The sequence below is a fragment of the Pseudomonas oryzicola genome (assembly GCF_014269185.2).
GTDB lineage: Bacteria > Pseudomonadota > Gammaproteobacteria > Pseudomonadales > Pseudomonadaceae > Aquipseudomonas > Aquipseudomonas oryzicola.
This window is the reverse complement of the sequence record NZ_JABWRZ020000001.1, coordinates 308,673-422,495: the sequence shown is the minus strand read 5'-3', so window position 1 is coordinate 422,495 and position 113,823 is coordinate 308,673. Positions and strand designations below refer to the sequence as shown.

The 113,823-nt window shown below is 63.7% G+C and carries 95 protein-coding genes, 1 other RNA gene and 3 pseudogenes (2 of these 99 running past the window's edge); 40 read left to right on the top strand and 59 right to left on the bottom strand.

Going from position 1 to position 113,823, the window contains the following annotated elements:
• The 6 genes from cysT to HU760_RS01950 form a co-directional block, all read right to left on the bottom strand.
• Positions 1 to 26, bottom strand: partial view of a sulfate ABC transporter permease subunit CysT gene (gene cysT, locus HU760_RS01975; RefSeq protein ID WP_186672026.1) — the 5' portion only. Its footprint begins 793 nt before the window's first position; only the first 26 of its 819 coding nucleotides appear in the window; its start codon is at positions 24 to 26; its stop codon lies off the left edge, out of view.
• A 100-nt stretch (positions 27 to 126) separates the two neighbouring features.
• Positions 127 to 1,134: a sulfate ABC transporter substrate-binding protein gene (locus HU760_RS01970; RefSeq protein ID WP_186672024.1), complete on the bottom strand. Its 1,008-nt coding sequence runs from the start codon at positions 1,132 to 1,134 to the stop codon at positions 127 to 129.
• A 47-nt stretch (positions 1,135 to 1,181) separates the two neighbouring features.
• A complete protein-coding gene (gene oscA, locus HU760_RS01965) occupies positions 1,182 to 1,364 on the bottom strand; it encodes a sulfur starvation response protein OscA (protein ID WP_003258557.1) in 183 nt (60 codons plus the stop codon).
• 250 nt (positions 1,365 to 1,614) lie between these two features.
• A complete protein-coding gene (locus HU760_RS01960) occupies positions 1,615 to 4,665 on the bottom strand; it encodes an efflux RND transporter permease subunit (protein ID WP_186672023.1) in 3,051 nt (1,016 codons plus the stop codon).
• On the bottom strand, positions 4,662 to 5,729 hold the full coding sequence (locus tag HU760_RS01955; protein ID WP_186672022.1) for an efflux RND transporter periplasmic adaptor subunit: 1,068 nt from the start codon (positions 5,727 to 5,729) through the stop codon (positions 4,662 to 4,664). The genes HU760_RS01960 and HU760_RS01955 overlap by 4 nt, the downstream gene beginning before the upstream one ends.
• Entirely contained in the window at positions 5,726 to 6,814 is a 1,089-nt protein-coding gene (locus HU760_RS01950) for an efflux RND transporter periplasmic adaptor subunit (protein WP_186672021.1), read from the bottom strand. The genes HU760_RS01955 and HU760_RS01950 overlap by 4 nt, the downstream gene beginning before the upstream one ends.
• Before the next feature lie 315 nt (positions 6,815 to 7,129).
• Between HU760_RS01950 and HU760_RS01945 the strand changes: the two genes are divergently transcribed.
• A complete protein-coding gene (locus HU760_RS01945; protein WP_186672020.1) occupies positions 7,130 to 7,585 on the top strand; it encodes an REP-associated tyrosine transposase in 456 nt (151 codons plus the stop codon).
• A gap of 106 nt (positions 7,586 to 7,691) precedes the next feature.
• Here the strand turns inward: HU760_RS01945 and HU760_RS01940 are convergent, their stop codons facing one another.
• From HU760_RS01940 to HU760_RS01910, 7 genes are all read right to left on the bottom strand, one after another.
• Positions 7,692 to 8,585, bottom strand: coding sequence for an ABC transporter permease subunit (locus tag HU760_RS01940; RefSeq protein ID WP_186672019.1), 894 nt, complete (start codon positions 8,583 to 8,585; stop codon positions 7,692 to 7,694).
• A complete protein-coding gene (locus HU760_RS01935) occupies positions 8,582 to 9,463 on the bottom strand; it encodes an ABC transporter permease subunit (protein ID WP_170034338.1) in 882 nt (293 codons plus the stop codon). Before HU760_RS01935 ends, HU760_RS01940 begins: the two co-directional genes overlap by 4 nt.
• A gap of 35 nt (positions 9,464 to 9,498) precedes the next feature.
• Entirely contained in the window at positions 9,499 to 10,641 is a 1,143-nt protein-coding gene (potA, locus tag HU760_RS01930) for a polyamine ABC transporter ATP-binding protein (RefSeq protein WP_186672017.1), read from the bottom strand.
• Between the two features lie 71 nt (positions 10,642 to 10,712).
• Entirely contained in the window at positions 10,713 to 11,807 is a 1,095-nt protein-coding gene (locus HU760_RS01925) for a polyamine ABC transporter substrate-binding protein (protein ID WP_186672015.1), read from the bottom strand.
• A gap of 157 nt (positions 11,808 to 11,964) precedes the next feature.
• Complete coding sequence (locus HU760_RS01920) at positions 11,965 to 13,062, bottom strand: polyamine ABC transporter substrate-binding protein (protein WP_170033609.1); 1,098 nt, start codon at positions 13,060 to 13,062, stop codon at positions 11,965 to 11,967.
• Between the two features lie 171 nt (positions 13,063 to 13,233).
• Positions 13,234 to 14,595, bottom strand: a complete 1,362-nt coding sequence (locus HU760_RS01915) for an aspartate aminotransferase family protein (protein WP_186672013.1) — start codon at positions 14,593 to 14,595, stop codon at positions 13,234 to 13,236.
• A 46-nt stretch (positions 14,596 to 14,641) separates the two neighbouring features.
• Positions 14,642 to 16,000: a glutamine synthetase family protein gene (locus HU760_RS01910; protein ID WP_186672011.1), complete on the bottom strand. Its 1,359-nt coding sequence runs from the start codon at positions 15,998 to 16,000 to the stop codon at positions 14,642 to 14,644.
• A gap of 574 nt (positions 16,001 to 16,574) precedes the next feature.
• Between HU760_RS01910 and HU760_RS01905 the strand changes: the two genes are divergently transcribed.
• A complete protein-coding gene (locus tag HU760_RS01905; protein WP_084856533.1) occupies positions 16,575 to 17,951 on the top strand; it encodes a glutamine synthetase family protein in 1,377 nt (458 codons plus the stop codon).
• A gap of 78 nt (positions 17,952 to 18,029) precedes the next feature.
• Here HU760_RS01905 and argA read toward each other — a convergent pair whose 3' ends face one another.
• Both argA and argE read right to left on the bottom strand, forming a co-directional pair.
• Positions 18,030 to 19,328 carry an amino-acid N-acetyltransferase gene (gene argA, locus HU760_RS01900; protein ID WP_186672010.1) on the bottom strand — a complete coding sequence of 433 codons (1,299 nt, stop codon included), beginning with the start codon at positions 19,326 to 19,328 and terminating at the stop codon, positions 18,030 to 18,032.
• Between the two features lie 124 nt (positions 19,329 to 19,452).
• Entirely contained in the window at positions 19,453 to 20,595 is a 1,143-nt protein-coding gene (gene argE / locus HU760_RS01895) for an acetylornithine deacetylase (RefSeq protein WP_186672008.1), read from the bottom strand.
• Positions 20,596 to 20,710: 115 nt separating this feature from the next.
• Between argE and HU760_RS01890 the strand changes: the two genes are divergently transcribed.
• Positions 20,711 to 22,078, top strand: coding sequence for a CYTH domain-containing protein (locus tag HU760_RS01890; RefSeq protein ID WP_186672006.1), 1,368 nt, complete (start codon positions 20,711 to 20,713; stop codon positions 22,076 to 22,078).
• Between the two features lie 102 nt (positions 22,079 to 22,180).
• On the opposite strand, the gene HU760_RS01885 is transcribed toward HU760_RS01890, so the two are convergent.
• Positions 22,181 to 22,651, bottom strand: coding sequence for an Lrp/AsnC family transcriptional regulator (locus tag HU760_RS01885; RefSeq protein WP_186672004.1), 471 nt, complete (start codon positions 22,649 to 22,651; stop codon positions 22,181 to 22,183).
• A 126-nt stretch (positions 22,652 to 22,777) separates the two neighbouring features.
• Here HU760_RS01885 and HU760_RS01880 point away from each other — a divergent pair, with 126 nt between their 5' ends.
• The 3 genes from HU760_RS01880 to HU760_RS01870 all read left to right on the top strand — a co-directional run bounded on the left by HU760_RS01880 (position 22,778) and on the right by HU760_RS01870 (position 25,367).
• Complete coding sequence (locus tag HU760_RS01880) at positions 22,778 to 23,083, top strand: ACT-like domain-containing protein (protein ID WP_186672002.1); 306 nt, start codon at positions 22,778 to 22,780, stop codon at positions 23,081 to 23,083.
• A gap of 193 nt (positions 23,084 to 23,276) precedes the next feature.
• On the top strand, positions 23,277 to 24,962 hold the full coding sequence (locus HU760_RS01875) for a GspE/PulE family protein (RefSeq protein ID WP_186672000.1): 1,686 nt from the start codon (positions 23,277 to 23,279) through the stop codon (positions 24,960 to 24,962).
• A gap of 90 nt (positions 24,963 to 25,052) precedes the next feature.
• Positions 25,053 to 25,367 (top strand): DUF2388 domain-containing protein, encoded by a 315-nt coding sequence (locus HU760_RS01870; RefSeq protein WP_186671998.1) that lies wholly within the window; start codon positions 25,053 to 25,055, stop codon positions 25,365 to 25,367.
• A gap of 56 nt (positions 25,368 to 25,423) precedes the next feature.
• On the opposite strand, the gene gcvP is transcribed toward HU760_RS01870, so the two are convergent.
• The 10 genes from gcvP to HU760_RS01820 all read right to left on the bottom strand — a co-directional run bounded on the left by gcvP (position 25,424) and on the right by HU760_RS01820 (position 37,836).
• Positions 25,424 to 28,297, bottom strand: a complete 2,874-nt coding sequence (gene gcvP, locus HU760_RS01865; RefSeq protein ID WP_186671997.1) for an aminomethyl-transferring glycine dehydrogenase — start codon at positions 28,295 to 28,297, stop codon at positions 25,424 to 25,426.
• 196 nt (positions 28,298 to 28,493) lie between these two features.
• Complete coding sequence (gene gcvH, locus HU760_RS01860; protein WP_186671995.1) at positions 28,494 to 28,877, bottom strand: glycine cleavage system protein GcvH; 384 nt, start codon at positions 28,875 to 28,877, stop codon at positions 28,494 to 28,496.
• 51 nt (positions 28,878 to 28,928) lie between these two features.
• The gene (gcvT, locus tag HU760_RS01855; protein ID WP_186671993.1) at positions 28,929 to 30,011 is read right to left on the bottom strand and encodes a glycine cleavage system aminomethyltransferase GcvT; all 1,083 of its coding nucleotides are present in this window, start codon (positions 30,009 to 30,011) and stop codon (positions 28,929 to 28,931) included.
• A 125-nt stretch (positions 30,012 to 30,136) separates the two neighbouring features.
• A complete protein-coding gene (locus tag HU760_RS01850) occupies positions 30,137 to 31,759 on the bottom strand; it encodes an ABC transporter permease (protein WP_186671992.1) in 1,623 nt (540 codons plus the stop codon).
• Between the two features lie 142 nt (positions 31,760 to 31,901).
• Positions 31,902 to 32,903, bottom strand: coding sequence for an extracellular solute-binding protein (locus HU760_RS01845; protein ID WP_186671990.1), 1,002 nt, complete (start codon positions 32,901 to 32,903; stop codon positions 31,902 to 31,904).
• Between the two features lie 118 nt (positions 32,904 to 33,021).
• On the bottom strand, positions 33,022 to 34,239 hold the full coding sequence (locus HU760_RS01840; RefSeq protein ID WP_186671988.1) for a 2-octaprenyl-3-methyl-6-methoxy-1,4-benzoquinol hydroxylase: 1,218 nt from the start codon (positions 34,237 to 34,239) through the stop codon (positions 33,022 to 33,024).
• Between the two features lie 9 nt (positions 34,240 to 34,248).
• On the bottom strand, positions 34,249 to 34,734 hold the full coding sequence (locus HU760_RS01835; RefSeq protein ID WP_186671986.1) for a DUF4442 domain-containing protein: 486 nt from the start codon (positions 34,732 to 34,734) through the stop codon (positions 34,249 to 34,251).
• Complete coding sequence (gene ubiH, locus HU760_RS01830) at positions 34,731 to 35,930, bottom strand: 2-octaprenyl-6-methoxyphenyl hydroxylase (RefSeq protein ID WP_186671985.1); 1,200 nt, start codon at positions 35,928 to 35,930, stop codon at positions 34,731 to 34,733. Before ubiH ends, HU760_RS01835 begins: the two co-directional genes overlap by 4 nt.
• A complete protein-coding gene (gene pepP, locus HU760_RS01825) occupies positions 35,927 to 37,261 on the bottom strand; it encodes a Xaa-Pro aminopeptidase (protein WP_186671983.1) in 1,335 nt (444 codons plus the stop codon). Before pepP ends, ubiH begins: the two co-directional genes overlap by 4 nt.
• 20 nt (positions 37,262 to 37,281) lie before the next feature.
• Entirely contained in the window at positions 37,282 to 37,836 is a 555-nt protein-coding gene (locus tag HU760_RS01820; protein WP_186671981.1) for a YecA/YgfB family protein, read from the bottom strand.
• Between the two features lie 185 nt (positions 37,837 to 38,021).
• Between HU760_RS01820 and HU760_RS01815 the strand changes: the two genes are divergently transcribed.
• The 4 genes from HU760_RS01815 (at position 38,022) to HU760_RS01800 (ending at position 39,409) form a co-directional block, all read left to right on the top strand.
• Positions 38,022 to 38,204, top strand: a complete 183-nt coding sequence (locus HU760_RS01815) for a TIGR02449 family protein (RefSeq protein ID WP_170034340.1) — start codon at positions 38,022 to 38,024, stop codon at positions 38,202 to 38,204.
• Positions 38,201 to 38,521, top strand: a complete 321-nt coding sequence (locus tag HU760_RS01810; protein ID WP_186671979.1) for a cell division protein ZapA — start codon at positions 38,201 to 38,203, stop codon at positions 38,519 to 38,521. Before HU760_RS01815 ends, HU760_RS01810 begins: the two co-directional genes overlap by 4 nt.
• Before the next feature lie 17 nt (positions 38,522 to 38,538).
• A non-coding RNA gene (ssrS, locus tag HU760_RS01805) (6S RNA) lies at positions 38,539 to 38,718 on the top strand.
• An 82-nt stretch (positions 38,719 to 38,800) separates the two neighbouring features.
• Positions 38,801 to 39,409 carry a 5-formyltetrahydrofolate cyclo-ligase gene (locus HU760_RS01800; RefSeq protein ID WP_186671977.1) on the top strand — a complete coding sequence of 203 codons (609 nt, stop codon included), beginning with the start codon at positions 38,801 to 38,803 and terminating at the stop codon, positions 39,407 to 39,409.
• 18 nt (positions 39,410 to 39,427) lie between these two features.
• Here HU760_RS01800 and HU760_RS01795 read toward each other — a convergent pair whose 3' ends face one another.
• Positions 39,428 to 39,580: a hypothetical protein gene (locus HU760_RS01795; protein WP_186671975.1), complete on the bottom strand. Its 153-nt coding sequence runs from the start codon at positions 39,578 to 39,580 to the stop codon at positions 39,428 to 39,430.
• A 178-nt stretch (positions 39,581 to 39,758) separates the two neighbouring features.
• Between HU760_RS01795 and HU760_RS01790 the strand changes: the two genes are divergently transcribed.
• The 4 genes from HU760_RS01790 to HU760_RS01775 all read left to right on the top strand — a co-directional run bounded on the left by HU760_RS01790 (position 39,759) and on the right by HU760_RS01775 (position 45,127).
• Complete coding sequence (locus tag HU760_RS01790; protein ID WP_186671973.1) at positions 39,759 to 40,208, top strand: EVE domain-containing protein; 450 nt, start codon at positions 39,759 to 39,761, stop codon at positions 40,206 to 40,208.
• A 128-nt stretch (positions 40,209 to 40,336) separates the two neighbouring features.
• Entirely contained in the window at positions 40,337 to 41,296 is a 960-nt protein-coding gene (locus HU760_RS01785) for an HlyD family secretion protein (protein WP_186671971.1), read from the top strand.
• Positions 41,293 to 44,013, top strand: coding sequence for a ribosome-associated ATPase/putative transporter RbbA (gene rbbA, locus HU760_RS01780; RefSeq protein WP_186671969.1), 2,721 nt, complete (start codon positions 41,293 to 41,295; stop codon positions 44,011 to 44,013). Before HU760_RS01785 ends, rbbA begins: the two co-directional genes overlap by 4 nt.
• 1 nt (position 44,014) lies before the next feature.
• Complete coding sequence (locus HU760_RS01775) at positions 44,015 to 45,127, top strand: ABC transporter permease (RefSeq protein WP_186671968.1); 1,113 nt, start codon at positions 44,015 to 44,017, stop codon at positions 45,125 to 45,127.
• A 180-nt stretch (positions 45,128 to 45,307) separates the two neighbouring features.
• Here the strand turns inward: HU760_RS01775 and HU760_RS01770 are convergent, their stop codons facing one another.
• Entirely contained in the window at positions 45,308 to 45,712 is a 405-nt protein-coding gene (locus tag HU760_RS01770) for a flagellar basal body-associated protein FliL (RefSeq protein ID WP_170033661.1), read from the bottom strand.
• A 157-nt stretch (positions 45,713 to 45,869) separates the two neighbouring features.
• Between HU760_RS01770 and HU760_RS01765 the strand changes: the two genes are divergently transcribed.
• A complete protein-coding gene (locus tag HU760_RS01765; RefSeq protein ID WP_186671966.1) occupies positions 45,870 to 46,847 on the top strand; it encodes an NADPH:quinone oxidoreductase family protein in 978 nt (325 codons plus the stop codon).
• Between the two features lie 66 nt (positions 46,848 to 46,913).
• Here HU760_RS01765 and HU760_RS01760 read toward each other — a convergent pair whose 3' ends face one another.
• The 5 genes from HU760_RS01760 to trxA all read right to left on the bottom strand — a co-directional run bounded on the left by HU760_RS01760 (position 46,914) and on the right by trxA (position 52,325).
• Positions 46,914 to 47,564, bottom strand: coding sequence for a gamma-glutamylcyclotransferase (locus HU760_RS01760; RefSeq protein WP_186671964.1), 651 nt, complete (start codon positions 47,562 to 47,564; stop codon positions 46,914 to 46,916).
• A 278-nt stretch (positions 47,565 to 47,842) separates the two neighbouring features.
• Complete coding sequence (locus tag HU760_RS01755; RefSeq protein ID WP_186671962.1) at positions 47,843 to 48,811, bottom strand: CDP-6-deoxy-delta-3,4-glucoseen reductase; 969 nt, start codon at positions 48,809 to 48,811, stop codon at positions 47,843 to 47,845.
• The gene (gene ubiD / locus HU760_RS01750; protein WP_170033669.1) at positions 48,811 to 50,277 is read right to left on the bottom strand and encodes a 4-hydroxy-3-polyprenylbenzoate decarboxylase; all 1,467 of its coding nucleotides are present in this window, start codon (positions 50,275 to 50,277) and stop codon (positions 48,811 to 48,813) included. Before ubiD ends, HU760_RS01755 begins: the two co-directional genes overlap by 1 nt.
• 200 nt (positions 50,278 to 50,477) lie before the next feature.
• Entirely contained in the window at positions 50,478 to 51,737 is a 1,260-nt protein-coding gene (gene rho, locus HU760_RS01745; RefSeq protein WP_003253661.1) for a transcription termination factor Rho, read from the bottom strand.
• A 261-nt stretch (positions 51,738 to 51,998) separates the two neighbouring features.
• The gene (trxA, locus tag HU760_RS01740) at positions 51,999 to 52,325 is read right to left on the bottom strand and encodes a thioredoxin TrxA (protein WP_056794137.1); all 327 of its coding nucleotides are present in this window, start codon (positions 52,323 to 52,325) and stop codon (positions 51,999 to 52,001) included.
• Between the two features lie 256 nt (positions 52,326 to 52,581).
• Here trxA and ppx point away from each other — a divergent pair, with 256 nt between their 5' ends.
• Positions 52,582 to 54,084, top strand: coding sequence for an exopolyphosphatase (gene ppx, locus HU760_RS01735; RefSeq protein WP_186671961.1), 1,503 nt, complete (start codon positions 52,582 to 52,584; stop codon positions 54,082 to 54,084).
• Here the strand turns inward: ppx and ppk1 are convergent.
• Complete coding sequence (gene ppk1, locus HU760_RS01730; RefSeq protein WP_186671959.1) at positions 54,071 to 56,302, bottom strand: polyphosphate kinase 1; 2,232 nt, start codon at positions 56,300 to 56,302, stop codon at positions 54,071 to 54,073. The two genes, ppx and ppk1, sit on opposite strands and share 14 nt — an antisense overlap.
• Before the next feature lie 213 nt (positions 56,303 to 56,515).
• On the opposite strand from ppk1, the gene HU760_RS01725 reads away from it, so the two are divergent.
• Positions 56,516 to 57,160 carry a DedA family protein gene (locus HU760_RS01725; RefSeq protein WP_170033677.1) on the top strand — a complete coding sequence of 215 codons (645 nt, stop codon included), beginning with the start codon at positions 56,516 to 56,518 and terminating at the stop codon, positions 57,158 to 57,160.
• Positions 57,161 to 57,661: 501 nt separating this feature from the next.
• Here the strand turns inward: HU760_RS01725 and HU760_RS24420 are convergent.
• Positions 57,662 to 58,288: pseudogene (locus tag HU760_RS24420) on the bottom strand (sterol desaturase family protein); the annotation flags it as partial.
• Between the two features lie 112 nt (positions 58,289 to 58,400).
• Here HU760_RS24420 and elbB point away from each other — a divergent pair.
• Positions 58,401 to 59,060, top strand: a complete 660-nt coding sequence (gene elbB, locus HU760_RS01715; RefSeq protein ID WP_186671957.1) for an isoprenoid biosynthesis glyoxalase ElbB — start codon at positions 58,401 to 58,403, stop codon at positions 59,058 to 59,060.
• Positions 59,061 to 59,233: 173 nt separating this feature from the next.
• Here elbB and HU760_RS01710 read toward each other — a convergent pair whose 3' ends face one another.
• A complete protein-coding gene (locus HU760_RS01710; protein ID WP_186671955.1) occupies positions 59,234 to 59,686 on the bottom strand; it encodes a YaiI/YqxD family protein in 453 nt (150 codons plus the stop codon).
• A 172-nt stretch (positions 59,687 to 59,858) separates the two neighbouring features.
• On the opposite strand from HU760_RS01710, the gene HU760_RS01705 reads away from it, so the two are divergent.
• Positions 59,859 to 62,708 carry a class I adenylate cyclase gene (locus HU760_RS01705; protein ID WP_186671954.1) on the top strand — a complete coding sequence of 950 codons (2,850 nt, stop codon included), beginning with the start codon at positions 59,859 to 59,861 and terminating at the stop codon, positions 62,706 to 62,708.
• A 27-nt stretch (positions 62,709 to 62,735) separates the two neighbouring features.
• Here HU760_RS01705 and rnk read toward each other — a convergent pair whose 3' ends face one another.
• From rnk to cyaY, 3 genes are all read right to left on the bottom strand, one after another.
• Entirely contained in the window at positions 62,736 to 63,146 is a 411-nt protein-coding gene (rnk, locus tag HU760_RS01700; protein ID WP_186671952.1) for a nucleoside diphosphate kinase regulator, read from the bottom strand.
• Between the two features lie 146 nt (positions 63,147 to 63,292).
• Entirely contained in the window at positions 63,293 to 63,517 is a 225-nt protein-coding gene (locus HU760_RS01695) for a DUF1289 domain-containing protein (protein ID WP_170033687.1), read from the bottom strand.
• Between the two features lies 1 nt (position 63,518).
• The gene (gene cyaY, locus HU760_RS01690) at positions 63,519 to 63,851 is read right to left on the bottom strand and encodes an iron donor protein CyaY (protein WP_186671951.1); all 333 of its coding nucleotides are present in this window, start codon (positions 63,849 to 63,851) and stop codon (positions 63,519 to 63,521) included.
• Positions 63,852 to 64,101: 250 nt separating this feature from the next.
• On the opposite strand from cyaY, the gene lptM reads away from it, so the two are divergent.
• Genes lptM through HU760_RS01660 form a run of 6 tightly spaced genes read left to right on the top strand, consistent with a single transcriptional unit; the run spans position 64,102 to position 68,724 of the window.
• On the top strand, positions 64,102 to 64,317 hold the full coding sequence (gene lptM / locus HU760_RS01685; protein ID WP_186671950.1) for an LPS translocon maturation chaperone LptM: 216 nt from the start codon (positions 64,102 to 64,104) through the stop codon (positions 64,315 to 64,317).
• Positions 64,318 to 64,326: 9 nt separating this feature from the next.
• On the top strand, positions 64,327 to 65,574 hold the full coding sequence (gene lysA / locus HU760_RS01680) for a diaminopimelate decarboxylase (RefSeq protein WP_186671949.1): 1,248 nt from the start codon (positions 64,327 to 64,329) through the stop codon (positions 65,572 to 65,574).
• Positions 65,575 to 65,578: 4 nt separating this feature from the next.
• Positions 65,579 to 66,409 carry a diaminopimelate epimerase gene (dapF, locus tag HU760_RS01675; RefSeq protein ID WP_186671948.1) on the top strand — a complete coding sequence of 277 codons (831 nt, stop codon included), beginning with the start codon at positions 65,579 to 65,581 and terminating at the stop codon, positions 66,407 to 66,409.
• 13 nt (positions 66,410 to 66,422) lie between these two features.
• Complete coding sequence (locus tag HU760_RS01670; protein WP_186671947.1) at positions 66,423 to 67,133, top strand: DUF484 family protein; 711 nt, start codon at positions 66,423 to 66,425, stop codon at positions 67,131 to 67,133.
• A complete protein-coding gene (xerC, locus tag HU760_RS01665) occupies positions 67,133 to 68,032 on the top strand; it encodes a tyrosine recombinase XerC (protein WP_186671946.1) in 900 nt (299 codons plus the stop codon). Before HU760_RS01670 ends, xerC begins: the two co-directional genes overlap by 1 nt.
• Positions 68,029 to 68,724 carry an HAD family hydrolase gene (locus HU760_RS01660; RefSeq protein WP_186671944.1) on the top strand — a complete coding sequence of 232 codons (696 nt, stop codon included), beginning with the start codon at positions 68,029 to 68,031 and terminating at the stop codon, positions 68,722 to 68,724. The genes xerC and HU760_RS01660 overlap by 4 nt, the downstream gene beginning before the upstream one ends.
• A gap of 110 nt (positions 68,725 to 68,834) precedes the next feature.
• On the opposite strand, the gene sutA is transcribed toward HU760_RS01660, so the two are convergent.
• The 3 genes from sutA to glnK form a co-directional block, all read right to left on the bottom strand.
• The gene (gene sutA, locus HU760_RS01655) at positions 68,835 to 69,164 is read right to left on the bottom strand and encodes a dormancy-specific transcriptional regulator SutA (protein ID WP_170033703.1); all 330 of its coding nucleotides are present in this window, start codon (positions 69,162 to 69,164) and stop codon (positions 68,835 to 68,837) included.
• A 430-nt stretch (positions 69,165 to 69,594) separates the two neighbouring features.
• On the bottom strand, positions 69,595 to 70,926 hold the full coding sequence (locus HU760_RS01650) for an ammonium transporter (protein ID WP_186671942.1): 1,332 nt from the start codon (positions 70,924 to 70,926) through the stop codon (positions 69,595 to 69,597).
• A gap of 46 nt (positions 70,927 to 70,972) precedes the next feature.
• The gene (gene glnK / locus HU760_RS01645; RefSeq protein WP_002555808.1) at positions 70,973 to 71,311 is read right to left on the bottom strand and encodes a P-II family nitrogen regulator; all 339 of its coding nucleotides are present in this window, start codon (positions 71,309 to 71,311) and stop codon (positions 70,973 to 70,975) included.
• Between the two features lie 397 nt (positions 71,312 to 71,708).
• On the opposite strand from glnK, the gene HU760_RS01640 reads away from it, so the two are divergent.
• Together HU760_RS01640 and HU760_RS01635 are read left to right on the top strand one after the other, a co-directional pair.
• Complete coding sequence (locus HU760_RS01640; protein WP_170033707.1) at positions 71,709 to 71,975, top strand: accessory factor UbiK family protein; 267 nt, start codon at positions 71,709 to 71,711, stop codon at positions 71,973 to 71,975.
• Positions 71,976 to 72,329, top strand: a complete 354-nt coding sequence (locus HU760_RS01635) for a gamma-glutamylcyclotransferase family protein (protein WP_186671940.1) — start codon at positions 71,976 to 71,978, stop codon at positions 72,327 to 72,329. It begins immediately after the preceding gene.
• On the opposite strand, the pseudogene HU760_RS01630 reads toward HU760_RS01635, so the two are convergent.
• Positions 72,283 to 74,329 (bottom strand): annotated as a pseudogene (locus HU760_RS01630) (DUF4034 domain-containing protein). The gene HU760_RS01635 and the pseudogene HU760_RS01630 sit on opposite strands and share 47 nt — an antisense overlap.
• Before the next feature lie 252 nt (positions 74,330 to 74,581).
• On the opposite strand from HU760_RS01630, the gene HU760_RS01625 reads away from it, so the two are divergent.
• Complete coding sequence (locus HU760_RS01625; RefSeq protein WP_186671936.1) at positions 74,582 to 76,072, top strand: YifB family Mg chelatase-like AAA ATPase; 1,491 nt, start codon at positions 74,582 to 74,584, stop codon at positions 76,070 to 76,072.
• A gap of 43 nt (positions 76,073 to 76,115) precedes the next feature.
• Here HU760_RS01625 and HU760_RS01620 read toward each other — a convergent pair whose 3' ends face one another.
• From HU760_RS01620 to HU760_RS01610, 3 genes are all read right to left on the bottom strand, one after another.
• The gene (locus HU760_RS01620; protein WP_186671934.1) at positions 76,116 to 76,544 is read right to left on the bottom strand and encodes a DoxX family protein; all 429 of its coding nucleotides are present in this window, start codon (positions 76,542 to 76,544) and stop codon (positions 76,116 to 76,118) included.
• A 106-nt stretch (positions 76,545 to 76,650) separates the two neighbouring features.
• Positions 76,651 to 77,007, bottom strand: coding sequence for a response regulator transcription factor (locus tag HU760_RS01615; RefSeq protein WP_367615765.1), 357 nt, complete (start codon positions 77,005 to 77,007; stop codon positions 76,651 to 76,653).
• An 8-nt stretch (positions 77,008 to 77,015) separates the two neighbouring features.
• Positions 77,016 to 78,008 (bottom strand): response regulator, encoded by a 993-nt coding sequence (locus HU760_RS01610; protein WP_186671931.1) that lies wholly within the window; start codon positions 78,006 to 78,008, stop codon positions 77,016 to 77,018.
• Positions 78,009 to 78,247: 239 nt separating this feature from the next.
• Between HU760_RS01610 and HU760_RS01605 the strand changes: the two genes are divergently transcribed.
• Positions 78,248 to 83,296 (top strand): trifunctional serine/threonine-protein kinase/ATP-binding protein/sensor histidine kinase, encoded by a 5,049-nt coding sequence (locus HU760_RS01605; protein ID WP_186671929.1) that lies wholly within the window; start codon positions 78,248 to 78,250, stop codon positions 83,294 to 83,296.
• 53 nt (positions 83,297 to 83,349) lie between these two features.
• On the opposite strand, the gene ycaC (HU760_RS01600) is transcribed toward HU760_RS01605, so the two are convergent.
• Together ycaC (HU760_RS01600) and HU760_RS01595 are read right to left on the bottom strand one after the other, a co-directional pair.
• Positions 83,350 to 83,976 carry an isochorismate family cysteine hydrolase YcaC gene (ycaC, locus tag HU760_RS01600; protein ID WP_170033724.1) on the bottom strand — a complete coding sequence of 209 codons (627 nt, stop codon included), beginning with the start codon at positions 83,974 to 83,976 and terminating at the stop codon, positions 83,350 to 83,352.
• 72 nt (positions 83,977 to 84,048) lie between these two features.
• Positions 84,049 to 84,411, bottom strand: a complete 363-nt coding sequence (locus HU760_RS01595) for a helix-turn-helix domain-containing protein (protein ID WP_186671927.1) — start codon at positions 84,409 to 84,411, stop codon at positions 84,049 to 84,051.
• 181 nt (positions 84,412 to 84,592) lie between these two features.
• On the opposite strand from HU760_RS01595, the gene HU760_RS01590 reads away from it, so the two are divergent.
• Both HU760_RS01590 and HU760_RS01585 read left to right on the top strand, forming a co-directional pair.
• Complete coding sequence (locus tag HU760_RS01590; RefSeq protein WP_186671925.1) at positions 84,593 to 85,570, top strand: GlxA family transcriptional regulator; 978 nt, start codon at positions 84,593 to 84,595, stop codon at positions 85,568 to 85,570.
• A 237-nt stretch (positions 85,571 to 85,807) separates the two neighbouring features.
• Positions 85,808 to 87,595: a monovalent cation:proton antiporter-2 (CPA2) family protein gene (locus HU760_RS01585; protein ID WP_186671923.1), complete on the top strand. Its 1,788-nt coding sequence runs from the start codon at positions 85,808 to 85,810 to the stop codon at positions 87,593 to 87,595.
• Between the two features lie 476 nt (positions 87,596 to 88,071).
• Here HU760_RS01585 and ycaC (HU760_RS01580) read toward each other — a convergent pair whose 3' ends face one another.
• Positions 88,072 to 88,701, bottom strand: a complete 630-nt coding sequence (gene ycaC, locus HU760_RS01580) for an isochorismate family cysteine hydrolase YcaC (RefSeq protein WP_186671921.1) — start codon at positions 88,699 to 88,701, stop codon at positions 88,072 to 88,074.
• Between the two features lie 281 nt (positions 88,702 to 88,982).
• On the opposite strand from ycaC (HU760_RS01580), the gene HU760_RS01575 reads away from it, so the two are divergent.
• The 3 genes from HU760_RS01575 to HU760_RS01565 all read left to right on the top strand — a co-directional run bounded on the left by HU760_RS01575 (position 88,983) and on the right by HU760_RS01565 (position 92,937).
• Positions 88,983 to 89,894: a LysR substrate-binding domain-containing protein gene (locus HU760_RS01575; protein WP_186671920.1), complete on the top strand. Its 912-nt coding sequence runs from the start codon at positions 88,983 to 88,985 to the stop codon at positions 89,892 to 89,894.
• A gap of 180 nt (positions 89,895 to 90,074) precedes the next feature.
• Positions 90,075 to 91,337, top strand: a complete 1,263-nt coding sequence (locus HU760_RS01570) for an OprD family porin (protein ID WP_186671918.1) — start codon at positions 90,075 to 90,077, stop codon at positions 91,335 to 91,337.
• Between the two features lies 1 nt (position 91,338).
• Positions 91,339 to 92,937 (top strand): MFS transporter, encoded by a 1,599-nt coding sequence (locus tag HU760_RS01565; RefSeq protein WP_186671916.1) that lies wholly within the window; start codon positions 91,339 to 91,341, stop codon positions 92,935 to 92,937.
• Between the two features lie 108 nt (positions 92,938 to 93,045).
• Here HU760_RS01565 and HU760_RS01560 read toward each other — a convergent pair whose 3' ends face one another.
• From HU760_RS01560 to ycaC (HU760_RS01545), 4 genes are all read right to left on the bottom strand, one after another.
• Positions 93,046 to 94,887: an amidohydrolase gene (locus tag HU760_RS01560; RefSeq protein ID WP_186672961.1), complete on the bottom strand. Its 1,842-nt coding sequence runs from the start codon at positions 94,885 to 94,887 to the stop codon at positions 93,046 to 93,048.
• Between the two features lie 355 nt (positions 94,888 to 95,242).
• The gene (locus HU760_RS01555) at positions 95,243 to 96,061 is read right to left on the bottom strand and encodes an alpha/beta fold hydrolase (protein WP_186671914.1); all 819 of its coding nucleotides are present in this window, start codon (positions 96,059 to 96,061) and stop codon (positions 95,243 to 95,245) included.
• Between the two features lie 38 nt (positions 96,062 to 96,099).
• Entirely contained in the window at positions 96,100 to 96,666 is a 567-nt protein-coding gene (locus HU760_RS01550) for an antibiotic biosynthesis monooxygenase (protein ID WP_186671912.1), read from the bottom strand.
• 115 nt (positions 96,667 to 96,781) lie between these two features.
• Positions 96,782 to 97,411, bottom strand: a complete 630-nt coding sequence (gene ycaC, locus HU760_RS01545) for an isochorismate family cysteine hydrolase YcaC (RefSeq protein ID WP_014592832.1) — start codon at positions 97,409 to 97,411, stop codon at positions 96,782 to 96,784.
• Positions 97,412 to 97,733: 322 nt separating this feature from the next.
• On the opposite strand from ycaC (HU760_RS01545), the gene HU760_RS01540 reads away from it, so the two are divergent.
• Positions 97,734 to 99,161 carry a mechanosensitive ion channel family protein gene (locus HU760_RS01540; protein ID WP_186671910.1) on the top strand — a complete coding sequence of 476 codons (1,428 nt, stop codon included), beginning with the start codon at positions 97,734 to 97,736 and terminating at the stop codon, positions 99,159 to 99,161.
• A gap of 35 nt (positions 99,162 to 99,196) precedes the next feature.
• Here the strand turns inward: HU760_RS01540 and amaA are convergent, their stop codons facing one another.
• Both amaA and amaB read right to left on the bottom strand, forming a co-directional pair.
• Positions 99,197 to 100,483 (bottom strand): L-pipecolate oxidase, encoded by a 1,287-nt coding sequence (amaA, locus tag HU760_RS01535; protein WP_186671908.1) that lies wholly within the window; start codon positions 100,481 to 100,483, stop codon positions 99,197 to 99,199.
• Between the two features lie 168 nt (positions 100,484 to 100,651).
• Positions 100,652 to 102,142 carry an L-piperidine-6-carboxylate dehydrogenase gene (gene amaB, locus HU760_RS01530; protein ID WP_186671906.1) on the bottom strand — a complete coding sequence of 497 codons (1,491 nt, stop codon included), beginning with the start codon at positions 102,140 to 102,142 and terminating at the stop codon, positions 100,652 to 100,654.
• Positions 102,143 to 102,277: 135 nt separating this feature from the next.
• Here amaB and HU760_RS01525 point away from each other — a divergent pair, with 135 nt between their 5' ends.
• Together HU760_RS01525 and hglS are read left to right on the top strand one after the other, a co-directional pair.
• Positions 102,278 to 103,168, top strand: a complete 891-nt coding sequence (locus HU760_RS01525) for a LysR family transcriptional regulator (RefSeq protein ID WP_186671904.1) — start codon at positions 102,278 to 102,280, stop codon at positions 103,166 to 103,168.
• A gap of 131 nt (positions 103,169 to 103,299) precedes the next feature.
• Positions 103,300 to 104,694: a 2-oxoadipate dioxygenase/decarboxylase HglS gene (gene hglS / locus HU760_RS01520; protein WP_186671902.1), complete on the top strand. Its 1,395-nt coding sequence runs from the start codon at positions 103,300 to 103,302 to the stop codon at positions 104,692 to 104,694.
• A gap of 120 nt (positions 104,695 to 104,814) precedes the next feature.
• On the opposite strand, the gene HU760_RS24615 is transcribed toward hglS, so the two are convergent.
• The 3 genes and pseudogenes from HU760_RS24615 to HU760_RS01510 form a co-directional block, all read right to left on the bottom strand.
• Positions 104,815 to 105,537 (bottom strand): methyl-accepting chemotaxis protein, encoded by a 723-nt coding sequence (locus HU760_RS24615; protein WP_437179847.1) that lies wholly within the window; start codon positions 105,535 to 105,537, stop codon positions 104,815 to 104,817.
• A gap of 135 nt (positions 105,538 to 105,672) precedes the next feature.
• Positions 105,673 to 106,713: pseudogene (locus tag HU760_RS24610) on the bottom strand (Cache 3/Cache 2 fusion domain-containing protein); the annotation flags it as partial.
• A 167-nt stretch (positions 106,714 to 106,880) separates the two neighbouring features.
• Positions 106,881 to 107,807, bottom strand: a complete 927-nt coding sequence (locus HU760_RS01510) for a LysR substrate-binding domain-containing protein (RefSeq protein ID WP_186671898.1) — start codon at positions 107,805 to 107,807, stop codon at positions 106,881 to 106,883.
• A 155-nt stretch (positions 107,808 to 107,962) separates the two neighbouring features.
• On the opposite strand from HU760_RS01510, the gene HU760_RS01505 reads away from it, so the two are divergent.
• A complete protein-coding gene (locus tag HU760_RS01505; RefSeq protein WP_186671896.1) occupies positions 107,963 to 109,351 on the top strand; it encodes a NorM family multidrug efflux MATE transporter in 1,389 nt (462 codons plus the stop codon).
• A 31-nt stretch (positions 109,352 to 109,382) separates the two neighbouring features.
• Here HU760_RS01505 and HU760_RS01500 read toward each other — a convergent pair whose 3' ends face one another.
• Complete coding sequence (locus HU760_RS01500) at positions 109,383 to 111,047, bottom strand: putative bifunctional diguanylate cyclase/phosphodiesterase (protein WP_186671895.1); 1,665 nt, start codon at positions 111,045 to 111,047, stop codon at positions 109,383 to 109,385.
• Positions 111,048 to 111,344: 297 nt separating this feature from the next.
• Between HU760_RS01500 and rep the strand changes: the two genes are divergently transcribed.
• Together rep and HU760_RS01490 are read left to right on the top strand one after the other, a co-directional pair.
• Positions 111,345 to 113,354, top strand: coding sequence for a DNA helicase Rep (gene rep, locus HU760_RS01495; protein ID WP_186671893.1), 2,010 nt, complete (start codon positions 111,345 to 111,347; stop codon positions 113,352 to 113,354).
• Positions 113,355 to 113,415: 61 nt separating this feature from the next.
• Positions 113,416 to 113,823, top strand: partial view of a xanthine phosphoribosyltransferase gene (locus tag HU760_RS01490; protein ID WP_009683322.1) — the 5' portion only. 165 nt of this gene lie beyond the right edge of the window; 408 of the gene's 573 nt are visible here — the first part of the coding sequence; its start codon is at positions 113,416 to 113,418; its stop codon lies beyond the right edge, outside the window.

Genomic DNA, 113,823 nt, shown 5'->3' with positions numbered 1-113,823 from the left:
ATGACGGGGGAAATACGGCGTGACATAAATATCCCTGGTTGAACGCACTAAGCCCGGGATCAGTCCCGGGCCGGTGCAGGCGTTTGAATCCTGGGGCTGCTTTGCAGCCCCGCTGTTCCCTGGCGCTTACTGTGCCTGATAGATCTGGTCGAACACACCGCCATCATTGAAGAACTTGGGCTGTGCAGTTTTCCAGCCACCGAAGTCCTTGTCGATAGTGACCAGGTCCAGTTTCGGGAACTGCTTGCCGAACTCGGCAGCCACCTTGGCGTCGCGCGGGCGGTAGAAGTTCTCGGCCGCAATCTTCTGCCCGGCCGGGCTGTACAGGTGCTTGAGGTATTCGTTGGCGATCTCGGTGTTGCCCTTCTTCTCGGCGTTCTTGTCAACCACCGCCACCGGCGGTTCGGCCAGGATCGACAGCGATGGCACGACGATTTCGAACTTGTCGGCGCCACCGTCTTCCTTCAGTGCCAGGAAGGCCTCGTTTTCCCAGGCCAGCAGCACGTCGCCCTGGCCGTTGTTGACGAAGGTGATGGTCGAGCCACGGGCGCCGGTGTCCAGCACAGGCACGTGCTTGAACAGCTCCTGCACGTAGGCCTTGGCCTTGTCTTCGCTACCCCCGGTCTTCAGGCCGTAGGCCCACGCAGCGAGGAAGTTCCAGCGAGCGCCGCCGGAGGTTTTCGGGTTGGGGGTGATGACCGACACATCCTTCTTGATCAGGTCGCCCCAGTCCTTGATGCCTTTGGGATTGCCCTTGCGCACCAGGAACACGATGGTCGAGGTATAGGGTGTGCTGGCGTCCGGCAAACGCTTCTGCCAGTCCGCAGGCAAGGCCTTGCCAAGCTTGGCGACTTCGTCGATGTCGCCGGCCAGGGCCAGGGTCACCACGTCGGCGCGCAGGCCGTCGATCACCGCACGGGCCTGCTTGCCCGAGCCACCATGAGATTGCTGGATCTTCACCGTGTCGCCCGGGTGAGACTGTTGCCAGTGCTTGATGAACTCGGCGTTGTATTGCTGATAAAGCTCACGGGTCGGGTCGTAGGACACGTTCAGCAGTTCGTAGTCCTTGGCGATGGCGGAACCGGCAAAAACAGCACTGGCCAGGGCGGCGAGCGCATAACGGCGGATGGACATGGTGAAGCTCCCGATTGGCATTTTTCTAGTTTTGGATGGGTAAGCGATCAGCCGGTCTTGTTGCCGGGCTGTTGCAGGCGGAATTTCTCCTTGCGCTCGATCTGTACGACCTGAGCGTTGTGCACAGTGATCTCCACCGCACCGAAGCGCAGGTCGCGCAGGGCGCTCTGGATTTCCCGCAGAATGGTGGCTTCGTCCTGACCATCGATGCTACGCAGAGATGCACTCATGCTCGTTCTCCTTGGAATGAGGGTGCCGGGCTGAGGTTTGAAGGGGATTTGCGCCTGGCTTGAGGGCAATAGTAGTGAGGCAGGGTTATTCTTAAAAATACTGTTTAAGAATTTTTATATAACCAAACCAAAAAGGCGATATTGAAAGCGACAGAAGCCGCTGTGGGAGCGGGTTCACCCGCGAATGCGGCAGCGGCTCCACCATCGCATTCGCGGGTAAACCCGCTCCCACAGGGTTTGCTGTAGGGTTTCAGGAGTTTTTCTGTGGCTCGCGAATCTTGTACCAGGCCACATACAACGCCGGCAGGAACAGCAGCGTCAGCAGGGTGGCCACGATGATCCCGCCAATCATGGCGTAGGCCATCGGCCCCCAGAACACTTCGCGGGCGATCGGGATCATGCCCAGGCTTGCGGCCGCCGCCGTCAGCAGGATCGGCCGGCGCCGGTGATTGGTGGCTTCCACCACTGCATCCCACGGCGAGAAGCCCTGGGCCTCGAACTCGTCGATCTGGGTCACCAGGATCACCGAGTTACGAATGATGATACCCGCGAGCGCGAGGATGCCGAGGATCGCCACGAAGCCCATCGGTGTGCCGGTAGGCACCAGCGCCAGCACTACACCGATAAGCCCCAAGGGGGCCACGCTGACCACCAGGAACAGCTTCTGCACACTGTGCAGCTGAATCATCAGGAAGGTCGCCATCAGGAACAGCATCAGCGGGATCACCTTGCGGATCGGGCCTTGCGCCTTGGCACTCTCCTCCACCGTACCGCCAGTGGCCACTTCGAAGCCCACCGGCAGCTTGCTGGCGAACTCGTCAATCTTCGGCTTCAGCTGGGCCACCAGGTCGGTGGGCTGGATGTCGCCATTGACCGAGGCCTTGATGGTGATGGTCGGCTTGCGGTCACGGCGCCACACCAGCGGCTGCTCCAGCTCGTAGCGCACGGTGGCAAACGACAGCAGTGGGATCGCGGTGCCATTAGGCGTGAGGATCTGCAGGTTCTGCAGGGTATCCGGTGAGCCCCGCTCGCTGTCCTGGGCGCGGGCAACCACGTCGACCAGGTAGATGTTGTCGTTGACCTGGGTGATCTGTACACCGCTGACGATGCTGTTCATCACATTGGCCACGTCTTCCGATGACAGGCCCAGCTGGCGCGCCTTGTCCTGGGCAATTTCCACCCGCAGTACCTTACCCGGCTCGTTCCAGTCGTAGATCATCTCGCCAATGTGCTCGTTCTGGTCGAGCAAGGTGGCGAGCTCGATGGCATGCCTGCGTACCTCGTCGATATTGGCGCCACTGACCCGGTACTGGATCGGCCGGCCCACCGGCGGGCCCATTTCCAGCGACTGCACGTTGGTACCGACACCGACGAACTCCTCACGCAGGATCTTCTGCAGGCGCTCCATCATGCCCTGGCGCTCTTCGAAGCCCTTGCTGACGATCACCAGCTGCGCGTAGTACGGGTTCTGCAACTGCTGGTCGAGCGGCAGGTAGAAACGGATCGCACCCTGGCCGATATAGGTGCTCCAGTGCACCAGGTCCGGGTCGTCCTTGATCCTCGCCTCGAAGCGGTCGACAACCTTGCGCGTCTCTTCGATCGAAGCGTTCTGCGGCAGGTTGAGGTCGACGAGGATTTCCGGGCGGTCCGAGGACGGGAAGAACTGGTTCTGCACGAAGCGCTGGCAGAAGATCGCGAGGGCGAACAGCAGCACGGTGCCGATGATGGTCAGCCAGCGGTTGCGCATGCACCACAGCAAGCCGTGCTCGAAGGCCCGGCCGAGCCTTCCGGGCTCGGCATCATGTGCCTTGAGGTTGCTGCTGAGCATATGCACGCCCAACACCGGGGCAAAGAACACCGCCACGATCCACGACACCAGCAGTGCCACGGCAATCACCGCGAACAGGGTGAAGGTATATTCGCCCGCCGAGCTGGCATTGAGGCCGATGGGCACGAACCCGGCCACGGTGACCAAGGTGCCAGTGAGCATCGGGAACGCCGTCGAGGTGTAGGCGAATGTCGCCGCCTGTTCCTTGCTCTCGCCCATTTCCAGCCGCGTGACCATGACTTCCACGGTGATCATCGCGTCGTCCACCAGCAGGCCCAGGGCGATGATCAGTGCACCCAGTGAAATACGCTGCATGGTGATACCGCTGTATTCCATGAATACGAACACCATGGCCAGCACCAGCGGAATCGAACAGGCCACCACCAGCCCGGCGCGCACCCCCAGGCTGACAAAGCTCACCCCGAGCACGATCACCACCGCCTCGAACAGCGCACTGGTGAAGCCGCCGACCGCCTGCTTGACCACCACGGCCTGGTCGGAAACGGTATGCACCCCAACGCCTATCGGCAGGTCCTCGACGACCTGGTCCATGCGTTTTTTCAGTGCCGCGCCGAACTCCTGGATGTTGCCACCGGCTTTCATGCCGATAGCCAGGCCCAGCGCCGTCTGGCCGTTGTAGCGGAACATCGGCGAGGGCGGGTCGACATAGGCGCGCTCGATGTCGGCGATGTCGGCCAGGCGGAAGAAGCGGTCGTTGATCTTCAGGTTGACGGTTTGCAGGTCCTTTTCCGAGGCGAACTGCCCGGTGGTACGCACGGAAATGCGCTCCGGACCGGCCTCGATCACCCCGGCCGGGGTCACCGCGTTCTGCGATTGCAGGGCTTGCATCACCTGGCGCTGGTCAATGCCCAGGGCTGCCAGCTTGCGGGTGGAGAAGTTCAGGTACAGCACTTCGTCCTGGGTGCCGATCAGCTCGATCTTGCCGATGTTGGGTACATCACGCACTTCAGCCCGCGCCTGCTCCACATAGTCGCGCAGCTGGCGCAGGGTCAGGCCGTCGGCGGTAAAGGCATAGATCGAGCCGAACACGTCGCCGAACTCGTCGTTGAACCCCGGGCCCTGGATGCCTGCCGGGAACTCACCACGGATGTCCTGGATCTTCTTGCGCACCTGATACCAGATTTCCGGGATGTCCTTGGCCTTGGTGGTGTCGCGCAGGTACACGTAGACCGTGGATTCACCCGGGCGGGTGTAGCTTTTGGTGTAGTCGAGCGAGTCGAGTTCTTCGAGCTTCTTCTCGATGCGGTCGGTGACCTGGTACAGGGTCTCGTCCTGGGTCGCGCCGGGCCAGCGGGTCTGGATCACCATGGTCTTGATGGTGAACGACGGGTCTTCCTCACGGCCCAGGTTGAAGTAGGAGAAGATCCCCATCAGCAGCGCAACGAACATCAGGTACCAGACGAACGATTGATGCTTGAGTGCCCAGTCGGACAGGTTGAAGCTTCCTTTCATTGCGCATCCTCGTCGAAGGTGACCTTCTGGCCCGGCTTGAGGCTGTTCACGCCCGCCGTCACCACCCGCTCACCGGGCTGTACACCGGAGGTCAGGACGATGCTCTGGTCGGTGCGGTCGATCAGGGCCACGTCACGGGTGGCCACGGTTTTCTGCTGCGGATCGATCACCCACACCTGGGTTTTGCCATCCCGCTCGAGCAAGGCGCTCAAGGGCAACTCGCTGCGTGGCGTCACCGCCGAACTCAGGGTCACGCTGATGGCGGTGCCCAGGTGGAACGCCGCGGGTGTGCTGGCCAGGCTCAGGCGGGCGCGCCGGGTGCGGGTGGTGGCGTCGGCCTGGGGTTCCAGCTCGCGCAGGCTGGCCGTGGTGTTGATGGTCGGGTCGAGTTGCGAGGCAACGGTAAAGGTCAGGCCTTTGTTCAACTGTTCGGCCAGGCCGATCGGCAGGTCGATCACCGCTTCCTTCACGTCCGGCCGGGCCAGGGTCACCACGGCCTGGCCGGCGGTGACGGTTTGCCCGGCTTCGGCTTTCCAGTCGGTGATCACCGCAGCATGGTCGCTGCGCAGGGTGCTGTAGTCGAGCTGGTCACGGGCCTGGCTGACAGCCGAACGCGCCTGTTCCAATGCGGCGCTGGTGGTTTTCAGGTTGGTCTGGGCAATATCCAGCTGGGCCTGGGCGCCAACGCCGCGGTCATACAGCTGCTGCTGGCGACGGGCATCGGCCTGGGCGTTGATCCACTGTGCCTGCACCTTGGCCAAGTCGCCTTCGGCGGCGCGCAACTGGTTCTGCTGGTCGGTGGGGTCGAGCGTGGCAAGGGTGTCACCCGGCTTCACCTGGGCGCCCACATCCAGCCAGCGTCGGGCGATGCGCCCGGACACACGAAAACCCAGGGTGCTTTCGAAACGCGCCTGGATAGAGCCGGCAAAGCGACCCAGCTGCGACTGCACCTGGGGTTCGACCTTGATCGACAGCACCGGCCGAATCGGCTCCGGCGCTTCGTCCTCGCTGCTGCAGCCGAGCAACAGCATGCCGGCCGACACCATCATCAGCAGGTGCTTCATAGCTCCCCCCCTTTGGCCTTGGCATCGATCTTCTGTACCTGCATGCCGGGGTGCAGCAATTGCCCGCCATTGACCACTACGGTCTCCCCTCCCTTCAGGCCATGGGCAACCACGATCCTGCCGGTGAGATACCGGCTGACCTCGACCTTGCGCAGTTCCACCTTGTCGCCCTCACCCACCACCCACACCGCTGGTTCATGCAGCGCCTTGGTCAAGGCAGACCACGGCAGTTCGATACTGGGTCGCCCCTCGGCATTGGTGGTGGCGGTCACCGGTGCGCCCAGCTGCATTGCCGGCGGCACATCCCTGAGCCCGACCTTGACCTGTACCGTGCCACTTTGCGCGGACACCGTCGGGGTGATTTCGCGAACGAAGCCATGGGCCTTTACCTTGGGGTCATCCAGCAGGCTGACGATCACCCCGGCATCACTGGGCGGCGCCACCAGCAGCGACTCATAGACGTTGAACACGGCATCGCGATCGCCGTCGCGGGCCAGGCTGAAGATCGGCATGGTCGCCTGCACCACCTGGCCAACCTCGGCCTGGCGCTCGGTGATCACGCCATCGGCTTCGGAAACCAGGGCGGTGTAGCTGAGTTGTTCATTGGCATCGGCCAATTGCGCCTGGGCGGCCTTGAGTGCGCTCTGGTCGCTGCGCAGGGCGGCCTCGGCGGCGTCGTATTCGCTCTGGCTGGTGTAGCCCTTGGGAAGCAGTTTTTGCTGGCGTACGAAAGCGGCGCTGCTCTGGGTGACCCGCGCCTGGGCAGCGAACACCTCGGCCTTGGCCGAGTCGACGTTGTTCTGCAGGTCTTTCGGATCCAGGCGCGCCAGCACCTGGTTGGCCTTGACGTGGTCGCCGACATCGACGCTGCGCGAAATGATCTTGCCGCCGACGCGGAACGACAGGTCGGTCTGCACCCGCGCCTGTACGTCACCGGTCAGGGTGACCCTGGCGGCGAAGTCAGTCGGCTGGACCTGCTGCACGCCAACCCGGGGCAGTGTCTCGGGGACTTCTTCCTTGCTACAGCCCGTGAGCAGGTACAACAGCCCCAGGCAAACGACCGACAGCGGACGTAACCACGTCATGCAGGCTCCTTGCTTGCGCACAAATGATTTGTGGGATGCGACTGTCAGCGTAGTTCAGGGTTCGATAAACAGCACTGACGAGGATCAGTTCGGCATTTTCAGCGCCTGTGTGGGCCTCTTCGCGGGCTTGCCCGCTCCCACAGGGAAAGCGCAAACCCTGAGGCTGCACATGACCGTGTGGGAGCGGGTTCACCCGCGAAAGGGCCGGTACTGCCATCCACAAATCTCTGCCATATCCAGAAACCATCATCTACACAGCACCTGCATCTCAGCCACTACCTTTGAAAAGTCACCTGCTTTTCAAGGAAGAAGCCAATGTCGCGAGCTCAGTCTCACCTGCTTCGCCGCGGTCGCTATTCAGAACTTGGCCGGCTCTATCTGCTGACCACCGTCACCCACCAGCGTAAGCCGCTGTTCCATGATTTCCACCATGCCCGGCTGGTCATTCACCAGCTTCGGAAATCTGACCAGGAATACGCATGCCGGTCCCTGGCCTGGGTGCTGATGCCCGACCATCTGCATTGGCTAATCGAATTGAAAGGCACGACGCTAGGCACTTTGATGCGCAGGTTCAAATCCAGGTCCAGTCTGGTTTTGCATCAGGCGGGGGTTGAGCATGATCCGGTGTGGCAGCGTGGATATCAGGACCGTGCACTGCGCCGGGAGGAGAGCACGGTGCATGTTGCCAGATACATTATTGCCAACCCCTTGCGAGCCGGCTTGGTCAGCAGCGTCAGGGACTATCCACATTGGGATGCAGCCTGGCTTTGAATCGGTGTTGCGGCCTTCGCGGGTAAACCCGCTCCCACAGGGAGCACCACTGACCTTAAGGCTGTGATGTCCCTGTGGGAGCGGGTTTACCCGCGAAGAGGCCGGATCAGGCCGAAGCAGCCACCTGCGCCGGGCGCTTGACCTGCGGCTGCGAAGCATTGGCTGCCGCACCCTCTTCGATCGCCTGCTGAATCGCCTTGCGGCGACGTTCTTCGGCCTGGCGGCTGAAGTACCAGACCAGGAAGGTCACCAACGACACCGACAGCAGGATCAGGCTGGCCACGGCGTTGATTTCCGGTTTCACACCCAGGCGCACCGCCGAGAACACTTCCATCGGCAAGGTAGTCGAACCCGGGCCGGACACGAAGCTGGCCAGTACCAGGTCATCCAGCGACAGCGCGAACGACATCATGCCGCCCGCCGCCAGCGACGGCGCAATCATCGGGATGGTGATCAGGAAGAACACCTTCCACGGCTTGGCACCCAGGTCCATCGCCGCTTCTTCGATCGACAGGTCCAGCTCACGCAGGCGTGCCGACACCACTACCGCCACATACGCCGCACAGAACGTGGTGTGGGCGATCCAGATGGTGACGATGCCACGCTCCTGCGGCCAGCCGATCATCTGCGCCATGGCCACGAACAGCAGCAACAGCGACAGGCCGGTAATCACCTCGGGCATCACCAGCGGTGCGGTGACCAGGCCGCCGAACAACGTGCGGCCCTTGAAGCGGGTGACACGGGTGAGCACGAATGCCGCCAGGGTACCCAGCGCCACCGCGGCCACCGCCGTGTAGCAGGCGATCTCCAGCGAGCGCATCACCGAACCCATCAGCTGAGTGTTGTCGAGCAGGCCGACATACCACTTCACCGACCAGCCGCCCCACACAGTTACCAGCTTGGAGGCGTTGAACGAGTAGATCACCAGGATCAGCATCGGCAGGTAGATGAACAGCAAGCCGAGCACCAGCATCAGCTTGGAGAAACTGAAGCGTTTCATGCCCTGCCCTCCATTTCTTTGGCTTGGCTGCGGTTGAACAGCAGGATCGGCACGATCAGGATCGCCAGCATCACCACCGCCAGCGCGGACGCCACCGGCCAGTCACGGTTGTTGAAGAATTCCTGCCACAGCACCTTGCCGATCATCAGGGTTTCCGGGCCGCCAAGCAGTTCCGGAATCACGAACTCACCTACCACCGGGATGAACACCAGCATGCAACCGGCGATGATGCCGTTCTTCGACAACGGCACGGTGATCTTCCAGAAGCTGTTGAAGGTGCTCGAACCCAGGTCCGAGGCAGCCTCGAGCAAGCTCGGGTCGTGCTTCACCAGGTTGGCGAACAGCGGCAGGATCATGAACGGCAGGTACGAATAGACCACGCCGATATAGACCGCCAGGTTGGTGTTGAGGATCTGCAGCGGCTGGTCGATCAGCCCGATCCACAGCAGGAAGCCGTTGAGCAGGCCGTTGTTGCTGAGGATACCCATCCAGGCGTAGACGCGGATCAGGATCGCAGTCCAGGTCGGCATCATGATCAGCAACAGCAGGACCGTCTGGGTTTCCTTCTTGGCATTGGCAATGGCATAGGCCATCGGGTAGCCGATCAACAGGCACAGCAGGGTGCTGAAGAAGGCCATCTTCAGCGAGCCCAGGTAGGCCGAAATGTACAGCTCGTCTTCGGTCAGCAGGCCATAGTTGGCCAGGTTGAGCACGAGCTGGACCTTGTCCTCGACGTAGCTGTAGATCTCGGTGTAGGGCGGGATCGCCACATCGGCTTCGGCGAAGCTGATCTTCAGCACGATGAAGAACGGCAGCATGAAGAACAGGAACAGCCAGATGAACGGCACGCCGATCACCAGGTGCCGCCCCTCCGGGATGATGCGCTGGAAGGCTCGCTTGAGCTTGCGAGGTTTCATGACCGCAGTACCACGCCGCTGTCGTCTTCCCACCATACGTACACTTCATCGCCCCAGGTCGGCCGGGTGCCCTGGCGCTCGGTGTTGGCCACGAACGACTGGACGATCTTGCCGCTCGGCAGCTCGACGTAGAACACCGAGTGGCCACCGAGGTAGGCGATGTCGTGGACCTTGCCGCGCGACCAGTTGTGCTCGCAGGTCGGTTGCTGGGTGGTGACCAGCATTTTTTCCGGGCGCAGGGCGTAGGTGATGTGCTTGTCTTCCACCGAGGTGGTGATGCCATGGCCAACGTAGATCTTGCGCTCAAGCTCGGGGCTGGCAATGATCGCGTGGCCCTCGGCGTCGTCGACCACTTCACCGTCGAACAGGTTGACGCTGCCGATGAACTCGCACACCAGGCGGCTGGTGGGGGTCTCGTAGATGTCCACCGGCGAACCGATCTGGGCGATCCAGCCCAGGTGCATGATGGCGATGCGCTGGGCCATGGTCATGGCCTCTTCCTGGTCGTGGGTCACCATCACGCAGGTCACGCCTACGCGCTCGATGATTTCCACCAGTTCCAGTTGCATCTGCGAGCGCAGCTTCTTGTCCAGTGCGCCCATCGGCTCGTCGAGCAGCAGCAGCTTGGGGCGCTTGGCCAGCGAGCGGGCCAGGGCCACGCGCTGGCGCTGGCCACCGGACAACTGGTGCGGCTTGCGCTTGGCATACTGGGTCATGTGCACCAGCTTGAGCATCTCGGCCACGCGGGCGTCGATCTCGGCCTTGGGCATCTTGTCCTGCTGCAGGCCGAAGGCGATGTTCTGCGCCACGGTCATGTGCGGGAACAGCGCGTAGGACTGGAACATCATGTTGATCGGCCGCTCGTAGGGCGGCATGTCGGTGATGTCGACGCCATCGAGGAAAATCCGCCCTTCGGTCGGGCGCTCGAAGCCGGCCAGCATGCGCAGCAGGGTCGACTTGCCGGAGCCGGAGCCACCCAGCAGGGCGAAAATCTCACCCTTGCGGATTTCCAGGGACACATCGTCCACGGCTACCGTTTCGTCGAATTTTTTCGTGACCCGGTCGATCTTGACCAGCACCTGCTTGGGTTGCTGGCCACCCTCGAGGGCTTTTTTATAGGCACCGGAGGCAACTGCCATGAGTGAAACTCCCAACAAGATTTTTGTGCCCGCGTGGCCTGCTCTGCAGGTGCCGCCACGGGCCTGGATTTTTACTTGCCCGACTTGACCTTGGTCCAGCTACGGGTCATCAGCCGTTGCACCTTGGGTGGCAACTCTGCATTCACGAACATCTTGTTCAGCACTTCCTGCGGTGGGTAAACCGCGGCGTCAGTCCTCACGGCCTGGTCCATCAGGTCGCCAGCCTTGGGGTTCGGGTTGGCGTAACCGACGTAATCACTGACCTGGGCGATAACCTCAGGCTTCAGCAAATAGTTGATGAAGGCATGCGCCTCTTTGACATTCCTGGCGTCCTTGGGGATCGCCAGCACGTCGAACCAGAGGTTGCCGCCTTCCTTGGGAATGGCGTAGGCCAGGTGCACACCCTTTTTCGCCTCTTCGGCGCGGGTCCTGGCCTGGAACACATCACCCGAGAAACCTGCCGCGACGCAGATGTCGCCGTTGGCCAGGTCGGTGATGTACTTGGATGAGTGGAAATAGGTCACGTACGGGCGTACCGCCAGCAGTTTCTTCTCGGCGGCCTGGTAGTCCTTGGCGTTGCTGCTGTTGGGGTCCAGCCCCATGTAGTTGAGCACCGCCGGCAACATTTCGTCAGCCGAATCGAGGAAGGCCACCCCGCATTTGGAGAGCTTCTTCATGTTCTCCGGTTCGAACAGCACGGCCCAGGAGTCGATGGTGTCCACGCCCAGAGCGGCCTTCACCTTGTCGACGTTGTAACCGATACCGTTGGTGCCCCACAGGTACGGCACGGCGTACTGGTTGCCCGGGTCGTTCTTTTCCAGACGCTTCATCAGCGCCGGGTCGAGGTTGGCGTAATTGGGCAGCAGGCTCTTGTCGAGCTTCTGGAACGCGCCCGCCTTGATCTGCTTGCCGAGGAAATGGTTGGATGGCACCACCACGTCATAGCCGGTGTTGCCGGCCAGCAGTTTGCCTTCCAGGGTTTCGTTGGAATCGAACACGTCCTGCACGGGCTTGATGCCCGTCGCTTTCTCGAAGTCCGCGAGTGTGGTCGGGCCGATGTAGTCGGACCAGTTGTAGAAGTGCACCGTAGGCGCCGCTTGGACGCTGCATGCCAGCGTCAGGCCCGCACCAGCCAGCAAGGCCTTGCGGAATACAGAAATGGACAAGTGGGTGCTCCTCACAATCAGTGCCTGGGTAGCGACAATGCTGCCGCACACGCAAAACCGGCGCGCAACTTACCTTCGCAGCTTCGATGCCGCAATCATCAATTGCCTTTCACTGGCTCTGGGCCGGGTATCCCGGCCCAGAGGTGCTGCATCGGGCTTACTTGCCCGACTTGATCTTGGTCCAGCTACGGGTGATGTCACGCTGGGCCTTGGCTTCAGGAGCAGCGATGGCATACAGCTGTTTCTTCACTTCGGCTGGCGGATAGATGCTTGGGTCGCTGGTGATTTCCTTGTCGACGAACTGGGTAGCCGCCTGGTTGCCGTTCGGGAAGCGCACGGCGTTGGTGATTTCAGCCATGATTTCCGGCTGCATCAGGAAATTCATGAACTGGTAGGCAGCGTCCTTGTGCTCGGCATCCTTGGGGATGGCGACCATGTCGTAGAAGGTACCGGCACCCTCTTTCGGAATCACATACTCGACCTTGACCTTGTCACCGGCCTCGTGCGCACGGGCCTTGGACTGTTCCAGGTCACCCGAGTAACCGACGGCTACGCAGATGTTGCCGTTGGCCATGTCGCCAATGTACTTGGACGAGTGGAAGTAAGTGATCGAAGGACGAATCTTGAGGAACAGCTCCTCGGCAGCCTTCAGGTCTTCCTTCTTGGTGCTGTCGGTCGGCTTGCCCAGGTAGTGCAGCGCAGCCGGGAGCATTTCGGTCGGCGCGTCGAGGAAGCTCACGCCGCAGCTCTTGAGCTTGGCGATGTTCTCAGGCTTGAACACCGCATCCCACGAATCGATCTTGTCCACGCCCAGCGCGGCCTTGACCTTCTCCGGGTTGTAACCGATGCCGATCGAACCCCACATGTATGGGAAGGCATGCTTGTTGTCCTTGTCGCTGGCATCGCCGACGGCCTTGAGCAGGTCCGGGTCAAGGTTCTTCCAGTTCGGCAGTTTCGAGCGGTCCAGTTCCTCGTACACGCCGGCCTTGATCTGCTTGGCCAGGAAGTTGTTGGACGGCACCACGATGTCGTAACCCGACTTGCCCGCCAGCAGCTTGGCCTCGAGGGTTTCGTTGCTGTCGAACACGTCGTACTTGACCTTGATACCGGTCTGCTTCTCGAACTTGGCGATGGTGTCTGGCGCGATATAGTCCGACCAGTTGTAGACGTTCAACACTTTGTCTTCAGCCTGAACAGCGGTGGCCATGGCGCCCATCAGGGCCGCAGCCAGCAACGTCTTGCCCATTTTATTCATGCGTAATGCTCCGGAATTTTTTATTTAGCCATCTGTTCAGTAGCCAGGACCTACGGTGCAGAGCGCGCGGCGACTGAAACAACCGCTAGTCTGGCAAGTTACAAGGCTCTGTTTCAAGGAAAGCAGGGCCTTGTAAGCACTTACATGTCACATCGCTAGACTAGCAAACGCTTAACGAATCGCCTCAAGGGTCAGGTCGAGGCATTTGCGCGCCTTTGCCACCAATTCATCGATCTCTGCGTGGCTGATGACCAGCGGTGGCGCGATGATCATGGTGTCACCCACCGCCCGCATGATCAGGCCGTTTTCAAAGCAGAACGTGCGGCAGATCATGCCTACGCCCTTGCCTTCGTAACGGCTGCGGGTGGCCTTGTCCTTGACCAGCTCGATCGCGCCGAGCAGGCCCAGGCCGCGCACTTCGCCCACCAGCGGGTGGTCCTGCAGCTCACGCAAACGCTTTTGCAAATACGGTGCCGCTTCGCTGCGCACTTTCTCGACGATGTGCTCGTCGCGCAGGATGCGCAGGTTTTCCAGGCCCACCGCAGCCGCCACCGGGTGCCCCGAGTAGGTGAAACCGTGGTTGAAGTCGCCGCCTTCACTCAGTACCTGGGCCACCTTGTCACGCACGATCACACCACCCATGGGGATGTAACCGGAGGTCAGGCCCTTGGCGATGGTCATCAGGTCTGGCTTGAGGTCGTAGTAGTCGGAGCCGAACCACTCGCCGGTACGGCCGAAACCGCAGATCACTTCGTCGGCGACGAACAGGATGTCGTACCGGGCGAGAATTTCCTTCACCTTCGGCCAGTAGGTCTCCGGCGGGATGATCACGCCGCCGGCGCCCTGGATCGGCTCGGCGATGAAGGCAGCGACGTTGTCTTCGCCAACTTCGAGGATTTTCTTCTCCAGCTGCTCGGCCGCCCATACGCCAAACTGGTCCGGGGTCATGTCGCCACCTTCGCCGAACCAGTACGGCTGCGGAATATGCACGATGCCGGGAATCGGCAGGCCGCCCTGCTCGTGCATGCCGCTCATGCCGCCCAGGCTGGCACCGGCCACGGTGGAGCCGTGGTAGCCGTTGATACGGCCGATGATGGTCTGCTTCTGCGGCTTGCCTTTCAGTGCCCAGTAGTGGCGGACCATGCGCAGCACGGTGTCGTTGCCTTCGGAGCCGGAACCGGTGAAGAACACATGGGTCATGCCTGCCGGCGCCACGTCGGTGATCGCCTTGGCCAGCTCCAGCGCCGGCGGGTGGGCGGTCTGGAAGAACAGGTTGTAGTACGGCAGCTCGCGCATCTGCTTTTCCGCCGCCTGCACCAGTTCTTCACGGCCATAGCCCACCGCCACGCACCACAGGCCAGCCATGCCGTCGAGAATCTTGTGCCCCTCGCTGTCCCACAAATGCACACCCTGCGCCTTGGTGATGATGCGCGGTCCCTTCTCCTTCAGCTGCTTGTAGTCAGAGAAAGGTGCCAGGTGGTGCTCGCCGCTCAGGTTCTGCCATTCACGGGTTTGCGGGTTGTTGACGCTCATGTGCCTCTCCAGTTTCCGGCGGCCGCGCGGGCGGCCTCAGGGTTGATCAGACAGCGAACAGCAGGAACTCACGCTCCCAGGAGCTGATGACGCGTTTGAAGTTTTCGTGCTCGGCGCGCTTGGTGGCGACGTAGCCGGTGATGAATTTCTTGCCCAGGTACTGCACCAGCGCGCGGCTGTTTTCCATGCGCTCCAGAGCGTCCTCGATCGTCAGCGGCAGGCGCAGGTTGCGGCGCTCGTAGCCACGGCCCTGCACTGGCGCACTGGCCGCGATGCCTTCGACCATGCCGATGTAGCCACACAGCAGGCTCGCAGCAATCGCCAGGTAGGGGTTGGCGTCGGCGCCTGGCAAGCGGTTCTCGACCCGGCGGCTCTGCGGGCCGGCGTCCGGCACGCGCAGGCCGACGGTGCGGTTCTCTTCGCCCCATTCCACGTTCACCGGCGCCGAGGTGTCGGGCAGGAAGCGGCGGAACGAGTTGACGTTGGGCGCGAACAGCGGCAACGCCTCGGGGATGAACTTCTGCAGGCCACCGATGTAGTGCAGGAACAGCTCGCTCATGCTGCCATCCTCATTGCTGAAGATGTTCTTGCCGGTGGCCAGGTCGACCACGCTCTGGTGCAGGTGCATCGCACTGCCTGGCTCGCCGGTCATGGGCTTGGCCATGAAGGTGGCGGCCACGTTGTGCTTGAGCGCGGCCTCGCGCATGGTGCGCTTGAACACCAGGATCTGGTCGGCCAGGTGCAGGGCGTTGCCATGACGGAAGTTGATCTCCATCTGCGCCGTGCCGTCTTCATGGATCAGCGTGTCCAGGTCCAGCTGCTGCAGTTCGCACCAGTCGTAGACATCTTCGAACAGCGGGTCGAATTCGTTGGCAGCTTCGATCGAGAACGACTGGCGGCCAGTTTCCGGGCGGCCCGAACGACCTACCGGGGGCTGCAGGGGGAAGTCCGGGTCTTCGCTACGCTTGGTCAGGTAGAACTCCATCTCCGGCGCGACAATCGGCTGCCAGCCCTTGTCAGCGTATAGCTTGAGGACTTTCTTCAGCACGTTGCGCGGCGACAGTTCGACCGGGTTGCCCTTCTTGTCGTAGGTGTCGTGGATGACCTGCGCGGTCGGCTCGATGGCCCACGGCACCAGGAACACAGCGTTCTCGTCGGGACGGCAGATCATGTCGATGTCCGCCGGGTCGAGCAGTTCGTAATAGATGTCGTCGTCGACGTAGTCGCCGGTCACGGTCTGCAGCAGCACGCTCTCGGGCAGGCGCATGCCTTTTTCGGCGATGAACTTGTTGGTGGGCGAAATCTTGCCGCGCGTGATGCCGGTCAGGTCGCTGATCATGCATTCGACTTCGGTAATCTTGTGCTCTTTCAACCAATCGGTGAGCTGGTCGAGGTTGTTACTCATAAATACCTCAGGAGGTAAGGTGGGCCGCGCACTGATTCTGGATGGAGTACATTGCTAAAGCAAAAACCCCCGCGCAGAGCCACAGTGGATACACTGAAAACAGGTGTGTCCGTAATGAGTTCGAAGGGCAGGAAGACGAAACGAAGGGCGGCAAGCCGCTGCGAGGGCGAGTCCGGGGCTGCCAAACGTCAATTATTGCGGCCATGGCGGCCACGCCATTGACGAAGCTTGCAAAATTGACGGAGATACCCGATGGCACTGCGCAGGCAGTGCTTTCAGGTCGCGGCAAGCGGACCATGTGACCCTCGTATTATTGTGTTATGGGTTGAGACCGAGCTTAGCCTTGTTCATTTTTTTACACAACACCTCCGTAAAAAATAAAACACGGCTCGTCGGAGATAGCCCTTCGTACGGGAAATAGCGGATAATGGCTTGCCCCGATATGCAGCAAATCTGCCGTCGATGAGCCATTTCAGGGCATCATGGGGTTGGCTTGACATCAGTTTGGGTTTTCGATTGACTGGTCCTGCAAGCCCCCCTTGATTGATATTTTTAACAACAAAGGTGTTGCATCATGTCGGTACCCCCGCGTGCCGTTCAGCTTAACGAAGCGAACGCGTTCCTTAAGGAACATCCTGAGGTTCTCTACGTTGACCTTCTGATTGCAGATATGAATGGTGTGGTGCGTGGCAAGCGCATCGAGCGCACCAGCCTCCACAAGGTTTACGAGAAAGGCATCAACCTGCCTGCCTCCCTCTTCGCCCTGGACATCAACGGTTCCACCGTCGAAAGCACCGGGCTTGGCCTGGACATCGGCGATGCTGACCGCATCTGCTACCCGATCCCTGGCACCCTCTCCAACGAACCCTGGCAGAAGCGCCCGACCGCCCAGCTGCTGATGACCATGCACGAGCTCGAAGGCGAGCCGTTCTTCGCCGACCCGCGTGAAGTACTGCGTCAGGTCGTGAGCAAGTTCACCGAGATGGGCCTGACCATCTGTGCCGCATTCGAACTGGAGTTCTACCTGATCGACCAGGAGAACGTGAACGGCCGCCCGCAGCCGCCGCGCTCGCCGATCTCGGGCAAACGTCCACAGTCGACCCAGGTCTACCTGATCGACGACCTCGACGAATATGCCGACTGCCTGCAGGACATCCTCGAGGGCGCCAAGGAACAAGGCATCCCGGCCGACGCCATCGTCAAGGAAAGCGCCCCGGCGCAGTTCGAAGTCAACCTGCACCACGTTGCCGACCCGCTCAAGGCCTGCGACTACGCCGTACTGCTGAAGCGGTTGATCAAGAACATCGCCTACGACCATGAAATGGACACCACCTTCATGGCCAAGCCCTACCCGGGCCAGGCAGGCAACGGCCTGCATGTACATATTTCCGTGCTGGACAAAGATGGCAACAACATCTTCACCAGCGAGGATCCCGAGCAGAACGCCGCGCTACGTCACGCTGTCGGCGGTGTGCTCGAGACCCTGCCCGCGTCCATGGCGTTCCTGTGCCCGAACGTCAACTCGTACCGTCGCTTCGGTGCGCAATTCTACGTACCGAACGCGCCAAGCTGGGGCCTGGACAACCGCACCGTGGCCTTGCGCGTGCCAACCGGCTCGCCGGACGCCGTGCGTATCGAGCACCGCGTGGCCGGTGCCGATGCCAACCCGTACCTGATGATGGCTGCCGTGCTGGCTGGCGTGCACCATGGCCTGACCAACCAGATCGAGCCGGGTGAGCCGATCGAAGGCAACTCGTACGAGCAGTTGGAGCAGAGCCTGCCGAACAACCTGCGCGATGCGCTGCGCGAGCTGGACGACAGCGAAATTCTCAACAAGTACATCGATCCGAAGTACATCGACATCTTCGTCGCGTGCAAGGAGAGCGAGCTGGAGGAATTCGAGCACTCGATTTCCGACCTCGAGTACAACTGGTATCTGCATACCGTGTAAACGAAAACGCCGCCCATCAGGGCGGCGTTTTGCATTGGCTTGCAGACGATTCGTTCGCTGTACGAGCGGCCGCTGCCCTTACAGCGGCTTCTCGAAGATCTTCGAATTGCGCTGGTAGTTGTACAGCGAAGCCCGCGCCGCCGGCAGCCGTTCCACGCCACTCGGCGCAAACCCGCGCTCGCGGAACCAGTGCGCGGTGCGCGTGGTAAGCACGAACAGGGTCTTGAGCCCCGCCTGCCGCGCCCGGCCCTCGATACGCGCCAGCAGCTCGTCGCCACGCCCGCCATGGCGATACTCCGGGTTCACCGCCAGGCACGCCAGCTCACCGGCATCGGAATCGGCAATCGGGTACAACGCCGCACAAGCGATGATCATGCCTTCGCGCTCGACCACACTGAACTGTTCGATCTCCCGCTCCAGCACCTCGCGCGAACGGCGTACAAGGATGCCCTGCTCTTCCAGGGGGCTGATCAGTTCCAGCAGGCCGCCGACATCATCGATGCTCGCCTCGCGCACCACTTCGAACTGCTCTTGCGAAACCAGCGTACCGCCACCGCCACGGGTAAACAGCTCGGTCAGCAGGGCACCGTCCTCGGCATAGCTGACGATATGGCTGCGCGCCACCCCGCCTTTGCAGGCTTCGGCCGCAGCATCCAGCAGTTCGGCCTGGTAATCGCTGCCCAGGCGCTGCAGATGCGGGGCAACCTGCTGGGGGCGCAGCTCGCGCACCAGCTTGCCGTCCTCATCCAGCAGGCCCGGCTCGGCGCCGAACAGCAGCAGCTTGTCGGCACCCAGTTCGATGGCGGCACGGGTGGCCACATCTTCGCAGGCCAGGTTGAAGATTTCCCCCGTGGGCGAGTAGCCCAACGGCGACAACAGCACGATGGAACGTTCGTCGAGCAGGCGGCTGATACCCTTGCGGTCGACCCGGCGCACTTCGCCGGTATGGTGGTAGTCCACCCCTTCGAGCACGCCGATAGGCCGCGCCGTGACCAGGTTGCCGGACGCCACGCGCAGCCGCGAGCCCTGCATCGGCGAAGCGGCGATGTCCATCGACAGGCGCGCCTCGATGGCCAGGCGCAGGGCACCGACGGCATCGATCACGCAGTCCAGGGTGGCGGCATCGGTAATGCGCAGGCCACGGTGGTAGTGCGGGGTCAGCCCACGGTTGGCCAGGCGGCTCTCGATCTGCGGGCGCGAACCATGCACCAGCACCAGGCGCACGCCAAGGCTGTGCAGCAGCACCAGGTCATGGACGATGTTGCCGAAATTAGGGTGTTCCACCCCATCGCCAGGAAGCATGACCACGAAGGTGCAGTCGCGATGGGCATTGATGTACGGGGAGGCATGACGCAGCCAGTTGACGTAGTCGGGCATGACAGGGCCTGTGGATAAGTGGACGGAGAACGGCGATACAGGGGGCGTTCAGGATCATCGTCGGAACAGGCTTGCGGTCACGCGCGGTCTCCTCTAGGCAGGAACGAATCAATTGGGTTGACGTTTAGTCCAGGCAATAATGCCGGATCAGGTCACGCAATAGACGCACGGTAGGCGCGATTCGTGACATTTCAAGGTATTCGCCGGGCTGGTGGGCACAGGCGATGTCGCCAGGGCCCAGCACGATGGTCTGGCAGCCCAGTTGCTGAAGATAAGGTGCTTCGGTGCCGAACGCCACCGCTTCGGCGCGATGGCCGGTGAGACGCTCCGCCACCTGCACCAGTTCGGCGTCGGCAGCTTGCTCGAATGGCGGCACCTCCGGGAACAGCGGCGCATAGTCGATGCGCACCTCGAAGCGTTCTGCCACGGGTGCCAGCTTGTCGCGGATGGCCGCGCGCAGTTGCTCCACGTCCATGCCTGGCAGCGGGCGCAGGTCGAACTCCAGGGCGCACTGGCCGCAGATGCGGTTGGGGTTGTCGCCGCCGTGGATGCAGCCAAAGTTAAGGGTCGGGGTCGGCACGGTGAATTGCGGGTTGCGGTAGCGTTGCTGCCATTGCTGGCGCAGGCCCATCAATTCGCCCATCACGGCGTGCATGGCCTCCATGGCGCTGCGGCCCAGGCTTGGGTCCGAGGAATGACCGCTACGCCCCAGGATGTCGATGCGGTCCATCAGGATGCCTTTGTGCATGCGGATCGGTCGCAGCCCGGTGGGCTCACCGATCACCGCCGCCCGGCCAAGCGGCTGGCCGGCGTCGGCCAGGGCGCGGGCGCCGGACATCGAGCTTTCTTCATCGCAGGTGGCCAGGATCAGCAGCGGTTGCTTGAAGTCGTGCTCCAGCAGCGGGATAACCGCTTCGATGACCAGGGCGAAGAACCCCTTCATGTCGCAGCTGCCCAGGCCGACCCAGCGGCCATCGACTTCGGTCAGCCTCAACGGGTCGCTGGCCCATAGCTGATCATCGTAGGGTACGGTGTCGCTGTGCCCCGCCAGCACCAGGCCACCCGGGCCGCTGCCACGGCTGGCCAGCAGGTTGAACTTGCCGGGGCTGACCTGGCGGATGTCGCAGTTGAAGCCAAGGTCTCCCAGCCAGCCGGCCAGCAGGTCGATGACCTGGCGGTTGGACTGGTCCAGTGCGGGCTGGGTGCAACTGACCGAGGGCGCGGCGATCAAGGCGGCGAACTGGTCTTTCAACGTTGGCAACGGCATGCCCGTACTCCTCGGAAACGTCCCCCATCATAGGACTATCCGCTGTCTGGAATAAACCGTTGGTGGCCGACTGCTGTAGACTCTCCGCCAACCACGCCCCTCCTTCGAGCCTGTGATGCACAAAGAAACCGAACTCAAGCTCCGCGCCAGCCGCGAGACCCTTGCCGCCCTGCGCGAGCACCCTCTGCTGAAAAAGCGCAACAAGTCCGGCTGGCAGACCCGCGAACTGCTCAACCAGTACTTCGACACCCCCGAGCGCGAACTTTCCGCCGCCCGTGTCGCCCTGCGCCTGCGCCGCGACGGCGAGGCCATCATCCAGACCCTCAAGTGCCGCGGCCAGAGCGTCGCAGGCCTGTCCGAGCGCAATGAGTACGAATGGCCGCTGGACAAGGTCAAGCTCGACCTGAAAAAGCTCGACGCCACCTGCTGGCCTGAGCAACTGGCCAAGCTCGACAAGAAAACCATCAGACCGCTGTTCACCACCGACTTCAGCCGTGAATACGCCGAAATCGCCTGGGGCCGGGGCAAGAGCAAGGTGGTGATCGAGGCAGCGCTGGATCAAGGCTTCGTGATCGCCGGCAAGCGCAAGGAAGAGATCTGCGAGCTGGAACTGGAGCTGCGCGAAGGTGAGCCGCAGGCCCTGCTGGAACTGGCTGCCGAGCTGGCCGCCAGCCTGCCGCTGATGCCCTGCGACATCAGCAAGGCTGAGCGTGGCTACCGCCTGCTGGAGCCGGACAGTTACGAGCTGGGTCTGCCACACGCCGAGCTGGAGGCCGAAACCGCCGTGGACGATGCCTACGCGGCACTGGCCTGGCAACTGCTTGGCAGCAGCCAGCGCCTGGCCGAGCAGTACCGCCACAACGGTCACTGGCGCCTGCTGCAGGACTGGGTCGAGTGCCTGAGCGAGCTGCGTGCCCTCACCGCCAGCCTGGGCCAGGCCGCCCCACGCGCCACCACCCGCAACCTGCGCAGCAGCCTCGACGCGCTGCTGGAAGACTGGCGCCCGCTGGTGCAGGCTGGCAACGATGACGAAGACATCCGTCGCGCAGCACCCGAACAGTTCGCCGAAGAGCTGGAGGACGTGCGCTGGGGCCAGTTCTCGCTGGAAACCTCGCGCTGGCTGCTGGCCCGTGCTTGGGCCGTGGAGCGTAAAGGCCGTGGCGAACGCCAGGGCAAGGCACAACTGGCCAGCTGGCTGGCGCACCTGCTGGGCGAAGAGGGGCGTGCGTTGAAGCTGCCGCTGTACACCCAGCGCCCGGAAGACCTGGCCGAGCAGTTGCCGCGTATCGAGCAGTTGCTGGCCTGGCTGCACCATGCCCGCCAGGTGCTGGAGGCACCACAGATGGACCGCCTGTACGGCGACCTGAAGAAGCTGCACGAGCTGGCCGAGCAGCCGATCAGCGATGAGGTGCTGGAAGCGCGTGTCGAGCAGGCCCGGGTTGTCGATCAGAGCCGTGGCTGGAAGTACTTGCTCAAGGCTTGATAGCGCGTCGCCCTGTTCGCGGGTGAACCCGCTCCCCGAGGAATCGCGCTGATTCCTGGTCCAATGATGACTCTGTGGGAGCGGGCGAGCCCGCGAACCGCTTCACCGCGACAATGGCAAGCTGGTGGTGGACTTGATCTCCGACAGTGCCACGATCGAGTTCACTTCCTGAATACCCGGCACGTTCGACAGTTTTTCAAAGAAGAACCGCTCATAAGCCTCGATATCCGACGTGACGATCCGCAGCAGAAAGTCCACCGACCCCATCAGCACATAACACTCCAGCACTTCCGGAAACCCGCGGATCGCCTCGGTGAACTCGGTGAAGTTGGAGCGACCATGAGCATTCAGTTTCACTTCGGCGAAGATCTGTGTGTTCAGGCCGACCTTCTTGCGGTCCAGCAGCGTCACCTGCCCACGGATCACCCCCTCCTCCTTCAAACGCTGGATGCGTCGCCAGCACGGCGATTGCGACAGCCCCACCCGTTCGGCGATCTGCGCGCTGGATAGCGAAGCGTCTTCCTGCAGCAGTTCGAGGATACGGCGGTCATAGGCGTCCAGCTCGTTGTGCATTAATAATTCTCCATAACCGCAGAAAACGAATAGTTCTATTCATCAACCAAGCAAAACGCCTAAATCATAGCGAAAAAATACCCACGCCAACGTGCAAGAATTTCTCCCACATCTGCGGAGACCAGCATGAACGCACAACCCCGTACCGACGCCTGGGCCGCCACCAACGCCCATAGCACCGTGCACTACCGCCTGCAGGCCGAAGCCGAACCTGACAGCCTGTGCCGGGTCCTCAACCTGTTTGCCCTGCAATTCCTGACACCGCACAGCGTGCAGGTCAGCCAGCAGGATGACTGGCTGGATATCGAGGTCGGGATCGGCGGCCTGAGCTGGCACCGGGCCGAGGTGATCGCGCAGAAGCTGCGCAACCTGGTGTGTGTGGGCGAGGTGAGCCTGACCAATCTGCAGCGGGTGGAACTGGCGATCGTGTAAGCATTTACCGTCGGCAAGCCAGCTCCCACTGTTACAGCGCAATGTTCGAGCCTGTGGCGATCCTGCAGGAACTGGCTTGCCGTCGATGGGGCCACTACAGGCACAGCAAAATCCCGAAACCTTTCGCTCCGGATAACCTCCTGCCGCCCGGCTAGCCTTGATCAGCACTTCCTCATCAGGCACGGACGCCCCCATGCACACTCCCGACAACCCGGCACTCGACCTCAGGCGCGTGCTCCAGGCTCTGATCGCCGACCAGCATCTGCACGCCAACGACACCCTGCAAGTACTCGAGCACGCCACCACCCAACCCAGCACCCACCCACTGGAACAGATCGCCGCCTGCGCCCTGGAGGATCGCCAGCACCCCGGCCAGTCTCTCGACCTGGACTGCCTTTGCCGATGGCTGGCCCGCAGGGTCGGCCAGCCTTATCTGCCCATCGACCCGATGCAACTCGACCTGGCGCAAATCAGCGGCCTGATCTCCCCTGCCTTCGCCCAGCGCCATGGCATCCTGATCATCGCCGCCGACGACACCGGTGTCACAGTCGCCAGCGCCCAACCGTACCAGGACGACTGGCACGCAGACCTGGCCCGTAGCCTGGGCCGACCGATCCGTCGCGTGTTGGCCAGCCCGTTGCAGATACGTCAGGCGGGGCAGTCATTCCACCGGCTGGCTCAGTCGGTAAAGGGCGCGCAAAACCAGCAGTCGGCCAGCCTCGGTGAACTCGAACAGCTGCTGGAACTGGGCACGCGGCAGGCCGAGGCCAGCGCCGACGACGCCCACATCGTGCATATCGTCGACTGGCTGCTGCAGTACGCCATCGAACAGCGCGCCAGCGATATCCACCTGGAGCCCCGCCGCGAACAAGGCCAGCTGCGCTACCGCATCGACGGCCTGCTGCACTGCGTGTATGCGTTCCCCGCCGGGGTCACCTTGGCGCTGGTCAGCCGCCTGAAACATCTGGCACGCATGGACGTCGCGGAAAAACGCCGGCCGCAGGATGGCCGCCTGCAAAGCTGCCTGCCTGGCGGCGCCGAGGTAGAGTTGCGGCTGTCGACCCTGCCGACCCCGTTCGGCGAGAAACTGGTGCTGCGCCTGTTCGACCCGCAACAATTGCAGGAGGGCTTCGATCGCCTCGGCCTGGAAGGGCCGCAACTGGCGCAATGGCAAGGCCTGCTGCAGCAACGCCAGGGCATCATCCTGGTCACCGGCCCAACCGGTTCCGGCAAGACCAGCACGCTGTACGCCAGCCTCAAGCTGCTGGCCACGCCGCAAGTCAATCTGTGCACCATCGAGGATCCCATCGAGCGCCTGGAGCCGGCATTCAATCAGTTGCAGGTACAGCCCGCCCTGGACCTGGGCTTTGCCAATGGGGTACGGGCCCTGCTGCGCCAGGACCCAGATATCATCATGATCGGCGAAATTCGCGACCGCGAAACTGCCCTGGTGGCGGTACAGGCGGCGCTGACCGGCCATCTGGTGCTGTCCACCCTGCATACCAACGACGCCTGCAGTGCAATCACCCGCCTGCAGGAGTTGGGCGTGGCCGACTACCTGATCAAGGCGACGCTGGTCGGCGTCATGGCTCAGCGCCTGGTGCGTACGCTGTGCGCAGATTGCCGCAGCGCAGTGACAGTGCCCGCCGCCCAGCCGTGCCGTACCTGCCGGGGCACCGGGTTCCACGGCCGCACCGGCTTGTTCGAACTGTTGGTGCTCAGCGACAGCCTGCGTGCACAAATAGGCCCAGGCAGCGATCTGGCCAGTTTGCGGCGCCAGGCAAAGGCCGATGGCCTGCTCGACCTGCGGACTTGTGGGGAGGCCAAGGTGGCCTGCGGGCAAACCCGACAGGAGGAAGTGCTACGGGTCTGTTCGTAGGTAAAAACGCTTTGTATTCAAGGAACTTACCTCTTTGCCGCAAATCCAACCGCGCATCTTCAACCCTCACCCCTTTCGAGGTGTTTCAACATGCGTCTCAAAACCGCCATCGCCGCCGCTGCCTTGCTTTCGCTGCCTATTGGCTCGGCCATGGCCGATACCTTCTGGCGTAACGTGATGACCACTGGTGCTACCACGGCATCGAGCTACCTGACCTCGGGGGACCACAAGCTGGTGATGGCGGCGCAGGATGATGCCGGCAGCTTCGTGGCCAGCGAAGGCGCGATTCGCGGGCCGTTCCTGGAAGCGGCAATTCGTCAGGCCCGCGCAGAAAACCCGGGCCTGCAGGCCACCGACATGGAACTGGCCAATGCCATTCTGGCCAAGAACGCGGTAGCCGAGTAACCGCATCGCCTGCTTCGCGGGCATGCCCGCGAAGAATCCAACAGCAATCTGCAGCCCTACCGATAAGCCTCCACCGGCACGCACGCACAGAACAGGTTCCGGTCTCCATACACGTTGTCGACCCGGTTCACCGCCGGCCAGTACTTGTGCTGGCGTACATGAGCAGAGGGCGCCACCGCCTGCTCCAGGCTGTAGGGCCTGTCCCATACCCCCAGCACGTCAGCCAGCGTATGCGGTGCATGCTTGAGCGGGTTGTTCTCCGCCGGCCAGTTACCCTCCTGCACATCGCCGATTTCCGCGCGAATCGCCAGCATGGCCTCGACGAACCGGTCCAGCTCGGCCTTCGACTCACTCTCGGTCGGCTCGACCATCAGCGTGCCCGGCACCGGGAAGGACATGGTCGGCGCATGGAAGCCATAGTCCATCAGGCGCTTGGCCACATCCTCTTCACTGATACCGGTCAGCGCCTTCAGGGGGCGCAGATCGAGGATGCATTCATGCGCCACCCGCTGGTTGCGCCCGCGGTAGAGCACGGGGAAGGCGCCGCTCAACTGGCTGGCCAGGTAGTTGGCCGAGAGGATCGCCACTTCGCTGGCATCAGCCAGCTGCGGGCCCATCATGGCGATATACATCCAGCTGATCGGCAAGATGCTCGCACTACCCCAGGGCGCGGCACTGACTGCACTGTTGTTCGGGTCCAGGCCGGGTACCGGCACCACCGGGTGGCTGGCAACGAACGGCTTGAGGTGCTCGCGGATGCCGATCGGGCCCATGCCGGGGCCGCCACCGCCGTGGGGTATGCAGAACGTCTTGTGCAGGTTCATGTGGGAAACGTCGGCGCCAATATCCGCCGGGCGCGCCAGGCCCACCTGGGCATTGAGGTTGGCACCATCCATGTACACCTGGCCGCCGTACTGGTGGACCACTTCGCAGATTTCGCGAATGCCCTCTTCGTATACGCCGTGGGTCGACGGGTAGGTGATCATCAGGCACGACAGACGGTCTGCGGCTGCGTGCGCCTTGGCCTTGAGATCGGCCAGGTCGACGTTGCCGTCGTCATCGCAATCGACGATCACCACCTCCATGCCGGCCATTTGCGCCGAGGCCGGGTTGGTGCCGTGGGCCGACGACGGGATCAGACACAGCGTGCGTTGCGGCTGGTGCCGGCTGCGGTGGTAACGGGTAATGGCCATCAAGCCAGCGTATTCACCCTGCGCACCGGAGTTGGGCTGCATGCAGATGGCATCGAAGCCGGTAATGGCGCATAACCAGCTTTCCAGCTCATCGATCATCGCCTTGTAGCCGGCGGCCTGGGCGGCCGGGGCAAACGGGTGCAACTGGGCAAAGCCGGGCCAGGTGATCGGGATCATCTCGCTGGTGGCGTTGAGCTTCATGGTGCACGAGCCCAGCGGGATCATCGACTGGTTCAGCGCCAGGTCCTTGTTCTCCAGTTGCTTGAGATAGCGCAGCATCTCGGTCTCACTGTGGTGCAGGTTGAACACCAGGTGAGTGAGGAACGGCGTGCGCCGCACCAGGCTGGCGGGAATACCTTCGGGCAGGGCGAGCTGGTCGAGTGCGGCAATCTCCAGACCGTGGTCCACGCCCAGGAAGATGTCGAACAGGCGCAGCACCGTCTGCTCCGAACAGGTCTCGTCAAGGCTCACGCCAAGACGCCCGCGACCAAGGATACGCAAGTTGATCTGAGCGGCTTCGGCGCTTTCGATGATGGCCGCCTGGGCGCCACCAACATCCACGGTCAGCGTGTCGAAGAAATGCTGGTTCAGCCGCCGGATACCCTTGGCTTCGAGGCCCGCGGCCAGGATGAAGGTCAACCGATGCACACGCTGGGCGATGCGTTGCAGGCCTTCGGGGCCATGGTAGACCGCGTAGAAGCCGGCAATATTGGCCAGCAGCACCTGCGCCGTGCAGATGTTGGAGTTGGCCTTTTCGCGGCGAATATGCTGCTCGCGGGTTTGCAGGGCCATGCGCAGGGCGGTGTTGCCACGGGCATCGCGCGATACGCCGATGATGCGCCCCGGCATGGCCCGCTTGTAGTCGTCGCGACAGGCGAAATAGGCCGCGTGGGGGCCGCCATACCCCATCGGTACGCCAAAGCGTTGGGTCGATCCCAATACCACGTCCGCCCCCTGCTCCCCTGGCGGCGCCAGCACCACCAGGCTGAGCAGGTCCGCCGCCACACAGGCCAGTGCATGCTGGCTGTGCAACTGGTCGATCAGCGGGCGCAGGTCGCGGACCTCGCCGTGGGTGTCAGGGTACTGCAGCAAGGCACCGAACACCGCGTGCTTGCCGAGGTTATCCACAGAGTCGACGATCAGCTCGAAGCCAAACCCCTCGGCGCGGGTCTTGAGTACCGACAGGGTTTGCGGGTGACAGTGCTCATCGGCGAAGAAGGCATTGCTCTTGTTGCGCGCCACCCGCTTGGCCAGGGCCATTGCCTCGGCGGCGGCGGTGGCTTCGTCAAGCAGCGAGGCATTGGCCAGGGCCAGCCCGGTGAGGTCGATGACCATCTGCTGGAAGTTCAGTAGCGCCTCCAGCCGGCCTTGGGCAATCTCGGGCTGATAGGGCGTGTAGGCGGTGTACCAGCCCGGGTTCTCCAGCACGTTGCGCAGGATGACCGTGGGCGTGATGGTGCCGTGGTAGCCCATGCCGATCAGGCTGGTCCAGACCTGGTTCTGCTCGGCGTAACCGGCGAGCTTGGCCAGGGCGGCCTGTTCGTCCAGTGCCGGCGGCAGGTCGAGGGGGCGATTGAGGCGGATGTCTGGCGGTACGGTCTGCTCGATCAGCTCACTGCGGCTGGCGACACCCAGCGCGTTGAGCATGGCCTGCTGCTCTGCGGCATCGGGGCCCAGATGGCGACGCAGGAAGGGGTTGGGCTCTTGCAGTTGATGCAGGGATGGCGACTGGGACATGACGAGGCTCTCTTCCTAGGCCAGCTCTCATGGAGACTTACAAGTCTAGGAAGGGATTGCCGATTGTGCGGGGAAACTTATTTGCAGGCCCGGCCTCTTCGCGGCCAAGACCGCTCCTACGGGGGCTGCACCGGTCTCGAATCCGGCGCTGTACCTTCGTAGGAGCGGCTTTAGCCGCGAAGCAGGCAGCGCGGTCTCACTCGCCGATCAGGGCCTTGTAGCCAGCCGCATCCAGCAGCTTGTCCAGCTCGGCCGGGTTGCTTGGCTTCAGCTTGAAAATCCACGACGCGTAAGGTTCATCGTTGAGCAGCTCGGGACTGTCGGCCAGCTCGTCGTTGACCGCGATCACTTCGCCAGCCACCGGGGCGTAGATGTCCGAAGCGGCCTTGACCGACTCGACCACACCGGCCGCATCGCCAGCGGCGAATACCTTGCCGACTTCGGCCAACTCGACGAACACCACGTCACCCAGGGCTTGCTGGGCGTGGTCGCTGATACCCACGGTCACGGTGCCGTCGGCTTCCAGGCGGGCCCACTCATGGCTTTCGGCAAAACGCAGGTCGCTAGGGATATCGCTCATGTCTTGAATTCCTCGATTGGCTCAGCGGTACGCCCGCCGGTTATAAATGGTTCAGATCAGGATCTTGCCGTGGCGCACGAAGGTCGGTTTGACCACCCGCACCGGGTACCACTTACCGCGAATTTCCACTTCGGCCCGGTCGCCGGTGGCCATGGGTACGCGTGCAAGGGCAATGGACTTGCTCAGCGTAGGCGAGAAACTACCACTGGTGATCTCCCCTTCGCCAATCCCCGCCACCCGGACCACCTGGTGGGCACGCAGTACACCGCGCTCTTCCAGCACCAGGCCGACCAGTTTTTCCTGCACGCCGTGCTCGATTTCTGCCAGCAGGCCGGCGCGGCCGATGAAGTTGCGCTCGGCTGGCTCCCAGGCGATGCTCCAGCCCAGATTGGAAGTGAGCGGTGTGTGTGCTTCGTCGATATCCTGGCCGTACAGATTCATGCCGGCTTCCAGGCGCAGGGTGTCGCGAGCGCCTAGGCCGCTTGGGGCAATACCGGCGCCGACCAGGTCGTTGAAGAACGCCACGGCCTGCTCGCCAGGAAGCATGATCTCCAGACCGTCTTCACCGGTATAGCCGGTGCGGGCAATGAACCAGTCGCCTTCGGCAATGCCCTCGAATGGGCGCAGTTCGCGAATCAGCGCGGCGCGCGCGGGGCTGAGCAGGGCGGCGACCTTTTCGCGTGCATGCGGGCCCTGGATGGCGAGGATGGCCAGATCGGGACGGGCCCGGAAGTCCACGGCAAAACCGGCACGCTGTTCGGCCAGCCAATCGAGTACCTTGGCCCGGGTGGCAGCGTTGGTGACCAGGCGGTAGCCGGTTTCGCTGCGGTAGACGATCAGGTCATCGATGACCTTGCCCTGTTCCTGCAGCAGCGGGCTATACAATGCCTTGCCGATATCGTCGAGGCGGGCCACGTCGTTGGCCAGCAGGCGCTGCAACCAGGCAGTGGCATCGCTGCCGTCGACATCGATCACGGTCATGTGGGAAACATCGAACACCCCGCAATCGCTGCGCACCTGGTGGTGCTCCTCGACTTGCGAGCCATAGTGCAGGGGCATGTCCCAGCCACCGAAATCGACCGTCTTGGCGCCCAGCGCCAGGTGCAGGTCATACAAAAGCGTGCGCTGTCCCATGGGTTTCTCCTTCCGGGCGTGGCGAAGCGGCGGCGGTCGATGACGTTGGGTCGTCAGCTCTTCTTGTACAGGACCCGCCGCGCGAGTGCCGCGCATTGTAGCCGCAAGGGCGCGGGCTGACACCCTTAGAGACTGTGACCGGGTCGACGGGCCGAACGGCGGATCAGGCCGATGACCGGCAGCAGCCCCACCAGCACCAGGCTCAGAGCCGGGAGCGATGCACGCGCCCACTCACCCTCGCTGGTCATCTCGAACACCCGCACGGCCAGGGTGTCCCAGCCGAACGGGCGCATCAGCAAGGTGGCCGGCATTTCCTTGAGTACGTCAACGAACACCAGCAAGGCGGCGCTGAGGGCACCCGGTACCAGCAGCGGCAGATACACCTTGAAAAACAATCCCATGCCACCGACACCCAGGCTGCGCGATGCCTCGGGAAGTGACGGGCGGATACGCTCCAGGCTGCTTTCCAACGGCCCGTAAGCCACTGCGATGAAGCGCACCAGGTAGGCCAGCAGCAACGCAGCAAGGCTGCCCAGCAACACTGGCTTGCCAGCCCCACCCAACCAACTGGACAGCGGAATGACCAGCTGGTTATCAAGGTAGCTGAAGGCCAGCATGATCGATACTGCCAGCACCGAACCGGGCAAGGCATAGCCCAGGTTGGCCAGGCCGACCCCGGCGCGGATAGCCCCGCTCGGTGCCTGCCGCCGTGCAAAGGCCAGCAGCAGCGCCACACTCACCGTGATCAGCGCCGCCATACCGCCCAGGTACAGGGTGTGCATTATCAGGCCGACATAGCGCTCGTCCAGGTCAAGCCGGCCGCGCTGCCAGAACCACGTCAGCAGTTGCACCAGCGGGATGACAAAGGCGCAGGCGAATACCAGCAAGCACCAGCCACTGGCCAGCCACGCCTTGACCCCGCGCAGGTGGTACAGCGCCTGCCCGCGCGGTCGCTCGTTGCCGCTACGGCTGGCGCCGCGTGCCCGGCGTTCGCCGTACAACACCAGCATCACCGCAAGCAACAGCAGGCTGGCCAGCTGGGCTGCGCTGGACAGGCTGAAGAAGCCGTACCAGGTCTTGTAGATGGCGGTGGTGAAGGTGTCGAAGTTGAACACCGCCACGGCGCCAAAGTCAGCCAGGGTTTCCATCAGCGCCAGGGCAATCCCGGCGCCGATAGCCGGCCGCGCCATGGGCAGCGCCACGCGCCAGAATGCTTGCAGGGGGGACAGCCCAAGCACCCGCGCCGCTTCCATCAGGCCCTTGCCCTGGGCCAGGAAGGCGGTGCGCGCCAGCAAATAGACATAAGGGTAGAACACCAGTACCAGCACGATGATCACCCCACCGGTCGAACGCACCCGCGGCAGGCGCATGGGCCCGAACAGCTCGCGCAGGGCACTTTGTACCGGGCCGGCGAAGTCCAGCAGGCCAACGAAGACGAACGCCAGCACGTAGGCAGGGATGGCGAACGGCAGCATCAACGCCCAGTCCAGCCAGCGCCGGCCGGGGAATTCGCAGAGGCTGGTCAGCCAGGCCAGGCTGACGCCCAGCAGGGTGACACCGGTGCCCACACCTGCCACCAGCGTCAGGGTATTGCCCAAAAGGCGGCTCATCTGGGTGTCGAGCAGGTGCGACCAGATCTGCAGATCGATCGACTGCCACGACAGCAGCAGCACGCTCAGGGGCAGGAGCACCAGAGCGGCGACCAGGGTGACCGGGAGGTACCAGCGGCGTTGGGGGGAGTGGGGCAAGTTGAATGTCTCTGTGGCTGATTTGCGACCGCTATGCGGTCGTTCGCGGGCATGCCCGCTCCCACAGAGATCGAGTAATCCTGTGGGAGCGGGCATGCCCGCGAAGAGGCCCTGAAAGGCCCCGGAAGGATAAGCCTGGCGCTTAGTTCCAGCCAGCCCGGTCCATCAAGCGAATCGCTTCAGCCTGACGCTTGCCGGCGATTTCCACCGGAATGCTGTCAGCCTTGAAGCTGCCCCACGCCGCCACTTCGTCCGATGGCTTGACCTTCGGGTTGGCCGGGAACTCCTGGTTGATGTCGGCGAACAGCTTCTGCGCCTCTTCACCGGTCATCCATTCAACCAGCTTCTTCGCCGCCTCCGGGTGTGGTGCATGCCTGGTCAGGCCAATGCCGGACAGGTTTACATGCACGCCACGGTCACCCTGGTTGGGCCAGAAGATCTTCACCGGCAGCTTCGGGTTCTGCTTGTGCAGCCGACCGTAGTAATAGGTGTTGACCACGCCCACGTCGCATTGGCCGGCCTCGATGGCCTGGATCACCGCGTTGTCATCGGAGAACACGTCGGTGGACAGGTTGTTGACCCAGCCTTTGACGATCTGTTCGGTCTTCGCCTCACCGTGGGTCTCGATCAGGGTGGCAGTCAGCGACTGGTTGTATACCTTCTTCGCCGTGCGCAGGCACAGGCGGCCTTCCCACTGCTTGTCGGCCAGGGCTTCGTAAGTGCTCAACTCCTGCGGCTTGACCCGCTCGGTGGAGTAGATGATGGTGCGCGCGCGCAGGCTCAGGCCGGTCCAGTCGTGCGACGAAGCGCGGTACTGCGGCGGGATGTTGCGGTCGATGATGTCGGACTGGATCGGCTGTAGGATGCCCATCTGCTCGGCCTGCCACAGGTTGCCAGCATCGACGGTCAGCAGCAGGTCGGCCACGCCGTTGTCCCCCTCGGCCTTGATGCGTTGCATCAGCGGGGCTTCCTTGTCGGTGATGAACTTGATCTTCACCCCGGTTTTGGCGGTATAGGCATCGAACACAGGCTTGATCAGCTCGTCGATGCGCGAGGAGTATACCACCACTTCTTCCGCCGCCTGGGCAGTGCCACCGAACAGGGTCAGGGCCAGGGCGGCCAGTAGGGGCTTGCGTGGCAACATGGAAAGCGCTCCTCGGAGGATATGAGAGGCGCAAATGGTAGTGAATCCCATTTTCCGGCTCATCCACCTAGCCGTTACTGGATGTTGCAGAGGGGCTGCTGCGCAGCCCCCGACAATCTCAAGCCTTGGCCAGATCCGGCAGGTCACCGCTCAAACCCAGCGCCTGGCGCACAAACAGCGCCTTGGCCTCCGGCATCTGCTGCACCAGCTTCAACCCACTGTTACGCAACCAGCGCAACGGCAACGGGTTGGCCTGGAACAACCGCTCGAACCCTTCCATCGCCGCCATCAGCGCCAGGTTATGCGGCATGCGCCGGCGCTCGTAACGGCTCAGCACTTTCACATCCGCCAGCCGCTCGCCACGCTCGCAGGCATTGGCCAGCACCTCGGCCAGCACTGCCGCATCGAGGAAGCCCAGGTTGACACCCTGCCCAGCCAACGGGTGGATGGTATGCGCTGCATCGCCGATCAAGGCCAGGCCCTCATCCACATAGCGCTTGGCGTGGCGCTGGCGCAACGGCACGCACACCCGCGGGTCGGCCTGCAGCACATCCCCCAGGCGCCCCTCGAAAGCCTGCTGCAGTGCCTTCACGAAGGCCGCTTCATCCAGTGCCATCAACTGCTCGGCATGCTCCGGCGTGGTCGACCAGACGATCGAGCACCAGTCTTGCCCGCCGTTGCGGGTCAACGGCAGGAAGGCCAACGGCCCCTCATCGGTGAAACGCTGCCAGGCCGTGGCCTGGTGCCCGGCGCTGCAGCGCACGCTGGTGACGATGGCATGGTGCAGATAATCCCACTCGCGGGTTTCGCAGCCAGCCAGGCGGCGCACCGCCGAGTTGGCACCGTCGGCCGCGATCACCAGCGGCGCGCGCAGCCGGCGGCCATCAGCCAGGGTCAGCAGCCATTCATCGCCCGAGCGGCGCAGCTGTTCGAGCCGCGCGTTGGGCAGCAGACCGATGTCGCTGTCATGCAGGCGCTCCAGCAGGCCATCCTGCACCACCCGGTTCTCGACGATATGGCCAAGCACCTGGGCATGCACGCTGGCGGCCGAGAAATGGATCTGGCCGGTGCCGCTGCCATCCCACACATGCATGTCCGAGTACGGTGTGGCCCGCCGCCGGGCAATGCCATCCCAGGCGCCCAGGCGCTCGAGGATGCGCTGGCTGGCTGCCGACAGCGCGCTGACACGCGGCTCGAACGGGGCCTGGGCATCGAACGGCTTGACCGCCAACGGGCCGCCGTCGAGCAAGAGGATTTGCAAGCCACTGTGGCGTAACGCCAGGGCCAGGGCGCTGCCGACCATACCAGCACCGACAATCAACAGATCTGCGCGCATTTCCATGCCTTACGCCAGCCTCGCTTGCGGCTTGAGCCGCACATATAGGGTTTTATCGACCCGCGCCACCAGCTCGCCGGCGCCGTCGCGAATATCGACCTGCAGTCGCGGCAGGCACTTCTTGCCAGTGGCGGTCTGCTGGCGAATCTCGTCCAGCAACTCATCATCGACGTGGAGTTCGGCATACACCGGGCCTTTGCCCGGTGAAATGAAATCGATGCTGGCGGCCTTGTCCCAGACGATGTAGTCACGCCCCAGTTGCTCGATCAGCAACAGCATGTAGAACGGGTCGACCATCCCGTACAGGCTGCCGCCGCACTGGGTACCGACGTAGTTGCGGTTCCAGCGGGTCAGCTTCATCGCTACCTTGACGCTGCGCAGGTCTGCGCTGATGTGCTGCACGCGGATACCAGCGCCGAGATGCGGCGGGAACAGGTTCAGGCGCCAACGCAACAGGCGCGCCCGGCGCGCCAGCCGGCGTGCATCAGCGGTCATGCCTGCCCCCGCGAATCGGGGCGGGTGCCCAGGCCCATGGCCTGGCGGGCAAACCAGCTTTTCGCCGGCGGCAGCAGGTCGAGCCCAAGCAGCCCGAGGTTGCGCCCGGCGGCCAGCAACGGCTGGCTGCTGCCGAACAAGCGGGTAACCTGATCGGAAAAACCGATGGTCAGGGCCTGGTCCAGGCGCTGGCGCTGTTGGTAAGCCTGCAGGGTGCTCAGGTCGCCAGGCCGCTGAGGGCCGGCCAGCAGTGCTTCGGCCAGCGCCTGCACGTCACGCAGTGACAGGTTGAAACCCTGCCCGGCAATGGGGTGCAGGCTGTGCGCGGCGTTGCCCAGCACCACCAGGTGCGGCCGCACCTGCTCCTCGGCCTCGATCAACGACAACGGGTAGAGGTGCCGCACGCCGACCTGGCGCAGCGCGCCCAGGCGGTAGCCGAACACCGCCTGCAACTCGCGCAGGAAGTGGCGCTCGTCGATATCGGCCAGGCGCCGCGCATCCATGCCCTGGCGGGTCCAGACCAGCGCGCAGCGGTTTTCCGGCAGCGGCAGCAAGGCCATGGGGCCGTCTTCGGTGAAACGCTCGAAGGCTTGGCCACCGTGGGCCTCGCCCGGGGTGACGTTGGCGATCAACGCGCTTTGTTGGTAAGGCGTGTGACGCACATGGATGCCCAGCTGTTCGCGCAGGCCGGAGCGGCCGCCGTCGGCAAGCACCGCCAGGTCACATTCGAGCTGAGTGTCGTCGTTCAGCATCAGCCGGTAGCCACCTTCGATTGCCTGCATCGAGGTCACTTCCGCCGGGCAGCGCCAGCTCACCACTTCGCTGTCCAGCCCTTGCCACAGGCATTGGCCCAACCAGGCGTTCTCCACCACGTAGCCCAGCGCCGGCACGCCTTCTTCCTGGGCATCCAGGCGGGTAGCGCCGAAGCGGCCACGGTCGGAAACGTGAATCTGCCGGATCGGCTCGGCGCGGCACTCGATCGCCTGCCACAAGCCCAACTGCTGGTAGATCTGCCGGGTGCCGAACGACAGCGCCGATGACCGCGCATCATAGCTGGGCTGGAAGCTGTCGCCCGGGGCGAACGGCTCGATCAGCAGGATTTTCCAGCCACGCGCCTTGGCCCCGGCCTGCAGGGCCAGGGCCAGGCTTGCACCGACCAGGCCGCCACCGATGATCGCCAGATTCACCCGGCTCATGCGACGTCCCTGCGCGCAGCCTGCATCAGCGCCTCGATCTCGGCGACCGTGCGCGGCACGCCCGAAGTCAGGATTTCACAGCCTTGCCTGGTCACCACCACGTCATCCTCGATTCTTACACCGATGCCGCGCCACTTCTTTGCCACCGCCTGATTGTCGGCGCCGATGTAGATGCCCGGCTCGACGGTCAGCGCCATGCCGGGTTCAAGCACCCGCCATTCGCCGCCAACCTTGTACTCGCCTACGTCATGCACATCCATGCCCAGCCAGTGCCCGGCGCGGTGCATGTAGAAGGCGCGATAGGCCTCACTGTCGATCAAGGCCTGCACTTCGCCCTGCAGCAGGCCCAGTTCCACCAGGCCCTCGGTAATCACCCGCACGGTCGCCTCATGCGCGTGGTTCCAGTGCTTGCCCGGGGCGATCTCGGCAAACGCCGCGGCCTGGGCCTTGAGCACCAACTCGTAGATGGCCTTCTGTTCGGGCGAAAAACGCCCGCTGACCGGAAAGGTACGGGTGATGTCGCTGGCGTAGCAGTCGATCTCGCAGCCGGCATCGATCAGCACCAGGTCGCCATCCTTGAGCGGCGCGTCGTTCTGCTGGTAATGCAGGATGCAGGCATTGCGCCCGGCCGCGACGATCGAGCCGTAGGCCGGCATCTTCGCCCCGCCCTTGCGGAACTCGTAGTCCAGTTCGGCTTCCAGGCTGTATTCATGCAGCCCGGCCCGACAAGCCTGCATGGCCCGCACGTGGGCCCGTGCCGAGATGTCTGCGGCGGCGCGCATCACCTTCACTTCCGCCGCTGATTTATACAGGCGCATGTCGTGCAGCAGATGATCCAGCGCAACGAACTCGTTCGGCGGCTGGGCGCCCAGGCGTGCCTTGGAGCGGATCACGTTGATCCAGTCCATCAGCCGGCGGTCGAATTCGGGGTTGCTGCCCATGGCGCTGTAGACCCGCTCACGGCCTTCGATAAGGCCCGGCAGGATCTCGTCGATGTCGGTGATGGGGAAGGCATCGTCGGCGCCGAAGTCGCGCATCGCGCCCTCCTGGCCGGCGCGCAGGCCGTCCCACAGCTCGCGCTCGGGGTTGCGTTCGCGGCAGAACAGCACGTATTCGCCATGCTCGCGCCCCGGGATCAGCGCGATCACCGCCTCCGGCTCGGGGAAGCCGCTGAGGTACTGGAAGTCGCTGTCCTGGCGGTACACATGCTCGACGTCGCGGTTACGAATGGCAACCGCAGCGGCGGGCAGGATGGCGATGCTGTTGGGGACCATCTGCGCCATCAGCGCCTTGCGCCGACGGGCATATTCGGCTTTGGGAATGTGGCTCATGGGCAGACTACCCCGGTTGATCAGTGCAGCGATGGCTTGGGCGCGGGGGCGGCCGGCTTGGCCAGCTCGGAGAACAGCAGCAGTGGCGCCACACGCAGGTATTCCATGACCTCCATGTAGTCGCTCTCGCCGTCCTCGGACTCTTCGAGGGCTTCCTGGACCTGGGAAATGGCCACCAGGTCCTGCAGTACTTCCTTGGCCTCGTCGGACAGGTCCTTGCCACCGGCATTCAGACCGAAACCGGTAATGAAACCCTGGCACCACTGGCCAAGCGCGGTGGCACGGTCGCCCAGGGCAGCGTCGTCGGAAGGCAGCAGCAGGACGATCGCCATGTCGTCGCTGGTCAGCTCACCCTTGACCATTTCCTGCAGGCCGACCAGGGCGTTGCGCACAGTGTCGCCAGGTTCGGTTTCCAGCAACTGGGCGGCATCGGCCAGCCAGCCTTCGGCGTCGAAGCCGGCACCGGCGCAACTGCGGCCGATCAGCAGGCCGTGCAGTTCGGCCGGGGTGACAGGATGGCCATTGCTGGACAGCAGCATGGCGAAGGCGATGTAGGGCGATTGGGTATTGGGCATGGGCAGCTAGGCGCCAGACGGCGCAATGACTAGAATGGAGACCTTGTATCCTAGCACCGGCAGGCGCGCCAAGACCATCGGCACTGGCCGTCGCCGCCCGGCGAGAGGCATCATCATCGCCACGGTGACTCAACGACGGAGCGAATCGAGTGCAACCCACGCAAGAGAACGACCTGCAGGCACTGATGAGCCGATTCGAGTTGCTGATCCAACGCGTCGAGCAACTAAAACGGCAAAATGCACTCCTAGTAGCTCAGGAAAAATCCTGGCGCGAAGAGCGCGCCCACCTCATCGAAAAGAACGAGATCGCCAGGCGCAAGGTCGAGTCGATGATTTTACGCCTCAAGGCTCTGGAGCAAGACTCATGAGTTCAAGCAATAGCGTCACCGTGCAGATCCTCGACAAGGAATATTCGATCATCTGCCCGCCGGAGGAGCGCAACAACCTGGTCAGCGCGGCGCGCTACCTGGACGGCAAGATGCGCGAGATCCGCAGCAGCGGCAAGGTGATCGGCGCCGACCGCATCGCGGTCATGGCTGCGTTGAACATCACCCACGAAATGCTGCACCGCCGGGAAGACCGCAATGATGCACCGGCCAGCAGTACCACCCGCGAACAGGTGCGCGACCTGCTGGAGCGGGTCGATCAGGCGCTGTCCGACGATGCGGATACCAAAATCGGCTGAGGTTGGTATACTGGCGCCACTCCCTGGGGGATGCGCCAGTCGGTTATGTCCCTGAGCCGATACGCACAACCACGGGGGTTGCACGCTGGGGCCGGTGTGCATGTCCGCCCGACGGAAAGCCTTAACGCCCCCTGCAATCTCCACCTTGAACTTTCGGGTTCAAGGGCTACACCGATAGCGGTCTTATCGGGGAGCCTGAATTCTCTTTGCCCGCCTCTACCGGCGGGCAATTCGTTTTGGTCGGCCATGTCGACCAACACACTTGGGACCGCTCGTGCCATGACCGACACCGCGCCGCTCACCCGCCCGCAGCTTCGTCGCCTGCTGCGCAATGCCCGCCGCGCCCTCACCCCGGCCCAGCAACGCCAGGCCGCTGTCGGCCTGTACCGCCAGCTGGCGCAACACCCGCTGTTCCGCCGGGCCCGGCACATTGCCCTGTACCTGCCCAATGACGGCGAAATCGACCCTGCCCTGCTGCTGCGCGAGGCCCAGCGCCGTGGCAAGCGTGTCTACTTGCCGGTACTCCACGCCTGGCCACGCACGCGGATGGTATTCCAGCGCTTCGAACCGGGTGAAAAACTCAAGCCCAACCGCTTCCGCATTCCCGAGCCAGTCACCGAGCGCAAGCGCCAGCGCCCGATCTGGTCGCTGGACCTGATCCTGCTACCGCTGGTCGGTTTCGACGAAGTGGGCGGGCGCCTGGGCATGGGCGGCGGTTTTTATGATCGCAGCCTGGCCTACCAGGCGCGTCGCCAGACCTGGAAAAAGCCATTGCTGTTAGGGCTGGCGCATGAATGCCAGAAGGTCGAGCGGCTGGCGCAGGCCAGTTGGGATGTACCGCTGCAGGGCACGGTCTCGGACCGCGGCTGGTACCTGGCGCCACGTTGAAGGGCACCAGCGAGGGTATCAACGTTGTGGCTGGCTGGCGTCGACCGGCATCTGGTAGGCGCTGTCCAGCTTGCGCTCCCAGAACCCTTGCGCATAACCGGTAGTGACCACACCCAGGCCGAAAATGAACACCAACACCCACAGCAAGTCTGGCTTGTTGCGTTGATTCATCGAAGATTGCCCCCCCGGCAAACTGTCCAGCGCTCGGCGATTTTCTGGGTACCGCCGGAGCATCGTGCTTTTATCGGGGCGCATTTTCCGACAACCTGCGTCTACACGCAAACCTTGACGTCAACCGGCTGTCGGTTTCGTGCAACAGGTTATTTCAAACCTTTTCAGGAGCACCTGCATGGCCTACTGGCTGATGAAATCCGAGCCCGACGAGCTCTCCATCGAAGCCCTCGGCCGCCTCGGCGAAGCGCGCTGGGACGGCGTGCGCAACTACCAGGCACGTAACTTCCTGCGGGCCATGAGTGTTGGCGACGAATTTTTCTTCTACCACTCCAGCTGCCCGCAACCAGGCATCGCCGGCATTGCCAGAATCACCCGCGCAGCCTACCCGGACCCGACCGCGCTGGACCCGCAAAGCCCTTATCACGATGCCAAGGCCACGCCGGAGAAAAACCCCTGGAGCGCGGTGGATGTGGCCCATGTACAGACGCTGCCACGGGTACTGGAACTGGGCTGGCTTAAACAGCAGGCCGGCCTGGCCGAACTGCCGCTGGTGCAGAAGGGCAGCCGCCTGTCGGTGATGCCGGTGACTCCGGAGCAATGGGCAGTGATTGTCGCTTTGCGTTGAAACTGCGGCTAAGGTCATGAACCAGATGGCGCCGCCCTGCGGCCCAGTCATGGGTTTGACCAATATCAACACACCACGCATGGCCGCAGGCCATGATGCAGTGTGCATGACCGCAAGGATGCAGAACGATGAACCGATACGCCCCCAGAATCTTCGCCACCGCGCTGCTTGCCCTGCTTGCGGCAGCCGCTGGGCTGGGGTACTGGAAGTCGCTGCACGATCAGTTGCCTGAAGGCCTGAGCATGGGCAACGGCCGCCTCGAAGCCACCGAAGTCCAAATCGCCAGCAAAATCCCCGGTCGCCTGGCCGAAGTGCTGGTCGATGAAGGTGACAAGGTAACCCGCGGGCAATTGCTTGCACGTATCGACACGCGCACCCTGGAAGCCCAACGCAGCCAGGCCGAAGCCGAAGTGCTGCGTGCCCGCGAAAACTACGCCGCCGCCCAGGCCAGCGTGCAGTTGCGCCAGAGCGAACTGCTGCTGGCCAGCCAGGAACTCAAGCGTGTGCGCGAGATTTTCCAGCGCAAATACGCCAGCCAGCAGCTGCTCGACCAGCAGCAGGCCCGCTTCGACACGGCAAACGCAGCCGTGGTCGCCGCCCGCGCCCAGCTGGCGGCCATCAAGGCTGCCATCGGTGCTGCCGAAGCCCAGGTCGCGCAGCTCACCAGCGAAATCGACGACAGCAGCCTGCGTGCGCCCATCGACGGCATCATTCAACTGCGCCTGGCCGAACCCGGTGAAGTGCTGGGGGCCGGCGGCCGCGTACTGATGCTGATCGACCCCAGCGACCAGTACATGAACCTGTACCTGCCGGCCTCTACCAGCGGCCGCCTGACGGTCGGCGATCAGGCGCGCATCGTGCTCGACGCCCTGCCCGAGCGGGCGCTGCCGGCGAAGGTGGCCTTTGTCGCCGCCAAGGCCCAGTTCACCCCCAAGCAGGTTGAAACCCGCGACGAGCGGCAGAAGCTGGTGTTCCGGGTCAAACTGCGCCTGAGTGACCCGGGCGCCGTGCCGCAGGCCAAACCGGGCATGCCAGGCGCCGGCTATGTACGCACGGCTGAAGTGGACTGGCCGGCCAACCTGCAATGAACGCCCCGGCACTGCTGGCCGAAGGAATCAGCCACTGCTATGGCGACCTGGCGGCACTGCACTCCCTCGGCTTCAGCCTGCCGGCTGGCACCCGCTGCGCGCTGATCGGCCCCGACGGGGCTGGCAAGTCGACCCTGCTGGGCCTGATCGCCGGGGTCAAGCGCCTGCAACAGGGCGAACTGCAGGTACTGGGTGGTTCGATCCGTCAGCGGCGCCACCGCGCGGCGCTGTACCCCAAAGTGGCATTCATGCCGCAAGGGTTGGGCAACAACCTTTATCCGGAACTGTCGATCAGCGAGAACATCCGCTTTTTCGCCACCCTGTTCGGCCTCGGCCGCCGCGAATGCGAGCAGCGCATGGCCAACCTGCTGCAGGCCACCGACCTGCAGCGCTTCGCCGAGCGTCCGGCAGGCAAGCTGTCAGGCGGCATGAAACAGAAACTGGGCCTGTGTTGCGCATTGATCCACGAGCCTGACCTGCTGATCCTCGATGAGCCGACCACCGGCGTCGACCCGCTGTCGCGGCGGCGCTTCTGGGAGCTAGTCGAACAGGTTCGCGCGCAGCGCCCGCAACTGACCCTGCTGGTGGCCACCGCGTACATGGAAGAAGCCGAACAGTTCGAGCATTGCCTGATGCTCGACGGCGGCCGCCTGCTGGCCGCCGGGCCTAGCCAGGAACTGGCTGCGGCCACCCCCAGCGGCAAGCTGGACGACGCCTTCACCCATTACCAGGGCGCGGGCAAGGCGCAACACCCGCCGCTGAGCATCCCGCCACGCCCGACGTCTGACGGCCCGGTGGCGATCGAAGCCCACGACCTGACCCTGCGCTTTGGCGACTTCACGGCGGTGAACAAGGTCAGTTTCGCCATTGGCCGCGGGGAAATTTTCGGCTTCCTCGGCTCCAACGGCTGCGGCAAGACCACTACCATGAAAGTGCTCACCGGCCTGATGCCGGCCAGCGAGGGCAGCGCCAGCCTGCTCGGCCGCCCGGTGGATGCCAGCGACCTGGCCACGCGCAAGCGGGCCGGCTTCATGTCGCAGAGTTTCTCGCTGTATGGTGAGCTCAGCACACGGCAGAACCTGACCCTGCATGCACGCCTGTTCGACCTGCCCAAGGCAGAGAGCGCCCAGCGCATCGATGAGCTGATCGAGCGTTTCGACCTCGGCGCCATCGCCGACCAACCGTCTGGCGCCCTGCCCCTCGGCCTGCGCCAGCGTCTGTCGCTGGCGGTCGCGGTATTGCACCGCCCGGAAGTGCTGATCCTCGACGAACCCACCTCTGGTGTCGACCCGGCAGCCCGCGACGACTTCTGGCGCCTGCTGGTGGAACTGTCGCGTGAGCAAGGCGTGACCATTTTCCTGTCCACCCACTTCATGAACGAAGCTCAACGCTGCGACCGCATCTCGCTGATGCATGCCGGTCGGGTACTGGCCTGCGACACGCCGGATGCCCTCCAGCGCCAGTACCAGGGCGATACCCTGGAAAACGCGTTCGTACGCTGCCTGGAACAGGCCCAGGAGCTAGCCCCCCAGGCTACCGAGAATACGGTGCTGGAGCAGGCCGCCACGCCTGCACCGGCGCTACGCCAGGGCTTCAGCCTGCGGCGCCTGCTGGCGGTGGCCAGCCGTGAGGGCAAGGAGCTGCTGCGCGACAAGGTGCGCCTGGCCTTCGCCTTGTTGGGCGCGATGTTCATGATGGTGATCTTCGGTTATGGCATTTCGCTGGATGTGGAAAACCTCGCCTTCGCCGTACACGATCAGGATCAGAGCCCGCAAAGCCGCGCCTACCTCGAAGCCTTTCGTGGTTCGCGCTATTTCGCCGAGCAACCGCCCATCCGCGATTCCCGCGACATGCACCAGCGCCTGCAGCGCTCGGAAATAAAGCTGGCGCTGGAAATTCCGCCCGGTTTTGGCCGCGACCTGTATGCCGGCCGCCAACCGGTGGTGGCCGCCTGGCTCGACGGCGGCATGCCGTTCCGTGCCGAAACCAGCCGCAATTACGTGGAGGCCGTGCACCAGGCCAACCTCGAACAACTGGCGAAGGCCAGCAAACAGCCCCAGCCACGCCAGGAGCTGGTGCGCCTGGAAACACGTTTCCGCTACAACCAGGACGTGGTCAGCGTGAACGCCATCGGCCCAGGTGTGATGGCACTGATCCTGGCCTTCATCCCGGCCATGCTTACCGCGCTGGGTATCGTCCGCGAGAAAGAGCTTGGCGCCATCACCAACTTTTACGCCACACCGCTCACCCGCCTGGAGTTCCTGCTCGGCAAGCAGATGCCCTACCTGGCGGTAAGCCTGGTAAACCTGGTACTGCTGGTGGCGATGAACCGCTGGCTGTTCGCCGTACCGCTCAAGGGCAGCGTGCTGGCCCTGGCCTGTGGCGGCGTGGCCTACCTGCTGGCGACCACCAGCCTGGGCCTGCTGATCTCGGCTTTTACCCGCACCCAGATCGCCGCCATCCTCGGCACCATGATCATCACCAGCCTGCCGACCATCCAGTTTTCCGGCCTGATCGTGCCACGCTCGTCGCTGGACGGCGCGGCGGCGGTGATGGGTCAGTTGTTCCCGGCGGGCTACTTTCTCGATATTGCGGTGGGCACCTTCACCAAGGCGCTGGGCCTGCGCGAACTGTGGCCGCAGTGCCTGATCCTGCTGGGCTTCTTCACCGTATTCACCGGCCTCAGCCTGGCCATGCTGAAGAAGCAGGAGGCCTGACATGTCGCACCTGAGCCACACCCTGCGCCTGGGCCTCAAGGAACTGACCAGCCTGCGCCACGACAGTGTGTTGCTGCTGTTCCTGCTTTACGCCTTCAGCGTGGCCATCTACATGCCGGCAGCCGGTTCGGTGATCGGCGTGCACAACGCCAGCGTCGCGGTGGTCGACGAAGACCACAGCCTGCTGTCCCGCAAGCTCAGCGAGGCCTTGCAGCCGCCCGAGTTCCAGCCCGCCGTGCCGCTGCCCCCTGGGCGCCTGGACCAGGCCATGGACAGCGGCCAGTACACCTTCGTCATCAATGTGCCGGTGAACTTCCAGAGCGACCTGCTGGCCGGGCGCTCGCCGGAGCTGCAGATCAACGTCGATGCCACGGCCATGAGCCAGGCGTTCATGGGCGCCGGCTATATCGGCCGCATCTTCGAGCGCGAGCTGCTCGACTATGGCCAGCGGGCGGACGCACAGAGCCCGATCGCGATCAATGCCAAGGCCCTGTTCAATCCGAACCTGGAGGGTGGCTGGTTTCTGGCGGTGATACAGATCGTCAACAACATCACCATCCTGGCCATCATCCTCACAGGCACCGCACTGCTGCGCGAGCGCGAGCATGGGACCCTCGACCACCTGCTGGTGCTGCCGCTGACCGCCCTGGAAATCATGCTGGCGAAAATCGCCAGCAATGCGCTGGTGGTAGTGATCTGCACCTGGATTTCACTGCTGGTGGTGGTCAAGGGTGCGCTGGGCGTACCGCTGTCCGGCTCGATGGGGTTGTTCCTGGCGGTGACTGCGCTGTACCTGTTCGCCAGTACCGCCTTGGGCATCTTCCTCGCCACCCTGGCGCGTTCGACGCCGCAGTTCGGCCTGCTGGCGATCCCGGTGATCATTCCGATGCTGTTGCTGTCTGGCGGCAGCACACCACTGGACAGCATGCCGCAGTGGTTGCAATGGGTGATGCAGGGTTCGCCATCGACGCACTTCGTCAGCCTTGGCGCGGCAATCCTGTTCCGTGATGCCGGGTGGACAGTGGTATGGCCGGACATTCTGGCACTGGCCGTGATCGGCCTGGTGTTCTTCAGCGTGGCCCTGGCACGGTTTCGCCGTAGCCTGGCGTCCTGACCCAAGCATACCCGGCTCAAAATCTGAAAGATTGCGCGATTCCTGTGGGAGCGGGTTTACCCGCGAACACCGGCGCAGCCGGTGCCACGCACCGCGTTGGATTCTTCGCGGCTAAAGCCGCTCCCACAGGGATTGCGCCACAGTCCGGATGCACTGTTCCTGAGAGAGCCGGCTTACCGGTCACTGCACAATCAGGTTATTGAACAGCAAGTCTTCAACGATCGGTTTGCCCTCTTCCGCTTCCATCACCTGCTGCACCTGCTTCAGCGCTTCCTGGCGCAGATGCTCCTTGGCCTCGACATTGCTCATGCTTTCCACCGACTGCTGGGTAAACAGCGCCACCAGCTGGTTGCGGATCAACGGTTCGTGGTGCTTCACCGCCTTGGCGGCTTCGTCGCCGGTTACGCGCAGGGCCACATCGGCCTTGTACACGCGCAGCCGCGGGCTGCCGTCGAGGGCATAGTTGCCGACAAAGGGCGGGCTCAGGCTGATGTAGGCAACCTTGGGCGCCCCTTCCTTGGCTTCCTCGGCCATGGCCGCAGCCGGCAGCAGCAGCGCCAGCACCATCAAGATCCACGCTTTCACGAATTCGCTCCTCAATACAGTTGTCGCCAGCTTACCCAGCCCACCGCTCAAACCCAAGCCCGGGCTTATGCCGCGCCATCAGGACGGGCCATGCTCGTTGACCGGTAAGACGGCCCTCCTACACTTATCGGCCACTACCCGCAAAGGAATAGCCCCGATGAAAGCTGTGTTGTGCAAAACCCTGGGCCCGGCGCGTGACCTGGTGCTGGAAGAGGTAGCCAGCCCGGTACCGAAGAAGAACGAGATTCTGCTGGATGTACAGGCTGCCGGGGTCAACTTTCCCGACACCCTGATCATCGAAGGCAAGTACCAGTTCCAGCCACCCTTGCCATTCTCTCCCGGCGGTGAGGCGGCAGGCGTGGTCGCCGCAGTCGGAGAACAGGCCGGCGCGTTCAAGGTCGGCGACCGGGTCATGGCGCTCACCGGCTGGGGGGCGTTCGCGGAACAGGTGGCGGTGCCGTTCTACAACGTGTTGCCGATGCCGGCGAGCATGGACTTCACCACCGCTGCAGCATTCGGCATGACCTACGGCACCTCCATGCATGCCCTGCGCCAGCGTGGCCAGCTGCAGGCGGGCGAAACCCTGCTGGTACTGGGTGCATCCGGTGGGGTCGGCCTGGCGGCGGTGGAGATCGGCAAGGCCATGGGCGCGCGCGTGATCGCGGCGGCCAGCAGTACGGAAAAACTGGCCGTGGCCAAGGCGGCCGGCGCCGATGAACTGATCGACTACAGCCAGGCCAGCCTGCGTGACGAGATCAAGCGCCTGACCGGCGGCCAGGGCGTGGACGTGATCTATGATCCGGTCGGCGGTGAGCTGTTCGAGCAGGCGGTACGCGGGCTGGCCTGGAATGGTCGGCTGTTGGTGGTAGGCTTTGCCAGTGGGACCATCCCGCAGCTTGCAGCCAACCTGGTGTTGCTCAAGGGCGCAGCGGTGCTGGGGGTGTTCTGGGGGGCGTTCGCCCAACGCCAGCCACAGGACAATGCGGCCAACTTCCAACAATTGTTTGCCTGGCATGCCGAAGGCAAGCTGAAGCCGCTGGTGTCGCAGACTTATCCACTGGCTGAGGCCGGCGCGGCCATTGAAAGGCTGGGGCAGCGGAAGGCTGTGGGTAAGTTGGTGGTGCTGGCCCGGTAAGGCTCAGGTATTTTTTGCCTGGAAGGTGCAATCGCCGGCTTGCCGGCGATCGGACCCTGGCAGGTATCAAACTTCGCGCAGTTTATGGCAACGGCGGAACCGCGCCTCGAGGTTGCGATCGGGCATCTGGTGACTACGCAGGGCATTCAAGGTCTGCTCGACATAGTCACGCGTGGTGCCATAGCGCCCCTTGGCGCTGGCCAGGATCTGGCTCAGCAAGGTGTCCGGCAGGTTCCCGGCATAGCACGGCAAGTGCCGTTCCAGCACAAAGCCCAGCGCCTGTACCTTGCTGCCATCACCCAGCCGGCAGTTGAGCCAATGTGGCCGATACGCCGGATACGGCATCTCGCGTTGCCACAGGGCCATCAGTGAGTCGTCCAGGTTGCTTTCATCCAACCGGTAGGCAAAGCCGCTGCAGGAGCCACCCCGGTCCAGGCCGAATACCAGCCCAGGAGTTTCCGGGGTGCCGCGGTGTTCGTGCGACCACAAATACAAGCCCCGGTGGTAACCGTGCACCCGGGCGCGCTGGCGTTCCACGGAGTTGCACTCTGGTCGCCATATCAAAGAACCATAGGCAAACAGCCAGACCGGCCCACCCTGATGGCGAGACATGGTGCTCTGCATGGAGTTGTACAGTTGCTCGTGGGTCAGTTGCTGACCGAAGTCGAGCGAGGGAGGATAAGTAACTTTCCAGGACGAACTTTCAAGTGCCGACATAAGCTGCCGCCATGATTCCCTGTGAACTACACATGTAGCGAAAAAACGATTCGAGGCAGTCGTAATGTACCGCCTGTGCCGACCTTGTCGCCGGCAAGCCAGCTCCCGCAGGGGAGTCATGCATAACCTAAGGCAGACCGGTGCACTAGCTCAAGTATATGTCGAAATTTTCATCGGGCATTCCGACGATTGGGAATTATTATTCCAGGCAGCATGAAAGTTATTAGCCAAGGCGGTAACAATTACCGCCTTATGGCCGCACTTTGAAACTTTGGTTATTAACCGCGCGGGGCGTAGGCAAACACATCTGCGCGCATGCGGTGCGCATCCATGCCAGCTTCGACCAGGGCATCGAGGGTGGCATAGATCATGTTTGGCGAGCCGCTGGCATAGACATGCACGGTATTGAGGTCGGCAATGTCTTCGCAGACCGCCTCATGCAGCATGCCGCAACGGCCTTCCCAGCCGCACAGGTCGCTGACGACCTGATGCAGGAACAGGTTGGGCAGGCGCTGCCATTCTTGCCAATGGTCGATCTGGTAGAAGTCCTCGGGCCGGCGCACGCCCCAGTACAGGTGCACCGGGTGGCGGAAGCCCTGCGCCCGGCAATGCTCGACCAGGCTGTGCATCTGGCCCATGCCTGTGCCGGCGGCGATCAGCACCAGCGGCCCGTCAGGCAGCTCGGCCAGGTGGGTGTCGCCGAACGGCATTTCGATGCGCGCCAGGCGGTCGCGCTGCAGCTGGGCAATCAGTTGCACCGCGCTGGGCTCGCGCGCCAGCACATGCAACTCCAGCTCACGCCCGGAATGAGGGGCGGAAGCCAGCGAAAACGCCGCCTGCTTGCCACCGTCGCGCTCGATCATCAGGTATTGCCCAGCGTGATAGCGCGGCGGCTTGCCGGCTGGTGCGAGCAAGCGCACACGCCAAACATCGCCACCCACCTCGACGCACTCACTGACGCTGCATGCCAGCTTGCGCACCGGCAGCTCGCCCAGGGCGAGCACACCATCCCAGAGCAACACGCAGTCCTCCAGCGGTTCGGCTATGCAGGTAAACAGCTCACCATGGTCGCGGACCTCGCCATCCTGGCAAACCCGGCCTTCGACCAGCAACGCGGCGCAAACATGGCAATTGCCATTGCGGCAGCTGTTCGGGCAGTCATAGCCCAGCCGCCGCGCTCCATCCAGGATCCGTTCCCCGGGTTCGAGCGCCAGCACCGCCCCGGACGGCTGCAACGTTACCTGCATCAATCTATTCCCAACTGATCCCACAGCTCATCAATACGGCGGGTAACGGCTTCGTCCTTGACGATGACCCGCCCCCATTCGCGTGTCGTCTCGCCCGGCCACTTGTGCGTGGCGTCCAGGCCCATCTTCGACCCCAACCCCGATACCGGCGACGCAAAGTCGAGGTAGTCGATAGGCGTGTTGTCGATCATTACCGTATCACGCTTGGGGTCCATGCGCGTGGTGATGGCCCAGATCACATCGTTCCAGTCGCGGGCGTTGATGTCATCGTCGGTGACAATAACGAACTTGGTGTACATGAACTGTCGCAGGAACGACCACACACCCAGCATCACGCGCTTGGCGTGGCCTGGGTACTGCTTTTTCATGGTGACCACCGCCATGCGGTACGAACAGCCTTCCGGCGGCAGGTAGAAGTCGACAATTTCCGGGAACTGCTTTTGCAGGATCGGCACGAACACTTCGTTCAGTGCCACACCGAGAATCGCCGGCTCATCCGGTGGGCGGCCGGTATAGGTGCTGTGGTAGATCGGTTTCTGCCGGTGGGTGATGCGCTCGACGGTGAACACCGGGAAGCTGTCCACTTCGTTGTAATAGCCGGTGTGGTCGCCATACGGGCCTTCCGGGGCCATCTCGCCCGGGTGGATCACCCCTTCCAGAATGATCTCGGCGGTGGCCGGCACCTGCAGGCTGCTGCCCCGGCACTTGACCAGCTCGGTACGGTTGCCACGCAGCAGGCCGGCGAAGGCATATTCCGACAGGGTATCCGGCACCGGCGTCACCGCGCCAAGGATGGTTGCCGGGTCCGCCCCCAGGGCCACGGCGACCGGGAACGGCTGGCCGGGGTGCTTCTCGCACCACTCGCGGTAGTCCAGGGCACCGCCACGGTGGCTGAGCCAGCGCATGATGACCTTGTTGCGGCCGATCACCTGCTGGCGATAGATGCCCAGGTTCTGGCGGTCCTTGTTCGGGCCACGGGTGACGGTGAGCCCCCAGGTGATCAGCGGTGCGACGTCGCCCGGCCAGCAGTGCTGGATCGGCAGTGCCCCGAGGTCGACATCGTCACCCTCGACCACCACTTCCTGGCACACCGCGTCCTTGACCACCTTTGGCGCCATCGACACGACTTTCTTGAAGATCGGCAGCTTGGACCAAGCGTCCTTCAGGCCTTTCGGCGGCTCGGGCTCCTTGAGGAAGGCCAGCAGCTTGCCGATTTCGCGCAGTTCCGCCACCGATTCGGCGCCCATGCCCATGGCCACGCGCTCCGGGGTGCCGAACAGGTTGCCCAGCACCGGGATGTCGAAGCCGGTGGGCTTTTCGAACAGCAACGCTGGGCCCTTGGCGCGCAGGGTGCGGTCGCAGACCTCGGTCATTTCCAGCACTGGGGAGATCGGAACCTGGATGCGCTTGAGCTCGCCGCGCTGTTCCAGGCCACGGATGAAGTCGCGCAAGTCGCGATACTGCATGCAGGAGCCTCATGTTGGCCGTATCGGTCGGGGTGCAGAGTGTAGCGCCGTTCGGGGCTCAGTGGCCAAAAATGACTTGGGGCCGCTTCGCGTCCCATCGCGACACAAGGCCGCTCCTACAGGTTACGTATTCCCTGTAGGAGCGGCCTTGTGTCGCGATGGGCTGCGAAGCAGCCCCATTCAATACCTGGCCGGGACGCTTACTTGCGCTTCATCGACAGGAAGAACTCATCGTTGGTCTTGGTCTGCTTGAGCTTGTCGACCAGGAACTCGATGGCGGCGATTTCGTCCATCGGGTGCAGCAGCTTGCGCAGGATCCACATGCGCTGCAGTTCGTCGTCGGCGGTCAGCAGCTCTTCGCGACGGGTACCCGAGCGGTTGATGTTGATGGCCGGGAACACACGCTTCTCGGCGATGCGACGGTCCAGTGGCAGTTCCATGTTGCCGGTGCCCTTGAACTCTTCGTAGATCACTTCGTCCATCTTCGAGCCGGTTTCGACCAGCGCGGTAGCGATGATGGTCAGCGAGCCGCCTTCCTCGATGTTACGCGCAGCACCGAAGAAGCGCTTCGGCTTCTCCAAGGCATGGGCGTCGACACCACCGGTCAGTACCTTGCCGGAGCTCGGGATCACGGTGTTGTAGGCACGCGCCAGACGGGTGATGGAGTCGAGCAGGATGACTACGTCCTTCTTGTGCTCGACCAGGCGCTTGGCCTTCTCGATCACCATCTCGGCAACCTGCACGTGGCGGGTTGGTGGCTCGTCGAAGGTGGAGGCAACCACTTCGCCGCGCACGGTACGCTGCATTTCGGTCACTTCTTCCGGGCGCTCGTCGATCAGCAGGACGATCAGGTGGCACTCGGGATTGTTCCGGGTGATGTTGGCCGCGATGTTCTGCAGCATGATCGTCTTGCCGGCCTTCGGCGGCGCCACGATCAGGCCACGCTGGCCTTTGCCGATCGGCGCGCACAGGTCGATGACGCGGCCGGTCAGGTCTTCGGTGGAGCCGTTACCGGCTTCCATCTTCAGGCGCTTGTTCGGGAACAGCGGCGTCAGGTTTTCGAACAGGATCTTGTTCTTCGCGTTTTCCGGGCGGTCGAAGTTGATGGTGTCGACCTTCAGCAGGGCGAAGTAACGCTCCCCTTCCTTCGGTGGGCGGATCTTGCCGACGATGGTGTCGCCGGTACGCAGGTTGAAGCGGCGGATCTGGCTGGGCGAGACGTAGATATCGTCGGGGCCGGCCAGGTAGGACGCATCAGCCGAACGCAGGAAACCGAAACCATCCTGGAGAATCTCCAGCACGCCGTCACCCGAGATCTCTTCGCCGCTTTTCGCGTGCTTCTTCAACAGGGCGAAAATCACGTCCTGTTTGCGCGAACGGGCCATGTTTTCGATGCCCATCTGTTCGGCCATTTCCAAAAGATCGGTAATCGGCTTTTGCTTGAGTTCAGTCAGGTTCATAAGGGGAATGACGTAATCATGTAAGAAGGGAGAATTAAGCTTCTGGCTTAATGAAGCCGCGCCGCTAGATGGCGACAGGATCGCGTACTGATTCGAATTAGGGATGCTTCGGCGACGGCGTGTAGAGGGCACTGGAGAAGCAGTGCGAGGCCGAATGTAACACTTGCTTTTTTCGACGTCTAGTGGTTTTGACGGTGGAAATCGTACCGCCGCAGACCTTTGCAGGCAAAAAAAACCCCGCATTCGCGGGGCTTCTTGCTATCACAGGTGGGCGTCGAGGAACGCGGCCAGCTGCGATTTCGACAGTGCGCCGACCTTGGTGGCCTCGACATTGCCGTTCTTGAACAGCATCAGCGTCGGGATGCCACGCACGCCGTGCTTGGCCGGAGTTTCCTGGTTCTCGTCGATGTTCAGTTTGGCGACGGTCAGTTTGCCCTCGTAGGTGGCAGCGATGTCGTCCAGAACCGGAGCGATCATCTTGCATGGGCCGCACCATTCAGCCCAGTAGTCGACCAGCACCGGGCCCTGAGCCTGCAGTACTTCGGCTTCGAAGCTGGCGTCGGTGACGTGTTTGATTTTGTCGCTCATGGAAATCTCCAAGGTCGTAAGCAATAAAAAACGTTGCCCATCATAGCCGCACCCGACTCCTACAGGAAGCCGCGGACGATTGAGTGTAACTATAGTTGTGCAAGACGCCACGAATCGAAACTGTCATGCCAGTGTCATAGCATCGAATGGCACATTGCCTTGCATCAAGGCCTGCTCAACGGCTGTATGCCACGCGTTGGCGATAGCCTGCTATCGTGGCACGATTGCCGGGTTAACGACCGAGAACAACCAGATCATGCCGCATACCATCGCGAAGAACCTGTCCCTGATCGCCGCCATCGACCTTGGCTCCAACAGCTTTCACATGGTCGTGGCCAAGGCCCACCATACCGAAATCCGCATCCTCGAGCGGCTCGGCGAGAAGGTTCAGCTGGCCGCCGGCATCGACGACGAGCGCAAGCTCAGCGAAGAAGCCATGGAACGGGGCCTGGACTGCCTCAAGCGCTTTTCCCAGCTGATCAACGGCATGCCCGCCGGCTCGGTGCGCATCGTCGGTACCAACGCCTTGCGCGAAGCGCGCAACCGCAACGAATTCATCCAGCGCGCCGAAGCCATCCTCGGACACCCGGTGGAGGTCATCTCCGGTCGCGAAGAAGCGCGCCTGATCTACCTCGGCGTGTCGCATACCCTGGCCGATACACCGGGCAAGCGCCTGGTCGCCGACATCGGCGGCGGCAGTACCGAATTCATCATCGGCCAACGCTTCGAGCCGCTGCTGCGCGAAAGCCTGCAGATGGGCTGCGTCAGCTTCACCCAGCGCTACTTCCGCGACGGCAAGATCACCCCGGCCCGCTACGCCCAGGCCTACACCGCCGCGCGCCTGGAACTGATGAGCATCGAGAATGCCCTGCATCGCCTGACCTGGGACGAGGCCATCGGTTCGTCTGGTACCATCCGCGCCATCGGCGCAGCCATCAAGGCTGGTGGCCTGGGCAATGGCGAGGTCAACGCCGAGGGCCTGGCCTGGGTCAAGCGCAAACTGTTCAAGCTGGGTGAGGTCGACAAGATCGACTTCGACGGCGTCAAACCCGACCGTCGGGCCATCTTCCCGGCCGGCCTGGCGATTCTCGAGGCGATCTTCGATGCGCTGGAACTGCAGCGCATGGACCACTGCGACGGCGCCCTGCGCGAGGGTGTGCTGTTCGACCTCCTGGGCCGCCACCACCACGAAGACGTGCGCGAGCGCACCCTGAACTCGCTGATGGAGCGCTACCACGTGGACCAGGGCCAGGCTGCACGCGTCGAGCGCAAGGCGCTGCACGCGTTCGACCAGGTAGCCGACGCCTGGGACCTGAAAGACGGAAACTGGCGCGACCTGCTGGGCTGGGCGGCAAAGGTGCACGAAATCGGCCTGGACATCGCCCACTACCATTACCACAAGCACGGCGCCTACCTGATCGAGCACTCCGACCTGTCGGGCTTCTCCCGCGAGGATCAGCAGATGATGGCCTTGCTGGTACGCGGCCACCGTCGCAACATCCCCAAGGACAAATACGCCGAGCTGGGCGAGGAAGGGGTCAAGCTGCTGCGCCTGTGCGTGCTGCTGCGCTTCGCCATCCTGTTCCACCACATCCGCGGCAACCAGCAGATGCCAAAGGTGGAACTGAAGGCTGCCGGCGATTGCCTGGACGTGGTATTCCCGCATGGCTGGCTGGAACAGAACCAGCTGACCCAGGCCGACTTCGCCAACGAGGCGGAGTGGCTGGCCCGGGTCGGCTTCGTCCTCAGCGTACGTTGAGGACCGGGTTGCTCAGGCGCTCCAGCAGGGTCGCCTGGGCACTCCGCGGGTTCTGGTTGCCGGTCGGCGTGCTGCGCACGTAGCGCCCGTCTGGCTGCAGGGTCCAGGCGTGGGTGTTGTCGGTCAGGTAGCCTTCCAGCTCCTTCTTCACCCGCAGCAACAGCTTCTTGCCTTCCACCGGGAAACAGGTCTCGACACGCTTGTCGAGGTTGCGCTCCATCCAGTCGGCGCTGGACAGGTAGATCTGCTCTTCGCCGCCATTGAGGAAGTAGAACACCCGCGTGTGCTCGAGGAAGCGGCCGATGATCGAGCGCACCTGGATGTTGTGCGAAACCCCCGGAATACCTGGGCGCAGGCAGCACATGCCACGCACCACCAGGTCGATCTTCACGCCCGACTGGCTGGCCTTGTACAACGCCTTGATGACCTTGGCGTCGGTCAGCGAGTTGAACTTGGCAATGATGTGCGCCGGCTTGCCTTCAAGGGCGAACTGGGTTTCCCGCGCGATCATGTCGAGCATGCCCTTCTTCAGGGTGAACGGCGCATGCAGCAGCTTCTTCATGCGCAGGGTCTTGCCCATGCCGATCAGCTGGCTGAACAGCTTGCCGACGTCCTCGGTGAGGGCGTCATCGGAGGTCAACAGGCTGTAGTCGGTGTACAGGCGGGCGTTGCCGGCGTGGTAGTTGCCGGTACCCAGGTGCGCATAACGCACGATCTCGCCCTGTTCACGGCGCAGGATCAGCATCATCTTGGCGTGGGTCTTGAAGCCGACCACACCATAGATCACCACCGCACCGGCGGCCTGCAGGCGGCTGGCCATCTGCAGGTTGGATTCTTCGTCGAAACGCGCACGCAGTTCGATCACCGCAGTGACTTCCTTGCCGTTACGCGCCGCGTCCACCAGCGCGTCGACGATTTCCGAGTTGGCACCGGAGCGGTACAGGGTCTGGCGCACGGCGAGCACGTGCGGGTCCTTGGCAGCCTGGCGCAGCAGGTCGATCACCGGGGTGAACGACTCGAACGGGTGCATCAGCAGGATGTCCTGCTTACCGATCACGCTGAAGATGTTGTCAGCGTTTTGCAGCAGCTTGGGGATCGCCGGGGTGAACGGCGTGTATTGCAGCTCGGGGTGGCTGTCCAGGCCTGTAATGCTGAACAGGCGGGTGAGGTTGACCGGGCCGTTGACCTGGTACAACTCGCTTTCACTGAGGCTGAACTGCTTGAGCAGGTAGTCCGACAGGTGTTTGGGGCAGGTATCGGCCACTTCCAGGCGTACGGCATCGCCATAGCGACGCGAGAACAACTCGCCGCGCAGCGCGCGGGCCAGGTCATCGACCTCTTCGGAATCCAACGCCAGGTCGGCGTTGCGGGTCAGGCGGAACTGGTAGCAGCCCTTTACCTTCATGCCCTGGAACAGGTCGTCGGCGTGCGCGTGGATCATCGACGACAGGAACACATAGTTGTCCCCTGCGCCACCCACCTCTTCCGGCACGCGGATGACCCGCGGCAGCAGGCGCGGGGCCGGGATGATCGCCAGGCCGGAATCGCGGCCGAAGGCGTCGACCCCCTCGAGCTCGACGATGAAGTTGAGGCTCTTGTTCACCAGCAGCGGGAACGGGTGGGTCGGGTCGAGGCCGATCGGGGTGATGATCGGGGCGATTTCATCGCGGAAATAGCGGCGCACCCAGGTCTTGAGCTTGGGTGTCCAGTAACGGCGGCGAATGAAGCGAATCTGGTGCTTTTCCAGCTCTGGCAGTAGCACGTCGTTGAGGATTGCGTACTGGCGCTCCACTTCGCTGTGTACCAGATCGCTGATGCGCGCCAGTGCCTGGTGTGGCTGCAGGCCGTCGGCGCCGGCCAGTTCCCGGGCAAAATTGATCTGCTTCTTCAGGCCGGCGACACGGATCTCGAAGAACTCGTCGAGGTTGCTGGAAAAGATCAGCAGGAACTTGAGGCGTTCGAGCAGTGGATAGCTTTCGTCCAGCGCCTGTTCCAGCACGCGGATGTTGAACTGCAGCTGCGAGAGTTCGCGATGAATGTACAGGCTGCTGTCGTCCAGGCCGGGGACGGCGATCGCCGGGGCCGGCGCGGGTGCCGGGGCCACCGGTTCCACCACGGGCTGAGGCGCCGGCGGCAGGTCTGGCGGGGTCTGCACCATCTCCTCGGGGAGCTCCTGAGCATCCTTGATCGCGACAGGGGTTAGCACTTCATTATTCATCTGGCGTTCCTGAGGACGTTAACGCCCTATCATCAATTGAGCGGCAAGATAAGCGCCCATTATGACGCCTGTGTTACACGCCAGGGCAAGCTGTGGCGCGTGCCTTGCGGCATTCTCCGTGTAGGAAATGTTCACGTCGAGACACATTTGGACACTTTCACGAATGCGCGCGAAGGGGTAGGCTGCGCGTTCATTTCGCCAGCACCTCAGAAAATGCTTCAACAATTCCTGCAGGATTTCGGCTACTTCGCCCTTTTTCTAGGCACCTTCTTTGAAGGCGAGACCATTCTGGTGCTTGCGGGATTCCTTGCGTTCCGCGGCTACATGGACATCAACCTGGTGTGCCTGGTGGCGTTTTTCGGCAGCTATGCCGGCGATCAGCTGTGGTACTTCATGGGCCGTCGCCATGGGCGCAGGATACTGGCCCGCAAACCGCGCTGGCAGGCAATGGGCGACCGGGCGCTGGACCACATCCGCCGCCACCCCGACATCTGGGTGCTGAGTTTCCGCTTCGTCTATGGCCTGCGCACGGTCATGCCGGTGGCCATCGGCCTGTCGGGCTACCCGCCGCGCCGCTACCTGCTGCTGAACGGCCTGGGCGCGGCGATCTGGGCAGTGGCCCTGGGCGCCGCCGCGTACCACTTCGGCGCCATTCTCGAAGGCCTGCTGGGCAATGTGAAGCGCTACGAGCTATGGGTGCTGGGTGGCTTGCTGGCGCTGGGCGGCCTGCTATGGCTGCGCCGACGCTTCCGGACCTTGCGTGCGGAGCGCAAGGCGGCGGGCCAGGCCCAGGCCCCAGAAGCTGAGCAGGCAATAAGCCACGAGCACGAGCCAGGCCAACGGCACGACCACCGCTAGGCCCAGGGCGCCGGCCAGGTACAGCGCCGGCACAGTGGCCAGCAGCCGTACCAGCTCCAGGCGCGTGGCCCACGGCCGGTTCTCCAGCAGCGCGCCCAGCACGAACAAGCCAAACGCCATCAGCGCCCAGCCGAGCACCAGCGCGGCACCTGGCACACGCTCGGCCACGTCCATCAGATAGCTGCCCAACGCCACGTAAACCACGAACTGCGCCGCCACGTAGGCCTGCTGCGGGCGGCCCAGGGCCACCGCGAACTTGCGAAACCGCGCCAGGTCCTGCCTGGCCTGCGGATAGCGTGCGGCCACATCGGCCGGGCGCCAGCCCGTGGGCATGAACCAGATGCGCAGCTTGTCCCACACGCTGTCGGCACGCCGGGCGTCGTGCCAGAGCTGGGCATAGAACTGCAGGTTGGCCCACAGCGGGTTCCAGCTGGCCAGCGGCGTAGTCACCCCGAACACTACCGGCTCGGCCGGATCCTCCTCCTTGAAGGTGCCGAACAGACGGTCCCAGAGAATGAACACGCCGCCGTAGTTGCGATCCAAGTAAGCAGGATTTTGCGCATGGTGGACGCGATGGTTGGATGGCGTGATCAACACCCACTCGAGCCAGCCAAGCTTGGCGATATGCCGGGTATGTACCCAGAACTGGTACAACAGGTTGAGCGACGCCACGGTGATGAACACCACTGGCGGCACCCCGACCAGCGCCAGCGGCAGGTAGAAGATCCAGGAAAAGATGAAACCGCTGCTGGTCTGGCGCAGTGCAGTGGTGAGGTTGTACTCCTCGCTCTGGTGATGCACCGAATGCGCAGCCCACAGCACGTTGCGCTCGTGCCCCAGACGGTGCAGCCAGTAGTAGCAGAAGTCGTACAGGACAAAGGCCAGCAACCACACCCACCAAGCCTGCGACGGCAGGCGCAGCAGCGCCAGGTGCTCGAAGGCGAAGGCATAGGTCAGCAGCCCCAGCCCTTTGGTCAGCAGCCCGGTGCTGGTCGACAGTGCGCCGGTGCTGAGGCTGTTGATCGAGTCGGCCAGGGTGAAGTTGCGCTGGCCACGCACACGGTCGGCTACCAGTTCCACGGCGATCAGCACGAAGAAGAACGGCACAGCCAGCAGTATCAGGTCCATGGGCGTGAGCTCAGGCGTTATCCATCAAGATTAGGCCGCATGCACCAGAATCCCTATGGCGACATCTGCCAAACTAGAGGACATTTAGCGCCTCGACACTGGAGTAATGAGCATGACAAAAAAAGTAGCGGTGATTCTTTCCGGCTGTGGCGTCTATGACGGCGCCGAAATCCACGAAAGCGTGATCACCCTGCTGCGCCTCGACCAGCGCGGTGCGCAGGTGCAGTGCTTCGCGCCTAACATTGCGCAATTGCATGTGATCAACCACCTGACTGGCGAGGAAATGCCCGAGTCGCGCAATGTACTGGTGGAGTCGGCCCGTATTGCCCGCGGTCAGGTCAAGGATATTCGCGAAGCCAAGGCCGAAGATTTCGACGCGCTGATCGTGCCGGGCGGTTTCGGAGCGGCGAAGAACCTCTCCAACTTTGCCGTGGAAGGCGCCAACTGCAGCGTCAACCCGGACGTGCTGGCTCTGGCCGAAGCCTTCGCCACGGCATGCAAGCCGGTTGGCCTGATCTGCATCTCGCCGGCGCTGGCGGCGAAGATCTACGGGCCGGGTGTGGTCTGCACCATCGGTACCGACGCCGGCACTGCAGCGGCCGTGGAAAAAATGGGCGGTACCCATGAACAATGCGATGTGCACGATATTGTCGAAGACATCCAGCGCAAACTGGTGACTACCCCGGCGTACATGGAGGCCAAGTCGATCAGTGAAGCGGCTGGCGGCATCTACAAGCTGGTGGATCGGGTGCTGGAGCTGACCCACGAGTAACTGGTGCAAGATTCAGAATCTGACGCGCTCCCTGTGGGAGCGGCCTTGTGTCGCGAAAGGGCCGCAGCGCGGCCCCGGCAATTTATGTGGCGAAGCTGAAATCCTGGGGCCGCTTCGCGGTCCTTTCGCGACACAAGGCGGCACGTCGCGTCCATCCCGCCAGCCGGGTTGCTTCAGGGTTTGGACAACCGGGCAATGATCCGGTCCAGCGCATTGGCAAACGCCTGCTTCTCGCGCTCGCCATAAGGCGCCTGCCCTCCCCCCACCTGGCCCTGCTCGCGCAGTTCGGTGAACAGGTTGCGCGCCGCCAGCCGGTCCCCCATGTTGCGCTCGTCGAACTCGCGCCCACGCGGGTCCAGCGCTGCCACGCCCTTTTTCACCAGGCGGTCGGCCAACGGTACGTCACTGCAGATCACCAGCTCGCCGGGCACGGCGTGCTCCACCAAGTAGTCGTCCGCCGCGTCCATGCCGCTGGGTACCACGATCAGGCGCACGATGGCGAACGCCGGCTTGGCCACAGCCTGGCCCGCGACCATGACCACTTCGAACTTGCGCTTGAGGGCGAACTTGACGACCAGATCCTTGGCCGCCTTGGGGCAGGCGTCGGCATCGATCCACACACGCATCGGGTAACCTCGTCATTAACTCAAGGCTCCCATCATGCCTCAACGGCAGTGAAAGCTGGAGCCTGCCGCCACCCGTGCTGGCAAAATGGCGTCAATCTTTCAATTGGCGCTTATCCACCACCGACCCCTCAGGCTACACTCGCCACAGCTCCACTGGCCTGCCGAGTGCGCAATGAACCACCCTCACGAAATCCGCCCCGACCTGGACGAAGGCATCGACCGCAAGGTCCTGGCGACATTGCGTGCGCGGTTCCTGCGGCTTAACCAGGGCCGGCTGCAGCGGGCACTGGAGGGCCTGTCGACGCGCCAGCAACAGGTACTGACGCTGCTGCCGCTGCTGTTCCACGTGAACCATCCGCTGCTGCCAGGCTATGTTTCGGGCAGCACCCCTGCCGGTGTATCAGGCTACGAACCAGGTGCCGAGCTGGTGCTCGAGGCTCAGCGCCTGGCCCGCTCGTTTACTTACAAGGCTCGCCACGGCAACCCGCCGCGCCCGATCCATGGCCTGTTCCTGATGGGCAGCCTGGGCTCGCTGGCGCAGGCCGAGCACAGCGACATGGACCTGTGGGTATGCCATGCCCCCGGCCTGGCTGACGAACTGCTGGGCGAACTGCGGCGCAAGTGCCAACTGCTGGAGGCATGGGCAGCAAGCCTGGGTGCCGAGGCGCATTTCTTCCTGATCGACACGCAAGGTTTCGCCCAGGGCCAACGCGACGGCCAGCTCGGCTCCGACGATTGCGGTACGACCCAGCACTACCTGCTGCTGGACGAGTTCTACCGCACCACCATCTGGCTGGCCGGGCGCACGCCGTTGTGGTGGCTGGTGCCGGTCTACCAGGAACAGCACTACCACACCTACACCCAGACCCTGCTGTCCAAGCGCTTCATCCGCAGCCAGGACGCTCTCGACCTTGGCAGCCTGGCGAACATCCCGCCTGGCGAGTTCGTCGGGGCCGGCCTGTGGCAGTTGTTCAAAGGCATCGACTCTCCCTACAAGTCGCTGCTCAAGCTGTTGCTGACCGAGGCCTATGCCAGCGAACACCCCACCGTGCGCTGCCTGAGCCTGGACTACAAGCAAGCCGTGTTCGCCAACCAGCTCGACCTCGACGAACTGGACCCCTACGTGATGGTCTATCGGCGCATCGAACACTACCTGCTGCAGCGTGGCGAGCGGGCCCGCCTGGAGTTGGTACGCCGCAGCCTGTACCTGAAGGTGAACAAGAAGCTCAGCGACCCGTCCCGGAGCAATGGCTGGCAACGTCGGCTGCTTCAGCGCCTGAGCGACGAATGGGGCTGGGACAGCCGGCAGCTGGCACTGCTGGACAGCCGCAACCAGTGGAAAGTCCAGCAAGTCGCCGTGGAGCGCCGCGACCTGGTAGCCGAGCTGAATCACAGCTACCGCTTTCTCAGCCAGTTCGCCCGCACCCAGAATGCCAGCAGCCGCGCCGACCAGCGTGACCTCAACGTGCTGGGCCGGCGCCTGTACGCAGCGTTCGAGCGCCGCGCCGGCAAGGTCGAACTGATCAACCCCGGCATCGCCCCGGATCTCGCCGAAGGCACCTTGACGCTGGTGCAGGCGCCCAACCGCAAGGAGCCCGGCAGCCATCACTGGGGGCTGTACAGCGGCAACCTGAGCACGCATGACGTGGAGCATTTCAGCCCGCTGAAACGCTGCCGCGAGCTGATCGAATTGCTGACCTGGGCGCACCGCAACGGGGTAATCGACAGCAGCACGCGCCTGGCATTGCATCCGGGCGTCAGCGACCTCAGCGAAATCGAGCTGTTCAACCTGGTGGGTTGCCTGCAGCAGAGCATTCCCCTGCCCTTGCCGACCGTCAGCGAGGTGCGCCTGCTGCAGCCCAGCGTTGCCGACGAAGTACTGCTGCTGGTCAACGTCGCCATCGACCCGTTGCGTCACCACCGCGACCTGAACATCCTGATGACCACCGAGCGCACCGACTCGCTGAGCTATGCCGGGGTACGCGAAAACCTGGTGCTGACCCTGGACCAGGTCACCCTCAACAGCTGGAACGAGGTGCTGGTCCAGCGCTATGACGGCGAACATGCGCTGGTGCGCTGCCTGCGCGACTTCCTCAACAGCCCGGTTATGCACGGCCAGCGGCCACGGGTGCGGGTACGCTGCTTCTGCCAGAGCCGCGCCCAGGCCATCGCCCAGCGCGTGGAAGAAGTTTTCGACACCGTGCAATTGCTGCTGGACCAGGGCCTTGACCACCGCTACCTGCTGCAGGTTGCCCAGCATACTCATGTGCTTGAGCTGCTGGCCGGGCACGTCAGCCTGACGACCCTGGCCGAGCATGAGGCATTACTGGCGTACCTGGGCGAAGAACGCAGCAGCTACAGCCCGCTGTACCTGGACGCCAACGCCCTGCAGGACCACGACCTGCGCCTGGTTCTGGAACAGGGCCAGCCAGCCTGCATCCAGGTGTTCTACCGCCTGCAGGGAAGCTGGGCCGAACTGTATGTGCTGGATGAATACAATGCCTTGTGGCAACAACGCCTGCCGCTGCATGACGAAGCGCACCTGCTGCTGCCGCTGCAGCGTTTTCTGCGTTCGGTAGTGATGCGCCGCGATGCCCGACTGCCGATGGACACCCTGCGGCCGGCGTCGCTGGATATCCATTACGCACAACTGCTGCCTTCCGGCCCAGGCAAGGCGCGCAGCAGCGAGCCGCGCCCGGTCCCCTTCGAAGGCAACGACCAGCCCTACTACGAGGTGCAGGCCATTATCCAGGCAGGCGTGGCAGGTGCTGCGCATGTGACGCTGTACTGCGACCAGCAGGAGTTTTCCGAGCTGGAGCATGGCGAGCAGCTGTATGCGGTGGTTGCCAGGCAGATCATTGGGCAGCGGCGCGGTGACAGGCACTACCGGTGCTACATCACTGACTTGGACTTGTCCGAGCTGCTGGATGACCAACTGGGGTCGACGCAGCTGTACCTGCGCTACAAACGGGAGCTGGAGCAGGCGTTGAACGAGGGGTTGGAACAGGTATTCAGTGAATGACGGGGCTGCCTTGCAGCCCCAAGGGTCTCAAAGGTCGAAATCGCCCGCCGCTTCCGGCTGGTATTCGACTTCCAGCAGCTTCAACTTGAGGGTCTTGCCCCCCGGTGCAGGCCAGTCGATCTGCTCGCCCACCGACAACCCCAGCAAGGCGCAACCAATCGGCGCGAGGATCGAAACCCTGCCTTCAGGCCCTGCATCCTTCGGGTACACCAGGGTCAGGTGGTAGTCCTTGCCACTGGCTTCCTCACGGCAGTGCACGCGCGAATTCATGGTCACCACGCCTGCTGGCACTTCCTCATGACCGACCACCTGTTCGGCGCGGTCCAGCTCGCCCATCAAGGCGAGTACACCCGGCGTACTCTCGTCGAGGCTGTCGATCAGACGCTCCAGACGTTGTACGTCCAATCGGGTGAGGATGAGGGAAGGCTTGGTGCTCATGATCCAGTCAGACTCCTTTGAACAGGCGGTTTTCATCGTGCAGATAAAGCAAAACCCCGCCCAAGGGCGGGGTTTGTCGAAGGCATTGCGTCAGCGACGCAGAACCCGACACTACCACAGCCGGGCAAATACTCAAGCCCCTGCGATCAGTGTGCCTTAGCCTGGTCGCGCAGGGCCTGGGCCTCGCGGCAGATCTGCCGGCGCCGCTGGTCATCGGCTGAACGCCATTCGCGGATGTGCTCGACATGCCGGTGGCAGCCCGTGCAGATACGCTGCTCGTCCAACCGACACACGCTGATGCACGGCGACGGCACGGCAGGGCTGACATTGCTGTAGAGCGGCTTGGGCGGCCGGGCCTGGGTGTCGCTCATGTCAGATCTCGTCGAAGTCCAGCTTTTCGCCGACCCGCTCCCAGACGATGCGCTCGAGCATTTCGCCCAGCAGCTCCTCGCTCTTCTCGCACACCCATTTGCCGCTGTCTTCGTCATAGTCGAAGTGGAAACCGCCGGAACGGTCGGCCAGCCACAGCTGGCGCAGCGGCTCCTGGCGGCTGAAGATCAGCGTGCTGCCATTGTCGAACTTGATGGTCAGGACGCCAGCGGAGTTCTCCATGTCCAGGTCCAGGCCGCTCTCGTCGAACAGGTCTTCCAGGGCCTGTTGGGTAGTGTCGACCAGATCATGGAAACGCGCTTCACTCAAACTCATTGCAGGAACCTCGAAATTGGCTGCGTTACTGGCATGCCGGGCAAGATACGGGCGCTTGCCGCCGATTGCAAAGTTTTAGCCGTTGCCTGCACCGGTACGAACTCGAGGCCAGCGCAGTGCCTGGGGGTTTGGAAAAGGGCTGTTGCAGGCGCCAAGGATAGCCCGCCCGGCGGGCCTGCCCTTGCATAGGCAAGCCGTCGGTCGCTCGGTATACTCGGCGCAATACTGCATATTTCTAAGGATTTCGCCCATGAAGCGCCTGATTTCCTCCCTCGCGGCGCTGGTCGCTGTTGCCTGCCTCGTTTCGGCCTGCGGTCAGAAAGGTCCGCTGTACCTGCCTGAAGACGGCAAGGACGGCAAGGCCAACCACAAGTCGCACCAGTACCAGCCAAAAGCGAAGCCGGCCCCGACGCAAGAGCAGCAGCCCGAGCTGCAACCCGAGCCCGAGCAGTCGCCAGCGCAGTAAGGAAACCAGATGAACGCTTTCAACTACCGCGGCGGCGAGCTGTTCGCGGAGGGCGTGGGCCTGTCGGCCATCGCCGAACGTTACGGCACCCCCACCTACGTGTATTCGCGCGCCCACATCGAAGCCCAGTACCGCAGCTACACCGACGCCCTGCAAGGCACCGAGCACCTGGTGTGCTTCGCGGTCAAGGCCAACTCCAACCTGGGCGTGCTGAACGTACTGGCACGCCTGGGCGCCGGCTTCGATATCGTCTCCGGCGGGGAGCTGGAGCGCGTATTGGCCGCTGGCGGCCGTGCCGACCGCGTGGTGTTCTCCGGCGTTGGCAAAACCCGCGAGGACATGCGCCGTGCCCTCGAAGTCGGCGTGCACTGCTTCAACGTCGAGTCCACCGACGAGCTGGAACGCCTGCAAGTGGTGGCCGCCGAAATGGGCAAGGTTGCCCCGGTCTCGCTGCGGGTCAACCCGGACGTCGACGCTGGCACCCACCCGTACATCTCCACGGGCCTCAAGGAGAACAAGTTCGGCATCGCCATCGCCGACGCCGAGGCCATCTACGTGCGTGCCGCGCAGTTGCCGAACCTGGAAGTGGTCGGGGTCGACTGCCACATCGGTTCGCAGCTGACCAGCGTCGAGCCTTTCCTCGACGCCCTCGACCGCCTGCTGGTGCTGGTCGACCGCCTCGCCGAATGCGGTATCCACCTGCGCCACCTGGACCTGGGTGGCGGTGTCGGTGTGCGTTATCGCGATGAACAGCCGCCGCTGGTGGCCGACTACATCAAGGCCATCCGCGAACGCATCGGCGCCCGCGACCTGGCCCTGGTGTTCGAGCCGGGTCGCTACATCGTAGCCAATGCCGGCGTTCTGCTGACCCGCGTGGAATACCTCAAGCACACCGAACACAAGGACTTCGCCATCGTCGACGCGGCGATGAACGACCTGATCCGCCCGGCCCTGTACCAGGCCTGGATGGGCGTCAGCGCGGTCACTCCTCGTGAGGGCCAAGGCCGTGCCTACGACCTGGTCGGGCCGATCTGCGAGACCGGTGACTTCCTTGCCAAGGACCGCGTGCTGAACCTGGCGGAAGGTGACCTGCTGGTCGTACAGTCCGCGGGCGCCTATGGTTTTGTCATGAGCTCCAACTACAACACCCGTGGCCGTTGCGCTGAAATCCTGGTCGACGGCGACCAGGCCTTCGAAGTTCGCCGCCGCGAGACCATCGCCGAATTGTACGCTGGCGAAAGCCTGCTGCCGGAGTAAGCCCATGCTGCTGCGTTTTACCAAGATGCATGGGCTGGGCAACGACTTCATGGTCCTCGACCTGGTCAGCCAGCACGCGCACATCCAGCCCAAGCATGCCAAACAGTGGGGCGACCGCCACACTGGCATCGGCTTCGACCAGTTGCTGATCGTCGAGGCACCGAACAACCCGGAAGTGGACTTCCGCTACCGCATCTTCAATGCCGACGGCTCGGAGGTCGAGCAGTGCGGCAACGGTGCGCGCTGCTTCGCCCGCTTCGTACTGGACAAGCGCCTGACCGCGAAAAAGCGCATCCGCGTGGAAACCAAGAGCGGCATCATCGAACTGGACGTGCAGAATGACGGCCAAGTCAGCGTCGACATGGGCCCGCCACGCTTCACCCCTGCTGACATTCCCTTCGTCGCCGACGAGCAGGCGCTGAGCTATCCACTGGAGGTCGACGGCCAGGTATATCCGATTGCCGCGCTGTCCATGGGTAACCCGCATGCCGTGCTGCGAGTCGACGATGTGCGTAGCGCACCCGTGCATCAGTTGGGGCCGAAAATCGAAAACCACCCACGCTTCCCGCAGCGGGTGAATGCCGGCTTCCTCCAGGTCATCGACCGCCACCGCGCCAACCTGCGCGTATGGGAGCGCGGTGCGGGCGAAACCCAGGCCTGCGGCACCGGTGCCTGCGCTGCCGCAGTGGCCGCGATCAGCCAGGGCTGGATGGATTCACCGGTGTCCCTCGACCTGCCCGGTGGCCGCTTGCACATCGAATGGGCCGGCCCCGGCAAACCGGTGCTGATGACTGGCCCGGCCGTACGCGTCTACGAAGGACAGGTTCGTCTCTAAGCGAGTAACCGCCATGACCGATCAGCCCCAGGTTGTACCCAAGCAGTCCACCGAGCTCGATGCCGATGCGGTTGTCGCGTACCTGCGCGCGCACCCCACCTTCTTCGCCGAGCACGATGAATTGCTGCTCGAACAGCGCATCCCGCACCAGCGCGGCGACAGCGTGTCGCTGGTGGAACGCCAGCTCAAGCTGCTGCGCGATCGCAACATCGAAATGCGCCACCGCCTGTCGCAATTGATGGACGTGGCCCGTGACAACGACCGGCTGTTCGACAAGACCCGCCGGCTGATCCTCGACCTGCTCGATGCCGGCAGCCTGGAGGAAGTGGTAATGGCGGTCGAAGACAGCCTGCGCCAGGAGTTCCAGGTGCCCTTCGTCAGCCTGATTCTGTTCGGCGATAACGTTGCCCCGGTCGGGCGCTGGGTCAGCAATGCCGAAGCGCAGCAGGCCATCGGCGCCCTGCTGGGCGGTGGCAAGACCGTCAGCGGCAACCTGCGCGAGCATGAGTTGGCCTTCCTGTTTGGTGAAGAACAGCGCCGGGAAGTGGGCTCCAGCGCCGTCGCCGCCCTGGAATATCAAGGCCTGCACGGGGTATTGGCAATCGGCAGCCGCGATCCGCAACACTACAAGAGCAGCGTCGGCACCCTGTTCCTCGGCTATATCGCCGAAGTGCTTGGCCGCGTGGTACCGCGCGTTACCCAGCCCCTGCGCTCGGTACGCTGATGGAACGCCAGCTGGAGGCTTATTGCGCACACCTGCGCAACGAGCGCCAGGTGTCCGAGCATACCCTGCTGGGCTACCGTCGCGACCTGGACAAGGTCGTCGCCTACTGCAAGGAACATGGCATTGCCGGCTGGCAGGCGCTGCAGATCCAGCAACTGCGCCAGCTGATCGCCCGCCAGTACCATCATGGCCAGTCCTCGCGCAGCCTGGCGCGGCTGTTGTCGGCAGTACGCGGCCTGTACCGCTATCTCAACCGCGAGGGCTTGTGCCAGCACGACCCAGCCAGCGGCCTGAGCGCGCCCAAGGGCGAACGCCGGCTGCCCAAGGTCCTCGACACCGACCGTGCGCTGCAGCTGCTGGATGGTGGTGTCGACGACGATTTCATCGCTCGCCGTGACCAGGCCATGCTCGAACTGTTCTATTCGTCGGGCCTGCGCCTGTCCGAGCTGACCAACCTCGACCTCGACCACCTCGACCTCGCCGCCGGCCTGGTGCAGGTGCTGGGCAAGGGCAGCAAGACACGCGTATTGCCAGTAGGTCGCAAGGCCCGCGAAGCGCTGCAAGCCTGGTACCGCCTGCGCGGCATCGGCAACCCGCGCGACCGCGCGGTGTTCATTACCCGCCAGGGCAACCGCATCAGCCCACGGGCCGTTCAGCAACGGGTGAAGGCGGCCGGTGAGCGCGAGCTGGGCCAGCACCTGCACCCGCACATGCTTCGCCATTCCTTCGCCAGCCATGTGCTGGAATCATCCCAGGACCTGCGCGCGGTGCAGGAGATGCTCGGCCATGCCGACATCGGCACCACGCAGATCTACACCCACCTGGACTTCCAGCACCTGGCCGCGGTGTACGACAGCGCCCACCCTCGGGCCAAACGCAGCAAAGGCACAGACTCATGAGCATCAAGCTGATCACCTTCGACCTCGACGATACGCTGTGGGACACCGCGCCGGTGATTGCCAGCGCGGAAGTCGTGCTGCGCGACTGGCTCGAAGCCAATGCCCCAATCCTTGGCGGCGTGCCGGTGGAGCACCTGTTCGCCATTCGCGAGCGCCTTGTGCAAGCCGAACCCGGGCTGAAGCACCGCATCAGCGCCCTGCGCCGACGGGTGCTGTTCCATGCCCTGGAAGAAGTCGGCTACAGCGAAAAACATGCGCAGGAACTGGCCAACGAAGGCTTCGAAGTGTTCCTGCATGCCCGCCACCAGGTCGAGATCTTCCCGGAAGTGCAGCCGGTGCTGGAAATCCTGCGCCACCACTACACCTTGGGCGTGGTCACCAACGGCAATGCTGATGTGAGCCGGCTCGGGCTGGCGGACTATTTCCGCTTTGCCCTGTGTGCCGAGGACCTCGGCATCGGCAAGCCGGACCCGGCGCCGTTCCTCGAAGCCCTGCGCCGTGGTAACGTGGAGGCCAGCGCAGCGGTGCACATCGGTGACCATCCGGGCGATGACATTGCCGGCGCCCAGCGCGCCGGGCTGCGGGCGGTGTGGTTCAACCCCCAGGGCAAGCCATGGGCAGGTGAACAGGCACCTGATGCCGAGATCCAGCGCCTGTCGCAATTGCCCGACATCCTCGCGCGCTGGCGCTGACAGGGGTCGCTTCGCGGCCCCATTCGCGGTAAACCCGCTCACCTTGTTCAGGACGGGGCAACACCCACAAAAAAGCCCGCAGCGACGGCGGGCTTTTTTCGATCAGCCACTCAGATAGGGCGGCTGCCGTACTTGTTGTCCGGCTTCTTGGGTGGATCGGCGACCACGTTGGCCTCGACCTCCTGAACCTTGCCACCGCGAGCGAGGAACTCTTCCATGGCCTTGGCCAGGGCATCACGTTCCTTCTGCTTGGCTTCCATGCTCGGCATCTCGTCTACCGAGACGGCCGCCTTGGATTTGCCCTTGGCAGTGGGTGCCGGGCTGCTGTCATCATCGCCGGCATCTTCAGCGACATCATCAGCCGCAGCTTCGAGGCCGTCATCAGCCTCGTCTTCATCGCCTACTTCGAGGTCATCATTTTCCAGATCGTCGTCGCTCATGTTCTACCTCATGACTTGCGAAAAGCAGGTTAGTTATAGACCAGTGCAGCCGTAGACCGGCAGCCACCAGTGAAAATTCAACTGGCCGTGGGTAAGGCCACTGCCCTAGGGTCGGCGCTCCTGATGGGAGGCGGTACCCAGCAGACCCTGCTCCTGGCAGGACCTGACAAATCCATAAGCCCCTGCTGGCCACTCGCTATTGGCAAGCCTAGCAAAGGCTGGCGAAGCGTGCGGACAACTGTCAAACACCCTTCGGCGCGCATTCTAGCGCGCCAGAAGAAAAAGCAAAGCACCCTGAACGCTCTACGTTTTGTAAGTTTTATGCCCACGTCGCAAACGTACCGAATAAACCGTTTGCCGTGCGCCAAATGCTAAAAATCTGGCAAAAAAAATGCCCGGCAAGCCGGGCAAGTTTTTTACCGCGTCGCAGTTACAGGTTGTAGCCGCGTTCGTTGTGCTGAGCCAGGTCGAGGCCGACCGACTCTTCTTCTTCGTTGACCCGCAGGCCCATCACCACGTCCAGCACCTTAAGGATCACGTAGGTGACGATGGCGGTGTAGAGCACGGTCAGGATCACGCCTTTGGCCTGGATCCAGACCTGCATGCCGATGTCGGTCACGGTACCGAAGCCACCCAGTGCCGGGGCAGCGAACACGCCGGTGAGGATGGCGCCGACGATACCGCCGATGCCGTGTACGCCGAAGGCGTCCAGCGAGTCGTCATAGCCCAGCTTGCGCTTCAGGCTGGTGGCGCAGAAGTAGCAGATCACACCTGCGGCCAGGCCGATCACCAGGGCGCCCATCGGGCCTACGGTACCGGCAGCCGGGGTAATCGCGACCAGGCCGGCGACCACACCCGAAGCGATACCCAGGGCGCTCGGTTTGCCGTGGCCAACCCACTCGGCGAACATCCAGCTCAATGCGGCAGCGGCGGTCGCGATCTGGGTCACCAGCATGGCCATGCCGGCGGTACCGTTGGCGGCAGCGGCCGAGCCTGCGTTGAAGCCGAACCAGCCGACCCACAGCATGGCTGCGCCCACCAGGGTGTAGCCCAGGTTGTGCGGGGCCATCGGGGTGGTCGGGTAGCCCTTGCGCTTGCCCAGCACCAGGCAGCAGACCAGGCCAGCGACACCGGCGTTGATGTGCACCACGGTACCGCCAGCGAAGTCCAGTACGCCCCAGTCCCACATCAGGGCACCGTCACCGCTCCAGACCATGTGGGCGATCGGCGCATAGACGAGGGTGAACCAGATACCCATGAACACCAGCATCGCGGAGAACTTCATGCGCTCGGCGAAGGCACCGACGATCAGCGCCGGGGTGATGATGGCAAAGGTCATCTGGAAGGTGATGAACACCGCCTCGGGGAACAGCGCGGTGGCCGAGGTCAGGTTCCCGGGCGTGACGCCGCTGAGGAACGCCTTGGAGAAGCCACCGACGAAGGAATTGAAGTTGAGCACGCCCTTTTCCATACCGGTGGTATCGAAGGCCATGCTGTAACCGTAGATGACCCAGAGAATGCTCATCAGGCCAGTGATTGCAAAGCATTGCATCATCACCGACAGCACGTTCTTGGAACGCACCATGCCGCCATAGAACAGGGCCAGGCCTGGAATGGTCATGAACAGCACCAGCGCCGTTGCGGTCAGCATCCAGGCGGTATCGCCGGAGTTCAGCGCTGGGGCAGCTTCCTCTGCCAGGGCAAGCCCGGGCATTACGAGGGACAATAGGGCTCCTAGCCCTGCGATCTTACGCAGAGTCATGTTGTTTTCTCCTGGGGCGTTGGGTTTGGTGAGGCTTTTTTGCTGCTTAGATCGCGTCGGTATCGGTTTCGCCGGTACGGATTCGGATCGCCTGCTCCAGATTCACCACGAAAATCTTGCCGTCACCGATCTTGCCGGTGTTGGCTGCCTTGGTGATGGCTTCGATTACCCGATCAAGGTCCTTGTCGTCGATGGCGACATCGATCTTCACCTTGGGCAGGAAATCGACCACATATTCAGCACCGCGATACAGCTCGGTGTGGCCTTTCTGCCGACCGAAGCCTTTGACTTCGGTGACGGTGATGCCCTGCACGCCGATTTCCGACAACGACTCGCGCACGTCGTCCAGCTTGAACGGCTTGATGATGGCTGTGACTAGCTTCATGAAACTCTCTCCCGATTTGGTGGACTTGCCCCAGGAAAACAAACCCGTCTCAAGTCTAAGCGCAGCAGTTGGCTTTGTAACGCGTCGTCGGCATCCGGCTCCGCATGCGCACTGCCTGGTCACAAAGAACCGCATCAGTGCATGGCTCGTACTGGTCTTTGCAGAAACCTTGCCAGTTCTACCAAGGCACGTGAAAACAGTGGCTTATGTGAATGCGCGGGGATTGGCCAGTCGCCAGCACCGGAAACACGCACAAGTTTGGTGCACGCCGGCTCGCCATATTGCTCGAAAAACGTGCAACTGCGCGCGCCTGCAGCATTGCTCAACGCCTACTCAAAGGCCCGGTTCCTGCGTGCTACACTGCCGGCCATCTCCCGTATCAGTGGACAGCCGAACCATGCTCGCGCCCAAAGCCCTCCTCGACGCCCTGAGCGACCAGGCCTCGCGCCTGTTCAGCAGCGATACCGCCCAGCCCCGTGCCGAACTGGAAAGCCAGTTCAAGGTGTTGATGCAAGGTGCCTTCAGCAAGCTGGACCTGGTCAGCCGCGATGAATTCGACAGCCAGATGGTCGTGCTGGCGCGCACCCGTGCCCGCCTCGAAGCCCTGGAACAACAAGTAGCCGAGCTGGAAGCACGGCTGAACCCGACCCCACAGGACAAGTGAATGCAGCCCTCCAACGCATACCCGGTACTGCTGTTTTCCTACGGCACCTTGCAGGACAAGGCTGTGCAACTGGCCAATTTCGGCCGCGAGCTGGCCGGCCAGGCCGACCGGATGCCTGGCTACCGGCAGGACTGGGTCGAGATTACCGACCCGGCCGTGTTGGCAGCCAGCGGCAAGGCCCACCACCCCATCGTGTCCCCCAGCAGCCATGCCGACGACAGCGTCGCCGGCATGGTCTTCCAGATCAGCGAAGAAGAACTGGCGGCTGCAGACCGCTATGAAGTCGCTGACTACAAGCGCATCGCCGTCACTCTCGCCTCGGGCCTGACTGCCTGGGTCTACGTGCGCGCCTGAATCCATCCAGGCTGCTCCGTTCACACGGGCGGCAGCTCGCTGGCATGCAGGGTGCCGCGGAACAAGGCCGCACCGCACTGGGTGAACAACGTCTTCACCCGGTTGCCTGAGTTGAGAATCTCGGCCTGGATTTCCCCGATGGCCGAATCCCCAGGCTGCAAGGTGGCTGCCCGGTTCACCCATTCGATGGCGGCAAACCGGCTTTGTTTGCGGGTACCGCGCCCCTGCATCCAGGCCAGCCCCAGCTCGGCGCTGGCCCGCCCGGCAATCCCTGGGTCAGGGTGCTCGACCAGGCTCAGCAGGTAGGCCACCGCTTCGGCCCGCTCCTGCGGCTCGCCAAACTGACGCAACAAGATCCCCAAGTGCAACCGCGCTTGTGCATTGATCTGCGCATTGCCCAGCGCGTCGACCAGCAAATGCCGGACTGTCAGCATGGCGGCGCGATCGCGAAGGTTTTTATCGCCCTCCATGTGCAGACGAGCCAGTTCGTACTTGGCTTGGCGGCTGCCCGCCTCCACCGCACGCTGCAGCCAGTGCCTGGCCGCCTCGTCGTCCAGATATTGCGCAGGGGTGTCGCCCAGCTCGCCGCGATACAAGCTGTACAGTGCAAGTGCCGCTCCCGGCAGATTCAGCTCGGCAAAACGCTCGTACAGATAGCAGGCCACTTCATGCCGTTTACCAGCCCACAGCAGTCGTGCCACGTCGAGCACCCCGAAGCCCGGCGCCCGGCCCGTACGCTGGCGCTTTACCGCAATCTGCGCCCAGGCTTTGGCCTGCTCGTCGGAACGTGACCAGCCCCACAGGCCGAAGCGGTGCCCGGCGGCACGCAATGCGCAGGCGGCAGCGTGCGAACGGCCTTCACACAGTTGCTCGATGGCGCTGCGTAACAGCTGCTTTTCATCGGTCATGCCGTTCAGCAGTATCAGCTCTACCAAACAACGAAAAGGCTCTCCCATGGCCGGTATGGCCGCGAGATCAGCCTGACACGCCAGGCTCGCGGCGATGTCGCGCATGCCGCCAGAGGGATCTTGCAACGCGCGGCTGCGCAATGCCCCGCGCCAGGCCAGCAGGACGGCACGCTCCCTGGGCCTCAATGGGCGCTGTGACCAGGCTTCGAACACCCGCTGCCACTCGGCAACAGCCTGCATCTGGTTGGCATGGGGCAACGTCAGTTGCTGTTCGACAGGCATCCAGTGCAGTGCGTTACGCAGTGGCTCGTCCCATCCTTCGCACAACGGACCATTGGCCAGCAACTCGATCGCATCCGGGCAGGCACCCCGACGGGATTGCAAGTACATAGCCAGGGCCTGAATCGCTTCGAAGCAGCCAGGGCGTGCGACCAGTGCGTGGCGCAACCAGTAATAGCGAGGGTCTTGGTTTTCGCGGTCGGCTCGCCGGCTCAGGCAGGCTGGCAACGCCTGCGGCAGTTCGGCCAACGGTTGCAGCCCATGCCTCACCAGAAACGGCGCCACAGCCTCTTGCACTTCGACATCAGCATGGGCACTGGGCCGGAAGCGCGCCGGCTGACCCTGGAACAACTCGACCAGCCAGCCCGGCTCACGAAACTGTGCACAGACATGCAGCATGCCAATGGCTGCCGCCACGGGCTGGGTGGAACGGCCCATGGCCCGTAGCAGGTGCGCAGTCGCTGTTTCGCAGATTTGCTCGACAGCAAGCGCACGCGCCGCGTTGTGCCTGCCACTTTCCTGCACCTGGCAAGCCCGCTGGAAACAGTGAAAGCCCATTACCACCTGCGGGTGATAAGCCTTGGGGCAGGCGTCGATCCAAGCTTTGAGCACCTGGCTCAGGGCCCTGTCACCCTGGCAGTCCAGGTCGGCCAACAGGTGCCCTTCGACAGCTGCAAGGTAGAGGGGAAATTCACCGGCCGGAGCTTGGCGCCATTGCCCTTCGAGGTTGTCGAAAAAGCGGTTGAGTTCACCGAATGCGTTGGCCTGCACCAGGTCGCGGATTATCTGCCGCGTGCGGGTTAGCGTTTGCACGAGAGCACTACCTCAAGTCCATTTGAAGGAAGCTGCGGTGCCATCCCATGGCAACCGCTGTTGCCCAACAACACTAAGCCATACCTGGCACTTGCGCAAAGTGATTGGATCCATTCTCTGCGCCGCATCAAGGTCTGCAGCAGAACCTGCCTCGAAAAACCCGGATGCACACTTCCTGCGCTCGCCTGGAGGGCGCCCGCTATGCTTGCACAGCCGCAGGAAGCGGCATTTTTCAGCGACAACGGAGCGTCCATGTCCCTAGCCCTCGTCCACAGCCGCGCCCAGGTGGGCGTACAGGCACCAGCGGTCAGTGTCGAAACTCACCTGGCCAATGGTTTGCCCCATCTCACCCTGGTCGGCCTGCCGGAAACCACGGTCAAGGAAAGCAAGGACCGGGTGCGCAGCGCCATCGTCAATTCCGGGTTGAACTACCCGCCGCGGCGCATTACCCAGAACCTCGCACCCGCTGACCTGCCCAAGGATGGTGGGCGCTACGACCTGGCTATTGCCCTGGGCATCCTGGCCGCCGATGCCCAGGTGCCAACGGCCCCGCTTGCCGACCTTGAATGCCTGGGTGAACTGGCCTTGTCTGGCAAGCTGCGCCCGGTGCAGGGCGTGCTGCCCGCAGCACTGGCAGCACGCGAAGCAGGCAGGGCGCTGGTGGTGCCACGGGAAAACGCCGAGGAAGCCAGCCTGGCTGGCGGGCTGGTGGTGTACGCGGTGGGGCATCTGCTGGAACTGGTCGCCCACCTGAACGGCCAAGTGCCGCTGCCGCCCTATGCAGCCAACGGCCTGATACTGCAACAACGGCCCTACCCGGACCTGAGCGAGGTGCAAGGCCAGCTGGCAGCCAAGCGCGCATTGCTGTTGGCGGCGGCCAGAGCGCATAACCTCTTGTTCACCGGACCACCCGGCACCGGCAAGACCTTGCTCGCCAGCCGCCTGCCGGGGTTGCTGCCACCGCTGGATGAGCATGAGGCACTGGAAGTGGCTGCGATCCAGTCGGTGAGCGGGCATGCTCCGTTGAGCAGCTGGCCGCAGCGGCCCTTTCGTCATCCGCACCACTCGGCCTCCGGCCCAGCGCTGGTCGGGGGCAGCAGCCGACCGCAGCCGGGCGAAATCACCCTTGCCCATCATGGCGTGCTGTTTCTGGATGAGCTGCCGGAATTCGAGCGGCGTGTGCTGGAAGTGCTGCGCGAGCCCTTGGAATCCGGCGAGATCGTGATTGCCCGGGCCCGCGACAAGGTGCGCTTCCCCGCCCGGTTCCAGCTGGTGGCGGCGATGAACCCGTGCCCTTGCGGCTACCTGGGCGATCCCACTGGGCGCTGTCGCTGCAGCACCGAGCAGATCGCGCGGTACCGCAACAAGCTGTCCGGGCCGTTGCTGGACCGTATCGACCTGCACCTGACTGTGGCCCGCGAGAGCACCACGCTGAATAACCAGCCTTGCGGTGAAACCAGTGCCGATGTCGCCGCCAAGGTTGCCGAAGCACGCGACGTGCAGCAGAGACGACAGGGATGCGCCAATGCGTTTCTCGACCTTGAGGGGCTGCGCCGCAACTGTGGACTGGCAGCGGCAGACCAGGCCTGGCTGGAGAGTGCCTGTGAACGGCTGACCCTGTCGTTGCGCGCGGCGCACCGCTTGCTGAAGGTGGCGCGAACACTCGCCGATCTGGAAGGTAGCCAGGCGATTGGACGGGTGCACCTGGCCGAGGCCCTGCAGTACCGGCCGGGGAGCAGTTAGCTTGTCAGGGCTGCGATGGGCCACCAAACGGCCCCAACATCCATCAGGCAACCTTGCTCCGGCAGAAAAGCCCGGCAACCGAATAGGCCCCCGGCCCCGTCAAGGCAAGCCCGCCATAAAGCGCCACCAGCAACCAGGCAAACTGCCCCTGTTCCAGGGTCCAGTCCGGGTGCACCACCAACAGCGCTATCAGCAATACCGCCAGCACCGGCAGGCAAGCCAGACGTGCAGCGACGCCGAGCATCAGCAGCAGCGGGCAGGCCACTTCGGCAAATACCGCCAGCCCCAACGTCAGCGGTGCACCCAGGCCGAAGGGATCTTCAATGCGCTGCAGCTCTGCGCTCCAGTTCAACAGTTTGGGTAGACCATGGATGAACAGCAGCAGCAAAGCGGCCATGACCCGCAGGAACAACAGGCCACTGGCAGTCAGGATTGGCGATTGCGCGTCGAGGAAGGGCTTCAGGCGAGGCATGGCAGGGCTCTCTGGTCGATCAGCCCGCGAGCATTGCGCAGCGGCAGCTGGATTGATTGTGCAGGTGTGCTGAGTCGACGTGCAGTATCGGCGCGGAGCCCGCGCATCACCGGCTGACGGCAAATGCCTGTTCTACAGCCTTGAGCAGCACCTCTTCAGAAAACGGCTTGCCCAGGCAGGCCAGCGCCCCCTGCCCCATCGCCGCCTGCACCGAGCCATCATCCCAATGCGCCGACATGCAGATCACCGGCATGCGCCAGCTCCGCTGCGCCAGCTCACGCTGTACCTCCAGCCCGCCCATGCCCGGCATCTTCAGGTCCAGCAACACACAGCTCGCCTCGCCCGCCAGTGGCGATTGCAGGAAGGCTTCCCCTGCGGCAAACGTCAGGGTCTCGAAGCCCGCCGAACGCAGCAGGTTGGCCAGGCTTTTGCGCACCGACGCATCGTCGTCGACAATGCACACCCCTCTGCTCATGCGCCGCCCAGGCCCTCAGGTCGTGCTCCGAGGACGTTGTGCATGGCCACCAGCTCCACCAGCGAGCGGGACTGCATCTTGTTCATGATGTTCTTCTTGTGCACCTTGGTCGTCACCTCGCTGGTGCCGATCTGCCTGGCGATCTGCTTGTGCGACAAACCGTCAACCACCAGCGAGAACACCTGGCGTTCACGCTGGGTCAGGCGCTGGTACTTTTCCTCGACCTGCCGCGCGTGGTGCCACTTGCGCCCCTCGGCCACGGCACGGGTGCGCACCGCCTGCAACAGGGTCAGCAACTGGTCTTCCTCGAACGGCTTGGTCAGGAATTCCACCGCCCCGGCACGCATGGCCTGGACGGTCATCGGGATAGTGCCGAAGCCGGTCATGAACACAATCGGCCAGGGCAACGCCAGCCGGCGCAGCGCCTCCTGTACCTCCAGGCCGCTGGTGCCGGGCAAGTGCATGTCCAGCAGCAGGCAGGCACAAGGCGTTGCCAGGCAAGCTTCGAACAGCGCCTCGGCATTGGCAAACAAGTGATGCGGGATGTCCTGCGAGCGCAACAGGCGGCCCAGAGCAGTGCGTACTGACGGGTCGTCATCCACGACCAGTACCGGCACCTCCAAGCGCTCACCAAGCGGCTCGACCGTCTCGGCCACGCTGCGCAGCAATGCCTTGCTCATCGCCTGGCCTGGCACTTCGAGGCTGATTTCGGCGGCCAGACGATAACCCCGGCGCGGAACGGTCTGGATCAGGCCACGGTCGCCAAAGGCCTTGCGCAGCAAGGACACCTGCACCTGCAGGTTATTGTCCTCGACCACCGTGCCGGCCCACACCTGGCTGAACAACTCTTCCTTGCCGACGACCCGGCCGTTGGCCCTGATCAAGGTGGCCAGTACCTCGAAAGCACGCCCACCCAGGAGGATCGGCTTGCCGTCGACAAAGACTTCGCGCCGCTCCAGCGACACCTGGGCATTGCCTATTCGGATCATGGCTTCCTCGCGCGGGCACGGGCGTTTTCGCTGCCTGGGCAGCCTAGGCCAGCGTACGCGTTCAGACAATTATCCCGAGGGATAGGTTGGCTTGAGGACTATACAAAAGCCCGCCAGCCCCAAGGGGACGATAACGGACAACAGCGTTCCCGTTCCTGCCAAGCATGCTGCAACCCGCATCCGTGCTGGGCTCGCTGCGTATACTCGCGCCTCAGGATGTCGCTAGCAGGGGGTGCTCTATGCTCGATGAACGCCTTGCCCACAGGCCCATCGATTACGACCAGTCAATCGACGAGGGCTGGCTGAACCGATGCGAGATCAGCGCACTGGGCCAGGAAGGCGAGCTCAGCTACTTCCGCCTGCGCGACCCGGCTACCCACCAGGCCTGGATAGCCGTGCGCGCCCCGCTCGAGGCCCCCACTGCCTGCCAGCGCCTGGAACGTGACTACCGCTTGCAACTGGACCCGCAGTGGGCGGTAATCCCGTCGGCATTCGTGCGCTCGGCCGAAGGCCCTTTGCTGGTGTATCCGGCCGGCCGCTCAGTCGCCGACCTGATCGCTGAAGGCCCGGTGGCGCTGGCGCCGTTTCTCGACATCGCGGTGAATGCTGCCCATGCACTGGCGCAGGCGCACGAACGCAATGTGCTGCACGGTGCGCTGCAACCCGGGCATGTGTGCCTGCACGCCCAGCAGCGGCTGCGGCTGGGCTTCTTTCGCGCCGACCCAGCACAGCGGATCAGCGAACAGGGCATTCCGCTCGGCAATTGGGCCTACCTGGCGCCGGAACAGGTTTGCCCGCACGGTAGCAGCAGCGATCGCCGCAGTGACATCTATGCCCTGGGCGCGATCCTCTACCAGCTATTGCTGGGCGAACTGCCATTGGCCGGGCGCGACATCCAGCACTGGCGCCAGCTGCATGCCGGCGTACAACCGCGGGCGGCCTGCGAAGTGAACAACGACGTGCCGCAACCGCTCAGCCTGATCCTGGCCAAGGCCTTGGCCAAAGAGCCGGATGCCCGCTACCAGAGCGCGCGCGCCCTTGCAGTGGACCTGGCTCACTGCCAGCGGCAGTGGGCCGCCAGCCAGACCATGGCACCCTTCACCCCAGGTTGCGCCGACCCGGTCGCGCCCAGCCGCGCACGCCTGTATGGTCGCAGCGCCGAGCAACAGGCCATCGCCCTGCTGCTCCAGGCCATGCGCCGCGACAGCAAGCCACAGGTGCTGCTCATCAACGGTGCTGCCGGCATGGGCAAGTCGAGCCTGGTCGAAGCCGCACTCAAGGCCGACGCCGAGGGCTACCGGGCCGTCGGCAAATGCAACAGCCTGGCCCAGGCCGTGCCCTACACGCCCTGGGTTGAAGTACTCGGTGCGCTGACCACTCAGTTGCTTGCCACCAACAGCCAGGATCTAGACACCTTGCGTCGCGAGATCCTGCGCCGCATCAAAGGCCATGGCCGTCTGCTCGGCAAACTGGCCCCGGACCTGCAACTCATCCTTGGCCCGATGCCCCAACTACCGGCCAAGCTCACGCGCCTCGGGCTGCACAAGGAACTGCATGCGATCATCGAGTTCCTGCAGGTGTTCAGCCGCCCTGGGCAACCGCTGGTGTTGTTCTTCGACGACCTGCAATGGGCCGACGACGCCACCCGGCAACTGCTGGCCCAACTGCTGGCTGACGCACCCGCTAACCTGCTGCTGATTTTCGCCCGCTGCAACGACGCGCCCTCCAGCAGCCCGCCACTGGCCATACCGGCAACGCTGCGCAGCACCACGCTGAACCTGCAGCCGTTGGCTGTGGAGGCGGTGACCGAGCTGATTGGCGAACGCTATCACGTCACCGCCGAGGACGCGTTACCGCTGGCCGAACGGGTGCACGACAAGACGGCCGGCAATCCGTTCTTCATCAACCAGATCCTCAAGGCCATGGTCGAAGACCAGCTGTTTACCTTCGACACCCAGGCCATGCGCTGGTCGTGGTGCCTGCAGGCCGTGGCCCGACACTGCTACGCCGATAATGTCGCCGACCTGATGGTCCAGCGCCTGGCACGCCTGCCGGCAGCGCAACGCGAGCTGTTGCGGGTCGCCAGCGCGGCGGGCAGCCGCTGCGATGAGCGCCTGCTCCGGCAGGTGCTCGCGCAGCCGCCTGGCGAACCGTTGAAAGCCTTGATTGGCGCGGGTTTCCTGCAACCGGGCCAGAACGGCCTGAGCTTCACCCATGACCGCGTGATGGAAGCCGCTTATGCACTAACCGCCGCGCACGAGCGCCCCTCGCTGCATGCCTGCATTGCCTTGGCCATGCGCAAGGCTTGGCCAGGGCACCTGCACGAGGTGCTGTTCGAGCTCGCCAGCCAGCTGCAACGCGCCAGCCCATGCGGGTTTGCAGCGGATGACTGCGAAGCGTTCCTGCAACTTTTGCGCGAAGCCGCAGCACGCGCGCGCGACGGCGGTGCCTTCGAGCAAAGCGCTGACTATCTGCACACTGCCGAGCAGTTGCTGCACCACTGTGCCTCGCTGGAAAGCCGCGCCACGCATGGCTTTGCCATCGCCTGCATGGCAACCGAGTGCGACATCCAGCTGTCGCGAGCGGGCACCGCCGAGGCCCGTCTCACTGAGTGCCGCCAGCGCGCACGCTCGCTGTTGGACCAGGCGCGGGCGTGCCGGCTGCAGGCACTGCTGCAAACCCTGCGCGGCGATTACCAGGCGGCTATCGACAGCGCCCTGTGCGGCCTGGATTTGCTGGGTATGAGCCCGGTACGGGGCGTCGACTGGCAACAGGTCGAAGCCAGTCATGCCCAGGTACAGGCTTTGGTCGAACAGAAAGGCCGGCATTGCCTGGAATCGCTGCCGCGCACCGACTCGGAGGAGGTAGCGGTTGCTATCAGCCTGCTGGCCACGCTGTCATCATCGTTTTTCGTGAAGGACGACATCTGCTTCCTGCACCTGGCCAAACTCATGGAGATATCGCTGCTGCATGGCGTTGCCCCAGGCAGTACCTACGGTATGGCCTGGTACGGGGTGATGATTGCCGAGCGGTTCGGCGCTTACCATGACGGCCATGCCTGCTGCCTGGCCGCGCTCAAGCTGATCGAACGGCACGGTTTCGAGGCTGACTTGACCAGCGTGCTGCTGGCCCTGGACCAGGTCAGCGCCTGGACCTCTCCCATGGAGTTCGCCCGCCGCACGGCGCTGGATGCGGTCGATTCGGCGCGCCTGAGCGGCGACTTGGCAATGAGCTGCTATGCCCGCAACCACCTGGTTTCCGACTCGCTGTTCATGGGCCGCTACCTGCCAGAAGTGGTCGAAGAAGTGGCGCAAGGCCTGGCCACCGTGCGGCGCAACGGCTACCGCGATGTCGAACAGATCCTGCAGGCCCAGCAAGCGTTCGTCGCCACCCTGAGCGGCATGCCCTGCCCGGCCTCGGCTACCCCCTCGAAATCGCCCACTACGCGGTTCTTCCAGCACCTGTTCACCGGCATGGGCGCCTTCTACATGGGCAATATTGCGCAGGCCATGCGTAACCTGGCACTGGCCGCTGACAACGCGTGGGCGGCACCGGCGCATATCAACCTGGCCGACTACCACTTGTTCCGCGGCCTGGCCCTTGGCAGCCCGGAGGCACCCGGCTGCCTGACCGACAAGCTGCGCGAACTGCAGGCCGTGCGCGAACGCTTCAGCCGCTGGGCCGGATTCAACCCGGCCACCTTCCGCAACAAGCTGCTGCTGATCGAAGGCGTGATCGCCAAGCTCGAAGGCGACGGCCTGGCCGCGATCCGCTGCTTCGACCAGGCGCAGATCGCTGCCACCGCCGCCGGCTTCATCCACGAGCAAGCGCTGGCCCATGAACAACTGGCCGAGGTGTGCATCCCCAGCGGCCTGATTTCCGGCGCCAACCTGCACCTGCGTATCGCCCGCGACTGCTTCCATATCTGGGGCGCGACCGGCAAGGTGCACCAGTTGGAGACGCTGCACCCGTTCCTGCGCACCCAGCCAATCCAGGAGACCTATCGCGCCACCCAGCAGGCCAAGCTGGACCTGGAAGCCGGCATCGAAGCCGCACGGGCGCTGTCCGAGGAAGTGCTGCTCGAAGGCCTGATCGAAACCCTGATGGGCCACCTGACCCAGCATTCCGGCGCCGATCATGGTGCGTTGCTGATCGTCAGCGGCGCCGAGTTCCAGATGGCCGCCCTCGCCTATATCGATGATGACGGGTTGCACGTGAGCATGGACAACTGCCAGAAGTTCATGACCCAGGCGCCGTTGTCGGTCATCAACGCCACCATGCGCACCCGCAAGCCGCTGGTACTCAACGATGCGCTCGGCGATTGCCCGGAAGCCTTCCGCCAGCAGCTGCAGGCGCGCAACGCCCGCTCGGTGCTATGCCTGCCGCTGGTGATCCAGGGCGTGCTGATCGGCCTGGTGTACCTGGAAAACCGCCTGGTGCCGAACCTGTTCGGCAGCCAGCGCCTGGCCATGCTGGAAATTCTCGCCTCACAGGCAGCGGTATCGCTGCAAACCGCCAAGTTCTATACCCGCCTGGCCGAAGACAACCAGGCCCGCGCCCAGATGGAAGCCGAACTGCGCCGCTCGCGGGCCGAGCTGGCGCGCAGTGCACACCTGCAGGTGATGAACGAGTTGTCGGCATCCATCGCCCACGAAATCAGCCAACCGCTGCTGGGCATCGCTTCCAACGCCGCGGCCAGCCTGCGCTGGCTGAAGCGCGCCAAACCCGACCTGGAAGAAGCGATTGCCGGCCTGGAAGACATCCGCAACGACAGCGAACGGGCCGCCAACATCGTGCGGGCGTTGCGGGCGCTGGCCAAGCAGTCGCCGATGCAACTCAAGGCAGTGAAGCTGGACGAACTGATCCGCGAGGTGGTGCGCCTGACCTCGGCCGATGCCGCCAGGAGCCGGGTCGACGTGCAGACGCAGTTGCAGGCCGGGGTGTGCGTGACAGCCGACCCGGTGCAGTTGCAACAGCTGGTATTCAACCTGATCACCAACGCCCTGGAAGCGCTGGCGGGGTATCGCAGTGACGGGGTGCTGCGGATTGCCTCGGCGCTGGTCGAGAACGGGGTGGAGATCTGCGTGGACGACAACGGGCCGGGGATCGCTGCGGACGAGCGCGAGCGTGTATTCGAGGCGTTCCACACCACCAAGAGTGGTGGCATGGGCATGGGTTTGGCGATCTGCAGCTCGGTGGCCCAGGCGCACGGCGGGCAATTGCAGGCGCTGGTGTCACAGTTGGGTGGGTGTCGAATTCGTTTCACCCTGCCGGTGAATCCTTCTTAGCCTGTGCCGGCCACTTCCCGGTTTATCCGCGAAGCAGCCGGCACAGGCCTATATCAACGCGAACTCAAGGCCGCATAGCTGTTCATCAGGTTGCGGTAGTTGGGGATGCGCTGCGACAGCAGGTTGCCCAGCCCTTCGATGTCGTTGCGCCAGTCGCGGTGCAGCTCACAGGCCACCGAGAACCAGTTCATCATCTGCGCACCTGCCTGGGTCATGCGCACCCAGGCCGCCTGCTGCACGGTCTCGTTGAAGGTGCCCGAGGCATCGGTCACCACGAACACCTCAAAGCCTTCCGCCAGCGCCGACAGGGTCGGGAAGGCCACGCACACATCGGTCACCACGCCGGCGATGATCAGTTGCTTGCGGCCAGTGGCCTTGATTGCCTTGACGAAGTCTTCGTTGTCCCAGGCATTGATCTGGCCTGGGCGGGCAATGTAGGGCGCGTCCGGGAACATTTCTTTCAGCTCGGGCACCAGCGGGCCGTTCGGGCCTTGCTCGAAGCTGGTGGTGAGGATGGTCGGCAGGCCGAAGAACTTGGCCAGGTCGCCCAGCGCCAGCACGTTGTTCTTGAACTCGTTGGGCGAGAAATCCTGTACCAGTGAGATCAGGCCGGTCTGGTGATCGACCAGCAGCACCACGGCATCGTCTTTGTTCAAACGCTTGTAATCAGGTTGGCTCATGGGGGTGACTCCTTGGGTTGGGATAACGGGCCGGCACTGTCCGCAGGGGTTATACCGGCGGATAGCTTCGGCTTAAGAAAGTACCTGCGCCTGGCGCCAGGCCTTCGGTGGCTGGCCGACCAGGCGGCTGAAAGCGCGGGTGAAATGGGCCTGGTCGCAAAAGCCGCATTCCAGGCTCACGTGGGTGATGGGCGCCTCGGTGGCGAGCAGGCGCTTGGCCTTTTCCATACGCGCCAGCAGGCGCCAGGCCTGGGGCGAAAGGCCGGTGTTCACTTTGAACGCGCGGGAGAAATGGCTGCGGGTGAGGTTGCATACCGCGGCAATCTCGATGATCGACAGCGGGCTGTGCAACATCAGTTCCTTGGCCCGGCGCAGCCGCGCGGGCGTTAGTGCGCCGGGGGTTTGCAGCGGCGCTTCGGGCGTCCCAGGGTGCATGGCGACTCTCCTGTTCAATGGCAGAAAGTCTCGCCGCCAGCGCATGACAAAGTCCTGAGCCAAACCTGAATTGTTGTTAATTGTGCGCTGCTGACCCAGGCTGTTTTGCCGATACCTTAAGATGCGTTTCGTATTCAGCTTCCGGCCGCTGCCAGCGGCCGGCATTCAAGGCGAAAGAGGCATGCAGGAAAAACCCGCCCACCGCACCGTGGCCATGGTGCTGTTCAACGATGTATTGCTGCTGGATGTCACCGGCCCCATGGATGCATTCGCCATCGCCAACCGGTTCCTGCCTGCAGAACGGCAGTATCGGCTGCTGACCCTGGCCGACGGGCAAGCAGCGGTGCGTGGCTCATGCGGCCTGAAAGTGCTGGCTGACCGGCGCCTGGAAGACCTGCCGGAAGCCGTCGACCTGTTGCTGGTGCCAGGCGGCCCGGGGGCCTACGACATCGCCCTGCCCGCGATCGAGCGCTGGCTGCCCCAGGCTGTGCGTCGGGCCAGGCGCTTCGGCGCCATCTGTACCGGGGTATTCCTGCTGGGGCGGGCCGGGTTGCTGGATGGCTATCGCTGCACCACCCACTGGAACTACGTGGAGCGTCTGGCCCAGGCGTTTCCCCAGGCCAAGGTCGAAACCGAGCAGATCTATGTGATCGACCGCTGCCTGATCACTTCGGGCGGCATCACCGCAGGTATCGACCTGGCGCTGGCGGTGGTCGCCGAAGATCACGGCAAGGCGCTGGCCCTGGACGTAGCCAAAGTGCTGCTGGTCGCCCGTCATCGCCAGGGCGGGCAGACGCCCTATGGGCCATTGCTGGCGGCGGTGCCGCGGGATGACTCGCCGATTGCCCGGGTACAGGCGTACATCGTCGACCATATCGAGCAGGCGTTCACCGTACAGAAGATGGCCGACCTGGTGGCCATGAGTGGGCGCAACTTTGCCCGTACGTTCCAGCGCGAGGTGGGCATCACGCCGTTGCAGTACCTGCAGAACGCGCGCATCGACCGGGCGCGCAAGTTGCTGGAAGGCAGCGACCTGCCGTTGAAGGTGGTGGCCGCACGCTGCGGCTTTGGCAGCGACCGGCACATGCGCAAGGTGTTCTGCGAGCGGATTGGCATGACGCCTGCGCAGTATCGGGCGCAGTTTGGTGGCGGTGAATAGTCGGATCTGCGCTGCCTTCTTCGCGGGCACGCCCGCTCCCACAGCGATAACACCGGCCTCAGGGGCAGTGTTGTACCTGTGGGAGCGGGCGTGCCCGCGAAGAGACCACCATAGGTTGTCACCTGTACCGGGACAATGTTTCTCCCCAATAGCAGATTGTCCGACTCCATCACAACCCCCAGAATTGTCCGCCAAACTGGTCTAACGCTGCCCCGGCAGCTCATGGAGTACGAGCCAATGCCACACGAAGGCAGCCTTCTGCAAACCGCCGTGATCTTCCTGCTCGCGGCAGTCCTCGCCGTCCCCCTGGCCAAGCGCCTGCAGCTGGGGGCCGTGCTCGGCTACCTGCTTGCCGGGGTGATCATCGGCCCGCAGGCACTTGGCCTGATCCGCGACACCGAAAGCGTGGCGCACATTTCCGAACTTGGCGTGGTCTTGCTGCTGTTCATCATCGGCCTGGAACTGTCGCCCAAGCGCTTGTGGCTGATGCGCAAGGCGGTGTTCGGTGTCGGTACCGCCCAGGTGCTGCTGACCGGCGCAGTGATCGGCGCCATTGCCCTGCTCGGCTTCAGCCAGACGCTACCGGCAGCCATCGTGCTCGGCCTGGGCCTGGCGCTGTCGTCCACCGCCCTCGGCCTGCAGAGCCTGGCCGAGAGCAAGCAGCTCAACGCGCCACACGGTCGCCTGGCGTTCGCCATCCTGCTGTTCCAGGACATTGCCGCGATACCGCTGATTGCCCTGGTCCCGTTGCTGGCCGCCAGTGGCCCGGACACCAGCAGTGGCGATAGCCTGGGGCATGGCCTGAAGGTGTTCGCCAGCATCGCCGTGGTCATCGTCGGGGGCCGTTACCTGTTGCGTCCGGTATTTCGCGTCGTCGCCCGCACGCGCCTGCCGGAAGTGTCCACGGCCACCGCACTGCTGGTGGTGATCGGCACCGCCTGGCTGATGGAACAAGCCGGTATCTCCATGGCCCTGGGTGCGTTCCTTGCCGGCCTGCTGCTGGCCGACTCGGAATACCGCCACGAGCTGGAATCGCAGATCGAACCGTTCAAGGGCCTGCTGCTAGGGCTGTTCTTCATCAGCGTCGGCATGGGTGCCAACCTGCGCCTGCTGCTGGACATGCCGCTGGTGCTGCTGGGCCTGACCCTGTTGCTGGTGGCGGTGAAGCTGGTGCTGCTGATCGGCGTCGGCCGTCTGGCCGGTGGCCTGAGCAGCGCCAGTGCGCTGCGCCTGGGCATGGTGCTGGCTGCAGGCGGCGAGTTCGCCTTCGTGGTGTTCAAGCTGGGCAAGGACCAGGGCCTGTTCGACGCCCTGACCTACGACCTGCTGTTGATGACCATCACCCTGTCGATGGCGATCACCCCGCTGTTGATGATTGGCTGCGCTCGCGCCCTCAAGCGCCCGCAAGCAGTGCGTGAAGTGCCTGAGCAGTACAAGCAGATCCAGACCGACACGCCACGGGTGGTGATCGTCGGCATGGGCCGCATGGGCCAGATCGTCGCGCGCATCCTGCGCGCCCAGAAGATCCCGTTCATTGCCCTGGAAACTTCGGTGGACACCATCGAGATGACGCGCATGTTCGAGCAGGTGCCAGTGTTCTACGGCGACCCGCTGCGGCCTGAGGTGCTGCATGCGGCCAAGGTGGGTGAGGCGGAGTACTTCATCATCACCATCGATGATCCGGAGGCCGCCATCCATACGGCAGAGCGGGTCAAACGCCTGTACCCGCACCTGAAAGTGCTCGCCCGAGCGCGCAACCGCCAGCATGTGCACAAACTCGTGGATGCCGGTGCCGAACCGATTCGCGAGACGTTCTACTCCAGCCTCGAGATGACCCGCCGGGCATTGGTGGGGTTGGGCTTGAGCGACGAGCAGGCGGCAGACCGCATCGAGCGGTTTACCCAGCATGATGAAGAGGTGCTGGTGGCCCAGGGGCAGGTGCGCGATGACCGGGCCAAGGTGATGCAGACGGCCAAGGAGGCGCGGGTGGAGTTGGAGCGGTTGTTTGCTTCGGATGCGGATTGAGGCAGGTACAGCGAAACGACAAGAGGGCTTAGGCCCTCTTTTGGCTTTTGGAATTCAGGAGGCCGGCGAAGTGCCTGGCGGTATGTTGAGTCAATGCTACCAGGCGCATGCCTTGAGGTTTTCAGCGCCTGTGAGATCGAGCGCCGCCCGCGCGGCGCATCGCGGATAAATCCGCTCCTACATCTGTTTCGGGCCAGTTATTCCTGCACCATTGGCGCGCGCACCCTTGGCGTATGGCTGGAGATAGGTGGAGCGGCATGACCTCACAGGAGGGACCGACCCGAAACAGGTGTAGGAGCGGATTTATCCGCGATGCGCCGCGCGGGCGGCGCTTGATCTCACAGGCGCTGCAAATCTCAAGGCGAACCCTCGGCGGCCCTGGCACGCCATCAAGGCAGGCACATCGCCGCCATCCACAGACAAAAAAAAGGCCGACCCCGCAATCGGGGCCGGCCTTTTGACCAGAATCCTTGCTGTTACTTACCCGCAGTCAGCGCGTTGTAGCTGGTAATCAGATTGCGGTAGTCCGGGATGTGGTTGGAGCACAGCGCCGCCAGGCCTTCGATGTCGTTGCGCCAGTCGCGGTGCAGTTCACAGGCCACGCCGAACCAGGTCATCAGCTGCGCACCGGCCTGGCTCATGCGGTCGTGGGCAGCGTCGCGGGTCAGGGCGTTGAAAGTGCCGGAAGCGTCGGTCACCACGAACACGTCGAACTCTTCTTCCAGGGCCGACAGCGCCGGGAAGGCTACGCAGACCTCGGTCACCACACCGGCGATGATCAGCTGCTTCTTGCCGGTGGCCTTCACTGCCTTGACGAAGTCTTCGTTGTCCCAGGCGTTGATCTGGCCGGGGCGGGCGATGTACGGGGCGTCCGGGAACAGCGCTTTCAGCTCGGGTACCAGTGGGCCGTTGGGGCCTTGCTCGAAGCTGGTGGTGAGGATGGTCGGCAGGTTGAAAAACTTGGCCAGGTCGGCCAGCGCCAGCACGTTGTTCTTGAACGCGTCCGGCTCGATGTCACGCACCAGCGACAGCAGACCAGCCTGGTGGTCGACCAGCAGGACAGCGGCGTCGTCTTTGTTCAGGCGGTTGTAGGTGAATTTGCTCATGGTCTGTGCTCCCAAAGTTTTATGAATTTTTCAGCATTTCGAGGTGTTTCGCGTTGATGGGCACAGATTAAAATCACCACCTTTACGGCGGTAGATAGCAGAATTTGGCTTTAGCGTTCTGATATATGAACGATGGATTTGCAGGGGCTGTACCGGCCTCTTCGCGGGTAATCCCGCTCCCACAGGGATGGCGCCGGGCTTGAGCGCTGTGCAGCACCTGTGGGAGCGGGTTTACCCGCGAAAGGGCCGGCACAGGCAACCAAGTACCCGGAGACCGATCATTGGAAGACCTTAACTCCCTCTACTACTTCACCCAGGTAGTCGAGCACGGCGGTTTCGCCCCGGCCGGGCGGGCGCTGGACATGCCCAAGTCAAAGCTCAGCCGGCGCATCGCCGACCTTGAAGAGCGCCTGGGCGTGCGCCTGCTGCACCGCACCAGCCGCCATTGTTCGCTCACCGAGATCGGCCAGGCCTACTACAACCGCTGCCTGGCCATGCGCGTGGAAGCCGAGGGCGCGGCGGAGATCATCGAACGCAACCGCAGCGAACCGCGCGGCCTGGTACGCATCAGCTGCCCGACGACCCTGCTCAACTCCTGGGTCGGGCCGATGCTCACCCGCTACATGCTCAAGTACCCGCAGGTGGAACTGTTCATCGAGAGCACCAACCGCCGCGTCGACCTGCTGCACGAGGGTTTCGACGTCGCCCTGCGGGTGCGCTTCCCACCGCTGGAAAACACCGACATGGTGATGAAGGTGCTGAGCAACAGTACCCAATGCCTGGTCGGCCAGCCGCAGTATCTGGAGCAACTGCCCAAGGGCTTCGACCCACAGCTGCTCGGCACGCTGCCCAGCCTGCACTGGGGCAGCGCCCAGCGGGAATATCACTGGGAGCTGTTCCAGGGCGAGGACACCAGCCGCAGCATCGTCATCCCGCATACGCCGCGCATGGTCACCGATGACCTGTTCGCACTGCGTCATTTTGTGGTCGCCGGCGTAGGCATCGCACACCTGCCGCGGGTGGCAGTGCGCGAGGACCTGGCGGCTGGGCGGTTGGTGGAGCTGTTGCCGGGTTGGCACCCACGCTGCGGCATCGTGCATGCGATCTTCCCGTCGCGGCGCGGGTTGCTGCCGTCGGTGCGAGCACTGATCGATCATCTGGCCGAGGAGTTCGCCATCAGCGACATGGCATGAGTTCCGGGCAGTGTCACGCTGACTGCCCGCGGCCAAGGGTATCGCACATGGCTTGGGGCTGGAGGTGATCCTGTGCCGCGAAGAGGCCGGCACAGATGAAACAGATTCTCCAGCACACCCTTACAAGACCGCTGGCCTATGCTTGCGCCACAGTTCCGGATCATCCCCGCTGGAGCCCCCATGATCCGCGCCAACCCCGGACCAGGCCGCGCCCTGCTCGCCTCCCTCGCCCTCTGCCCGCTGCTCAGCCAGGCCGATGAAGCCGGCTGGTCGCTGGTCAGCCGCAACTATTTCCTGCACAGCGACTTCCGCTCCCCCTCCGGCAGTGGCCAGAACTATCGCCAGGAATGGGCCCAGGGCTTCATCGGCGACATCCGTTCCGTCTTCACCGAGGGTACGCTCGGCGTCGGTATCGATGCCCACGGTTTTCTCGGCTTCAAGCTCGACGGCGGTCGCGGCCATGCCGGTACCGGCCTGCTGCCGCGCGACAGCGATGGCCGCGCCGAGTCCGAATATTCCAGTGCCGGTGCCGCACTCAAACTGCGCCTGGGCGACACCCAGCTGCGCTATGGCGAGCTGACCGTGGAAACCCCGGTGTTCGATACCGCCGACAAACGCCTGCACCCCGAATACGCCACCGGCTGGTTGCTGGAAAACAGCAGCCTGCCCGACTGGCGCCTGCAGGCCGGGCGCTTCACCGCGTTCAACAATCAGGACAACAGCGCTACCCAGGATGATTTCAGCGGCTACGGCGCCAGCACCGACAACCGCGCCATCAGCCTGGCCGGCGCCACCTTCGCGCCCCCAGGCCCATTCGGCGCTGCGCTGTACGCCGGGCAACTGCAGGACACCTGGCGCCAGGCCTATCTCAACCTTAACCTTGCCGAGGGTGACTGGCGCCTGGACGGTAACCTGTACAAGACCCGCGACACCGGCAACGCCAGTGCCGGGGCGATCGACACCCTCGCCTACAGCTTGCTGGCCAAATACAGCTTCGGCGCCCACGGGCTGAGCCTGGCCTATCAGAAGGTCGAAGGCGATACTCCGTTCGACTTCATCGGTGGCGACTCCATCTACCTGGCCAACTCGATCAAGTACGCCGACTTCAACGGCCCCGGCGAACGCTCATGGCAAATGCGCTATGACCTCGATTTCGCCACCCTCGGCGTCCCCGGCCTGAGCCTGATGGGCCGCTACGTCAGCGGCCGCGGCATCGACGGCAGCCACGCCCCGGCGCGCGGCGCCTACGTAGGCCAGTATGGCGAGGGCGGCAAACACTGGGAGCGCGACATCGACCTTAAATACGTGGTGCAGTCGGGCGCCGCCAAGGACCTGAGCCTGTCGTTTTCCCATGTCAGCCACCGCGCCAACCAGGCCCAGGCCGGCGATGACATCGATCGCCTCTACCTGATCATCGAATACCCACTCAAAGGCAGCTTCTGACATGAGCACTTCCCCTGCTGGCGCCTGGAGCCCGTTGCGCAACACCACCTTCCGCATGCTGTGGATCGCCACCATCGCTTCCAACATCGGCACCTGGATGCATGAGGTGGGCGCCGGCTGGCTGATGACCACGCTGTCGGCCAGTCCGTTGCACGTGGCCCTGATCCAGGTAGCCGGCTCGCTACCAATGTTCTTCCTTGCCCTGCCGGCCGGCGCGGCGGCGGATATCGTCGACAAGCGCCGCTACCTGTTGCTGGTGCAACTGTGGATGTCTTCGGTGGCCGTGGTGCTGGCGGCCCTGACCCTGCTCGGGCTGATGAACGTCACCCTGCTGCTGGTGCTTACCCTGGCGTTGGGCATCGGCACGGCACTGATGATGCCGGCCTGGAGCGCGCTGACACCGGAGCTGGTAGGCAAGGACGACCTGGCCAACGCGGTGGCGCTTTCCAGTGTCGGTATCAATGTGTCGCGCGCCATCGGCCCGGCATTGGCGGGGGTGGTGGTGAGCATGGTCGGCCCATGGCTGACCTTTGCCCTGAATGCCATCTCGTTCGCCGGGGTGATCCTGGTGTTGTTCCTGTGGAAACGCGAGGTGAAGGAGCCACTGCTGCCGGCCGAGCGTTTCGTTGGAGCCATGCGCACCGGGCTGCGTTTCGCGCGTAGTGCCAAGCCGTTGCAGGCGGTGATGCTGCGTGCGCTGGCATTCTTTTTCTGCGCCAGTGCCGGTACTTCGCTGCTGCCGCTGATCGTGCGTGGCGAGATGCAGGGTACCGCCGCCGATTTCGGCCTGCTGCTGGCAGCCATCGGCATCGGCGCGGTGGCCGGCGCCACCTTGCTGCCACGCCTGCGCGAACGCATCAGCCGCGACCGCCTGGTGCTGCTGGCCAGCCTGCTGTATGCCCTGTTCCTGCTGGCCCTGGCGCTGGTGCGCAACTTTTATGTGCTACTGCCGGCGATGCTGCTCAGCGGCACGGCGTGGATCGCGGTGCTGTCCAACCTGCAAGTGGCGGCGCAGACCTCGGTACCGGCCTGGGTGCGGGCGCGGGCGTTGTCGGTGTACATCCTGATCTTCTTCGGTGCCATGTCCGCCGGCGGGCTGCTGTGGGGCACGCTGGCCAGCCATGCATCGATCACCCTGAGCCTGCTGCTGGCCGCAGGTGGCCTGGCACTGGGCACGCTGCTGACCTGCAAGGTGACGCTGCCGGAAACCGCAGCCGAGGAGCTGACGCCGTCACTGCATTGGCCGGTGCCGCTGCTGAGCGACGACATGGACAAGGAAAGCGGGCCGGTGATGGTCACCGTGGAATACCACATCGACCCGGCCAAGGCCGAGGCTTTCCAGCAGGCAGCGCGGGAGCTGGAGGCGATGCGCAAGCGCAATGGCGCGTTGTCGTGGGGGTTGATGCGCGACAGTGCGGACCCGGCGTTGTGGCTGGAGTTCTTCTTCGAGGAATCGTGGCTGGAGCATTTGAGGCATCACCACCGGGTAACCCGGGGTGAGCTGAAGATCGAGGCCAGGGTGCGGATGCTGCAGACCGATGGGGTGGAAGTGAAGATTAGGCATCTGTTGGCGGGTGGGGAGCACAAGGCTCACCATTGATGTCGGCCTTTCCGGCCTCTTCGCGGGCACGCCCGCGAAGGGGCCAGCACTGAAGGAACAAAAAAGGGGGCCAATAACTGGCCCCCCCTTTTTTCACATCAGCTCAGCTTAGAAAGCAAAGCACGAACAACCCAGCGCCCCCCAGAACCCCTGGAAGTCATTCACCGGCACACTCGAATGCCGTGCCTTCTCATGGCTGTGCGCATGCACCCCGCAAGGCCCGACACACTGGTGCGCCATTGCCGCAAGCGATGGCGTACCCACGCGCCAGTGGCCCGGCACCTTGGTCACCGGCGACCACTCCGGCAGCACCGGCACCTGTGGTGGGCCGAGCTTGTCGAATTCCGCTGCACCGTACACCACCTTGCCATCGACCACGGTCAGCACCGACTCGATGCCCTTGATCGCTTCTTCGTCGACGCTGAAGAAGTCCAGCGACAGTGCCGCCAGGTCGGCCAGCTGGCCCACCTTGATCTGCCCCTTCTTGCCCTGCTCGCTGGAGAACCAGGCGCTGCCCTGGGTGAACAGCTGCAATGCGGTATCGCGGCTGAGGCCTTCCGGGTACAGCTCCATGCCGCCGACGGTCTTGCCGCTGACCAGCCAGTACAGCGAGGTCCATGGGTTGTAGCTGGACACGCGAGTAGCGTCGGTACCGGCACCCACCGGCACGCCCATGTCGAGCATGCGCTTGATCGGCGGGGTCTGCTCGGCAGCCTTGGCGCCGTAGCGGTCGACGAAGTACTCACCCTGGAAGGCCATGCGGTCCTGGATGGCGATACCGCCGCCCAACGCACGCACGCGTTCGATGTTCTGCGGGGTGATGGTCTCGGCGTGGTCGAAGAACCACGGCAGGCCGTTGAACGGGATGTCGCGGTTGACCTTCTCGAACACGTCGAGCATGCGCGTGATCGATTCGTTGTAGGTGGCGTGCAGGCGGAATGGCCAGCGCTGCTCGACCAGGTGGCGCACCACCGGCTCCAGCTCTTGCTCCATGGTCTGCGGCAGGTCCGGGCGCGGCTCGAGGAAGTCCTCGAAGTCGGCGGCGGAGAACACCAGCATTTCGCCGGCGCCGTTGTGGCGCAGGAAATCGGTGCCGCTGTGCAGCTTGACGCTGGAGGTCCATTTACGGAAGTCGTCCAGCTCTTCCTTGGGCTTTTGCGTGAACAGGTTGTAGGCGATGCGCACGGTCAACTGGTTGTTGTCAGCGAGCTGCTGAATCACCTGATAGTCGTCCGGGTAGTTCTGGTAGCCACCGCCAGCATCGATGGCACTGGTCAGGCCCAGGCGGTTGAGTTCGCGCATGAACTGGCGGGTGGAGTTGACCTGGTACTCCAGCGGCAACTTCGGCCCCTTGGCCAGGGTGGCGTACAGGATCATCGCGTTGGGGCGAGCGATCAGCATGCCGGTCGGGTTGCCGAACTTGTCGCGCTGGATCTCGCCACCCGGCGGGTTGGGGGTGTCCTTGGTGTAGCCGACGGCCTTCAGCGCAGCGCGGTTGAGCAACGCGCGGTCATACAGGTGCAGCAGGAACACCGGCGTGTCCGGTGCGGCCTGGTTGATTTCCTCCAGGGTGGGCATGCGTTTTTCGGCGAACTGGAATTCGTTCCAGCCACCGACCACGCGCACCCACTGCGGGGTGGGCGTGCGCGCGGCCTGGTCCTTGAGCATGCGCAGGGCATCGGCCACCGAGGGTACGCCTTCCCAGCGCAGCTCCAGGTTGTAGTTCAGGCCGCCACGAATCAGGTGCAGGTGCGAGTCATTCAGGCCCGGGATGACCGTGCGTTGCTTGAGGTCGATGATTTGCGTGGAGGCGCCCTTGTGGGCCATGGCCTCGGCGTCGTTACCCACGGCGATGAAGCGGCCATCCTTGATGGCGACGGCGGTCGCGGTGGGTTTTTCACGATCAACGGTGTGCAGTTTGCCGTTGAACAGAATCAGGTCGGCGGTCATGGAACCTCCTTGAGTGGATGCGTAAGCGGAACCGGTAAAGGGCAATGCGGACCAGAGCGCGCCGGCGGCACCGAGCATGGTGCTGGTGGCGAGGAACTGGCGACGGGTCTTGTCGTTGCGGTCCTGGGACATGGTCTTCTCCGTCCGGTGGCGGCGCCGGCAGGCGCGATTGCGGAGCATGCCGGTTGGTGCGGGGCCAGGGCTTGGATGGATGTGCGGTGGGTTGTAGAAGGTTAGCCCTGTTCAAATTTTGTGCTGCCTGGGGCGGGCCTCTTCGCGGGTGAACCCGCTTCCACAGGTACGGCGCAAGGCAAGGCCTGAGGGAGCGGGTTTACCTGCGAATGCCCCGGCACAGTTACTTCTGCAGGAACGCCAACAGGTCCTCGTTCAGCTGCTGCGCATGCGTCACGGCAAACCCGTGCGGCGCCCCGGCATACACCTTCAGTTCAGCCCCACGAATCAACTCCGCCGCCTGCTTGCCGGTGCTCTCGAACGGCACGATCTGGTCGTCGTCGCCATGGATCACCAGGGTCGGCACATCGACCTTGGCCATGTCCGGGCGGAAGTCGGTCTCGGCAAACGCCGTCACGCAGTCCAGGGTGCCCTTGATCGACGCCATCAGGGCGATGTTCAAGGTTTGCGTCTGCACGCCCTGGGACACCTGCTGCCCATGGTTCAGGCCATAGAACGGCGTGGCGAAATCGGCGATGAACTGTGCCCGATCGGCACGCAGACCGGCGCGGATACCTTCGAACACCGACAGGTCGACACCCTGCGGGTTGTCGTCACGCTTGCCGAAGACCGGCGTCACTGCACCCAGCAAGACCAGGCCAGCCACACGCTCGCTACCGTGACGGGCGATGTAGCGGCTGACATCGCCACCCCCCATCGAGAAGCCCACCAGGGTCACGTCGCGCAGGTCGAGGTGCTGGATCAGCTGGGCGATATCGTCGGCAAACGTGTCGTAGTCGTAGCCGTTCCACGGTTGGCTCGAACGGCCAAAGCCACGGCGATCGAAGGCGATGGCGCGGTAACCGCGGCTGGCCAGGAATTCCATCTGCGAATCCCACATGTCGGCATCCAGCGGCCAGCCGTGGCTGAACAGCACAGGCTTGCCGCTGCCCCAGTCCTTGTAATAGATCGAAGTGCCATCGCGGGTAACGAACGTGCTCATGTCGGTATCTCCTTGAAAATATAGAGGTAAAGGCTTGCTTAGCCGCGCAGCCAGTTGGCGCAGCGACGGGTTACCCAAGGCATGATGTAGAACACCACGGGCAGGATGACGAACAGGTTGCTGATCAGGTTGCCGGTGATTGCGCCACCCAACTGCGGAAAGCGCGCGAACAACGGCGCCAGCAGATGCGGAATGACCAGGGTCATCGGGCAGATCACCAGGTAGGTCAGCAGCGCCTGCTTCCAGCGCGGCGGTTGTGCTGCGCGGGTGCTCGGCGGGGTGAACCAGAACTCCGGGTCGTCATGTACCTGGGTGTGGTCGCCCCCTTCGAGCAACGGCAACACTTCGTTGACCAGTGCCTGGCGCTCGGCCGAGTTGACCCAGGCCTGCAACAGGCTGGCGTCGGCAAAGCGCACCACGGTGGTGAAGTGCAGCCCGCCGTCGTCGGGGCGGATGACATTGACGTCCAGGTGCCCCGGCTGCCGGCGTGCAGCGCTGACCGTGCGCTTGAGCCAGGCTTCGTAGGCGGCCAGCGACGCGGCGCGGACCTTGTGCTGGATGACCAGGGTCACCACGTTGCGGTTGTCTTGGAATGCGGTGTTCATCGGCGTTCCTTGGGATGAGCTTGCCCGCATCAACTGTGCAACGACGGACGGGCGGAGGATTGGACGGGTGTGCTGCACTGGCCGGGCACCGACTGGCGGTGCCCGGGACCGTGGCTTACTTGTTGGCGTTGAACGCGTTGTAGCTGGTCATCAGGTTGCGGTAGTCCGGGATGTGGTTGGAGCACAGCGCCGCCAGGCCTTCGATGTCGTTGCGCCAGTCGCGGTGCAGTTCACAGGCCACGCCGAACCAGGTCATCAGCTGCGCACCGGCCTGGCTCATGCGGTCATGCGCGGCGTCGCGGGTCATGGCATTGAAGGTGCCGGAGGCATCGGTCACCACGAACACGTCGAACTCTTCTTCCAGGGCCGACAGCGCCGGGAAGGCTACGCAGACCTCGGTCACCACACCGGCGATGATCAGCTGCTTCTTGCCGGTGGCCTTCACTGCCTTGACGAAGTCTTCGTTGTCCCAGGCGTTGATCTGGCCGGGGCGGGCGATGTACGGGGCGTCCGGGAACAGCGCTTTCAGCTCGGGTACCAGTGGGCCGTTGGGGCCTTGCTCGAAGCTGGTGGTGAGGATGGTCGGCAGGTTGAAGAACTTGGCCAGGTCGGCCAGCGCCAGCACGTTGTTCTTGAACGCATCCGGCTCGATGTCACGCACCAGCGACAGCAGACCAGCCTGGTGGTCGACCAGCAGGACAGCGGCGTCGTCTTTGTTCAGGCGGTTGTATTTGAAGTTGGTCATGGTCGTTGCTCCCAAGGGTTTTGATCTTTTCAGTAAGTGGGGTGTTTCGCGTTGATGGGAGAAGATTAAAACCATGACCTTTTTGGCGGTAGATAGCGATTTTTGGCTCTAGCGTTCTGTTTTATGAACGATGGTTTTGTGTGGGCTGTACCGGCCCTTTCGCGGCTAAAGCCGCTCCCACAGGGATTGCGCTGGATTTGAATCGTGCGCAGCACCTGTGGGAGCGGCTTTAGCCGCGAAGAGGCCGGCACAGGCCCCATTGCCTGTCCGGCCAACCTGCTCTATTACTACCCACAGCCCTCCCCTTGCCCCCGAGACCTCCATGCTGGCGTTCATCCAGTCCTCCCCGTTGATGCTTGGCACCGCACTGATCCTGCTCGACCTGGTGCTCTGGCAGCTGATCCCCCTCCAGCACCGAGCCTGGCGCATCGGCGTACGGCTGGGGATCTTCCTGCTGTTCAGCCTGGTGCTGGTGGCCGCCGGCATGAGCCCGCTGCAACCGCCACCCTGGGCCGACGATGTCTCACGCAACCTGTTGGCCACGGTATTGGCCATCGGCTGGTGGCTGTTCGGCGCGCGTACGGTGACGGTGGTGTTCGGCCTGTTGCTGGTGGCCCGTGGCAGCCATGGGGGGCGCTTGCTGCAGGACGTGCTGGGGGCGTTGATCTTCCTTGCCGCCGTGGTCGCCGCAGCGGGCTATGTGCTGCAGCTGCCGGTGAAGGGCCTGCTGGCCACCTCCGGGGTGATGGCCATCGTCATCGGCCTGGCGCTGCAAAGCACGCTGGCCGACGTGTTCAGCGGCATCATCCTGAACACCACGCGGCCCTACCAGATTGGCGATTCGATCTCGATTGACGGCACCGAAGGCAAGGTGCTGGAAATCGACTGGCGTGCTACCCGCCTGCTCACCGGCAGCGGGAGCCTGGCGGTGATCCCCAACTCGGTGGCAGCCAAGGCGCGGCTGCTCAACCACAGCCGTCCGGCCGACGTACATGGCGTATCGATCAGCGTGGTGGTGCCGGCCAAGGTGCGCCCCAAGCGCGTGTTCGATGCGCTGGAAAAGGCCTTGCAAGGCGTCAGCGCCATTCTTGCCACACCAAAACCCAAGGTCGCGGTGAAGGCGTCGACGTTGGAGTCAGTAGAGTACGAGGCCAGCGGCTTCGTAGCCGACGCAGGCGTCAAGGGGGATGCGCGCAATCAGCTGTTCGACCTGGCGCACCGGCACCTGGAGGCCAGCGGGGTAATGTGGAACGTTGACCTGGCCATGCCGCCACGCAGCCGCCAGCGCGAGGTGCTGGACGAAGTGCGGGTATTCCGCTCGCTGACCGATGAAGAACGCGATGCCCTGAGCCAGCGCATGACGGCGGTGGAATACCTGGCGGACCAGGTCATCCTGGGTGTGGGCGAGCATTCCGAGCACCTGCTGGTGATTGGCAGCGGCGTGGTGTCGGCGTCGATCCGCGATGGCGACAGGCTGGTGGAGGCCGGGCGCATGGGGCCGGGTGAGGTGCTGGGGGTCGAGGGCATCATCGATGAGGACGACTCGTTTGCCGAGTTCCGCACGTTGACCAGTTGCGTGCTGTATCGAATCGACAAGGAACAGGTTAAAAGCTGCCTGGTGCAACGTGGCGAGGTGCAGGCAGCGCTTGGCAAGTTGCAGCGGTTCAGGCGGCAGAGCCGGGAGTCGCTGCTGCTGCAGAAGCCGGCTTCAATCAAGAAGGGCGGCTTCCTCAGCTGGTTGCACAAGTAAGCCGGCCCGCCGCGCCTACAAGCGCAACCCAGGGCTTACAGCACAACCCTCAAGCATTGCCCCGCGTGATACAGCGAGAACCCGGACTCGTAGAACGCGGTGCGCAGCGAGGGTGCACTCACCCCCTTCATCGGCGAGAACGGAATCGGCAGGCTGCCCGCCTCGCCCTTCAGCAGGAATTCGGCGAACGCCCGGCCGATCACGGTCCCGGTGGTATTGCCACGCCCGTTGTACCCGGTGACAGCGACCAGCCCCGGCGCCGGCTCGAACAGGCGCATCAGGTGGTCGGGGGTGAAGTCGATGCAGCCGGTCCAGTGCATCTCCCATTCGACCTTGCCCAGCTCGGGGTAGTAGTGGCTCTGGATCCGGTCGGCCCAGCTGCGTACGAACCAGGCCGGCTTGTTGTCGACCCGGCCGAGGCTGCCCAGCAGCAGGCGGCCCTGGTCGTCGCGGCGGATGCTGCTGAGCACGGTGCGGGTGTCCCACGAACCCTGGCCATGCGGCAGTACCTTGTCGGCGGCAGCGCCGTGCAACGGCCTGGACGCCACCTGGTAGTAGTAACCGCGGAAGAACTGCTTCTGCAGGTTGCTCCAATCGCCCTCGGTATAGGCGCCGGTAGAAATCACCACCTTGTCGGCGCGCACCGCACCACGTGCGGTCTTCACCCGCCAGGCATCGCCGTCACGCGCCAGGCCCTCGACCGACGACTGCTGGAACAGCTTGCCACCCAGGCGCGCCACCGCAGCAGCCAGGCCCTGGGTGTAGCCCATGGGGTTGATGGTGCCGGCGCGGCGGTCGAGCAGCGCAGCGGAGATCTTGTCGGTACCGCAGTATTCCTGGCATTGGGCGCCGGTCAGCAGCTCCACATCGGCACCCCGGCGGCGCCATTGTTCGTGGCGGGCTTCGAGGTCGGCGATGCCGGTGGCGTTGTGCGCCATGTGCAGCGTGCCCTTGTGCTGGGCCTGGCAGTCGATGCCCAGGCGCTTGATCATGGCGAACACTTCAGCCGGGGCCTCACCCAGCACCTTGTTCAGGCGGCTGCCCTGCTGCAGGCCAAGGGTGGCTTCGACATCGTCAGGGCGAATCCAGGTACCGGCGTTGACCAGGCCGACGTTGCGCCCGGAGCCACCGTGGCCGATTTTCCAGGCTTCCAGCAGGATCACCGACTTGCCCTGCTCGAGCAGGTGGATGGCCGCTGACAGGCCGGTAATGCCGCCACCGATCACACAGACATCGGCCTTGTGCTCACCAGCCAGGGCCTGGGCGGCGATGGTCGGTTCTGTGACGAATTCCCACAAGCATTGTTGACGCAGTTCGGACATGGCCCGGCTCCAGCGATTTGTTCTTGTTGGGGCCGCAAAAGCGGCCCATTCGCGGCTAAACCCGCTCCCACAGACACCCACACAGGCCTCAAGGGCAGTGGAGAACCTGTGGGAGCGGGTTTACCCGCGAACCGGGGGCCAGGCCCCCGGCCATGCAGCATCAATCCATCAGTCGAACACGATACCCTGCGCCAGCGGCAGCTCGCGCGAATAGTTCACGGTGTTGGTCTGGCGACGCATGTAGCCTTTCCAGGCGTCCGAACCGGACTCACGACCACCGCCGGTTTCCTTCTCGCCACCGAACGCACCGCCGATCTCGGCGCCGCTGGTACCGATGTTGACGTTGGCGATACCGCAGTCGCTGCCCGAAGCACTCTGGAAGCGCTCGGCTTCACGGATATCGGTGGTGAAGATGCACGACGACAGGCCTTGTGGCACTGCGTTGTTCAGGCGCAGAGCCTCTTCGAAATCATCGTAGGCCAGCACGTACAGGATCGGGGCGAAGGTTTCGTGGCGCACCACGTCGCTCTGCGCCGGCATTTCGGCAATGGCAGGCGACACGTAGTAGGCGTTCGGGTACTGGTCAGCCAGCTGGCGCTCACCGCCAAACACCTGGCCGCCTTCGTCACGGGCCTTGGCCAGCGCACCCTGCATGGCATCGAACGACTGCTTGTCGATCAGCGGGCCAACCAGGTTGTCCTTGCGCGGGTCGCCAATACGCACCTTGCCGTAGGCGGCTTTGACGCGGGCAACCACTTCGTCCTTGATCGAGCGATGCACGATCAGCCGGCGCAAGGTGGTGCAACGCTGGCCAGCGGTACCGACAGCGGAGAACAGGATGCCGCGCACGGCCAGGTCCAGGTCGGCACTCGGGGCCAGGATCATGGCGTTGTTGCCGCCCAGTTCCAGGATGCTGCGGCCGAAGCGGGCTGCCACACGCGGGCCCACTTCACGGCCCATGCGGGTGCTGCCAGTGGCGCTGACCAGCGGTACGCGTGGGTCGTCGACCAGGGCTTCGCCGGCTTCACGGCCACCGATCACCAATTGCGCCAAGCCGAGCGGGGCATCACCGAAGGCTTTCAGGGCTTTTTCGAACAGCGCCTGGCAGGCCAGGGCGGTCAACGGGGTCTTCTCCGACGGCTTCCACACCACCGAGTTACCGGCCACCAGGGCCAGGGCGGTGTTCCAGGCCCAGACCGCGACCGGGAAGTTGAAGGCACTGATGACACCGACAACGCCCAACGGGTGCCAGGTTTCACGCATGTGGTGGCCAGGGCGCTCGGAAGCGATGGTCAGGCCGTACAGCTGGCGCGACAGGCCAACGGCGAAGTCGCAGATATCGATCATTTCCTGCACTTCGCCCAGGCCTTCCTGGGTGATCTTGCCGGCTTCGATCGATACCAGCTCGCCGAGGTCGGCCTTGTGCTCACGCAGCACTTCGCCGAACAGGCGCACCAGTTCGCCACGGCGCGGCGCCGGCACGCTGCGCCAGGCTTCGAAGGCGCCTTGCGCCTGGTCGATGCAAGCGATGGTCTCGGCCTTGCCGAGCAGTTTCACCGAGGCGATCTGGCTGCCGTCGATCGGCGTGTGAACAGGGTAGTCGCCCTGGGTGTAAGCCTCGGCGGCAACGCCAAGGCGCTCGAGCAATCCAGCAACCATTGTGCTTCTCCTACATCGGGTGATGGGGTGGAAAAATGATGTGGGTCAGTATTAATCCGATCACATAGGTACAACAAACGACCTTTATTCCGCATATCATTCCGCCAGGTAATGATTTGAGCCGCAGAGACCGCTATGTCCAAACGCCTGGTGCCCTCCATGACCGCCCTGCAGTGCTTTGAAGCTGCAGCCCGCCATTTGAGCTTTACCCGTGCCGCCGAAGAATTGCACCTGACCCAGAGTGCGGTCAGCAAGCAGGTGGCGCAACTGGAAGACATGCTGCGCCACCACCTGTTCCTGCGCATCCGCCGCCGCCTGCAGCTGACACCAGCCGGCAGCCTGTACCTGGCCGAGGTCAACAAGATCCTCACCCAGGTCGACATGTCCAGCCGCTACGTGCTCACCTACGGCGAGCAGACCGAGATATTGAAGGTAGCCACCCAGCCGAGTTTCGGCGTGCGCTGGCTGATCCCGCACCTCAAGGGTTTTGGCAAACGCCACGGCAACATCCACCTCGACATCCGCAACGAGATGGAGCCGTTCGCCTTGTTGCAGGGTTCGGCGGACGTGGTGTTCTTCTATGGCCAGGGCACCTGGCCGGGGGCTACGTGCATGGAGCTGTTCGGTGAAGAAGTGGTGCCGGTATGTGCGCCGGAGCTGCTGGCCGGCCGCGAACTGGTCGATGCCGGGCAACTGGCCGAGCTGGTGCTGCTACAGAGCACCTCGCGACCAGAGGCGTGGCACGAATGGTTTCTGGAGCTGGGCCTGGAAAGCGTCAGCGCCTACCACGGGCCGCGCTTCGATACGTTCTACATGGCTTTGAGCGCGGCGCAGTCCGGCTGCGGGGTGGCGCTGGTGCCGCGCTACCTGGCGGCGAAGGAACTGGCCGAGGGCAGCCTGGTGGTGCCGTGGAACCATGCGATGCCCAGTACCGGGGCGCATTACCTGGCGTATGCCGAGCATGCAGCGGAGGTGCCCAAGGTGCGGGCGTTGGTGGAGTGGATTCGCGAGCAGCTTCAGGATTGACACTGCTGGGGCCGCTTTGCGGCCCTTTAGGTCGATCAAAAAAGGAATGACACACCCACTTTTTTTCGCTTGTAAGCCAAGTGCATTCCCCGCTTTCATGTAAGCGTCCGAACCCAACCAGGAAGCTAGCGATGCCCGCCCACGATTTCGTCAGCCCCGACAACATTCGCGCGCAGTTCTCTGCCGCCATGTCGCTCATGTACAAACAGGAAGTGCCCCTGTACGGCACGCTGCTGGAGCTGGTGAGCGAAATCAACCAGCAGGTCATGGCCCGGCAACCCGAAGTCGCCGAGGCCCTGCGCTGGACTGGCGAGATCGAACGGCTGGACCAGGAGCGCCACGGGGCGATCCGCGTCGGCACTGCGCAAGAACTGGCAACCATTGCCCGCCTGTTCGCGGTGATGGGCATGCAACCGGTCGGCTACTACGACCTCAGCTCCGCCGGCGTGCCGGTTCACTCCACCGCCTTCCGCGCGGTGCACGAGCAATCGCTGCACGTCAGCCCGTTCCGCGTGTTCACCTCGCTGCTGCGCCTGGAACTGATCGACAACCCGCAGCTGCGCGCGCTGGCGGAAAGCATCCTGGCCAAGCGCAAGATCTTCACCGACCGCGCCCTTGAACTGATTGCCCAGTGCGAACGTGACGGTGGCCTGAACGCCGCAGATGCCGAGGCATTCGTGCAGGAAGCGCTGCACACCTTCCGCTGGCACCATGACGCTACCGTCACTGCCGAGCAGTACCAGCAGTTGCACGACCAGCATCGCCTGATCGCCGACGTGGTGGCCTTCAAGGGCCCGCATATCAACCACCTGACCCCGCGCACGCTGGACATCGATGCGATCCAGGCCGGCATGCCGGCCAAGGGCATCCCGCCGAAGGCCGTGGTCGAAGGCCCGCCCACCCGTCGCCACCCGATCCTGCTGCGCCAGACCAGCTTCAAGGCCCTGCAGGAAAAGGTCGCCTTCAGCGACCAGCAGGGCAGCGAAGGCAGCCACACCGCGCGCTTCGGTGAAATCGAGCAGCGCGGTGCAGCCCTGACGCCGAAAGGCCGCCAACTGTACGACAAGCTGCTCGATGCCACTCGGGCTGCCCTGGGCGGCGTGCCGGCCGAGGCCAATGCCGAACGCTACATGGCGCTGCTGAAGGACACCTTTGCCGAATTCCCGGACGACCTGGCACAGATGCGCCAGCAGGGGCTGGCGTACTTCCGTTACTTCGCCACCGAGAAAGGCTTGGCCGCGCGTGACCAGGATGACCGTCCGAGCACCCTGGAAGGGCTGATCGAAGCTGGCCACGTGCACTACGAAGCGCTGGTTTACGAGGACTTCCTGCCGGTGAGTGCGGCGGGGATCTTCCAGTCCAACCTGGGTGACGATGCGCATGCCGAGTACGGCAGCAATGCCAACCGTGATGCGTTCGAAGCGGCGCTGGGCATGCAGGTGCAGGATGAGCTGGCCTTGTATGCGCTGAGCGAGCGGCGGTCGCTGCAGGCCTGTGCGCAGGCGTTGAACCTGGGCTCGATGTAAGGTTCGAGGTCCTTATCGGCAAGCCGGCTCCCACAGGTACCTGCACAAGGCATCAGATTGATGCGGTCGAGGCAGGCGCTGGCTTGCCGGCGACAGGGCCGCCAAGCGGCCCCTGCGGTTTCAGCGGAAGCGGTCCACTTCCTGACGCAGCTGCGCCGCCAACCCTTCCAGTTCACGCGCGGTGAACGCCAGTTCATTGGCCACCTCGCGTTGTTCGCCGTTGGCCTGGGCAATGCTCTGCAGGTTGCGGCTGAGCACCGTCGCCGTGCTGCTCTGCTCCTGGGTCGCCGTACTGATCACGGCAAACTGCTCACCGGCCGCACGGCTCTGCTCGTCGATACGCGCCAACGCCTGGGCTACCTTGTCGTTGCGTTCCAGGCCTTCCTGCATCAGCTGGTTGCCTTGCTCCAGCGTGGTGATGGCATGCCCGGTCTGCTGCTGGATGCTGGTGATCATGCTGGAAATCTCGTCCGTGGCCTGACGGGTGCGCGCAGCCAGCCCTCGCACCTCATCGGCCACCACGGCAAAGCCACGCCCCTGCTCGCCCGCACGGGCCGCCTCGATGGCGGCATTCAACGCCAGCAGGTTGGTCTGCTCGGCAATGGCGGTGATCACGCTGATGATGCCGCCGATTTCCTGCGAGCGGGCGCCCAGGCTGTCCATCACCGTGGCGGTACCGCCGAGCGCCTCGGCAATCTGCGTCAGCGAGCGCGACGCCTCGTCCATGGCATTGCGACCGATGCGGGTCTGCTGGGCGTTGTCACGAGCCATGCGCTCGGTGCCGGCCATGTTGTCGGCGATGTTCATCGAGGTGGCGCTGAACTCTTCCACCGCGCCAGCCATGCTGGTGATCTCGCCGGATTGCTGGTCCATGCCCTCGCACGCACCGGCCGACAGGCCCGCCAGCGAGCGTGCACGGGTACTGACCTGCTCGGAGGCACCGCGGATGTGCTCGACCATGGTCGCCAGTGCTTCCCCCATCTTGTTGAAGCTGCGGGCCAGCTGCCCGATCTCGTCATCGCTGGTCACGCTCAGGCGCGCCCCCAGGTCTCCCGCCCCAAGCGCTTCTGCCTGGCGCACCAGGTCGTCCAGCGGGCGCAACTTGCGGCGCAACAGCCACAACGTGGCAGCAACAGCCAGCAGCATCGCCAGAAGGCTGCCGATGGCCAGGCGCAGGCCAACGCTCCAGGTCACTTCACGGATTTCTGCCATCGGCATACTGGCGACCACCGTCCAGGGCCCTTCGGCGAAAGGAGCGGTGGCGCTGTACAACGGCTGGTCGGCATTGGCCGGCGGCACCAGCCAGGCGCCCTTTTCGTCGCGCAAGGCCAACGAGCCGGTCTGCCCGATGCGGAAGCGCGCCAGGTTGGCGAACTGGGCATTCTGCGCGTCGGTGTAGTCGAAGCCGACGAACAGCACGGCGATTACCTGACCGCTGGCGTCGCTCACCGGCACATAGCGGGTCATGTAGTTGCGCTCGAACAGCACGGCGCGGCCCACATACATCTGCCCGGCCAGCAACCGGGCATAGGCCGGGTGCTGGCGATCGAGCAGAGTACCAATGGCACGGCTGCCGTCCTGTTTCTTCAGGTTGGTGCTGATGCGCACGAAATCGTCACCGCTACGCACGAACAGTGTGGCGATGCCGGCGGTCATCTGCTGGAAATCGTCGACCAGCTGGAAGTCGTTGTTCAGCAGCTGGTTACCCAGGTACAGGGCAGGCGTGGCCTGGCCGGCGACCTGCACGGTCTCGCCCGCATGCAGCGACAGGCCCGAGGCGAAGCGCCGCTCGAACAGGCCGCTGAGGCGCTGGGTGTTGTCCTTGAGCGAGCCGTGGAAAGTGTCGAGCTGGTCGGCCAGCAAACGCGCCTCGCTGGCCAGGTGGGCCTGGCGGGTGGCGAGGTTGGCATCGTCCAGCGAGCGCAAAGCGAACAGGGTACTGCCGGAAATCACCAGTGCCAGCACGATGGCGAGGGCAAGCCCCAGTTGCGAGGCGATTCGGGCACGCGGTTGAGACATGGTCAAGCTCCTGGCAAGAGGCCGGGATCGTCCTGATCACGTGGGCCACCCACTTGTTGTCGTCGGGAAGCGCGCCCTCTTCCGGGACGCTGGTGCCACTTGATCGGCGTCGCCGTGGAATACTTGAGTGCCGGACCGGGATATTCGCAAACCTTTGCGTCTGCCATTCAGAGCGCCGGCAGGATCTGCACATCGGGCAGATCCACCGCCGCCGCTTCGTCCTGCAGGAACCGGCTCAGGCGCCGCAAGCGCTCCCCGCCCGGGCGGGTGCGCGGCCACACCATGTAGTAGTCCATGCCACTGGGGACGGCGGTCGGCCAGGGCAGGCTGAGGCGCCCCTGTGCCACGTCCTCGGCAACCATCAACAGGTCTCCCATGGAGATGCCATAGCCGCGCGCGGCCGCGATCATGCCGAGCTCCAAGGTATCGAACACCTGCCCGCCCTTGAGCGAAACCTGGTCGCCGAGCCCCATGCGTTCGAGCCAGGCGCGCCAGTCGCGCTTGTCTGGCGTCGGGTGCAGCAGCTCGATACCGGCCAGCCGTCGTTCGTCCCAGGGGCCATCCTCGAGCAGGTCCGGCGCCCCTACCGGTATCAGCAGCTCGGCAAACAACCGGCGCACCTCCCAGTCTGGCGGGAACACGCCGTCACTGAGCAACACCGCACAGTCGAACGGCTCGTTGCTGAAGTCCACATGGTCAACGTCCATCCAGGCACTGGTCAGTTGCACTTCATTGCCGGGTTGCAGGTGCCGGAACCGGCTCAGCCGCGCCAGCAGCCAGCGCATGGTCAGGGTCGAAGGTGCCTTCATGCGCAGGATGCCGTCTTCGCCACGCAAGGTATCGCAGGCCCGCTCCAGCGCGGCGAAGCCTTCTCGCACGCCGGGCAGCAACACCCGCGCCGCTTCGGTCAGTTGCAGGCTGCGGCCATTGCGCACGAACAGGCGACAGGCGAAATGGTCTTCCAGTGTGCGGATATGCCGGCTGATCGCGCTCTGGGTGATCGACAGCTCCTCACCAGCACGGGTGAACGAGCTCAGCCGGGCGGCGGCTTCAAATGCGCGCAGGGCATACAACGGAGGGAGCTGACGAGACATGAGGCACCTGCCATGTAGGGCTGCAAACGGATCACCGATGAGCATATATGCATGACTCACACTCATGCCAACGATCGCTTTTATCCTTTTGTGCAAAGTTGACCAAAGCCTCAGAATCGCCCTTCGTTGATCGCCCCAGGAAGAAGGACCGTCCCATGCACGTCGCGCCCGCTACAGAACTCAAGGCTTTGCTGCGCCTGGCCGGGCCACTGATCGCCTCGCAACTGGCGCACATGCTGATGGTGCTGACCGACACCCTGATGATGGCCCGCATCAGCCCGCAGGCATTGGCCGGCGGTGGCCTGGGTGCGGCGAGCTATTCGTTCGTGTCGATCTTCTGCCTGGGCGTGATCGCTGCGGTCGGCACACTGGTGGCAATCCGCAAAGGCGCCAACGACATCGAGGGCGCCACGCGTCTGGCGCAGAACGGCCTGTGGCTGGCCTGGGGCCTGGCGCTGTGCGCCGGGCTGGTGCTGTGGAACCTCGAACCGGTGCTGTTGCTGTTCGGGCAAAAACCCGAGAACGTGGCTTCGGCCGCCGAATTCCTCACCCTGCTGCCACTGGCCCTGCCCGGCTACCTGACCTTCATGGCCTTGCGCGGCTTCACCAGTGCCCTGGGCCGCTCGACCCCGGTGATGGTCATCAGCCTGGTGGGCACAGTGCTCAACTACCTGCTCAACGTAGCGCTGATCGAAGGCATGTTCGGCCTGCCCAGGCTGGGCCTGATGGGCATCGGCCTGGTCACCGCGGTGGTGTCGATGGGCATGGCCATCGCCCTGGCGCTGTATATCCGCTGGCACCCGGCCTATGCGGCCTACCCGCTGCGCAAGGGCCTGTCGCGCCCGTCGCTGCCAGCCCTGCGCGAACTGTGGCGGCTGGGCCTGCCGATTGGCGGTACCTACATGGTGGAAGTCGGCCTGTTCGCCTTCGCCGCGCTGTGCATGGGCGTGCTGGGCAGTACCGAGCTGGCGGCGCACCAGATCGCCCTGCAGATCGTCTCCACGGCGTTCATGGTGCCGACCGGCTTGTCGTACGCGGTGACCATGCGGGTGGGGCTGTACTTCGGCGCCGGCAACCTGCTGGCGGCGCGCAGCGCCGGGCGGGTGGGCATCGGCTTCGGGGCGATGATCATGTTTGCCTTTGCCGCGTTGTTCTGGCTGCTGCCCGATGCACTGGTGGGGCTGTTCATTGACCGCAACGACCCGGCCTTCGCGGCGATTTTCCAGCTGGCGGTGCAGTTGCTGGCGGTGGCGGCATGGTTCGAGCTGTTCGACGGCATGCAGACCATTGCCATGGGTTCGATCCGCGGGCTGAAGGACGCCAAGACCACCTTCCTGATCGGGCTGGTGTGCTACTGGCTGGTAGGGGCGCCGAGCGCCTGGCTGTTCACCTTTACCCTGGGCGGTGGCGCCGTGGGGGTATGGTGGGGCCTGGCGCTGGGGCTGGCGTGTGCGGCGGTGGCGCTGACCTTTGGTTTTGAGTGGCGGATGAAGCGGTTACTGGGGAAGGCCGGGCTGACTGACAGGTCTGCAGTGTCTGTGTGACCGTTGGAGGGCGAAGCCCTCCCCCAGGCTGTCACAGACTAACCAGCTTCGGCTTGCTGTAATCCAGCAAGAACTCCATCAACTCGCCCACCGGCAACGGCTTGCTGACCAGGAAGCCCTGCACCTGGTCACAACCGAACCCGCGCAACAAGGCCAGCTGCTCTTCACTCTCCACGCCCTCGGCCACCACCTCGAGGTTGAGGTTGTGCGCCAGGTTGATCATGGCGTGCACCAGCTTGCGGTTCTCTTCACGCATTTCCATTTCGGCAACAAAGCTGCGGTCCACCTTGAGCAAGGTGATCGGCAGGCTGTTGAGGTGCACGAACGAAGAGAACCCAGTGCCGAAGTCGTCGAGGGAGAAGCGCACACCCAGGCGCCCCAGGGCATCCATGGTCTGACGCACCAGCTCATTGCGGCGCATTACCGCTGTTTCAGTCAGTTCGAATTCCAGCCAGCGGGCATCGACGCCATGCTCGATAATCAGCCGGCTCAAGGTCGCCAGCAACTGGCTGTCCTGGAACTGCCGGAAGCTCAGGTTGACCGCCATGTGCAGCGGCTCCAGCCCGCCCTCGCACAGTGCCTGCATGTCACGCAGGGCCCGGGAAATGACCCAGTAGCCCAACGGTACGATCAGCCCGCTCTGCTCGGCCAGCGGCACGAACTCACTGGGCGGCAACAGGCCACGCTCGGCATGGCGCCAGCGCACCAGCGCCTCCAGACCGACGATGCGCCCATCGGCCAGGTTCAGTCGCGGTTGATAGTGCAGCTCCAGCTCGTCACGGCGCAGGGCACGACGCAGTTCACTCTCCAGGTCGGCAAGGCTGCGGGCATTGCGGTTGATGCGCTCGTTGAACACGTGGAAGGTACAGCCCTGGCTGCCTTTGGCCTGGCGCATGGCAATGTGTGCGTGCCACATCAGTGGGTCGGCCCCGCCGTGGACACGCGCATGGGCCAGGCCCAGGCTGCATCCCAGCAGCAGGCTTTCGCCGTCGATCCAGTACGGCTCGGCCAGCGCTTCGACAATGCGCTCGGCAATCCACTCGGCGCGGTTGGCGTCACGGCGGGTGTCGATCAGCAGGGCGAACTCATCACTGCCCAGGCGCGCCAGCTGGTCGCCCGCCTCCAGTTGCTGCTTCAGGCGTGCCACCACCTGCAGGATCAGGCGGTCGCCGCTCTGGTGGCCAAGCGCATCGTTGACATGGCGGAAGTTGTCCAGGTCCAGGTGGCCAAGGGCAACACCGCGGCCATCGTTCTCGGCCAGGCGCGCGGTCAGCAAAGCCTGAAAACCCTGGCGGTTGGCGATACCGGTCAATGGGTCCTGCTCCGCCAGGCGCTGCAAGGTGGCCACCAGCACGCCGCGTTCACGCACATGGCGCAACGAGCGGCGCAAGGTGTCGGCATTGAGTTGCTCACGTACCAGCCAATCGCTGACCGCACTCGGTGGCAGCCCGGGCTCATGCTCGAGCAGCAGGATGGTCGGCAGGTCGCAGCGCCCGGGTGCAGGCTGTAAAGCCGGGGTGGCGAGCACGACAGCTTGGCGGTCATGGCTGAACAGGCTGTCTACCGCCTCCCAGTTGGGCGCAGTCAACAGTACTGCAGTACCGTCCAATGCCTGCACGCAGTCGCGCAGCAATACGGTCCATTCCGGCTCATCAGCCAACAGCAGCAAACGCAGAGGTTCGACAGGCGTGGACAAGCGGGCTCCTTAAGGCTTCACGGTGCAACGAAAGAGTTCGGGTATGCTACTGCACAAATGAGAATGATTTTTAAATTTGTGAGCCTAAAGGCAAACGCAGCATCCCGACGCATTTTGTCGTGCATCCTGCGCGAAACGGACCCAACCGGCAAATACGTTTTTTTCAGTACCTGGCATTAGCCGCACTAATACTAGAGGCGTCACAAAAGTCTGACTCAGACGTCAGACGGTCGCGCCATAACTGTCCCATGCCTGTTAGAATGCGCGGCTATTTTCTGGCGACCCCCGGTTTCTAGCATGTCCCGACTCAATCCCCGGCAGCAGGAAGCCCGTGACTACGTCGGCGGCCCTCTTTTGGTGCTCGCCGGTGCAGGTTCGGGCAAGACCAGCGTGATCACACGCAAGATTGCCCACCTCATCCAGAACTGCGGCATCCGTGCCCAGTACATCGTGGCGATGACCTTCACCAACAAGGCCGCCCGCGAGATGAAGGAACGGGTCGCCACCCTGCTGCGTCCGGGCGAAGGCCGTGGCCTGACGGTGTGCACCTTCCACAACCTTGGCCTGAACATCATCCGCAAGGAACACGAGCGCCTGGGTTACAAGCCGGGCTTCTCGATCTTCGACGAGTCCGACATCAAGGCGCTACTGTCGGACATCATGCAGAAGGAATACTCCGGCGACGACGGCATCGACGAGATCAAGAACATGATCGGTGCCTGGAAAAACGACCTGATCCTGCCGCCCGAGGCCCTGGAAAAGGCCCGCAACCCGCGCGAGCAGACCGCCGCCATCGTCTACACGCATTACCAGCGTACGCTCAAGGCGTTCAACGCGGTGGACTTCGACGACCTGATCCTGCTGCCGGTCAAGCTGTTCCAGGAGCACCCCGATGTGCTGGAGCGCTGGCAGAACCGCGTGCGCTACCTGCTGGTGGATGAATACCAGGACACCAACGCCAGCCAGTACCTGCTGGTGAAAATGCTGATCGGCATGCGCAATCAGTTCACCGTGGTCGGCGACGACGACCAGTCGATCTATGCCTGGCGTGGCGCACGGCCGGAAAACCTCATGTTGCTCAAGGAAGACTACCCCTCCCTGAAGGTGGTGATGCTGGAGCAGAACTATCGCTCCACCAGCCGCATCCTGCGCTGCGCCAACGTGCTGATCGCCAACAACCCGCACGCGTTCGAGAAGCAGCTGTGGAGCGAGATGGGCGTGGGCGACGAGATCCGCGTTATCCGCTGCAAGAACGAGGAAGCCGAGGCCGAACGCGTGGCCATGGAAATCCTCACCCTGCACCTGCGCACCAACCGCCCCTACAGCGACTTTGCCATCCTTTACCGGGGCAACTACCAGGCCAAGCTGATCGAGCTGAAGCTGCAGCATCATCAGGTGCCGTATCGCCTGTCGGGCGGCAACAGCTTCTTCGGCCGCCAGGAAGTCAAGGACCTGATGGCCTACCTGCGCTTGCTGGTGAACCCGGACGATGACAACGCCTACCTGCGAGTCATCAACGTACCGCGCCGGGAAATCGGCTCCACCACCCTCGAAAAGCTTGGCAACTACGCCACCGAGCGCGGCATCTCGATGTATGCCGCCAGCGAGGAGCTGGGCCTGGGCGAGCACCTGGATGCCCGCTATACCGAGCGCTTGCAGCGCTTCAAGCACTGGCTGGACGGGGTGCGCCACAAGGTTGCCCTGGAAGACCCGATTGCCGCACTGCACGAGATGATCCGCGACATCGACTACGAGAACTGGATCCGCCAGCAGACCGCCAGCGACAAGGCTGCCGAGTTCCGCATCAGCAACGTCTGGTTCCTGGTCGAAGCGCTGAAGAACACCCTCGAAAAGGACGAAGAGGGTGACATGACCATCGAGGACGCCATCGGCAAGCTGGTGCTGCGCGACATGCTCGAGCGTCAGCAGGAAGAGGAAGAGAACGCCGAAGGCGTGCAGATGATGACCCTGCATGCTTCCAAGGGCCTGGAGTTCCCCTACGTGTTCATCATGGGCATGGAAGAAGAGATCCTCCCGCACCGTTCCAGCATCGAGGCCGACACCATCGAAGAGGAACGCCGCCTGGCCTACGTGGGCATCACCCGCGCGCGCCAGACACTGGCTTTCACCTTCGCCGCCAAGCGCAAGCAGTACGGCGAAATCATCGACTGCACGCCCAGCCGGTTCCTCGATGAACTGCCGCCGGAAGACCTGGCCTGGGAAGGCCTGGACGATGCGCCGGTCGAGGTCAAGGCTGCACGCGGCAACAACGCCCTGGCCGATATCCGGGCAATGCTCAAACGCTGATCAACCATTACTCTTTACTATTGCCGCGAACAGCGGCCACCTTTGTTTCGAGGTAAACACAGTGGAAGCACTGCACCAGAAGATTCGCGAAGAAGGCATCGTGCTTTCCGATCAGGTTCTCAAAGTCGATGCGTTTCTCAACCACCAGATCGACCCTGCGCTGATGCAGTTGATCGGTGACGAGTTCGCCCGCCTGTTCGCCGACGCTGGCGTGACCAAGATCGTCACCATCGAGGCCTCGGGCATCGCCCCGGCGGTGATGACCGGCCTGAAGCTGGGCGTGCCGGTGATTTTCGCCCGCAAGCACCAGTCGCTGACCCTGACCGAAAACCTGCTGACTGCCTCGGTGTATTCCTTCACCAAGCAGACCGAGAACACCGTGGCCATTTCGCCGCGCCACCTCAACAGCAGCGATCGCGTGCTGGTGATCGACGACTTCCTGGCCAACGGCAAGGCGTCGCAGGCACTG

What these genes read in the sequence shown, in the direction of transcription:
- HU760_RS01790 (WP_186671973.1), top strand. Translation starts at nt 39,759, where the DNA reads ATGGCCTACTGGCTGATGAAATCCGAGCCCGACGAGCTCTCCATCGAA.
- HU760_RS24615 (WP_437179847.1), bottom strand. Translation starts at nt 105,537, where the DNA reads ATGGCTGGCGCGGTGGAAGAGTTCAGCGCCACCTCGATGAACATCGCC.
- HU760_RS01620 (WP_186671934.1), bottom strand. Translation starts at nt 76,544, where the DNA reads ATGCCTCGCCTGAAGCCCTTCCTCGACGCGCAATCGCCAATCCTGACT.
- HU760_RS01820 (WP_186671981.1), bottom strand. Translation starts at nt 37,836, where the DNA reads ATGCCCAATACCCAATCGCCCTACATCGCCTTCGCCATGCTGCTGTCC.
- HU760_RS01670 (WP_186671947.1), top strand. Translation starts at nt 66,423, where the DNA reads ATGACCGATCAGCCCCAGGTTGTACCCAAGCAGTCCACCGAGCTCGAT.
- HU760_RS01775 (WP_186671968.1), top strand. Translation starts at nt 44,015, where the DNA reads ATGTCGCACCTGAGCCACACCCTGCGCCTGGGCCTCAAGGAACTGACC.
- ppx (WP_186671961.1), top strand. Translation starts at nt 52,582, where the DNA reads ATGCCGCATACCATCGCGAAGAACCTGTCCCTGATCGCCGCCATCGAC.
- HU760_RS01795 (WP_186671975.1), bottom strand. Translation starts at nt 39,580, where the DNA reads ATGAATCAACGCAACAAGCCAGACTTGCTGTGGGTGTTGGTGTTCATT.
- potA (WP_186672017.1), bottom strand. Translation starts at nt 10,641, where the DNA reads ATGGCAGTTGCCTCCGGTGCCTATAAAAAAGCCCTCGAGGGTGGCCAG.
- HU760_RS01610 (WP_186671931.1), bottom strand. Translation starts at nt 78,008, where the DNA reads ATGATCCGAATAGGCAATGCCCAGGTGTCGCTGGAGCGGCGCGAAGTC.
- HU760_RS01705 (WP_186671954.1), top strand. Translation starts at nt 59,859, where the DNA reads ATGAACCACCCTCACGAAATCCGCCCCGACCTGGACGAAGGCATCGAC.
- ppk1 (WP_186671959.1), bottom strand. Translation starts at nt 56,302, where the DNA reads ATGAATAATGAAGTGCTAACCCCTGTCGCGATCAAGGATGCTCAGGAG.
- HU760_RS01585 (WP_186671923.1), top strand. Translation starts at nt 85,808, where the DNA reads ATGCCACACGAAGGCAGCCTTCTGCAAACCGCCGTGATCTTCCTGCTC.
- HU760_RS01915 (WP_186672013.1), bottom strand. Translation starts at nt 14,595, where the DNA reads ATGAGCGTCAACAACCCGCAAACCCGTGAATGGCAGAACCTGAGCGGC.
- rho (WP_003253661.1), bottom strand. Translation starts at nt 51,737, where the DNA reads ATGAACCTGACTGAACTCAAGCAAAAGCCGATTACCGATCTTTTGGAA.
- cyaY (WP_186671951.1), bottom strand. Translation starts at nt 63,851, where the DNA reads ATGAGTTTGAGTGAAGCGCGTTTCCATGATCTGGTCGACACTACCCAA.
- glnK (WP_002555808.1), bottom strand. Translation starts at nt 71,311, where the DNA reads ATGAAGCTAGTCACAGCCATCATCAAGCCGTTCAAGCTGGACGACGTG.
- HU760_RS01800 (WP_186671977.1), top strand. Translation starts at nt 38,801, where the DNA reads ATGACCGACACCGCGCCGCTCACCCGCCCGCAGCTTCGTCGCCTGCTG.
- sutA (WP_170033703.1), bottom strand. Translation starts at nt 69,164, where the DNA reads ATGAGCGACGACGATCTGGAAAATGATGACCTCGAAGTAGGCGATGAA.
- HU760_RS01765 (WP_186671966.1), top strand. Translation starts at nt 45,870, where the DNA reads ATGAAAGCTGTGTTGTGCAAAACCCTGGGCCCGGCGCGTGACCTGGTG.
- HU760_RS01565 (WP_186671916.1), top strand. Translation starts at nt 91,339, where the DNA reads ATGAGCACTTCCCCTGCTGGCGCCTGGAGCCCGTTGCGCAACACCACC.
- HU760_RS01760 (WP_186671964.1), bottom strand. Translation starts at nt 47,564, where the DNA reads ATGTCGGCACTTGAAAGTTCGTCCTGGAAAGTTACTTATCCTCCCTCG.
- ycaC (WP_170033724.1), bottom strand. Translation starts at nt 83,976, where the DNA reads ATGAGCCAACCTGATTACAAGCGTTTGAACAAAGACGATGCCGTGGTG.
- ubiD (WP_170033669.1), bottom strand. Translation starts at nt 50,277, where the DNA reads ATGCAGTATCGCGACTTGCGCGACTTCATCCGTGGCCTGGAACAGCGC.
- HU760_RS01660 (WP_186671944.1), top strand. Translation starts at nt 68,029, where the DNA reads ATGAGCATCAAGCTGATCACCTTCGACCTCGACGATACGCTGTGGGAC.
- HU760_RS01640 (WP_170033707.1), top strand. Translation starts at nt 71,709, where the DNA reads ATGCTCGCGCCCAAAGCCCTCCTCGACGCCCTGAGCGACCAGGCCTCG.
- HU760_RS01695 (WP_170033687.1), bottom strand. Translation starts at nt 63,517, where the DNA reads ATGAGCGACACCCAGGCCCGGCCGCCCAAGCCGCTCTACAGCAATGTC.
- HU760_RS01560 (WP_186672961.1), bottom strand. Translation starts at nt 94,887, where the DNA reads ATGACCGCCGACCTGATTCTGTTCAACGGCAAACTGCACACCGTTGAT.
- HU760_RS01570 (WP_186671918.1), top strand. Translation starts at nt 90,075, where the DNA reads ATGATCCGCGCCAACCCCGGACCAGGCCGCGCCCTGCTCGCCTCCCTC.
- HU760_RS01650 (WP_186671942.1), bottom strand. Translation starts at nt 70,926, where the DNA reads ATGACTCTGCGTAAGATCGCAGGGCTAGGAGCCCTATTGTCCCTCGTA.
- HU760_RS01550 (WP_186671912.1), bottom strand. Translation starts at nt 96,666, where the DNA reads ATGAACACCGCATTCCAAGACAACCGCAACGTGGTGACCCTGGTCATC.
- HU760_RS01945 (WP_186672020.1), top strand. Translation starts at nt 7,130, where the DNA reads ATGTCGCGAGCTCAGTCTCACCTGCTTCGCCGCGGTCGCTATTCAGAA.
- HU760_RS01840 (WP_186671988.1), bottom strand. Translation starts at nt 34,239, where the DNA reads ATGCGCGCAGATCTGTTGATTGTCGGTGCTGGTATGGTCGGCAGCGCC.
- HU760_RS01890 (WP_186672006.1), top strand. Translation starts at nt 20,711, where the DNA reads ATGCACAAAGAAACCGAACTCAAGCTCCGCGCCAGCCGCGAGACCCTT.
- HU760_RS01510 (WP_186671898.1), bottom strand. Translation starts at nt 107,807, where the DNA reads ATGTCTCGTCAGCTCCCTCCGTTGTATGCCCTGCGCGCATTTGAAGCC.
- HU760_RS01505 (WP_186671896.1), top strand. Translation starts at nt 107,963, where the DNA reads ATGCACGTCGCGCCCGCTACAGAACTCAAGGCTTTGCTGCGCCTGGCC.
- xerC (WP_186671946.1), top strand. Translation starts at nt 67,133, where the DNA reads ATGGAACGCCAGCTGGAGGCTTATTGCGCACACCTGCGCAACGAGCGC.
- elbB (WP_186671957.1), top strand. Translation starts at nt 58,401, where the DNA reads ATGACAAAAAAAGTAGCGGTGATTCTTTCCGGCTGTGGCGTCTATGAC.
- HU760_RS01905 (WP_084856533.1), top strand. Translation starts at nt 16,575, where the DNA reads ATGTCGGTACCCCCGCGTGCCGTTCAGCTTAACGAAGCGAACGCGTTC.
- HU760_RS01970 (WP_186672024.1), bottom strand. Translation starts at nt 1,134, where the DNA reads ATGTCCATCCGCCGTTATGCGCTCGCCGCCCTGGCCAGTGCTGTTTTT.
- gcvP (WP_186671997.1), bottom strand. Translation starts at nt 28,297, where the DNA reads ATGTCCCAGTCGCCATCCCTGCATCAACTGCAAGAGCCCAACCCCTTC.
- gcvT (WP_186671993.1), bottom strand. Translation starts at nt 30,011, where the DNA reads ATGGGACAGCGCACGCTTTTGTATGACCTGCACCTGGCGCTGGGCGCC.
- HU760_RS01540 (WP_186671910.1), top strand. Translation starts at nt 97,734, where the DNA reads ATGCTGGCGTTCATCCAGTCCTCCCCGTTGATGCTTGGCACCGCACTG.
- lptM (WP_186671950.1), top strand. Translation starts at nt 64,102, where the DNA reads ATGAAGCGCCTGATTTCCTCCCTCGCGGCGCTGGTCGCTGTTGCCTGC.
- HU760_RS01910 (WP_186672011.1), bottom strand. Translation starts at nt 16,000, where the DNA reads ATGAGTAACAACCTCGACCAGCTCACCGATTGGTTGAAAGAGCACAAG.
- hglS (WP_186671902.1), top strand. Translation starts at nt 103,300, where the DNA reads ATGCCCGCCCACGATTTCGTCAGCCCCGACAACATTCGCGCGCAGTTC.
- HU760_RS01725 (WP_170033677.1), top strand. Translation starts at nt 56,516, where the DNA reads ATGCTTCAACAATTCCTGCAGGATTTCGGCTACTTCGCCCTTTTTCTA.
- HU760_RS01875 (WP_186672000.1), top strand. Translation starts at nt 23,277, where the DNA reads ATGCACACTCCCGACAACCCGGCACTCGACCTCAGGCGCGTGCTCCAG.
- HU760_RS01605 (WP_186671929.1), top strand. Translation starts at nt 78,248, where the DNA reads ATGCTCGATGAACGCCTTGCCCACAGGCCCATCGATTACGACCAGTCA.
- HU760_RS01785 (WP_186671971.1), top strand. Translation starts at nt 40,337, where the DNA reads ATGAACCGATACGCCCCCAGAATCTTCGCCACCGCGCTGCTTGCCCTG.
- HU760_RS01590 (WP_186671925.1), top strand. Translation starts at nt 84,593, where the DNA reads ATGCAGGAAAAACCCGCCCACCGCACCGTGGCCATGGTGCTGTTCAAC.
- HU760_RS01845 (WP_186671990.1), bottom strand. Translation starts at nt 32,903, where the DNA reads ATGTTGCCACGCAAGCCCCTACTGGCCGCCCTGGCCCTGACCCTGTTC.
- HU760_RS01595 (WP_186671927.1), bottom strand. Translation starts at nt 84,411, where the DNA reads ATGCACCCTGGGACGCCCGAAGCGCCGCTGCAAACCCCCGGCGCACTA.
- amaA (WP_186671908.1), bottom strand. Translation starts at nt 100,483, where the DNA reads ATGTCCGAACTGCGTCAACAATGCTTGTGGGAATTCGTCACAGAACCG.
- HU760_RS01880 (WP_186672002.1), top strand. Translation starts at nt 22,778, where the DNA reads ATGAACGCACAACCCCGTACCGACGCCTGGGCCGCCACCAACGCCCAT.
- dapF (WP_186671948.1), top strand. Translation starts at nt 65,579, where the DNA reads ATGCTGCTGCGTTTTACCAAGATGCATGGGCTGGGCAACGACTTCATG.
- lysA (WP_186671949.1), top strand. Translation starts at nt 64,327, where the DNA reads ATGAACGCTTTCAACTACCGCGGCGGCGAGCTGTTCGCGGAGGGCGTG.
- HU760_RS01525 (WP_186671904.1), top strand. Translation starts at nt 102,278, where the DNA reads ATGTCCAAACGCCTGGTGCCCTCCATGACCGCCCTGCAGTGCTTTGAA.
- HU760_RS01885 (WP_186672004.1), bottom strand. Translation starts at nt 22,651, where the DNA reads ATGCACAACGAGCTGGACGCCTATGACCGCCGTATCCTCGAACTGCTG.
- HU760_RS01815 (WP_170034340.1), top strand. Translation starts at nt 38,022, where the DNA reads ATGAGCCGATTCGAGTTGCTGATCCAACGCGTCGAGCAACTAAAACGG.
- HU760_RS01870 (WP_186671998.1), top strand. Translation starts at nt 25,053, where the DNA reads ATGCGTCTCAAAACCGCCATCGCCGCCGCTGCCTTGCTTTCGCTGCCT.
- amaB (WP_186671906.1), bottom strand. Translation starts at nt 102,142, where the DNA reads ATGGTTGCTGGATTGCTCGAGCGCCTTGGCGTTGCCGCCGAGGCTTAC.
- HU760_RS01960 (WP_186672023.1), bottom strand. Translation starts at nt 4,665, where the DNA reads ATGAAAGGAAGCTTCAACCTGTCCGACTGGGCACTCAAGCATCAATCG.
- HU760_RS01635 (WP_186671940.1), top strand. Translation starts at nt 71,976, where the DNA reads ATGCAGCCCTCCAACGCATACCCGGTACTGCTGTTTTCCTACGGCACC.
- pepP (WP_186671983.1), bottom strand. Translation starts at nt 37,261, where the DNA reads ATGAGCCACATTCCCAAAGCCGAATATGCCCGTCGGCGCAAGGCGCTG.
- trxA (WP_056794137.1), bottom strand. Translation starts at nt 52,325, where the DNA reads ATGAGCGACAAAATCAAACACGTCACCGACGCCAGCTTCGAAGCCGAA.
- argE (WP_186672008.1), bottom strand. Translation starts at nt 20,595, where the DNA reads ATGCCGTTGCCAACGTTGAAAGACCAGTTCGCCGCCTTGATCGCCGCG.
- HU760_RS01710 (WP_186671955.1), bottom strand. Translation starts at nt 59,686, where the DNA reads ATGCGTGTGTGGATCGATGCCGACGCCTGCCCCAAGGCGGCCAAGGAT.
- HU760_RS01555 (WP_186671914.1), bottom strand. Translation starts at nt 96,061, where the DNA reads ATGAGCACGTTCGTTACCCGCGATGGCACTTCGATCTATTACAAGGAC.
- HU760_RS01955 (WP_186672022.1), bottom strand. Translation starts at nt 5,729, where the DNA reads ATGAAGCACCTGCTGATGATGGTGTCGGCCGGCATGCTGTTGCTCGGC.
- ycaC (WP_014592832.1), bottom strand. Translation starts at nt 97,411, where the DNA reads ATGACCAACTTCAAATACAACCGCCTGAACAAAGACGACGCCGCTGTC.
- HU760_RS01625 (WP_186671936.1), top strand. Translation starts at nt 74,582, where the DNA reads ATGTCCCTAGCCCTCGTCCACAGCCGCGCCCAGGTGGGCGTACAGGCA.
- rep (WP_186671893.1), top strand. Translation starts at nt 111,345, where the DNA reads ATGTCCCGACTCAATCCCCGGCAGCAGGAAGCCCGTGACTACGTCGGC.
- rbbA (WP_186671969.1), top strand. Translation starts at nt 41,293, where the DNA reads ATGAACGCCCCGGCACTGCTGGCCGAAGGAATCAGCCACTGCTATGGC.
- HU760_RS01755 (WP_186671962.1), bottom strand. Translation starts at nt 48,811, where the DNA reads ATGCAGGTAACGTTGCAGCCGTCCGGGGCGGTGCTGGCGCTCGAACCC.
- ubiH (WP_186671985.1), bottom strand. Translation starts at nt 35,930, where the DNA reads ATGAGCCGGGTGAATCTGGCGATCATCGGTGGCGGCCTGGTCGGTGCA.
- argA (WP_186672010.1), bottom strand. Translation starts at nt 19,328, where the DNA reads ATGCCCGACTACGTCAACTGGCTGCGTCATGCCTCCCCGTACATCAAT.
- HU760_RS01950 (WP_186672021.1), bottom strand. Translation starts at nt 6,814, where the DNA reads ATGACGTGGTTACGTCCGCTGTCGGTCGTTTGCCTGGGGCTGTTGTAC.
- HU760_RS01810 (WP_186671979.1), top strand. Translation starts at nt 38,201, where the DNA reads ATGAGTTCAAGCAATAGCGTCACCGTGCAGATCCTCGACAAGGAATAT.
- ycaC (WP_186671921.1), bottom strand. Translation starts at nt 88,701, where the DNA reads ATGAGCAAATTCACCTACAACCGCCTGAACAAAGACGACGCCGCTGTC.
- HU760_RS01940 (WP_186672019.1), bottom strand. Translation starts at nt 8,585, where the DNA reads ATGAAACGCTTCAGTTTCTCCAAGCTGATGCTGGTGCTCGGCTTGCTG.
- gcvH (WP_186671995.1), bottom strand. Translation starts at nt 28,877, where the DNA reads ATGAGCGATATCCCTAGCGACCTGCGTTTTGCCGAAAGCCATGAGTGG.
- HU760_RS01835 (WP_186671986.1), bottom strand. Translation starts at nt 34,734, where the DNA reads ATGACCGCTGATGCACGCCGGCTGGCGCGCCGGGCGCGCCTGTTGCGT.
- HU760_RS01920 (WP_170033609.1), bottom strand. Translation starts at nt 13,062, where the DNA reads ATGAATAAAATGGGCAAGACGTTGCTGGCTGCGGCCCTGATGGGCGCC.
- oscA (WP_003258557.1), bottom strand. Translation starts at nt 1,364, where the DNA reads ATGAGTGCATCTCTGCGTAGCATCGATGGTCAGGACGAAGCCACCATT.
- rnk (WP_186671952.1), bottom strand. Translation starts at nt 63,146, where the DNA reads ATGAGCACCAAGCCTTCCCTCATCCTCACCCGATTGGACGTACAACGT.